Source organism: Bradyrhizobium sp. Rc2d, from assembly GCF_900099855.1.
GTDB lineage: Bacteria > Pseudomonadota > Alphaproteobacteria > Rhizobiales > Xanthobacteraceae > Bradyrhizobium.
In genome coordinates, this window is record NZ_FNCU01000002.1 from 3816 (window position 1) to 118890 (window position 115075).

Annotated in this window: 102 protein-coding genes and 8 pseudogenes (1 of these 110 running past the window's edge); 35 read left to right on the top strand and 75 right to left on the bottom strand. The window is 62.7% G+C overall.

The window, feature by feature from the left end; all coding sequences use genetic code 11:
• Window positions 1-265 precede the first annotated feature (265 nt).
• Window positions 266-1183 (bottom strand): NADP-dependent oxidoreductase, encoded by a 918-nt coding sequence (locus BLV07_RS04460; protein WP_091881160.1) that lies wholly within the window; start codon window positions 1181-1183, stop codon window positions 266-268.
• Window positions 1184-1713: 530 nt separating this feature from the next.
• Between BLV07_RS04460 and BLV07_RS04465 the strand changes: the two genes are divergently transcribed.
• Complete coding sequence (locus tag BLV07_RS04465; RefSeq protein WP_091880419.1) at window positions 1714-2580, top strand: alpha/beta fold hydrolase; 867 nt, start codon at window positions 1714-1716, stop codon at window positions 2578-2580.
• A 354-nt stretch (window positions 2581-2934) separates the two neighbouring features.
• On the opposite strand, the gene ftsH is transcribed toward BLV07_RS04465, so the two are convergent.
• From ftsH to tolQ, 10 genes are all read right to left on the bottom strand, one after another.
• On the bottom strand, window positions 2935-4857 hold the full coding sequence (gene ftsH / locus BLV07_RS04470; RefSeq protein WP_091880422.1) for an ATP-dependent zinc metalloprotease FtsH: 1923 nt from the start codon (window positions 4855-4857) through the stop codon (window positions 2935-2937).
• A gap of 300 nt (window positions 4858-5157) precedes the next feature.
• Window positions 5158-6216 (bottom strand): tRNA lysidine(34) synthetase TilS, encoded by a 1059-nt coding sequence (gene tilS, locus BLV07_RS04475; protein WP_091880425.1) that lies wholly within the window; start codon window positions 6214-6216, stop codon window positions 5158-5160.
• Between the two features lie 81 nt (window positions 6217-6297).
• Window positions 6298-7377, bottom strand: a complete 1080-nt coding sequence (gene ybgF, locus BLV07_RS04480) for a tol-pal system protein YbgF (RefSeq protein ID WP_176945343.1) — start codon at window positions 7375-7377, stop codon at window positions 6298-6300.
• 187 nt (window positions 7378-7564) lie between these two features.
• Window positions 7565-8053: a peptidoglycan-associated lipoprotein Pal gene (pal, locus tag BLV07_RS04485; protein WP_035704649.1), complete on the bottom strand. Its 489-nt coding sequence runs from the start codon at window positions 8051-8053 to the stop codon at window positions 7565-7567.
• Between the two features lie 258 nt (window positions 8054-8311).
• A complete protein-coding gene (locus BLV07_RS04490) occupies window positions 8312-9052 on the bottom strand; it encodes an N-acyl amino acid synthase FeeM domain-containing protein (protein WP_091880428.1) in 741 nt (246 codons plus the stop codon).
• A 199-nt stretch (window positions 9053-9251) separates the two neighbouring features.
• Entirely contained in the window at window positions 9252-11582 is a 2331-nt protein-coding gene (locus BLV07_RS04495; RefSeq protein ID WP_091880431.1) for a putative bifunctional diguanylate cyclase/phosphodiesterase, read from the bottom strand.
• 236 nt (window positions 11583-11818) lie between these two features.
• Complete coding sequence (gene tolB / locus BLV07_RS04500) at window positions 11819-13165, bottom strand: Tol-Pal system beta propeller repeat protein TolB (protein WP_176945360.1); 1347 nt, start codon at window positions 13163-13165, stop codon at window positions 11819-11821.
• A 41-nt stretch (window positions 13166-13206) separates the two neighbouring features.
• Window positions 13207-14169 carry a cell envelope integrity protein TolA gene (tolA, locus tag BLV07_RS04505; RefSeq protein WP_091880437.1) on the bottom strand — a complete coding sequence of 321 codons (963 nt, stop codon included), beginning with the start codon at window positions 14167-14169 and terminating at the stop codon, window positions 13207-13209.
• 3 nt (window positions 14170-14172) lie between these two features.
• On the bottom strand, window positions 14173-14622 hold the full coding sequence (gene tolR, locus BLV07_RS04510; protein WP_091880440.1) for a protein TolR: 450 nt from the start codon (window positions 14620-14622) through the stop codon (window positions 14173-14175).
• Window positions 14623-14677: 55 nt separating this feature from the next.
• Window positions 14678-15394 (bottom strand): protein TolQ, encoded by a 717-nt coding sequence (gene tolQ / locus BLV07_RS04515; protein ID WP_028180156.1) that lies wholly within the window; start codon window positions 15392-15394, stop codon window positions 14678-14680.
• 454 nt (window positions 15395-15848) lie between these two features.
• Here tolQ and BLV07_RS04520 point away from each other — a divergent pair, with 454 nt between their 5' ends.
• Window positions 15849-16367, top strand: coding sequence for a DUF2231 domain-containing protein (locus BLV07_RS04520; RefSeq protein WP_091880443.1), 519 nt, complete (start codon window positions 15849-15851; stop codon window positions 16365-16367).
• 252 nt (window positions 16368-16619) lie between these two features.
• Complete coding sequence (locus BLV07_RS04525) at window positions 16620-17783, top strand: acyl-CoA desaturase (RefSeq protein ID WP_091880446.1); 1164 nt, start codon at window positions 16620-16622, stop codon at window positions 17781-17783.
• Window positions 17784-18102: 319 nt separating this feature from the next.
• On the opposite strand, the gene BLV07_RS47335 is transcribed toward BLV07_RS04525, so the two are convergent.
• From BLV07_RS47335 to BLV07_RS04550, 5 genes are all read right to left on the bottom strand, one after another.
• Window positions 18103-18279: a hypothetical protein gene (locus tag BLV07_RS47335; protein WP_164934733.1), complete on the bottom strand. Its 177-nt coding sequence runs from the start codon at window positions 18277-18279 to the stop codon at window positions 18103-18105.
• Window positions 18280-18668: 389 nt separating this feature from the next.
• A complete protein-coding gene (locus BLV07_RS04535; RefSeq protein WP_091880452.1) occupies window positions 18669-19160 on the bottom strand; it encodes a DUF2852 domain-containing protein in 492 nt (163 codons plus the stop codon).
• Between the two features lie 121 nt (window positions 19161-19281).
• Window positions 19282-20022 carry a TetR/AcrR family transcriptional regulator gene (locus BLV07_RS04540; protein ID WP_091880455.1) on the bottom strand — a complete coding sequence of 247 codons (741 nt, stop codon included), beginning with the start codon at window positions 20020-20022 and terminating at the stop codon, window positions 19282-19284.
• A 127-nt stretch (window positions 20023-20149) separates the two neighbouring features.
• Complete coding sequence (locus BLV07_RS04545) at window positions 20150-20515, bottom strand: YciI family protein (protein WP_091880458.1); 366 nt, start codon at window positions 20513-20515, stop codon at window positions 20150-20152.
• Between the two features lie 60 nt (window positions 20516-20575).
• Window positions 20576-20980, bottom strand: coding sequence for a YciI family protein (locus BLV07_RS04550; protein ID WP_091880461.1), 405 nt, complete (start codon window positions 20978-20980; stop codon window positions 20576-20578).
• A 263-nt stretch (window positions 20981-21243) separates the two neighbouring features.
• On the opposite strand from BLV07_RS04550, the gene BLV07_RS04555 reads away from it, so the two are divergent.
• The 3 genes from BLV07_RS04555 to BLV07_RS04565 all read left to right on the top strand — a co-directional run bounded on the left by BLV07_RS04555 (window position 21244) and on the right by BLV07_RS04565 (window position 23458).
• Window positions 21244-22032, top strand: coding sequence for an SDR family NAD(P)-dependent oxidoreductase (locus BLV07_RS04555; protein ID WP_091880464.1), 789 nt, complete (start codon window positions 21244-21246; stop codon window positions 22030-22032).
• Window positions 22033-22157: 125 nt separating this feature from the next.
• Window positions 22158-22592, top strand: a complete 435-nt coding sequence (locus BLV07_RS04560) for a hypothetical protein (RefSeq protein WP_091880467.1) — start codon at window positions 22158-22160, stop codon at window positions 22590-22592.
• Window positions 22593-23095: 503 nt separating this feature from the next.
• On the top strand, window positions 23096-23458 hold the full coding sequence (locus tag BLV07_RS04565; RefSeq protein WP_091880470.1) for a hypothetical protein: 363 nt from the start codon (window positions 23096-23098) through the stop codon (window positions 23456-23458).
• 129 nt (window positions 23459-23587) lie between these two features.
• Here the strand turns inward: BLV07_RS04565 and BLV07_RS04570 are convergent, their stop codons facing one another.
• From BLV07_RS04570 to BLV07_RS04585, 4 genes are all read right to left on the bottom strand, one after another.
• The gene (locus BLV07_RS04570; RefSeq protein ID WP_091880473.1) at window positions 23588-24001 is read right to left on the bottom strand and encodes a VOC family protein; all 414 of its coding nucleotides are present in this window, start codon (window positions 23999-24001) and stop codon (window positions 23588-23590) included.
• Between the two features lie 30 nt (window positions 24002-24031).
• Complete coding sequence (locus tag BLV07_RS04575; RefSeq protein WP_091880476.1) at window positions 24032-24571, bottom strand: SRPBCC family protein; 540 nt, start codon at window positions 24569-24571, stop codon at window positions 24032-24034.
• Between the two features lie 112 nt (window positions 24572-24683).
• Window positions 24684-25982, bottom strand: coding sequence for an RNA polymerase sigma factor (locus BLV07_RS04580; protein WP_091880479.1), 1299 nt, complete (start codon window positions 25980-25982; stop codon window positions 24684-24686).
• A complete protein-coding gene (locus BLV07_RS04585; protein WP_024337611.1) occupies window positions 25979-26347 on the bottom strand; it encodes a YciI family protein in 369 nt (122 codons plus the stop codon). The genes BLV07_RS04580 and BLV07_RS04585 overlap by 4 nt, the downstream gene beginning before the upstream one ends.
• 140 nt (window positions 26348-26487) lie before the next feature.
• On the opposite strand from BLV07_RS04585, the gene BLV07_RS04590 reads away from it, so the two are divergent.
• Entirely contained in the window at window positions 26488-27453 is a 966-nt protein-coding gene (locus tag BLV07_RS04590; RefSeq protein WP_091880482.1) for a 2-hydroxyacid dehydrogenase, read from the top strand.
• Window positions 27454-27773: 320 nt separating this feature from the next.
• Window positions 27774-29741 (top strand): methyl-accepting chemotaxis protein, encoded by a 1968-nt coding sequence (locus BLV07_RS04595; RefSeq protein ID WP_176945344.1) that lies wholly within the window; start codon window positions 27774-27776, stop codon window positions 29739-29741.
• A 305-nt stretch (window positions 29742-30046) separates the two neighbouring features.
• On the opposite strand, the gene BLV07_RS04600 is transcribed toward BLV07_RS04595, so the two are convergent.
• A complete protein-coding gene (locus BLV07_RS04600; protein ID WP_091880485.1) occupies window positions 30047-30691 on the bottom strand; it encodes a TetR/AcrR family transcriptional regulator in 645 nt (214 codons plus the stop codon).
• 105 nt (window positions 30692-30796) lie between these two features.
• Here BLV07_RS04600 and BLV07_RS04605 point away from each other — a divergent pair, with 105 nt between their 5' ends.
• Entirely contained in the window at window positions 30797-31441 is a 645-nt protein-coding gene (locus tag BLV07_RS04605; RefSeq protein WP_091880488.1) for a glutathione binding-like protein, read from the top strand.
• Between the two features lie 51 nt (window positions 31442-31492).
• Here the strand turns inward: BLV07_RS04605 and BLV07_RS04610 are convergent, their stop codons facing one another.
• The 9 genes from BLV07_RS04610 to BLV07_RS04650 form a co-directional block, all read right to left on the bottom strand.
• Window positions 31493-32797, bottom strand: coding sequence for a TRAP transporter large permease (locus tag BLV07_RS04610; protein ID WP_091880491.1), 1305 nt, complete (start codon window positions 32795-32797; stop codon window positions 31493-31495).
• A 34-nt stretch (window positions 32798-32831) separates the two neighbouring features.
• Window positions 32832-33425, bottom strand: coding sequence for a TRAP transporter small permease subunit (locus tag BLV07_RS04615; RefSeq protein ID WP_091881164.1), 594 nt, complete (start codon window positions 33423-33425; stop codon window positions 32832-32834).
• A 10-nt stretch (window positions 33426-33435) separates the two neighbouring features.
• On the bottom strand, window positions 33436-34437 hold the full coding sequence (locus BLV07_RS04620) for a TRAP transporter substrate-binding protein (RefSeq protein ID WP_091880494.1): 1002 nt from the start codon (window positions 34435-34437) through the stop codon (window positions 33436-33438).
• Between the two features lie 39 nt (window positions 34438-34476).
• On the bottom strand, window positions 34477-36135 hold the full coding sequence (locus BLV07_RS04625; protein ID WP_091880497.1) for a hydantoinase B/oxoprolinase family protein: 1659 nt from the start codon (window positions 36133-36135) through the stop codon (window positions 34477-34479).
• 2 nt (window positions 36136-36137) lie between these two features.
• Window positions 36138-38222 (bottom strand): hydantoinase/oxoprolinase family protein, encoded by a 2085-nt coding sequence (locus BLV07_RS04630; RefSeq protein ID WP_091880500.1) that lies wholly within the window; start codon window positions 38220-38222, stop codon window positions 36138-36140.
• 141 nt (window positions 38223-38363) lie between these two features.
• Window positions 38364-39185, bottom strand: coding sequence for an NAD-dependent protein deacetylase (locus BLV07_RS04635; protein WP_091880503.1), 822 nt, complete (start codon window positions 39183-39185; stop codon window positions 38364-38366).
• 76 nt (window positions 39186-39261) lie between these two features.
• Window positions 39262-41061 (bottom strand): cation:proton antiporter domain-containing protein, encoded by a 1800-nt coding sequence (locus BLV07_RS04640; RefSeq protein ID WP_091880506.1) that lies wholly within the window; start codon window positions 41059-41061, stop codon window positions 39262-39264.
• A gap of 212 nt (window positions 41062-41273) precedes the next feature.
• Entirely contained in the window at window positions 41274-42110 is an 837-nt protein-coding gene (locus BLV07_RS04645) for an SDR family oxidoreductase (RefSeq protein WP_091880509.1), read from the bottom strand.
• 72 nt (window positions 42111-42182) lie between these two features.
• Complete coding sequence (locus tag BLV07_RS04650) at window positions 42183-43502, bottom strand: solute carrier family 23 protein (RefSeq protein ID WP_091880513.1); 1320 nt, start codon at window positions 43500-43502, stop codon at window positions 42183-42185.
• Window positions 43503-43629: 127 nt separating this feature from the next.
• Here BLV07_RS04650 and BLV07_RS04655 point away from each other — a divergent pair, with 127 nt between their 5' ends.
• Window positions 43630-44958: a dicarboxylate/amino acid:cation symporter gene (locus BLV07_RS04655; protein ID WP_091881166.1), complete on the top strand. Its 1329-nt coding sequence runs from the start codon at window positions 43630-43632 to the stop codon at window positions 44956-44958.
• A 180-nt stretch (window positions 44959-45138) separates the two neighbouring features.
• Here the strand turns inward: BLV07_RS04655 and BLV07_RS04660 are convergent, their stop codons facing one another.
• The 10 genes from BLV07_RS04660 to BLV07_RS04710 all read right to left on the bottom strand — a co-directional run bounded on the left by BLV07_RS04660 (window position 45139) and on the right by BLV07_RS04710 (window position 55397).
• A complete protein-coding gene (locus tag BLV07_RS04660; protein ID WP_091880516.1) occupies window positions 45139-46752 on the bottom strand; it encodes an ABC-F family ATP-binding cassette domain-containing protein in 1614 nt (537 codons plus the stop codon).
• A gap of 173 nt (window positions 46753-46925) precedes the next feature.
• A complete protein-coding gene (locus BLV07_RS04665) occupies window positions 46926-47273 on the bottom strand; it encodes a RidA family protein (protein ID WP_091880519.1) in 348 nt (115 codons plus the stop codon).
• 228 nt (window positions 47274-47501) lie between these two features.
• Window positions 47502-48623, bottom strand: coding sequence for an NAD(P)/FAD-dependent oxidoreductase (locus BLV07_RS04675; protein WP_091880525.1), 1122 nt, complete (start codon window positions 48621-48623; stop codon window positions 47502-47504).
• On the bottom strand, window positions 48620-50038 hold the full coding sequence (locus tag BLV07_RS04680) for a (2Fe-2S)-binding protein (RefSeq protein WP_091880528.1): 1419 nt from the start codon (window positions 50036-50038) through the stop codon (window positions 48620-48622). The genes BLV07_RS04675 and BLV07_RS04680 overlap by 4 nt, the downstream gene beginning before the upstream one ends.
• Window positions 50035-50331: a (2Fe-2S)-binding protein gene (locus BLV07_RS04685; RefSeq protein ID WP_091880532.1), complete on the bottom strand. Its 297-nt coding sequence runs from the start codon at window positions 50329-50331 to the stop codon at window positions 50035-50037. Before BLV07_RS04685 ends, BLV07_RS04680 begins: the two co-directional genes overlap by 4 nt.
• A gap of 140 nt (window positions 50332-50471) precedes the next feature.
• Complete coding sequence (locus tag BLV07_RS04690) at window positions 50472-51608, bottom strand: NAD(P)/FAD-dependent oxidoreductase (protein WP_091880535.1); 1137 nt, start codon at window positions 51606-51608, stop codon at window positions 50472-50474.
• Window positions 51609-51620: 12 nt separating this feature from the next.
• The gene (locus tag BLV07_RS04695) at window positions 51621-52427 is read right to left on the bottom strand and encodes an ABC transporter permease (RefSeq protein WP_091880538.1); all 807 of its coding nucleotides are present in this window, start codon (window positions 52425-52427) and stop codon (window positions 51621-51623) included.
• Window positions 52424-53299, bottom strand: a complete 876-nt coding sequence (locus BLV07_RS04700) for an ABC transporter permease (protein ID WP_091880540.1) — start codon at window positions 53297-53299, stop codon at window positions 52424-52426. The genes BLV07_RS04695 and BLV07_RS04700 overlap by 4 nt, the downstream gene beginning before the upstream one ends.
• Window positions 53296-54336, bottom strand: coding sequence for an ABC transporter ATP-binding protein (locus BLV07_RS04705; protein ID WP_091880543.1), 1041 nt, complete (start codon window positions 54334-54336; stop codon window positions 53296-53298). The genes BLV07_RS04700 and BLV07_RS04705 overlap by 4 nt, the downstream gene beginning before the upstream one ends.
• A 26-nt stretch (window positions 54337-54362) precedes the next feature.
• The gene (locus BLV07_RS04710) at window positions 54363-55397 is read right to left on the bottom strand and encodes an ABC transporter substrate-binding protein (RefSeq protein WP_091880546.1); all 1035 of its coding nucleotides are present in this window, start codon (window positions 55395-55397) and stop codon (window positions 54363-54365) included.
• A gap of 271 nt (window positions 55398-55668) precedes the next feature.
• Here BLV07_RS04710 and BLV07_RS04715 point away from each other — a divergent pair, with 271 nt between their 5' ends.
• The gene (locus BLV07_RS04715) at window positions 55669-56595 is read left to right on the top strand and encodes a LysR substrate-binding domain-containing protein (protein WP_091881168.1); all 927 of its coding nucleotides are present in this window, start codon (window positions 55669-55671) and stop codon (window positions 56593-56595) included.
• Window positions 56596-56648: 53 nt separating this feature from the next.
• A complete protein-coding gene (locus tag BLV07_RS04720) occupies window positions 56649-57362 on the top strand; it encodes a type 1 glutamine amidotransferase (protein WP_091880550.1) in 714 nt (237 codons plus the stop codon).
• Window positions 57363-57656: 294 nt separating this feature from the next.
• Here BLV07_RS04720 and BLV07_RS04730 read toward each other — a convergent pair whose 3' ends face one another.
• The 4 genes from BLV07_RS04730 to BLV07_RS04745 form a co-directional block, all read right to left on the bottom strand.
• Window positions 57657-58124, bottom strand: a complete 468-nt coding sequence (locus BLV07_RS04730; protein ID WP_091880555.1) for a nuclear transport factor 2 family protein — start codon at window positions 58122-58124, stop codon at window positions 57657-57659.
• A 78-nt stretch (window positions 58125-58202) separates the two neighbouring features.
• Complete coding sequence (locus tag BLV07_RS04735) at window positions 58203-58577, bottom strand: YbgC/FadM family acyl-CoA thioesterase (protein WP_091880558.1); 375 nt, start codon at window positions 58575-58577, stop codon at window positions 58203-58205.
• 90 nt (window positions 58578-58667) lie between these two features.
• Entirely contained in the window at window positions 58668-59108 is a 441-nt protein-coding gene (gene ybgC / locus BLV07_RS04740; RefSeq protein WP_091880561.1) for a tol-pal system-associated acyl-CoA thioesterase, read from the bottom strand.
• Between the two features lie 405 nt (window positions 59109-59513).
• On the bottom strand, window positions 59514-59705 hold the full coding sequence (locus tag BLV07_RS04745; protein WP_091880564.1) for a hypothetical protein: 192 nt from the start codon (window positions 59703-59705) through the stop codon (window positions 59514-59516).
• Between the two features lie 2031 nt (window positions 59706-61736).
• Between BLV07_RS04745 and BLV07_RS04760 the strand changes: the two genes are divergently transcribed.
• From BLV07_RS04760 to BLV07_RS04780, 4 genes are all read left to right on the top strand, one after another.
• A complete protein-coding gene (locus BLV07_RS04760; RefSeq protein ID WP_143035347.1) occupies window positions 61737-62015 on the top strand; it encodes a GDP-mannose 4,6-dehydratase in 279 nt (92 codons plus the stop codon).
• Between the two features lie 3 nt (window positions 62016-62018).
• Window positions 62019-62300: a hypothetical protein gene (locus BLV07_RS04765; protein ID WP_091880574.1), complete on the top strand. Its 282-nt coding sequence runs from the start codon at window positions 62019-62021 to the stop codon at window positions 62298-62300.
• 2056 nt (window positions 62301-64356) lie between these two features.
• Window positions 64357-66321 carry a phospholipase D-like domain-containing protein gene (locus tag BLV07_RS04775; protein WP_176945345.1) on the top strand — a complete coding sequence of 655 codons (1965 nt, stop codon included), beginning with the start codon at window positions 64357-64359 and terminating at the stop codon, window positions 66319-66321.
• A gap of 17 nt (window positions 66322-66338) precedes the next feature.
• Window positions 66339-67148 (top strand): S1/P1 nuclease, encoded by an 810-nt coding sequence (locus tag BLV07_RS04780; protein ID WP_143035348.1) that lies wholly within the window; start codon window positions 66339-66341, stop codon window positions 67146-67148.
• A 205-nt stretch (window positions 67149-67353) separates the two neighbouring features.
• Here BLV07_RS04780 and BLV07_RS04790 read toward each other — a convergent pair whose 3' ends face one another.
• The 9 genes from BLV07_RS04790 to BLV07_RS04830 form a co-directional block, all read right to left on the bottom strand.
• Window positions 67354-67683: a hypothetical protein gene (locus tag BLV07_RS04790; protein WP_143035349.1), complete on the bottom strand. Its 330-nt coding sequence runs from the start codon at window positions 67681-67683 to the stop codon at window positions 67354-67356.
• Window positions 67684-67702: 19 nt separating this feature from the next.
• Window positions 67703-68146, bottom strand: a complete 444-nt coding sequence (locus tag BLV07_RS04795; RefSeq protein ID WP_091881170.1) for a YbgC/FadM family acyl-CoA thioesterase — start codon at window positions 68144-68146, stop codon at window positions 67703-67705.
• Between the two features lie 661 nt (window positions 68147-68807).
• On the bottom strand, window positions 68808-69695 hold the full coding sequence (locus BLV07_RS04800; protein ID WP_091880589.1) for a terpene synthase family protein: 888 nt from the start codon (window positions 69693-69695) through the stop codon (window positions 68808-68810).
• Window positions 69692-71242: a hypothetical protein gene (locus BLV07_RS04805; protein ID WP_091880593.1), complete on the bottom strand. Its 1551-nt coding sequence runs from the start codon at window positions 71240-71242 to the stop codon at window positions 69692-69694. The genes BLV07_RS04800 and BLV07_RS04805 overlap by 4 nt, the downstream gene beginning before the upstream one ends.
• A gap of 293 nt (window positions 71243-71535) precedes the next feature.
• Window positions 71536-72534: a polyprenyl synthetase family protein gene (locus BLV07_RS04810; protein ID WP_091881172.1), complete on the bottom strand. Its 999-nt coding sequence runs from the start codon at window positions 72532-72534 to the stop codon at window positions 71536-71538.
• Between the two features lie 130 nt (window positions 72535-72664).
• Window positions 72665-74008: a cytochrome P450 gene (locus tag BLV07_RS04815; RefSeq protein WP_091880596.1), complete on the bottom strand. Its 1344-nt coding sequence runs from the start codon at window positions 74006-74008 to the stop codon at window positions 72665-72667.
• Window positions 74008-74853, bottom strand: coding sequence for an SDR family oxidoreductase (locus BLV07_RS04820; RefSeq protein WP_091880599.1), 846 nt, complete (start codon window positions 74851-74853; stop codon window positions 74008-74010). Before BLV07_RS04820 ends, BLV07_RS04815 begins: the two co-directional genes overlap by 1 nt.
• Window positions 74840-76438 (bottom strand): cytochrome P450, encoded by a 1599-nt coding sequence (locus tag BLV07_RS50050; protein WP_091880602.1) that lies wholly within the window; start codon window positions 76436-76438, stop codon window positions 74840-74842. Before BLV07_RS50050 ends, BLV07_RS04820 begins: the two co-directional genes overlap by 14 nt.
• Window positions 76439-76532: 94 nt before the next feature.
• Window positions 76533-77735, bottom strand: a complete 1203-nt coding sequence (locus tag BLV07_RS04830; RefSeq protein WP_091880605.1) for a cytochrome P450 — start codon at window positions 77733-77735, stop codon at window positions 76533-76535.
• Between the two features lie 272 nt (window positions 77736-78007).
• Between BLV07_RS04830 and BLV07_RS50255 the strand changes: the two genes are divergently transcribed.
• From BLV07_RS50255 to BLV07_RS04850, 4 genes and pseudogenes are all read left to right on the top strand, one after another.
• On the top strand, window positions 78008-78319 hold the full coding sequence (locus BLV07_RS50255; protein WP_502689887.1) for a recombinase family protein: 312 nt from the start codon (window positions 78008-78010) through the stop codon (window positions 78317-78319).
• A gap of 295 nt (window positions 78320-78614) precedes the next feature.
• Window positions 78615-79229 (top strand): annotated as a pseudogene (locus tag BLV07_RS04840) (FMN-binding negative transcriptional regulator); the annotation flags it as partial.
• Between the two features lie 494 nt (window positions 79230-79723).
• Window positions 79724-79945, top strand: coding sequence for an HAD family hydrolase (locus BLV07_RS04845; protein ID WP_244550964.1), 222 nt, complete (start codon window positions 79724-79726; stop codon window positions 79943-79945).
• A 300-nt stretch (window positions 79946-80245) separates the two neighbouring features.
• The gene (locus tag BLV07_RS04850; protein WP_091881174.1) at window positions 80246-81154 is read left to right on the top strand and encodes a TauD/TfdA dioxygenase family protein; all 909 of its coding nucleotides are present in this window, start codon (window positions 80246-80248) and stop codon (window positions 81152-81154) included.
• Window positions 81155-81342: 188 nt separating this feature from the next.
• On the opposite strand, the gene BLV07_RS04855 is transcribed toward BLV07_RS04850, so the two are convergent.
• The 8 genes and pseudogenes from BLV07_RS04855 to BLV07_RS04900 all read right to left on the bottom strand — a co-directional run bounded on the left by BLV07_RS04855 (window position 81343) and on the right by BLV07_RS04900 (window position 90267).
• Window positions 81343-81585, bottom strand: a complete 243-nt coding sequence (locus BLV07_RS04855; RefSeq protein WP_018317702.1) for a DUF2274 domain-containing protein — start codon at window positions 81583-81585, stop codon at window positions 81343-81345.
• A gap of 4 nt (window positions 81586-81589) precedes the next feature.
• A complete protein-coding gene (locus tag BLV07_RS04860; protein WP_091880611.1) occupies window positions 81590-82801 on the bottom strand; it encodes a TraB/TrbI/VirB10 family type IV secretion system protein in 1212 nt (403 codons plus the stop codon).
• Window positions 82798-83832, bottom strand: a complete 1035-nt coding sequence (gene trbG, locus BLV07_RS04865; protein ID WP_176945346.1) for a P-type conjugative transfer protein TrbG — start codon at window positions 83830-83832, stop codon at window positions 82798-82800. The genes BLV07_RS04860 and trbG overlap by 4 nt, the downstream gene beginning before the upstream one ends.
• Window positions 83829-84512 carry a conjugal transfer protein TrbF gene (gene trbF, locus BLV07_RS04870; RefSeq protein WP_091880614.1) on the bottom strand — a complete coding sequence of 228 codons (684 nt, stop codon included), beginning with the start codon at window positions 84510-84512 and terminating at the stop codon, window positions 83829-83831. The genes trbG and trbF overlap by 4 nt, the downstream gene beginning before the upstream one ends.
• 95 nt (window positions 84513-84607) lie before the next feature.
• Window positions 84608-85666 (bottom strand): P-type conjugative transfer protein TrbL, encoded by a 1059-nt coding sequence (gene trbL / locus BLV07_RS04875; RefSeq protein ID WP_244550965.1) that lies wholly within the window; start codon window positions 85664-85666, stop codon window positions 84608-84610.
• A pseudogene (locus BLV07_RS04880) lies at window positions 85621-86901 on the bottom strand (methylase); the annotation flags it as partial. The gene trbL and the pseudogene BLV07_RS04880, both read right to left, overlap by 46 nt.
• 183 nt (window positions 86902-87084) lie before the next feature.
• Window positions 87085-89201 (bottom strand): annotated as a pseudogene (locus BLV07_RS47340) (ParB/RepB/Spo0J family partition protein).
• A 103-nt stretch (window positions 89202-89304) separates the two neighbouring features.
• On the bottom strand, window positions 89305-90267 hold the full coding sequence (locus BLV07_RS04900; protein ID WP_091880623.1) for an ArdC family protein: 963 nt from the start codon (window positions 90265-90267) through the stop codon (window positions 89305-89307).
• Between the two features lie 1397 nt (window positions 90268-91664).
• On the opposite strand from BLV07_RS04900, the gene BLV07_RS04905 reads away from it, so the two are divergent.
• The gene (locus BLV07_RS04905; protein ID WP_091880626.1) at window positions 91665-91943 is read left to right on the top strand and encodes a hypothetical protein; all 279 of its coding nucleotides are present in this window, start codon (window positions 91665-91667) and stop codon (window positions 91941-91943) included.
• 25 nt (window positions 91944-91968) lie between these two features.
• On the opposite strand, the gene BLV07_RS04910 is transcribed toward BLV07_RS04905, so the two are convergent.
• Entirely contained in the window at window positions 91969-92157 is a 189-nt protein-coding gene (locus BLV07_RS04910) for a DUF3606 domain-containing protein (protein ID WP_091881179.1), read from the bottom strand.
• Between the two features lie 243 nt (window positions 92158-92400).
• On the opposite strand from BLV07_RS04910, the gene ligD reads away from it, so the two are divergent.
• Entirely contained in the window at window positions 92401-93348 is a 948-nt protein-coding gene (gene ligD, locus BLV07_RS04915; protein ID WP_091880629.1) for a non-homologous end-joining DNA ligase, read from the top strand.
• Between the two features lie 81 nt (window positions 93349-93429).
• Here ligD and BLV07_RS04920 read toward each other — a convergent pair whose 3' ends face one another.
• The 3 genes and pseudogenes from BLV07_RS04920 to ku form a co-directional block, all read right to left on the bottom strand.
• Window positions 93430-93894, bottom strand: a complete 465-nt coding sequence (locus BLV07_RS04920; protein WP_091880633.1) for a metallophosphoesterase family protein — start codon at window positions 93892-93894, stop codon at window positions 93430-93432.
• A pseudogene (locus BLV07_RS04925) lies at window positions 93891-94392 on the bottom strand (NUDIX hydrolase). Before BLV07_RS04925 ends, BLV07_RS04920 begins: the two are co-directional and overlap by 4 nt.
• Before the next feature lie 286 nt (window positions 94393-94678).
• Window positions 94679-95632, bottom strand: a complete 954-nt coding sequence (gene ku, locus BLV07_RS04935) for a non-homologous end joining protein Ku (protein WP_091880637.1) — start codon at window positions 95630-95632, stop codon at window positions 94679-94681.
• Window positions 95633-95745: 113 nt separating this feature from the next.
• On the opposite strand from ku, the gene BLV07_RS04940 reads away from it, so the two are divergent.
• From BLV07_RS04940 to BLV07_RS48610, 4 genes and pseudogenes are all read left to right on the top strand, one after another.
• Complete coding sequence (locus BLV07_RS04940) at window positions 95746-96141, top strand: hypothetical protein (RefSeq protein ID WP_176945347.1); 396 nt, start codon at window positions 95746-95748, stop codon at window positions 96139-96141.
• 45 nt (window positions 96142-96186) lie between these two features.
• Complete coding sequence (locus tag BLV07_RS04945) at window positions 96187-96636, top strand: hypothetical protein (RefSeq protein WP_091880640.1); 450 nt, start codon at window positions 96187-96189, stop codon at window positions 96634-96636.
• Window positions 96637-96639: 3 nt separating this feature from the next.
• Window positions 96640-97365: an SOS response-associated peptidase gene (locus BLV07_RS04950; protein WP_091880643.1), complete on the top strand. Its 726-nt coding sequence runs from the start codon at window positions 96640-96642 to the stop codon at window positions 97363-97365.
• Window positions 97362-97487: pseudogene (locus BLV07_RS48610) on the top strand (Y-family DNA polymerase); the annotation flags it as partial. The gene BLV07_RS04950 and the pseudogene BLV07_RS48610, both read left to right, overlap by 4 nt.
• Before the next feature lie 1077 nt (window positions 97488-98564).
• On the opposite strand, the gene BLV07_RS04965 reads toward BLV07_RS48610, so the two are convergent.
• Window positions 98565-99452, bottom strand: a complete 888-nt coding sequence (locus tag BLV07_RS04965) for an ImmA/IrrE family metallo-endopeptidase (protein ID WP_091880649.1) — start codon at window positions 99450-99452, stop codon at window positions 98565-98567.
• A gap of 2 nt (window positions 99453-99454) precedes the next feature.
• Complete coding sequence (locus tag BLV07_RS04970; RefSeq protein ID WP_244550966.1) at window positions 99455-99904, bottom strand: helix-turn-helix domain-containing protein; 450 nt, start codon at window positions 99902-99904, stop codon at window positions 99455-99457.
• A 26-nt stretch (window positions 99905-99930) separates the two neighbouring features.
• Between BLV07_RS04970 and BLV07_RS04975 the strand changes: the two genes are divergently transcribed.
• The 5 genes from BLV07_RS04975 (at window position 99931) to BLV07_RS04990 (ending at window position 101955) form a co-directional block, all read left to right on the top strand.
• A complete protein-coding gene (locus BLV07_RS04975; protein ID WP_091880652.1) occupies window positions 99931-100149 on the top strand; it encodes a hypothetical protein in 219 nt (72 codons plus the stop codon).
• Between the two features lie 2 nt (window positions 100150-100151).
• Entirely contained in the window at window positions 100152-100415 is a 264-nt protein-coding gene (locus BLV07_RS04980; RefSeq protein ID WP_091880655.1) for a DUF1883 domain-containing protein, read from the top strand.
• Between the two features lie 12 nt (window positions 100416-100427).
• Entirely contained in the window at window positions 100428-100745 is a 318-nt protein-coding gene (locus tag BLV07_RS48300) for a nucleotidyltransferase domain-containing protein (RefSeq protein ID WP_210187785.1), read from the top strand.
• A 65-nt stretch (window positions 100746-100810) separates the two neighbouring features.
• Entirely contained in the window at window positions 100811-101239 is a 429-nt protein-coding gene (locus tag BLV07_RS48305; protein ID WP_210187786.1) for a hypothetical protein, read from the top strand.
• Window positions 101236-101955: a DUF6602 domain-containing protein gene (locus BLV07_RS04990; protein ID WP_091880658.1), complete on the top strand. Its 720-nt coding sequence runs from the start codon at window positions 101236-101238 to the stop codon at window positions 101953-101955. The genes BLV07_RS48305 and BLV07_RS04990 overlap by 4 nt, the downstream gene beginning before the upstream one ends.
• Before the next feature lie 129 nt (window positions 101956-102084).
• Here the strand turns inward: BLV07_RS04990 and BLV07_RS49695 are convergent.
• Window positions 102085-102626, bottom strand: a pseudogene (locus BLV07_RS49695) (DUF2130 domain-containing protein); the annotation flags it as partial.
• Between the two features lie 52 nt (window positions 102627-102678).
• Here BLV07_RS49695 and BLV07_RS05000 point away from each other — a divergent pair.
• Window positions 102679-103103 (top strand): annotated as a pseudogene (locus tag BLV07_RS05000) (DUF2130 domain-containing protein).
• Window positions 103104-103177: 74 nt separating this feature from the next.
• Here the strand turns inward: BLV07_RS05000 and BLV07_RS05005 are convergent.
• The 5 genes from BLV07_RS05005 to BLV07_RS05025 all read right to left on the bottom strand — a co-directional run bounded on the left by BLV07_RS05005 (window position 103178) and on the right by BLV07_RS05025 (window position 108455).
• Window positions 103178-103627: a hypothetical protein gene (locus tag BLV07_RS05005; protein WP_091880661.1), complete on the bottom strand. Its 450-nt coding sequence runs from the start codon at window positions 103625-103627 to the stop codon at window positions 103178-103180.
• Between the two features lie 841 nt (window positions 103628-104468).
• Window positions 104469-106133: an IS66 family transposase gene (tnpC, locus tag BLV07_RS05010; RefSeq protein WP_091880664.1), complete on the bottom strand. Its 1665-nt coding sequence runs from the start codon at window positions 106131-106133 to the stop codon at window positions 104469-104471.
• Between the two features lie 45 nt (window positions 106134-106178).
• The gene (tnpB, locus tag BLV07_RS05015) at window positions 106179-106526 is read right to left on the bottom strand and encodes an IS66 family insertion sequence element accessory protein TnpB (RefSeq protein ID WP_091880667.1); all 348 of its coding nucleotides are present in this window, start codon (window positions 106524-106526) and stop codon (window positions 106179-106181) included.
• A complete protein-coding gene (gene tnpA, locus BLV07_RS05020) occupies window positions 106523-106924 on the bottom strand; it encodes an IS66-like element accessory protein TnpA (RefSeq protein WP_091880670.1) in 402 nt (133 codons plus the stop codon). Before tnpA ends, tnpB begins: the two co-directional genes overlap by 4 nt.
• A 73-nt stretch (window positions 106925-106997) precedes the next feature.
• A complete protein-coding gene (locus BLV07_RS05025; RefSeq protein WP_091880673.1) occupies window positions 106998-108455 on the bottom strand; it encodes an IS4 family transposase in 1458 nt (485 codons plus the stop codon).
• Window positions 108456-108991: 536 nt separating this feature from the next.
• Here BLV07_RS05025 and BLV07_RS05030 point away from each other — a divergent pair.
• A complete protein-coding gene (locus BLV07_RS05030) occupies window positions 108992-110023 on the top strand; it encodes an agmatine deiminase family protein (RefSeq protein WP_091880677.1) in 1032 nt (343 codons plus the stop codon).
• Between the two features lie 7 nt (window positions 110024-110030).
• Here the strand turns inward: BLV07_RS05030 and BLV07_RS48615 are convergent, their stop codons facing one another.
• Window positions 110031-110276, bottom strand: a complete 246-nt coding sequence (locus BLV07_RS48615) for a hypothetical protein (protein WP_244550967.1) — start codon at window positions 110274-110276, stop codon at window positions 110031-110033.
• On the opposite strand from BLV07_RS48615, the gene BLV07_RS50260 reads away from it, so the two are divergent.
• Together BLV07_RS50260 and BLV07_RS05040 are read left to right on the top strand one after the other, a co-directional pair.
• Window positions 110196-110810 carry a DNA-3-methyladenine glycosylase gene (locus BLV07_RS50260; RefSeq protein WP_502689888.1) on the top strand — a complete coding sequence of 205 codons (615 nt, stop codon included), beginning with the start codon at window positions 110196-110198 and terminating at the stop codon, window positions 110808-110810. The two genes, BLV07_RS48615 and BLV07_RS50260, sit on opposite strands and share 81 nt — an antisense overlap.
• A gap of 417 nt (window positions 110811-111227) precedes the next feature.
• Window positions 111228-113321: an AAA family ATPase gene (locus tag BLV07_RS05040; protein WP_244550968.1), complete on the top strand. Its 2094-nt coding sequence runs from the start codon at window positions 111228-111230 to the stop codon at window positions 113319-113321.
• A 321-nt stretch (window positions 113322-113642) separates the two neighbouring features.
• Here the strand turns inward: BLV07_RS05040 and tnpC (BLV07_RS05045) are convergent.
• Window positions 113643-115075: pseudogene (gene tnpC, locus BLV07_RS05045) on the bottom strand (IS66 family transposase); it runs 158 nt beyond the window's last position.

The following is a 115075-nucleotide window of genomic DNA, read 5'->3' on the forward strand; positions in this document are numbered from 1 at the left end:
GAGATGACAGGAGGTCGATTCCACCGAATTAGAAGCTCGGCGGCCGCAATGCGCCGGAGCTCCCCAAGTTGCCGGATTTTCACACGGCCTGGGCCCTTAGCCAAACAACGATGGGGCCTATTGTGATGTCGGCTATCGGCGGTAAACCGGGCGCAGGGCTCGTTCGCTTCGACTGCCGCTTGTGACCTGCTTCGGACATTTTCTTAACGTCCGGCCGACCCGGACAGCGCCGGGCCGGCTGCATGCATCAATGGGCATGCATCGCTCAGGGACGAACGCGGATGATCGTATTGCCCTTGCGTCGCTCGGTCGGATTTAAGGCGGCGACGGCATCATCGAGCGTCGAGATGTTGCCGATGTTCGTCCGCAATCGTCCATCCCGTACCCGCTGGACGATCTCACTCAGTTGCGCACGATCGGGCTCGACGACGAAGTCAACCGCCACGCCGTCGGAGGGCCGCGCCTCGGCTGGCCCGACGACAGTCACCAGTATTCCTCCAGCTCGAATCAGTCCTGCAGACCGCTTCTGGATATCACCGCCGATAACATCAAATACCAGATCGACTTCGCCGACCTCTTCCAGGGCGTCGTTGTCGAGATCGACGAACTCCTTCGCGCCGAAGTCGAGCACCGTCTGACGGTCAGCGGCACGTCCGGTGCCGATGACGTAGGCGCCGGCCTCTCGTGCGAGTTGCGTCACCATCGACCCGACTGCGCCGGCCGCGCCGTGTGCGAGAACGCTCTGCCCCGCGTGAAGGCGGCCGTGCTGGAACAGCCCTTGCCATGCGGTCAGGCCCGAGATCGGCAGGCTCGCGCCCACCGTGAAGTCGACGTCGCCCGGCAGCGGCGCGAGGTTGCGAGCCTCGATCGCCACATACTCGGCCAGCGTGCCGTCGCGATACCAATCCGCGAGGCCGAACACCCGCTGTCCCACCGACAGCCCCGTCGTGCCATATCCGAGAGCGGCGACCACTCCGGCCAGCTCGTGCCCAGGGATCGACGGTGTTCGGTCATGATCGAGGCGATCGGTCCAGGTCGAGGGCCACGCCAGCTCAGTCGGGACAAATCCCGACGCATGAACCTGAACGACGACATCGTTTATCGCTGCCCGCGGCCCGGGCCGCTCCACCAGCTTCATCGCGGCCGTTCCCGCGGTTCGGTCCGTTACAACGATAGCCTTCATGGGAATTATCTCCTCGGTCATTTGTCTCTTTTAGTGTGTTGCACGGGGCGTGGATGTGCCGGCCATCGACAAAACGCCAGGCAGTGCGGAACTCCTGTCTCCGTGTCTGCGATCTGAACTGTCTGCATTGACTGGGGCTCCCACTCAGCCTGATGGATCTGGATCGCTCCAGTCGCCGGTGCCAGCGAATAGATGCGTTGCGCATGGTCATAAAACAGTACCAAGATTGCGGATTCTGGCTGTACCAAGCGCAATGGACCTTTCGGCCTGCTGCTTCCGGTGTTTGCCTTGATGTCGAGCGTGTTGTTGCTTGGCGAGCGCATGACGCCAAAGTTAATCGTCAGTGGGCTGCTCGCGATGTCAGACGTGGCGATGACACAGGCCAGGCCGAGCGCGCGCCCCGTTTGAACACGGACGTCGCGTCATGGCATCGACATCATCTGTCCGGCCAATGGAGATCACGATGTTGCGACCCCACGCGCCCGCCTGATCATGCGGTAATATCCATTGGTCGAACAGGAAGACGCATCATGAAGTTTCGCCATCTCGTCACCGCGCTTCTCGTCATGGTCTCGATCGGCGCAGCGCATGCGGCGCCGCAATGGCTGAGCCTGCCGCCGACGCCGACACTGCCCAAAGCGGCCCACAGCGGTCTCGCGCCCATCAACGGGGTCAAGATCTGGTACGCGGTGTTCGGCCGCGGTCAGCCCGTCGTGTTGCTGCATGGCGGTCTTGCCAATGCGAACTACTGGGGCCACCAGGTCCGCGCGCTGCAGCGGCACTATCAGGTCATCGTCATGGAGAGCCGCGGCCATGGGCGCAGCAGCCGCAATCAGGAGCCCTATGGATATGATGTAATGGCCTCGGACGTGGTCGGGCTGCTTGACCATCTCAAGATCAGGAAGGCGGCGATCGTCGGCTGGAGCGACGGCGCGATCATCGGCCTCGATATCGCCATGAAGCATACGGAGCGGGTGAGCAAGCTGTTCGCGTTCGCGGCGAACTCGGATCCGTCAGGCGTTGCGGATATCGCTTCGAGCGACGTGTTCAACGCCTACATCGCCAGGGCCGGCGAAGAATACAAGCGCCTCTCGCCGACACCGACGGAGTACAAGAGCTTCGTCGCCGACATCACCAAAATGTGGGAGAGCCAGCCGAAATGGACGGCTTCGGATCTCGCTTCGATCAAGGCCCCGACCTGGATCGTGGACGGCGATCATGACGAGGCGATCAAGCGCGAGAATACCGAGTTCATGGCGGCGAACATTCCCGGCGCCGGCCTGCTAATCCAGCCGGAGGTCAGTCACTTCTCGTTCTTGCAGGATCCCGAGCAGTTCAACGATGATGTGCTGCATTTCCTGGAACGTGGCGGAGGCCCGCGCGCATCGCCGAAATGAAGAGCCGTAGGGTGGGCAAAGCGTAGCGTGCCCATCATGTCGACCGTGCGTTCCGAGAGATGGTCGGCACGGCGCGAGCGCGCCTTTGCCCACCCTACCGAAGCTGGTGCCACGTCATTGCGAGCGCGGCTCTCTCAACACTGTCATTGCGAGGAGCCCTTGCGACGAAGCAATCCAGAATCCCTCGGCTGTGACAGTCTGGATTGCTTCGCGGAGCCTGTCATCGGGCCGCGCTTCGCGCGGACCCGTTGGCTCGCAATGACGGGTCACCACATTGCCCGCGTCGCAAATCACCGCGCACAAAAAAACGCGGCGTTGCCGCCGCGTTTTTCGATTCGATCTGCAGCTCGGAGCTCACGCCTGCGGCTGCGGCTCCAGGCCGGGATCCGGATCGGGCCGCGGGCGCGACTTGCCGGCCGGGGGCACGGCGGAGGCGCGCGGCGTGGCCGGCTCCAGCACGGACTCGCGGTTCGGCTTCTTGCCCTTGAGCAGGTCGACGATCTCCTCGCCGGTCAGCGTCTCGAACTCGAGCAGGCCCTTGGCGAGCGTCTCGAGGTCGGCATGCTTCTCGGTGAGGATGCGGGTTGCTTCCTTGTAGCCTTCCTCGACCAGGCGCTTGATCTCGGAATCGATCTTCTGGACCGTCGCCTCGGAGGCGTTCTGTGTCCGCGACACCGACATGCCGAGGAAGACCTCGTCCTGGTTCTCGCCGTACGAGACGGTGCCGAGCTCTTCCGACAGGCCCCAGCGCGTCACCATCATGCGGGCAAGGCGCGTGGCCTGCTCGATGTCGGAGGCGGCACCCGAGGTCACCTTCTCGCGGCCGAAGATCAGCTCTTCGGCGACGCGGCCACCCATCATGATGGCGAGGCGCGAGGTCATCTGCTCCAGCGACATCGACAGCTTGTCGCGCTCCGGCAGCTGCATGACCATGCCGAGCGCACGGCCGCGCGGGATGATGGTCGCCTTGTGGATCGGATCGGTCGCGGGCACGTTGAGGCCGACGATGGCGTGGCCGCCCTCGTGATAGGCCGTCAGCAGCTTCTCTTCCTCGGTCATGACGAGCGACTTGCGCTCGGCGCCCATCATCACCTTGTCCTTGGCCTCCTCGAACTCGGCCTGCGTCACCATCCGCTTGTTGCGGCGGGCGGCGGTCAAAGCGGCTTCGTTGACGAGGTTCATCAGGTCGGCGCCGGAGAAGCCCGGGGTGCCGCGCGCGATGGTCTTGAGGTTGATATCCGGCGCCAGCGGAACTTTACGAACATGCACCTTGAGGATCTGCTCGCGGCCGACGACGTCAGGATTCGGCACCACGACCTGGCGGTCGAAGCGGCCCGGACGCAGCAGCGCGGGATCGAGCACGTCGGGACGGTTGGTCGCCGCAATGAGGATCACGCCCTCGTTGGCCTCGAAGCCGTCCATCTCGACCAGCAACTGGTTCAGCGTCTGCTCGCGCTCGTCATTGCCGCCGCCGAGACCGGCGCCGCGGTGGCGACCGACGGCGTCAATTTCGTCGATGAAGATGATGCAGGGCGCGTTCTTCTTGGCCTGCTCAAACATGTCGCGGACACGGCTCGCGCCGACGCCGACGAACATCTCGACGAAGTCGGAACCGGAAATGGTGAAGAACGGCACGTTGGCCTCGCCCGCGACCGCACGCGCGATTAGGGTCTTGCCGGTGCCGGGAGGACCGACCAGCAGCACGCCGCGCGGAATGCGGCCGCCCAGGCGCTGGAATTTGCCGGGGTCGCGCAGGAATTCGACGATCTCCTGGAGATCCTGCTTGGCCTCGTCGACGCCGGCGACGTCCTCGAAGGTGACGCGACCATGCGCTTCGGTCAGCATCTTCGCGCGCGACTTGCCAAAGCCCATCGCCTTGCCGGCGCCGCCCTGCATCTGTCGCGACAGGAAGATCCACACGCCGATCAGCGCGATGAAGGGCAGCCAGGAGACCAGCAGCGAGACGAACCACGGCACGTTGTCGCCGGGCGGCTTCGCGGTGATCTGCACCTTGCTGTCATAGAGCCGCTTCACCAGCGTCGGGTCGTTCGGCGCATAGGTCTGGAAGCTCGAGCCGTTGGTGAAGGTGCCGTGGATGTCGGGACCCTGGATCACGACGTCGCGGACATTGCCGCGGTCAACCTCGCTCAGCAGCTGGGAGAAGGCGATGTCCTGCGAGGACGCGCGCTGACCTGGATTCTGGAAGAGCGTGAACAATGCCAATAGCAGCAAGACAATGATGACCCAGAGGGCGAAATTGCGCAGATTGGCGTTCATCGATCTTCCTTCGTGGTCGCGCGGATCGCGGCCCTGATCCTTGGGGAGTTACTTTGGTCAATGCGAGGAAATCCCAAGGAATCCTCTCGGTTAGACGCATACAATTTAGGTGCCGCCCCGGTCGCTGCCAAGGGAACGAGATGGGACTATTTATCCCATCTTAGCGCGATTCCCGCTGAAATAATGGCGTCCTAGCCCGGGTTTTTCCCGCCTGGTTAAGGTCGCCTGACGGCGCCGAGCCGAAGCGGCCGGTGTCATGATCCGACCTCATGCAGCCCTCATGCGCGCTTCATGCACCCTTCACGGACCCTTGCGCCGCCGCGCCGGCGCCGGCGCGATGTGGATACGCCCGCCGACGAGGCTGATCAAGGCTCCCGCAAGGGTCTGCTTCAGGACCGGCCGGCCATTTGCGGCTGCACGGGGACCTGCGGCGATGGCCCGATCAAGCGCGGACATCAGGGTTTCGACCTTGCCGAGTTCCGCCGGCCCCTCGTGCCCGAGCGCGGCGATGGCCCGCAGCAGCAGCCGCAGCCGGACCTCCTCGGGCAGGATGGCAAACGCCGATGCCTCGAAGCTTCGAATGCCCGCCTGCGGCGCAAAGTCGCGATCCCGCAAGCGGAGGAAGCGCTCGGCGCCGTCGGCGAGCACTTCGACGGCCGCATTGGCGCGCGCCAGCCTTGCCGCGAGCCGCACGAGCGTGCGGGCATCGCCGCCTTCGGCCGCGAGCTGTGGCAGCAGCGCGCGCAGCCGCGGCCGGGTGAAGGCGGTGTCGCGGTTGGTGGGGTCGTCGGCAAAGCCGACCTTCGCCCGCTTCAAGGTCGCGATCAGCTGCGCCTTCGGAACGTCGAGCAGCGGACGCGCCAGCACGATGCCATCGCGCTCGCTGACACTGGCCATCGCCGACAGCCCGGCAAGTCCGCTGCCACGGAGCATCCGCATCAGCAGGGTCTCGGCCTGGTCGTCGCGGGTGTGGGCCGTCAGCACATGGCTGGCGCCCACGGCCCGCGCGGCCTGTGCCAGCAGCAGGTAACGGGCCTCGCGCGCCGCCGCAGGCAGTCCCGTCTTCGGCTTTGCGCCACGCCAGCGCAGGGTCCTGTGCGGCAGTCCGAGTTCGGTTGCCAGACGCTTGACCTCGCGCGCCTCGCGGGCCGCTTCCGGACGCAGGCCGTGATCGACGGTGACGACGGTGAGTTGCGGGCCGCGCACAAGACTGCGCCGCCAGCGGGCCACGAGCCACATCAGCGCGACTGAGTCCGGCCCGCCGGAGACCGCGAGCACCAGCGCCGGCGCAGCTTTCAGGCCCGCGAACAGCCGCCTCGCCTCGCGCGCCGAGATCGGAGAATTGTCGTCGTCTGACATGACGGCCCAGCAATCGTCAGCGGATGATTGCGATGTTTAGCGCAGCACCATCCGCATTGTCAGGGCCTTAGACGCCGCGCGTCAGCACTTCACCCGCTTCTGCTCGCGATCGACCGCGGCTTTGACGCCGGCGGAGGCGCGCGGATATTTGCGGCCGACCTCGCCGAAGGCGGCGCAGGCGGCCTCCTTCTCCTTCAGCGCGGCGAGCGACTGGCCGAGCCGCAGCAGCGCATCCGGCGCCTTGGCCGATTTCTCGTATTTGGTGGTGACGGCGAGGAACGCTTCCGCGGAATCGCGATATTGCTGGCGCTGGAAGTAGCTCTCGCCGAGCCAGTATTGCGCGTCGCCGAGCAGAGGATCGCTCGGGTATTTCTGCGCAAAATTCTTCATGGTCTGCTCGGCGAGCGCATAGTCCTTGCGCTGCATGTAGCCGATGCCGAGGTCGAACTCGTCGCGCGGCGTTGCCGATGGCGGCAGCGTCGTCAGGCCAGCGCCGCCTGATGGCGCGGGACGGCCGGATTGGGCCGGCGGATAGCCGGGCTGCGCCGCCGGGGGAGCGGCCTGTTGCTGATAGCGGGGGCTGGTGTTGGCGAGATCGAGCGGTTCGCCGGCACCGCGGCCGCCAGGGGCACCACTGGGAGCTCCTGCCGGCATCGGCTGCTGACCGCCGCCGAGCGCGCGCGGCGCACCGGGCGCGTTCGGGTTCTGGTTCGGATCGAAGGCATCGCCGCGGCGGCGCGTGCCGGGTGCGCCGGGCGCCGGTTGCTCCTGAACGATCGGCGCGGGAGCGGCGATCTGCGGCTGCTCGTAATTCGGCTGCACGGCCTGCTGCTGCGGCTGCTGCTGGCGATAGCCCGGCGCGACCTGGCTTGGTGCGATCTGGGCGGGCGGCATCGCCGCGACGTTGGGCGCCTGTCCGGGCGCGGCCTGCGCGCCGCCTTCGAGCGCCCGCAGCCGCTCCTCGAGCTGGCGGTTGCGATATTGCAGCTCTTCGTTCTGGCCGGTGAGCTGGCGCAGCTGGTTCTCCAGCCGCTCGATCCGCATCTCGGGATCGGCATCATCCGACTGCGCCAAGATCGACTGCGCAAGTGCGGGCGAGCACAAAGAGAGCAGCGCGGCGATCGCCGCGGTGCCGGTAAAGACCTTAAATCTGGATGACATCTTGCCCTGACGACAAAAGCGAAATGGCCTGCGACGGAACATTCGACGCGCCACACATTGAAGTGGAGTACGCCAAAAATGTGACTGGTACCAAGGGGTTTCTGTCACAGAATGCTGAAACGAAACCGGCGCCCGAGAGGGCGCCGGCATCATCCAGTTCTGAAGCTGAACGGCGCCTGACTGAACGTCAGGAGCTCGCGTTCAGGACGGTGACGGCGCGCCGGTTCTGCGACCAGCAGGAGATATCGTTACAGACCGCGACCGGCCGCTCCTTGCCGTAGGAGATCGTGCGCATGCGGTTCGGATCGATGCCGCGCGAGGCGAGGAACGAACGCACCGACTGGGCGCGGCGGGCGCCGAGCGCGATGTTGTATTCGCGGGTGCCACGCTCGTCGGCATGACCTTCGATGGTGAAGCTGTAGCGCGGATAGGTCTGGAGCCATTGCGCCTGCTTCTCCAGGGTCACGATCGCCTGAGGGGTCAGATCGGTCTGGTCGCTTTCGAAGAACACGCGGTCACCCACGTTGACGACGAAGTCCTGCTGGCTGCCCGGCGTCGCCGCGTTGGCCATCGCATCCGTCGCAGCATTCTTGTTGGCGCAGGCGCCCATCGACAGCGCGACGGCAAGCACCGCGACCAGCTTCAATCCCTGGAGGATACGCATAGGATGTTTCATTCCGGAGCCTCCACGCTCGCGTTAGTCCACTGCTGTCCGGTCTACAGGGGGTTGGTTAAGCGAACGTTCCGTCAACCTTGACGGAACCTTGCCTCAGCCGATCAAATGCCCCCAACCAGCGAAAAGCACCCATGATGGTTAATGGGTTGTAAATGTGGCGCGAGGGTGAAGGCAAGCCGCGCCAGCTAGCAGAAGCACTGTTTTTTGCCGGGATTCTAGGCCGAAAGGCGTATGGCGGCCCGAGACGCCGCTTCGGAATCAGGCGTGAACGGCGTCCGCCACGAACACCGGCCGCTGCGGAACGGACCGTTGCGGCGCCTGGCGCTGACCACCGCGCCCGAACAGCATCCGCCGCTCGAAGGCGGTCGACCGCATGATCGGATAGCGCTCGAACACCTTCTTGCGGAAGGTCGGGAAGTCCGCCGCCATCAGCCCGAACGGCTTGGTGAGACCAGGAACCAGCCGGGGCTCGGCGATGGTCTGGTGCAGGAACACCCGGCGGTAGAAGGCCTGATGCTCGGGGCGCACGATCGCAAGGCCTAGATCGGCATTAAAATGCTCGCAGGCCATGTAGGCGAGCCGCGTCGTCAGATAGGGCAATTCCGGGACACGTTTGACCTGGTCGGGATCGGCGACGAAGCGGGTCGGGTCGATCATGACCTCGCCGCGGTCGAGCCGCGGCAGCAGGATCTCGGGGAAGACATCGGCCGAGGTGGACTCGCGCCATTCCGAGTTCAGCACGCTGATGCGCACGGAGCTGCAGAGCTCGCCGTTGAGATAGACGCCGAAGGTCCACGCGTTCGGCAGCTCGTCGTAGCGGTCGGTGACCCGCGCGTCCGCCGATTCCTTGACGGCGCCTTCGCGCCGATAGGCGCGGTAGCGGAGATTGTAGATCTCCTCCTTCTCGTCTGCCGTCTCTGCGAGATGATAGTCGAGGTCGGTGAGGAGTTCTGCCCCTCGCCCAACAGCCGAAATGACCGCTTTGGCCGAGGACTGCATCCCAACTCCTTACCCACACCGCTCACTGCAAACGCGCGCAAGCCTGGAGGATTTCTCCAGAACAACTTCCACGCGCGTGATGAATTATTAACAGCTTCTTAACATCTATGCAAAGCAATCGAACGGTTAGGGTTAACCGCCGTAGCACTACGGTGGCGGCAACAGACTGAAACGACAGGAAGTTTTTTGAGAGGCGGTCTTAAGCGAAAGAGCGCGAGAAGGCGACCTGGAGCGCGCTGTCACCCCGGCGTCCATGCGAGGCGTTGAGGAGCTGGCGCATCCGCACTGCGGGCACCGGACGGCTGAACAGATAGCCCTGCCCCTCGGAGACGGTGCCGTCGGCGCTGATCAGCTCGAGCTGCTCGTTGGTCTCGATGCCCTCGACCACGACGGCCATGCCGAGGTCGGCGGACAGCCGCGCGACGCCGCGCAGCAGCGTCAGCGGCCGGTCGGTATCGATGCCTTCGAGGAAGGAGCGGTCGATCTTCACCTTCTGCATCGGGAAATTGTGCAGATAGCTGAGGCTGGAATAGCCGGTGCCAAAATCGTCGAGCGAGATGCGCACGCCGAGCGCATGCAGTTGCGACAGGATGTCGTGCGTGAGCTGGGTGTTGCGCAGCAGCGAGGATTCCGTGATCTCGATCTCCAGGCGATGGGCCGGAAGCCCCGAGACTTCGAGCGCGTAGCGGATTTCGCTCAGCACGTCGCGCTGGTGGAATTGCTGCGGCGAGAAGTTGACGGCGACGCTGACGCCCTCCGGCCACTTCATGCATTCCATACAGGCGCGGCGCAGGATCCAGCGGCCGAGATCGACGATCAGGCCCATGTCCTCGGCGACCGGGATGATGTCGACCGGCGAGACGGTGCCGCGCACCGGATGATTCCAACGCAGCAGCGCTTCGCAGGTGGTGATCTTGCCGGACTTCAGATTGACCAGCGGCTGATAGAACAGCTCGAACTCCTCGTTGGCGAGCGCTTTGCGCAGGTCGAGCTCGAGGATACGGCGGGCCTCGACAGTCGCCGCCATCTCGTCGCGGAAGAAGCAGAAGGTGCCGCGGCCGTCGGCTTTGGCGCGGTACAGCGCCATGTCGGCGTTCTTGAGCAGCGTATCGGCGCTGGTGCCATCGGGCGAGGTCAGCGCGATGCCGACGCTGGCGCCGATCTCGACCAGATGATTGTCGATGCGATAGCGCTCGCTCAGCCGCTCGACGATGCGGCGGGCGAGACCAGCTGCGTCTTCGGGCGAGGAGATGTTCTGCTGGAACACGACGAATTCGTCGCCGCCGAAGCGGGCGACGAAATCCTCCGGCCGCAACATCTCGCGCAGGCGGTTGGCGACCGCACACAGCAGCTGGTCGCCGCAGGGATGGCCGAGCGTGTCGTTAACCTGCTTGAATTGATCGAGGTCGACGAACAGCAGCGCCGAGAGCCGTTCGGAATGACGCGAATGCGCCAGCAGTCGCTCGATCTCGTCGCGGAAGCTGACGCGGTTGGGCAGCGCCGTAAGTTCGTCGTAGCGGGCGAGATGGCTGATGCGGGCTTCGGCGCTGGTGCGTTCGGTGATGTCTTCCAGCAGCAATACCGTGCCGCCACCGGTCATCGGCTGGAACGTCCAGGCCAGCGTGCGGCCGCGCGCCTGATCCGGATCGGCGGTGACGATCTCGCAGATTCGCGCCTTCTCGATCTCGGACAGGATCTGATTGCCGCTCTCCGGCGAGATCGACCCGGCAGCGACGCAGGCCGAGGCGATGTCGGCGGCCGTGGCGCCGCGCTTGACGAGGTCCTCGGGCAGCGCCATGAGCTCGCTGAAGCGGTGGTTCATCACGGCGAGGCGCCGATCGGCGCGAAACATGCACAAGCCGTGCGGCATGTTGTTGAGCGCGGTGTCGAACTGGCTGGCCAACGCGGATTCGCGGAAGCTCGAGGTCAGCGCCTTAACGAAGATCGCGTGCAGGCTGAGGTTGATGTTCTTCAGCGCGATGAAGAACAGCACGAGCAGGATCGCGAGCCCGATATAGTAGAATCCGCCGTGCAGCAGCAAGGCGAGCGACATCGGACCGCAGGCGAGCGCGACGTGCCACTGCACGACCCTGGGCTGGCCGTAATTGCGGGCGGCGCCGCCGGCGGTGTAGCCGACCGTGACGGCGACGCAGAGCATGTTCGCGACCGCGTCGTCGTTGTTGAAGATCACGACGAAGCACCACACGCCGATGACCGCGGCGTAGACGAGCGCGCCGAACCAATAGCGCGGCTCCAGATGCTTGGCCTGCTGGAACGTCAGGCCCGGCACGCGGTTTTCGTAGGGCCGCATCTGAAACGCGCGCCCGGTGCCGATGGCAATGATCAGAAACGCGATCGGCCACAGCAACACGTCGCCGGTCTTCAGCGCAGTCATGACCGCGGCCACGGCCGCGGAGGCCGAGCCGAGGAAGATAGCCCAGAAATTCTGCACCATAGAGTTGATGAGAGCGGCGTAGAGTATCGGCTCCAGCTCGTCTCGATCGCTCTGCTTCTGGTCGGCCAGCTGCATTGAGTTGCTACGCGTCCTGTTTGGCGCGTAGTCTTACCCAGCCCAGATGAAGCCTTTCTGAGGGAACATCGTTAAAGTCGAGTTGTTTTTCGGCAATAGCGAACTAGTTTCCGCTGATATTTCAAGCACCTAGGCAAGTCTTGCCGAGCGCAAGGTGAAGGAAAACTTGCTTTCCTCACCGAACCCGAAAAAAACTGCACGCTTTTTCGATAACATCGCGCGTCCGGAGGCGCGATCTATTGACCTGCCGTCGAGGACAGTAGCGGCGACCATGCCGGATCGGAGGCGAAGCCGGGCGTCGGCACCTTCAGCTCGTTGCGACCGGAGATGTCGACGGTGTACAGCGACGGTCCGGCATTGCCGCCGGGATCGCGGAAGAACATCAGCACGCGGCCGTTCGGCGAGAAGGTCGGACCCTCGTTGTGGAAGCCGGAGGTGAGCAGCCGCTCGCCGCTGCCATCCGGCTTCATGACGCCGATCGAGAACTGCCCGCCGCCCTGCCTGGTGAAGGCGATGTAGTCGCCGCGCGGCGACCAGACCGGGGTCGAATAGGTGGCGTTGGTGTCGTCCTTGGAGAACGAGATGCGCTGCGCCTGCCCACCGCCTGCGGCCATCACGTAAATCTGCGACCTGCCGCCGCGATCGGATTCGAAGCAGATGCGGGCGCCATCTGGAGAATAAGAAGGAGAAGTGTCGATCGCCGGCGTGTCGGTGAGGCGCGTGGTCGAGCGCGAGCGCAGATCCATCACGAACAGGTTGGAATTGCCGCCCTGCTGCAAGCTCATGATGACGCGCTGGCCGTCCGGCGAGAACCGCGGCGCAAAGGTCATGCCCGGGAAGTTGCCGACGATCTCGCGCTGGCCGGTCTCGATGTTGAACAGATAGACCTTCGGATCGCCCTGGCCGAACTCCATATAGGTGATCTCTTGCGAGTTCGGCGAGAAGCGCGGCGTCAGCACGAGGTCGGAGCCGCGGGTCAGATAGCGCACATTGGCGCCGTCCTGGTCCATCATCGCGAGCCGCTTGACGCGGCGCTCCTTCGGCCCGCTCTCGTCCACGAACACCACGCGGCTGTCGAAATAGCCCTTCTCGCCGGTCATCCGCTCGTAGATCTGGTCGGAGATGATATGGGCGATGCGCCGCCAATATTCCGGCGAGGTGAAATATTGCTGGCCGGCGAGCTGCTGGCCGGAGACCACGTCCCAGAGGCGGAATTCGGCCTTGAGCCTGCCGTCCGGCTGCCGCGTCATGCGACCGGTGACGAGGGCCTGCGCGTTGATGGTCTTCCAGTTCTGGAATTGCGGCGCGACGTCGATGTTGCTGATGCGCTCGATGAAGGCGGCCTGGTCGATCGGCGCGAACAGGCCCGAGCGCTTCAGATTGTTGGTGATGACCTGCGTGACGCCGTTGCCGACGTCGCCATCGGACGGCGAGCCCGGCAGGAAATTGGTGATCGCGATCGGGACCGGCTGGAATTCAGTAGGATCGATGCGAAGCCGCGGCTGCCCCTGGGCGAAAGCGTGTCCACCCCCGAGCATCGCGAGTGCCGATCCGGTGGCGGTCATGAAACGGCGGCGGTTCATCGAACGAGCATCATTCATCGCAAAATTCTTTTGTTCGGATGTCACAACATATCTTTCAGACCGAAAGTCATCGGAATGAGCTTCCAGCTCTCGTACTGCTGCTTCGGCATGAACGAATAGACCTGGCACTGCACGATGGCGCGCTTGGCGCTCTCCGCCACCGCCTGGGCGATCGACCGCGACGGTCCTCGCACCGCGACGACGATCGGCTCGGCCGCCAGCGATCCGTCGATCTTCATGGGAATGTCGATGTCGGCTTCATACTGGTCGGCGTCTTGCCCGTTATAGGTCGGAGTGAAGCAGCGCTTGACCGCGCCCTGGAATGCACCGCGCCAGGTCGCGACGTTGTTGGCGGCAGTCCCGGTCGCCGATCCCAGCGACGCCGACGCATTCAGCGCCGAGCCGGCGAGCTCGTGCCGGGTGGCGGCGCGCTTGTCGAGATCACGCTGGATCTGCGCCGGGTCGAAGGTGCGCTCCTTCGGCTTCGGCTGCTGCTGAGGCTGCACCGCCGCGACCTTCTGCTCGACGGGCTTCGGCGGCGGCTTCTTCGTCTCCAGCTTCTTCTGGAGCTCGGCGATCGGATCTTCTTTGGCCGGATCAGGCTTCTTTTCCTGCGGCTTCGGCTCTTCCTTCGGCTTTGCTTCGGCGACAGGCTTGGGCGGCGGCTCGGGCTTCTTCTCGACCGGCTTCTCGACGGGTTTTGGCGGCGGCTCGGGCGTCGAGTTGGTCTTGATCAGCTCTTTCTTCTCGGTGACCTTACCGACGGCGTCTTCCTCGGGCTTCGGCTCCGCGATCTTCTCGACCTTCGGCTTCGGCTTGTCCTTCTCGCCGGTCTTCTGCCCCGCCATCATCTTCGCGAGTTGATCGGTGGAGATGATGTCGATCGGAAGCGACTCTTCCGGCGCGATGTAAGCCTTGCTGCTAAAGGTGACGAGCCCCCATCCCAGCACGAGGACGTGGAGAGCAATCGACGCAACGAGTGTCTTGTCGACCTTCACCTTCACGGCTTACCCCTGCTCCGCTTCCGTGACGAGGGCCAGCTTCTTGAAGCCCGCACCGGACAACAGGCCCATCACCCTGGCGACCGTTCCGTAATCGGCCTTCTTGTCGGCGCGGAGATAAATGCGTTCCTCGAGCCCGCCGCGGGCGTCCGTGATCGCCTTGAGCTTCGGCACCATCTCGTTGATCGCGATCTCGGCGTCGTTGATGAACACCTTGCCCTTGATATCGACCGACATCTGGATCGGTTTCTGGTCGTTCTGCTCGAGGCTCTTGGCCTGGGTCTGCGGCAGATCGAGCGGCACGCCGACGGTGAGCAGCGGCGCCGACACCATGAAGATGATGAGCAGCACCAGCATCACGTCGACCATGGGGGTGACGTTGATCTCGGCCATGACCGGCTTGCGCCGGCTGCGGCGCCCGCCGCCTCCGGACGAACTCGCGACGTTCATGCCCATAGTCTGATGCCCAAATTGCCCTTCACACTATACATGCCGTCATACATGCCCTCCGTCAGCCCCGCTCGTCGATCTGACGTGACAGGATGGCGGAAAATTCATCGGCGAAGCCTTCGAGCCGCTGGGCCTGCCGATTCACCTCGGAGGTGAACTTATTGTAGAAAATAGTGGCAGGAATGGCGGCGATGAGACCGACGGCGGTCGCAAACAGCGCCTCCGCGATACCGGGGGCCACCACCGCCAGAGAGGTGTTTTTCGACGCCGCGATCGACTGGAAGCTCGACATGATGCCCCAGACCGTGCCGAACAGGCCGACGAAGGGGCCGGCGGAGCCGACGGTCGCGAGCACCAGGAGCCGGCGTTCCAGCCGCTCGACCTCGCGCGCGATCGAGACGTTCATCACCTTGTCGATGCGCATCTGCAAGCCCGCGACCGAGCGGGCATGGCTCTCGAAGGAACGCTTCCATTCGCGCATCGCCGCCACGAAGCAGGCCGCCATCGAATGGGTCGGCTTGGCCGAAAGCGTGCGATAGAGCTCCTCGATCGACTCGCCGGACCAGAACGCCTGCTCGAAACGATCCATCGAGCGCCGTGTGCGCGCGTAAAGAAAGATCTTGTCGATGGCGATCGCCCAGACCCAGACCGAGCAGGACAGAAGTCCCAGCATCACCGCCTTCACGATCCAGTGAGCCTGCCAGAACAGCGCAATCAGCGACACGTCGGCGGAGGCAGCAACCGGAAGGGCTGACTGAGCCACGTCGGCCGGATTCATAAGCAGTATCCTCTCAAGGCGATCGTTACCTAATGTCCTTCGGCCAGCAAATGGCGGCCGGTGTCCTCTAACAGCCGCGCTAGAACCGGCGCGGCCGGCAAGCCCGCTCAAAGCCTTGGTTTTTTGGGGTGCAGGGCTCGTCCAAAGGCTCTCCAAAGCCGGCCGCCTGCATTCCCCGCCAAGATGTCAAAACTATGGGCCTCGACACGGCTTCGGGCGCGACTGTCCGCAATTACCAGAGCCCGGCGTTGGTTAATGCGGGGTTACCGGGAACGAATTTGGCTGCGGGAAAGGCAGGCAGCGCAGGGGGATGGGCGGACAGGGTCCGCTGCGTCCGGGACACCAGAGTTCCCCTCCTCCCTGCAGACAGCATGAGGAGCGCCCTCGCGCCTGCAGGAACCAGCCCTCGCCCGGAAAAGTTGTCCCGGAAATTCATCTTTGGCGAGGTTTTGCCATGAGCATCAACCCCAAAACGACTGCCGCGATCGGCGATCACCCCCTGCACCCCATGCTGATTCCGTTCCCCGTCGCCTTCCTGGTCGGCGCGCCGATCGCCGACTTGGCCTTCATCGGAACCGGCGATGCCTTCTGGGCCCGCGCCGCGATCTGGCTGATCGGCGCCGGCATCGTCATGGCGCTCGTTGCCGCCGTAGCCGGCTTTACCGACTTCTTGAGCGAGCCCCGAATCCGCAGCCTCGAGGATGCCTGGTATCACATGGTCGGCAATCTCGCGGCGGTCGTGCTGGCGCTGGTCAACTTCTATCTCCGCTACGCGCAAGGCACTGAAGCTGCGGTCAAGCCGTGGGGCGTGGTGCTGTCGCTCATCGTCGTCGGCATCCTCCTGTTCACGGGATGGAAGGGCTGGGAGATGGTGCACCGGCATCACGTCGCGGTGCTGGACGCGCCAGGCCAGACCAGCTCGGAGCCGGTCATGCCGCCTCATGGCGGCGAGAGCGACCGGCGGGCCGCCTGAGCGAGGCGCGCATCAAGCGGTCAGCGCCGCAGCGCCGCTTTCCGTGGGACTACGTGCTTGCATAGCAGGCATTCAGGACCATATGCTCAGTTATCGAGCTTCGGCCGACTGCTTTGGCCGGAATCTCCTGGCAAAGCATCTCGTTCACGACCCCGCGGTGGCACGCCATCAGCGGGGTTTTTCGCAGGCGGCCGACTTCAGCTCCGCCGGAGCGAATCCCGCATCCTCTTGGTTCAAGGTCCTTCCGAAAACATGTCGCCCAATACCGCCGCCGACGACCAGCACGACGACATCATGTATCCCTCCGCCCTGCCGTTTCTCCTGGTCCACCTCGGCTGCATTGCGGCGATCTGGTCAGGCATCGATTGGCAGGCCGTCGCGATCTGCGTCTCACTCTATTGCGTACGGATGTTTGCGATCGGAGCCGGCTACCACCGCTACTTCTCACATCGGGCGTTTGCAACCAGCCGGGTGTTTCAGTTCATCCTGGCCTGCCTCGCGCAGAGCAGCGCGCAGAAGAGCGTTTTGTGGTGGGCGGCCAAGCATCGGCACCATCACCTGCATTCCGATACCGAGACCGACGTGCATTCGCCGCGTCACCGCGGCTTCCTCTACAGCCATCTCGGCTGGATTTTTTCGCGGCAACACGACACGACCGATCTCGTGAAGGTCGGCGATCTCGCCGCCTATCCGGAGCTGATGTGGCTGCATCGGCTGGAGCTGCTGCCGGCTTTCGCGCTTGCAACGCTCTGCTTCCTGGCGGCGGGCTGGTCGGGCCTGGTGGTTGGCTTCCTCTGGAGCACGGTGCTGCTCTATCACGCGACCTTCTGCATCAATTCCCTCGCCCATGTGCATGGACGCAAGCGATACGTGACCGGCGATGATTCCCGCAACAACTGGCTGCTGGCGCTGTTCACGCTGGGTGAGGGCTGGCACAACAATCACCACGCCTACCAGAGCAGCGTGCGACAAGGCTTCCGCTGGTGGGAGATCGATGTGACCTATTACGTCCTGAAGGTCTTGTCGTGGATCGGCGTCGTCTGGAACATCAAGGCGCCGCCCGAACAGGTGCTGCGCAACGAACAGCCGCTCGGCGCACGGGTCATCAATCGGGCGGCCCGCGAGCTTGCCGGACGGTTCGATGCGCAGACGCTCGCGCACGCGATCTCCTCGGCGCGGCGCCGGGCCGACCTCGCCCAGCTGCAACTGCCGACGCTGCACGACATCCTCAATCGCGCGCATGAAGGCGTCGATGCGCTGACGCATCTGCATCTGCCGAAGATACCGACCCGGGACGAGTTTCTCGCCGAGGCCAAGGCGATGTTCGCGCGAACACGATCGCTCAACGAGATCGTGGACCACGCCTACGAACACTTCCTGGCGTCGGTGCGCGCACAGCTCGCGGCCACGACCTGAACGTCGCGGCTGACCGCCGCGCGCGTTGCATCCGCGCAGCGGAGATGTCTTGACGCTCTCAGTTGAACCTGTAAGCGATGCCGAACGTCGCCATGTGGCTCTGCAACCGTACGGAGTTTGTGGTGCTCTGGGTTCCTAAGCAATTGATGGTCACCACACCGAAAGCGGGGTCGTTGATCGTGGCGCTTCCGGCGCAATCGCGGGTCTGCGAAAAACGAGCGGTTCCAAAGTCGGCATAGCGATACTCGCCGCGCTACCTGCCCATGCGGAAAACGCGTTGTCAGGACCAGGACTTGTCGCGCCTCCCACGGCCCGGGTTCTACGGCACCTTCTGGTCCTGCACATGCCCGTAGACCACACCGCAGAACGAGCGCTGGCCCGGACACCGGCCAAAATGGCAATCCGGATCAAGCGCGCAGCCGCCGTAGACGAGGCCGATATAGCCCAACACCGCGAACGCGGTGATGCCGAGCAGCAATCGGGTGTGGCGGTCCATGAACTTCGTCCTGGAATAACCTGCGCCCATCGGCGAAGCGGCACGCACACATCCTAGTGTCGATAGACGCACCGTTCGAGGACCGGCGCTGACATTTTCGCAACATCATGACCGGGCTTGGCGCCTTCGCTGAAGTTTCGGCGGCCGACCACATTTGTGGGCCCGGCGCAGCCTTGGCGGAGCCGAGTCCCGGCCGTTCACGCCTTGCCCCGCGGTGCAAGAACGTGGATGCCACGGACAAGCCCGGGCATGACAATCCCTCGCAGGTCCGGCGGACGAGGAAGGTACCAAAAACCAAACCGCCCGCCTGCGGGTTGCGCAGGCGGGCGGCTCGGGCCATCAGGACTTTGGGGGCATGCGCCTGAAGGCTTTGAGAGGTGTCATCAGGATCAGCCCTGCTGCTGGTCGTTGGGCGGCGGGGTCGGACGCGTCTTGTGCTGCGCCATGAACTGGTCGAACTCTTCCTTGTCCTTGGCGTGACGCAGCCGGCTCAGGAAATCCTTGAACTCGCGCTGCTCTTCCTCGAGCCGCTGCAGCGTCTCGGCGCGATATTCGTCGAAGGCGCGGTTGCCGGATGACGGCGGGCCGAAGCCAAAGCCGAAGCCACGGCGCTCCATGCGATCGCGCATGCGGTCCATCTTGTACTGCATCCTCTCCATCTTGTTCTGCCAGCGATCCTGGTGGCTCCAGCACGACATTCTTCTGCTCCCGAGTGTGAAAAAGAGAAGGGCAAGTCCGATCGGCCACCAGATGATGAAGCCGAGAATGGTCACGGCGATCCAGCCGGGATGCCAAGGCGTCTCGAGCATGTGAGGACGTTGGTACTGTTGGTATTGGTCCGAGGGGCCGCGCCATCGATTGACATCAGCGGTGTAGGCCATTTCCCATCTCCATCACGGCATCAGCGCCGTTGTGAATGTAAATAACATTTACATAGCTAGACCATCCCGCGATTTTGTCAAGCCGACCACAAGACAGGCCCGCGGAATTATTTGCGCAACTTTATTTCGGCTTGCCCCATGGGCCGCCGGGCGGCACCCCAGAACCGGAGGACGCCTCCGGTGGCACCGGCGGCGGCTCGGCGCTCTTCGCTGGCGGACGGCGGTCGGTCGGGAAGCCGAGGCCACGCAGATAAATCAGCACCTCGGCTTCGAGCAGTTCGTCCGGCGACATCGGCAGTTTTCGCCGTGCGGCATCGCCGCGGGAAAACAAGGAAGCCACGCCATGCGCCATCGACCAGATGTGCAGCGCCATCATCATCGCCGGCGGCCGCGGCGTGCCAGGCGGCGTTAGCGCCGCAAGCCGTTCGGCCGCGGCGCGAATGATGTTGAAGGCACGTTCGCTCGCGGCCTGAAGCGCCGGATTGGCATCGACCGGCACGCCCGATTCGAACATTGCATTATAGAAAGCGGGCTCCTCGCGGGCGAAGGCGAGATAGGTCTTGCCGACGCGCTCGAACGCGGTGACCGTATCAGGACGCCCGTCGTCCCAGGCCGCGGCCAGGCGTGCCTCGAACTGCTCGAAGCCGCGCTGGGCGATCGAGGACAACAGCTCGTCGCGGTCGCGGAAATGCCGGTAGGGCGCCGCCGCGCTGACCCCGGCCATGCGCGCGGCATCGGCAAAGGTGAAGCCGGCCGCGCCCTTCTCGGCGATCAGGCCTAGAGCGGCCTGCAACAGGGCTTCTTTCAGATTGCCGTGGTGATAGCCGCGCTCGGCGCGGCGTTGCTCCTTGCGCCAGCTCATGTGAACGACTTTTACATGAGCCGGGCGTGAAGGTCACTAGCGGCGATGCGGCGTGATTAACCCCGTGCTTTCACGGTCCTGCCGGCCCGATGCGTCGACATCGAGCCGGAAACGAGTTCGCCCGAAGCTACATCTGCGGAATCGGCAGCACGGGCATGACTTCGATCGCCTCGCCCGGGAAGATCGCAAAATGCGGATGGTTCTCGAACAGCTTGGCAGCTTCCTCTTGCGAGGCGGCCCGCACCACCGTGAAGCCGGTCAGCGCATTGCTGATCTCTGTAACGCCGCTTCCGTCGATCCTGCGGGTCTTGCCGAGCGGGCCGCCGATCTCGACGATGACGGCCTTGTGCTTCTCGACCCAGCCGTGCCAGGCGGCCATGCCCTGCTGTTCCTTTGCTTTCCGTTCGGCCTCGGGCAGCGCGCGCCAGGCCGCCATTTTCGAGCCGTTCATGCTGCCGAGATAGACGGCGAGGAATTTGTGTTCGGTGCTCATCGGTTTTCTCCTTGTTGATCGATTGAACGTCAGTCGCAATTTCGTCGCGACCCGCCGTGGCTACTTCTTCAGGTCATCGAATCCGGCGGCCGCTGCCTGCACCTCCGGCGGAAAGTCGCCCATCTCCTGCACCTGCCGGATCTCGATGATTTCGTTGGGCGAAGCCGGGCACTTCTTCGCCCAGGCGATCGCCTCGGCGCGCGAGGCGACCTCGATCATCCAGTAACCACCGAGGACCTGCTTGGCCTGAGCAAAGGGCCCGTCGGTCACGACAGGCACGCCGGTCGCAAACGAGACACGCGTGCCCATCGAGGGCGGATGCAGGCCGTCGAGCGTGATCAGCACACCGGCATCCTTCAGCGCCTCGTTGTAGCGCATCATCGCGGCAACGCGTTCTGGATCGAGCTGCACATCCGGCGGCGCGCTCTCGTAACCGAGCGGGATCATGAGCATCATGAATCGCATGGTGGTTCCTTGTTGCTCCTGGTCATTCCGGGGCGCGACGAAGTCCAGCCGGCCCCATTCTCCTGTAAGACGAACGACCCCTCGCCGCCCCGACAGCGGCGCAGAAAATATTTGGAGGCCGCGCCAGTGCGGCTGCGGCAGGCGCATTCGGGCCGGATCGGGATCGATCGGTTCGGCCTGAGGCCTTTCTTGCCGGAACGAAAGCGAAGTAAAAGGAGCCCGCGCTCACGCGCCCCTCTCCCGGACACAGGACAGATCAGCCAATGCCGCAAGCCCCGCAAAAAGTCGCCCTCGTCACCGGAGCCGCGCGCGGCATCGGGCTTGCGACCGCGAAGAAGTTCCTCGCCGAGGGTTGGCGCGTGGCGCTGCTCGACATCGAGGGCGAGTTGCTCGGCCGCGCGGTCGCCGAGATCGGCCAAAGCGAGGCGACGCTGGCGCTGACCTGCGACGTCTCGGACAAGGCGGCGGTCGGCGCGGCGATGACCGCGGTCGAACGGCGGTTCGGCCGGCTGGATGCGCTGGTCAACAATGCCGGCATTGCCGTGTTCGCGCCGCTGATGGAGACGTCGGAGGCTGACTGGCGCCGCGTGCTCGAGGTCAACCTCACTGGCCCGTTCCTCTGCACCAAGGCTGCGGTGCCCTTGATGCGCGACGGCAATGGCGGCGCCATCGTCAACATCACCTCGATCTCGGCGGTGCGCGCCTCAACGCTGCGCTCGGCCTACGGCACCAGCAAGGCGGGGCTGGCGCACCTCACCAAGCAGCTCGCGGTCGAGCTCGCCTCGCTCAATATCCGCGTCAACGCGGTCGCGCCGGGGCCTGTCGACACTGCGATGGCGAAGCAGGTTCACAGCAAGGAGATCCGCGCCGACTATCACGACGCCATTCCGCTCAACCGTTACGGCCTGGAAGAGGAACTCGCGGAAGCGATCTACTTCCTGTGCTCGGCAAATGCGAGCTACATCACCGGCCAAATTTTGGCCGTTGATGGCGGCTTCGATGCGGCGGGTATCGGCCTGCCGACGCTGCGCGGCCAGCGGCGCAACGGGTAGGCGCGGAATTTGTAGGGTGGCAAAGGCGCGAAAGCGCCGTGCCCACTCACCTCCCCCGATTTGCGCCATAGGTGGGCACGCTTTCGCTTTGCCCACATTACGATGTCGAGAGTTCGGAGAGTGCCATGCGACGCGTCACCTTCAAAACCTTGATGCTCGCGACAGCGCTGCTCGCCTCTGCGCCCGCGGCCGCCGAAATCCGCATCATCCAGTCGCCGGGCGGAGCGGTCGGGCCGTTTCTCGACCTGTTCGAGAAGGTGCGCGAGAGCGGCGAGCACGTGGTGATCGACGGTCCTTGTCTGTCAGCCTGCACGCTGGTCTTGAGCATCGTGCCAGGCGAGCGCATCTGTGTCACCAAACGTGCGGTGCTCGGCTTCCATGCCGCGCGCTCGGTCGACGGGCGCGGGCGCTTCTATGCCGAGCCGGAAGCATCGGTCGCGGTGCTTGCCGCCTATCCTGGCCCGGTGCGCGACTGGATCAGCCGCCGTGGCGGCCTCACCTCGCGGTTGCTCTTGCTGAAGGGGCGAGATCTCGCCGCGATCTATCCGCGCTGCCGCTGACGAACTTGGCAGCCGCCGCTCTAATGGCCTTTGGCTTGGCTGGTTCGAGGCCATACGGCGGGTTCCCTGTGCTCGCACGCTATGTGCGCACGGGGGTTATTCGCCATCACGCGCTGGCTGGCTTCAAAAGAGAGTCTGGATCACCGGCACCAGCTTCATGCTGGCGCAAATGAGCATCCCCCAAAGAGCAAAATTGATCTGTAGCGCCGTCGCCATCGGTCGCTCCCCTTCCAAGTGACGTCCACCCCAGTTTGTAGATTTTATGAATTACAAATACCGATTCTGACGTTCAGATTACAGCCCAATATTGCGTCAATTGTTGTGCGATGCAGTCTGCATCGTTTCACGAAGCGGCCGCACTGCTTGCGCAGAGTGATGCGAATCGTGAGTTCATTGCTCGGCCATGCCGGCCAACTGGTTTGCCTTAAGTTCCATTTGACCGACGCGATGCAAGTTTCCCCACGCGGATCTTGCCCATCGCGCGCCGAACTTTGGGTCCCGGCATGATGCGACTTGGCTTGATCTTGCTCACTTTCTGCACAACGCTGCTTGGATGTGCAGTCGCACCGGCGCAGGAGCGTCGTCCGATCGCATGGGATGGCCTCGGCCAAGACCCCAACAAAGGCCCGAACCGCCCTCATGTCACGAAGCGGCGCGCAACGACCCCCGCGCCCGCGGCAAGTGATCCCAATCAGGAGCGGGAACGAGTGCTCGGCACCCTGCGGCCGTACTCCGACGCGTGGTGGGCGATCCATGACGAGATCGAAGCGGAAAACGACAAGCAGCTCGGCACCAAGCTCGTGATCTGCCCTCGTTGCGTGCAACCGGCGCCGCCGGACGGGGACGTGACCGGATCAACCCGGTGAGAGGCAAGCGGCCGATCGGCGCGTGACGGAACGACTCTACGCTCCGTACGAGTCATTATGTGTCCCCTCTCCCGCGGGTTTGGAGAGAGGGGATCACATTTCAATCGATCATGTGGGCGGTCGCGCCCGTCACATTCCTTCCGCCGGGCAGTTCACCATCCAGGGAATGCCGAACTTGTCGACGCACATGCCAAAGCCCTTGGCCCAGAACGTCTTGCTGAAGGGCATGGTGACGCTGCCGCCGTCGGCGAGCGCGTTGAACTTGCGCTCGCCATCCGCGGGATCCTTGACCGTGATCGAGATCGAGAAGCCCTGCGGCTTGTGAAAATGCTCGGGCGGCGCATCGGAGCCCATCAATACGCTGCCGTCGGGCAGCGACATCCGCGCATGCATGATCATCTTCTCGCGACCGGGTGCGGCGGGCACCTCCGGCGGCGCATCCGATGCACGCATCATTGCATCAATCTTGCCGCCGAGAACCTTGGCGTAATGGTTGAATGCCGCTTCGCAGGTGTCCTGATAGAACAGATAGGGATTGAGCATCGCTTCTCTCCTTTTCGTTGGTAGTAAGGCCTATTGCTTCTCGGTGAGCTTCTTCAGGCTGGCGAGTCCGGCCTCGAAATCCTTGCCGATCATGTTGTCCATGTTGATGAACACCTGCATCACCTTGGACAGGAACGGGGCCGGACCGGACATCGCCCATGTGACCAGTGTGGCATCGCCTTGCGGCACAAAGGTGAACTCGGCGCTGTTATGGCCTTCGAACGGGCGCTCGAAATCGAGATTGATGCAGAGCCTCGAGGGCGCGTTGGCCTCGAGGATCTCCATGTGGCCGGCGCCGACATTGTTGTTCCCGTCCCAGGCATAGGTCGCGCCCTTGCCTTCCGCGGTTCCTCCGAAGGTCCGCTGCATGGCGGGATCGCGGCCCTCATAGGGTGACCAGGCGGTCCAGCGGCGGAAATCGGCCACCACCGGATAGATCGCATCGGCCGGCGCTTTCACGGCGAGACTGCGCTCGACGCGGAATGTGTCGGGTTTCGTCAGGGCAAAGACGAGCACGGCCGCAATTCCGGCCACGAGAACGATGGCGATGACGGCAATGGCTTTCAGCATGGATGGCTCCCGGGATACGTGCGTAGGACGAACGAGGGAGACCCCGGCCGACAAGACCGAAACGAAATTTTTCGTGAGTTCTCTCACCTGTCATTCCGGGGCCCGGAGCGCGTCACTTCGCCTTAGCGCTTTCCTTAGCGCTTTCCTTCGGCTTCGGCTGGCTGTCCCGGATCAGGCGATCGAGATGCATGCGGATGTGGGCGGCTTCCGCGGAGGTGTTGGCGAGCGCGATGGCGCGGTCGAAGGCGATGCGGGCCTCGTCGTTGCGGCCGAGCTGCATCAGGAAGGCGCCGCGCACGCCGTAGAAATGGAAGTAGTTGGCAAGCTTCGGCGCCAGCGGCTCGATCAGCTCGAGTGCGGCCTGCGGTCCGCGCACCTTGGAGACCGCGACCGCGCGGTTGAGCGTCACCACCGGCGAGGGCTGCACCAGTTCGAGCGCGCCGTAGAGCAAGTCGATCTGCGTCCAGTCGGTCTCCTCCGGCGTCGATGCGCGCGCATGGAGCGCGGCGATCGCGGCCTGGATCTGATAGGGCCCGCTGCGGCGATGGCGCATCGCCTTGTCGATCAGGGCGAGGCCCTCCGCGATCATGGTGCCGTTCCACAGCGAACGGTCCTGGTCCTCCAGCAGGATCAGCGACCCGTCCGCGGCAAAGCGCGCGGCGCTGCGCGCATGTTGCAACAGGATCAGCGCCGTCAGGCCCATGATCTCCGGCTCGCTCTGGAACAGCCGCAGCAGCAGCCGCGCCAGCCGGATCGCCTCCTCGCACAGCGGCTTGCGAAGCTCCGCGGTATCGCCACTCGCCGAATAGCCTTCGTTGAAGATCAGGTAGATCATCGCCGCGACGCCGGCGAGCCGCTCGGAACGCTCGACAGCGCCGGGCGCTTCGAAGGGTACTCCGGCCTCAGCGACCTTCGCCTTGGCGCGGGTGATGCGCTGCTCCATCGCGGCTTCCGAGACCAGAAAGGCGCGCGCGATCTGCTTCACCGTGAGGCCGGAGACGATGCGCAGCGCCAGCGCGATCTGCTGCGTCGCCGGCAGTTGCGGATGGCAGCAGATGAACATCAGCCGCAAAATGTCGTCGCGGTAATGCGAGCCGTCGAGCCGCTCGGCAAGCGCGCCTTCGGCATCGTCGAGATCGGAGATCGCCTGGTCGTCCTCGGGCAGCGGCTGCTGCTTGCGGGCGCGGCGGACCTCGTCGATCGCGACGTTGCGGCCGACCATGATCAGCCAGGCCGCGGGATCGCGCGGCGGCCCGTTCTGCGGCCAGGTTTTCAGTGCGCGCAGGCAGGCGTTCTGAAAAGCCTCTTCGGCGGTATCGAGATCGCGGAAATAGCGCAGCAGCGCGCCGACCGCCTGGGGGCGCGCCGAGGTCAGCGCAGTCTCGATCCAGGCGGTATCGGCCTCGCTCACGTCAGATTCCCTCCGGGCCTGAACACGCCGACGGGACGCACCTCATAGGCGCCGCCGGGATTAGCGGCTCCTAGTTCGCGCGCGACGTCGAGCGCGTCGTCGAGGTTCTTGCAGTCGACGATATAGAAGCCGAGCAGCTGCTCCTTGGTCTCCGCATAGGGGCCGTCGAGCACCAGCGGCGGGTCTTCCTTGCGCAGCGTCGCCGCCGCGGTGGTCGGCAACAGCCGCGCCACCGGCCCGAGCCGGCCCTGTTTGGTGAGCTTCTCCTGCACCACGGCGAGCTTCTTCATCACGGCCTCGTCCTGGTCCTTGCTCCAGGAGCCGACGAAGTCCTCATCGTGATAGCAAAGAATGGCATAAAGCATGGGCGACACTTTCCTCGTCTGTTCTAAAGACGCGCCAATATGCCCCGCCCCGACAGGGCTGCGGAAAAAATTTGCAAGAAAAATCCGGCAGATCGTGCCAAGGAGGGCCTTCTCAAGCGGAACTCGACGAGGCACTTCGAATGACCAAAGGCACACTGGCCGTCCTGATCAACAGCACGCAGCAGAACTGGCTGCCGGAGCGCTGGAAGGCCCGGTTCGACGCGGTCTGCGGCGGCCGGCGCGTGGTGCTGCTGCCCGATTCCGCCCTTGATCCGGCCGAGGTGCACTATGCCGCCGTGTGGAAACCGGTGCCGGGCGATCTCGGTGCGTTCCCCAATCTGCGTGCGATCTTCAATCTCGGCGCCGGCGTCGACGCGTTGATGGCAGACAAGAGCCTGCCCGATGTGCCGCTGGTGCGTGTCGCCGTGCCCGACCTGACCAACCGCATGACCGAATATGTCGTGCTGCATGTGCTGATGCACCATCGCCAGGAGCTCTATTTGCGCCAGTGCCAGCGCGAGAAGCGTTGGGAGCCGACATATCAATGGCCGGCAAGCGCTGTCACGGTAGGCATCATGGGATTGGGCACGTTAGGCACCGACGCGGCAGATGTGCTGCGCAGGCTCGGCTTCCGCGTCACCGGCTGGAGCCGCAGCCCGCGCACGATCGAGGGCGTCGAATGCTTCCATGGCGCAGCTCAGACCGACGCGTTCCTGCGCGCGACTGACATCCTGGTCTGCCTGCTGCCGCTGACGCCGGACACGCATGGCATTCTCAACCGCGACGTTTTCACAAAGCTCAACCGCAACAGCCCGCTCGGCGCGCCGGTGCTGATCAATGCCGGCCGCGGCGGCTTGCAGAACGAAGCCGACATCCTGGCCTGCCTCGACGACGGCACGCTCGGCGCCGTCTCGCTCGACGTCTTCGTGCAGGAGCCGCAGCCGGCGGACAGCCGGTTCTGGACCCATCCCAAGGTGCTGCTGACCCCGCACAACGCAGCCGACACCGACGCTGACGCGATTTCGGCCTACGTCGCCGAGCAGATCGCGCGGCTCGAAGCGGGCGGCGTGCTGGAGAACGTGGTGGATCGGGCCAGGGGGTATTAGGGCCTCGCCTGGTTGGAAGAGGCACGACCGCGCCTCACTTTCGATGTCGTCCTGGCGAAAGCCAGGACCCATTACCACAGGGAGAAGTTGCGGCGCGAAGTCGTAATCGGAGTCTTCGCCAAACCACTTCCTGGGGTAATGGGTCCTGGATCTGCGCTCCGCCCTGGACAACGCTACGCGTTGCCAAGAGCTGCGCTTGTCCAGGACGACAGCTTTGTTGGGCTCGTCGCCCCGCCCCTCCCCACCAGCATCCCCGTTCACCCTCTCTTAGCGAGAAGTTGATAGACGTTGTTAATCAACGCTCAACGAATGGGTCGAACATGCGAGCGAACCTCGGCCTCAGGATGCGGATCACGGTTGCGCTGGCGACGACGGCGGCGGCGACTGCCCTGTTTGCCGTGCTCGGGGCGATGTGGATCATCGCCGGGATCATCGATCGCGCCGACCAGCGCGAGCTGCACAGTCATTACGATGCGCTGCAATCGCGCATTGCCGAGGAATCGCATCGCGCCGCCGCGATGAGCGCCGTGGTCGCGGCGATGCCGGCGACGCAAGAGGCCATGGCGAAGCAGGATCGCGAGGCGCTGGTGCGCCTGTTCGGACCGGTCTTTGCCGCGACCAAGTCGGACTACGGCGTCGATCAGTTCCAGTTCCATGTGGCGCCGGCGACCTCGTTCCTGCGCGTGCACCAGCCGGCGAAATTCGGCGACGACCTCTCCGGCTTTCGCAAGACGGTCCTCGTCGCCAACCAGGACCGCAAGGTCGTGGTCGGTCTCGAGGGCGGTGTGGCCGGACTCGGCATCCGCGGCGTGGTGCCGATCGCGCAAGCCGGCAGGCATCTCGGCACGGTCGAATTCGGCCTGACCTTCGGCCAACCTTTCTTCGATGACTTCAAGACCAATCGCCATGTCGACGTCGCCTTCCATCTCGCCGACGGTTCAAGCTTCAAGCTGTTCGGTGGCACGCTGAAGGGCAAGAGCTTCTTCGATGCGGCCGATTACGGCCGCGCCACCAGCGGCGACTTCACGGTGCGGCAAGCCAAGCTCGACACGACGCCGGTCGCGGCGCTGCTCGGACCGATCAAGGATTTTTCCGGTAAGCCGCTCGGCGCGGTCGAGCTGGTGATGGACAATGCCGACTACGAGGCCTCGGCCGACCGCGCCTGGATGCTCGCGATCGGGATCGCCGCGCTCGGGCTCGTGCTGGCCGCGATCGTCGGCTATCTCATTGCTCGCAGCATTTCGCGCCCGATCATCTCGATCACGAGCGTGATGCGCGAGCTCGCGGATGGGCGCCTCGACGTTACCATTCCCGCCAGCAAGGCGAATGACGAGGTCGGCGCAATGGTGAAGGCCGTCGCGGTGTTCCGCGACAATGCGGTGAGCTTTAGCAAGCTCCAGGCCGAGCAGCTCGAGGCCAAGGCACAGTCCGAAGCGGAGAAGCGGCGCGCTTTCGGCGCGCTCGCCGACAATTTCGAAGCCAGCATCCGCGACGTCGTCACCACGGTGTCCTCGGCCGCGGTCGAGATGGAGCACACCGCCCGCTCGATGTCCGAGATCGTCGAGCAGTCGCAACAACAGACCCGCACGGTGTCTTCGGCCTCGGCGCTGGCCTCGGAGAACGTCCAGACGGTGGCGGCCGCCGCGGAAGAACTGTCCTCGTCCATGACCGAGATCAGCCGCCGCCTCGCCCATGCGACCGAGGTCGTCGGCAGGGCTGCGAGCGACGGGCAGCGGTCGAATGCGCGCGTGCAGAGCCTTGCCGACGCCGCGCAAAAGATCGGCGACGTCGTCTCCTTCATCAACGGCATTGCGGGACAGACCAATCTGCTCGCGCTGAACGCGACGATCGAGGCGGCGCGCGCGGGCGAAGCCGGCCGCGGCTTTGCCGTGGTCGCCTCCGAGGTGAAAACGCTGGCGACCCAGACCGCGAAGGCGACGGAGGAGATCGGCGCGCAGGTGACGGCGGTACAGGGAGAGACCACCGGTGCTGTCGACGGCATCCAGTCGATCTGTGCGACGATCCGAGAGGTCGACGAAATCTCGGCCGCGATTGCGGCAGCCGTCGGTCAGCAAGGCGCGGCGACACAGGAGATCGCGCAGAACGTCCAACAGGCCGCGGCTCGCACCGGCGAGGTCTCGCAAAACATCTCCGGCGTCACCGCCGGCATCGCGGCGACCGGCACTGCTGCCGAGGAAGTGCTGGGATCGGCGATCGAGCTGTCAAAACAGTCGCAGCGGCTGCGGGACGAAGTGGACCGCTTCCTCGCGCATATCCGCGCGGCGTAGCTGCGGCTGCAAATTGGATGTCGTCCTGGCGAAAGCCAGGACCCATTACCCCAGGGAGAAGTTGCGGCACGACGTTCTAACCTCGAGCTTTCGCCAAATTGCATTCGGTGGCTATGGATCCTGGCTTTCGCCAGGGCGACGTCGGGGAAATAGCTCGCGCTACAAATTCGGTGTCGGCCCGGCGGAGGCCGGGACCCATACCGCGTGATTCATTGATTGTGCGCGGTAAGAGTAGACTCGTCATCAAAAGTCTTCGCCTAACCACTCTCTGTGGTTATGGGCCCCGGCCTGCGCCGGGACGACAGCTAGGGTTTAGCCCCCACCATCACGTCGATCGCGCCGCTGACGATGGCCTCGAGCTCCTTGCGCGGGACCCGGGCGCGGGAACGGATGGCGATCGTGTGCACGGTGGCGGATGCGACCTGCGCCAGCACCGACGGGTCGGCGCTATCAGGCAGTTCGCCCTTCTCCTTGGCGCGGCGGAAGCAATTGGCAAAGGCCTTGTCGAGTTCGGTAAGACCTTCGAGCACCATGGCGCGGATCTCAGGATCACTCACCGCCTCGGAGGCCGCAGTCACCACCGTGAAGCAGCCCCGCGGACCAGTGTCACCCGAGAGATAGATGTTCAGCGCGGAGGCAAAGATGCGCTCCAGCCGCTGGCGCACCGGCATCTCCTGGCGAAAGATCTCCACCATCGATGCGCGCGCTTCCTCCCGGTAGCGCTGGTAGCTCTTGATGTAGAGCTCGCGCTTGTCGCCGAAGGCGCCATAGAGGCTCGGGCGGTTCATGCCGGTGGCTTCGCTGAGATCGTCGAGCGAGGTCGCGGCAAAGCCCTGCTTGCGGAACAGGTCGAGCGCTCTGCCGAGCGCGACATCGGGCTCATAGGCACGCGGCCGGCCCCGGCGCTTGGGTCCGTTGGCAGCAGCTGGCGGTTTCGATTTTTGTACCATTCCGCAAAATAATCCTTGACCGACCCTATATTATGCAAGACAGTACAAAAATCAATCTGGCCAGGTTGAGCGACACCCAGAAGGAATTGCCCAAGGAGGCTACAGATGGATCTCTATTTCTCGCCGCTCGCCTGCTCGATGGCGACCCGCGTCGCGCTGTATGAAGCTGGCGCCGAAGCGAACTATCTCGAAGTCGATCCGCCGACCAAGACAGTGCTGAGTGACGGCTCCGACTTCCGCAGCGTAAACCCGATTGGCCTCGTGCCGACGCTGCGCACCGACGAGGGCGTGGTGCTGACCGAGAACGCCGCGATCCTGCAATATGTCGCCGACCGTTTCCCGCAATCCGGCCTCGGCGCCGCTGCGGGCATCGAGCGCACGCGACTACATCAATGGCTCTGCTTCATCGGCACCGAGCTGCACAAGGCCCTGTTCGTGCCCGTGCTCGACCGCAAAGCGCCGCAGGAAGCCAAGGCCTATGCGCTAGAGAAGAACCTGTCGCGACTCGACTACCTCGACAATCATCTCAAGGGACGTGAATTCCTGCTCGACCATTTCAGCATCGCCGACGCCTATCTCGTCACGGTCATCAACTGGACCATGGCGACGCCGCCGATCGAGCTCGCGAAATGGCCGAACCTGAAGGCGTATTACGAGCGCCTGCGTCAGCGGCCCTCAATTGCACGCGCGATTGCGGAGGAGTTCGAGCTGTACAAGGCCGAGCAGGCGCGGAAGAAGGCGGCGGCGTAAGCCTGAAGCATCGAAATGCCGTCCCGGCCGCCCGGCCGGGGCGGCGCGAATTTATCCGTACAGCACCCGTGGCAGGATCGTGACGATGCCGGGCCACAATGTGAGCAGCAGCACGAAGCCGATCATGATCATGAGATACGGCATCGTCACGCGCGCGATGTAGCCGAGGCCGTCCTCGGTCAGGCCCTGGATCACGAACAAGTTGAAGCCGACCGGCGGCGTGATCTGCGCCATCTCGACGGCGAGAACCAGGAAGACGCCGAACCAGACCTCGTCGAAGCCCGCCGCCTTCACGATCGGCAGCACGATCGGCAGCGTCATCACGATCATCGAAAAGCCGTCGAGGAAGCAGCCGAGGACGAGATAGAAGACGACCAGCGCCACGATCAGCATGAAAGGCGACAGGCCAAGCCCCTTGACGAAGGCGGCCACCGCCTGCGGGATGCCGAGGAAGGCCGCCGCGTTGCCGAGGATCGAGGCGCCGAGCACGATCAGTGCGATCATCGAGCAGGTCACGACCGAGCCGATCAGCACGTCCCGCATCACCTGCTGTGACATCGCTCCTTGCGCCCAGGCGACCAGCGCCGCGCCGAGCACGCCGACAGCCGCAGCTTCGGACGGCGTCGCAAGCCCGCCATACATCGAACCGAGCACGCAGGCGATCAGGAACAGCGCCGGCGCGAGGTCCTTCAGCGCCGCGAAGCGCTCGCCCCACGGCACTTGCGAGAGCTTTGCTTCCGTCTCCGGCACCATGGTGCCGTTGAGGCTGGTGTGCAGCATCACCCAGGCCATGAAGGTGGCGGCTAACAGCAGGCCGGGCAACACGCCCGCCGTGAACAGCTTCAGGATCGAGACGTCGCCGAGCACGCCATAGATGATCATGATGTTGGACGGCGGGATCAGGAAGCCGAGCGTGCCTGCGCCGGCGAGCGAGCCGATCGCGATGTCGCGGGAATAGCCGCGGCGCAGCAGCTCGTTCAGCGACATGCGACCGATCACCTGCGTGGTCGCGGCCGATGAGCCCGAGATCGCCGCAAAAATGGTGCAGCCGATCACGTTCACATGCAGCAGGCGGCCCGGCAGAAGCCCGGCCCAGGGCGCGAGCCCCTGAAACAGCGAGCGCGACAGGCGGGTGCGAAACAGCAGTTCGCCCATCAGGATGAACAGCGGCAGCGCCAGCAGCTCCTGCGTGGTCAGGATGTTCCAGGCATATTGCGGCAACAGCTTGTCGAGCGGGATCGAGCGGAAAATCGCGAGCAGCAGCGTCGCGGTGAGCGCCAGCGTCAGGCCGATCCAGACGCCGCAAGCCAGCAGCGCGAACAGGATCGCAAACAGGGCGACGACTTCGATGGTCATGGGATCCGCTGTCCGGGGATTGGCGCGTGGGCGATCATTCGACGGGCGAGGCCTTCATGCGGTGATCCTCCAGCGGCAGGCCGAGCAGGGCCTGGATCGCACGCGCCAGGAACTGAAGCGTCAGCAGCAGCATGCCGAAGGTGACGACGGCTTGCGGAAACCACAGCGGCGTATCGCTCGAGGTCGAGACCTGGCCGCGCACATAGGCGCCGAAGGCGAACTTCGCCATCGCCGAGGTCAGGAACGCCATGAAGGCGAAGCCGGCCGCCGCCGATAGGATCTCGAGCGCACGCTGCACCAAGGCCGGCGCGTTCTTGAGCAGCAGCACGACACGGATGTGACCGCCGACACGCAACGTCATGGCGGCGCCGAAGGTGAACGACGCCGCCATCAGATAGGACGAATACTCCCAGGCGATCGAGATCGACGGCGGGAAGAATGAAAAGAAGTTCGAGAGGAAGCGCGTTGCGACCTCGCATAGCATCAGCAGTGTCAGCATCAACAAGCAGCCGCCGCCGATCCAGCCGTCGAGCCGGCCGAGGCGGTCGATGCAGTCGAGCAGGATGCGCAGCGGCGCCGGCGCCGCTGCATTGAGACTCTGCGGAGCTTCGGGCGAGACGCTCACCACGACGTCACCCTCAGCCACGCTTCATTTCGGCGAGATAGGCCCGCACCGGCTTGTCGGCCGCCGGCACACGCTTGAGGAACGCATCGAGCTGCGGGGCGGTCTTGCTGCGGATGGCCGTCATCATCGCGTCCGAGACCGGCACCACCTCCATGCCGCCCTCCTTGAGACGGTTGAGGCTGTCGACGTCGGCCTTGAGAGAATTGGCCCAGAATGCCGGCTCCATCTTCGTGGCGATATCCGTAACGAGCTTCTGTTGATCGCTGGAGAGCGCCTTCCAGGAATCGAGATTGACGGTGAGCATCTGCGACGACCAGACGTGGTTGGTCGGGTAGATGTATTTCAGGAATTCCCAGAATTTTCCGTCGACCCCCGAGACCGCCGAGGTGGAAACGCCCGAGACCGCACCCGATGCCAGCGCCGGAATCGTCTCGCCCCAGGGGATCATCACCGGCGCCATGCCGACCACGGCCAGCATGTCGACGGCGTTCTTGTCGGGCACGCGGATCTTGATGTTCTTCAGGCCCTCGACGTCGGCGACCTTGACCTTGAGGTGCAGATATTGCGTCGGCCACGGCACGATGTAGAGGATCTTCTGGTTGTTGCGGGCGGCGACCTTCTCGTATTCGGGCCGCACATATTTGTGCAGCACCTTCAGTTCGTCCATCGAGCCGCACAGGAAGGGGATGCTCTCGACGCCCATGAAGGGTTCGTCGCCGACCTGCTGGATGTTGAGGACGTCAGCGAGCGGCACCAGGCCGTCGCGCACGGCGCGCAGATGCTCGGGGCCCTTGAAGCCGAGCTGGCCCCCGGCCTTCACGGTGATCGCTACCGAGCCGCTACTCTGCTTCTTCACCTCTTCCGCGAAGGCAAAAGCGTTCTGAGTGTGGAAATTGCCGTCGGGCCAGACCGTCGACATGTCCCAGCTGACCGTCGCCGCCCGCGCGCGGGTGGAGATGTGACCAGCGGCCAGCAGCGTCGCTGCACCCGCGGTGAAATTCCTTCGCGTGATCATTGCACCCCTCCGTTCGCTATCGCACAAGACTTCAGCGCGTCACCGCGCGTACCCATAAACTGCAACTGCATTGTCTGAAGACACGAAACCACTCTCGACGTCGTCCTTGACCGCCGCGCGCTCGCGCTTGCCGGGATCGCCAATGCCGGCGCCGCCCGGTGTCAGCACCACCAGCCGGTCGTCCGGCGGCACCTGCTGAAAGCCTTTTCCACGCAGCTTCTTGCCGGATTTGAGGCCGACATAGCCGGCCTCGCCGTCCCGGCCGCCATCGCGCCCGCGCGGCGGATGATCGATGCGATCGAACGCCGCCAGGATGTCGAACGGCGCATCGACGCCGCTGCCGACCTCGATGATCTGACCGAGCCCGCCGCGGGTGCGCCCTGCCCCGCCGGAATCCGGACGCAGCTCCTTGCGCCAGAAGATCAAAGGCGTCTGCGTCTCTGCGATCTCGACCGGCGTGCCGCGCACGCCGCTGGGATAGGCGGTGGCCGACAGACCGTCCTTGCCGAAGCGCGCACCCGTGCCGCCATTGGAGGTCACCGCCATCGAGAACCCGTAATTGCCGCCGGCGCCGCTTCGCGTCTGTCCGCGGACGTTCAGATTCCACAAACACGAGGTGCCCTCGGCCGGCACGCGCTCGGGAATGATCTGGCGCAAACAGCCGAACACGACGTCGGGCAGCATCTGGCCGATGACGTGACGCGAGGCAACCGGCGCAGGCTTCGGCGCATTGAGGATCGCACCCGCCGGCGCCGACACCGTCAGCGGCGAGAGCGAGCCGGCGTTGTTCGGGATGTGCGAGGCGACGACGCAGCCGAGGCCGAACACGGTATAGGCCGTGGTGTAGGACAGGGGCACGTTGATGCCGAAATTGGAGGCGGCCGAGGTGCCGTCGAAATCGACGTGGATGCCTTCGTCCGAGATCGTCAGCGTCGCTGCGAGCGTCACCGGCGCATCATAGCCGTCGACGACCATGGTGTTGCGCCAGCTGCCCTTTGGCAGTTTTGCGACCTCGGCAAGCACGGCCTCGCGCGAGCGGTCGCAGATGTGGTCGCCGAGCTCGTCGAGCGTGTCGATGCCGAACTCGTTCATCATCTCGACCAGGCGCTCGCAGCCGACGTCGTTGCAGCCGGCCAGCGAATAGGTGTCGCCTTCGGTGTCGATCGGCAGCCGCGTGTTGGTGCGGATCATCGCCATCAGCGTCTCGTTGACGACGCCCTGGTCGATCAGCTTCAGCATGGGGATGTAGAGCCCCTCCATGAACACGTCGGTGGCATCGGGTCCAAAACCGATGCCGCCGATGTCCATGAGATGGCTGGTGCAGGAGAACAGCGCGACAGGCTTGCCGTCCTTGAAGCAGGGCGTGGTGACGACGAAATCATTGAGATGGCCGGTGCCCATCCAGGGATCGTTGGTGATGTAGGCATCGCCCTCCTTCATCGTCTCGATCGGAAAATGGGCAATGAAATGCTTGACCGATTCCGCCATCGAGTTGACGTGGCCGGGCGTGCCGGTCACCGCCTGCGCCAGCATGCGGCCCTTGAGGTCGAACACGCCGGCGGAGAGGTCGCCGCATTCGCGCACGATCGGGCTGAACGCGGTGCGGAGCAGCACCTGCGCCTGCTCCTCGACCACGGCGATCAGCCGGTGCCACATGATCTGGAGATCGATCAGGCTCGCGCCGTTTGCCTTGCTCATGATCAGGCCGCCTTTCGTTCCATGACGATGCTGCCGGCACCGTCGATATGAGCATCAAAACTGGTCGAGACGAAGGTGGAGGTCTCGTCCTCGGCGATTACGGCCGGGCCCGCAATGGTCGCGCCCGGCGTCATGTCTTCGCGGCGATAGAGCGGGATCTCGATCACCTCGCCGGCGCGTCCGTCGAAGAACTTGCGGCTGCCGACTGCCTTTCCGGCGGACTTGCGCGCGACCGCCGCGACCGCGGGTGGATTGCGCGCCTCGGTGGTCGCGAGCACCGACCAGCTCAACACCTCGATCGCGGCACCCGGGATCGGCCGCTCGAACATCGCGGCATAATCCGCCTCGAACTTCTGGCGCAGACCGGCGAGATCGGCGGTCGCCAGCCGCCGGTTCGGCAGCTCGACCGAGATCTCATGGCCCTGGCCGACATAGCGCATGAAGGCGGCGCGCCGCTCCCGCACCGGCGCACCGGCGGCGCCGGGCTCGACCAGCGCGCGCGCTTCGGTCGCCATCTCCTGCAAGAGATCGGAGACCGCCTCGGTGTCGAAATCATCGAGCCGGACGTGACGGCTGCGCACCAGCTCGTAAGCGATGGGCGCCGCCAGGAATCCGACGGCCGATCCGACACCGGCATTCGAGGGCACGATCACGCGGGAGACGCCGATCTTCTCGGCAACGCGCGCCGCATGCAACGGCGCAGCGCCACCGAAGGCGATCAGCGTGTGCTGGCCGACCACGGCACCGCGCTCGACCGCATGCACGCGCGCCGCGCTCGCCATGTTCTCACAGACGACCTCGTGCACGGCGTAGGCCGCGGTTTCCGCCGACAGGCCGAGCGGCTCGCCGACGTCGCGCAGCAGCGCCTGTTTCGAAAGCTCCGGATCGAGCTTGATCGTGCCCGCCGCAAACGCGTCGGGATCGATCATGCCGAGCGCAACGTCCGCATCCGTCACGGCCGGACGCTGGCCGCCGCGGCCGTAGCAGGCCGGTCCCGGCTCGGACGAGGCGCTCTCGGGACCGACGGTGACACGCTTCATCGCGTCCACATGGGCAATCGAGCCGCCGCCGGCGCCGATCTCGACCATCTCGATCACGGGGATGCGCACCGGCAGGCCGGAGCCTTTGAGGAAGCGCGCGGCACGGTCGACCTCGAACACGCGCGAGGTCTCGGGCTGGTACTTCTCGATGAGACAGATCTTTGCAGTGGTGCCGCCCATGTCGAAGGACAGCACTTTGGTTTCGCCAAGACGCGCCGCAATCTGCGCCGCGAAGATCGCGCCGCCGGCCGGACCGGATTCGACGAGCCGCACCGGAAAACGCCGCGCCGTCTCGATCGAGGTGACACCGCCGCCGGAAGTGACGAGATAAATGGCGCCGCGGAACTGCTCGACCTGCAAGGCGTCCGCCATGCGGGCGAGATAGCCGTCGATCAGCGGTTGCACATAGGCGTTCGCCACCGCGGTGGAGGTGCGCTCATATTCGCGAATTTCCGGACACACTGCCGACGACACCGTCACGGAGATGCCGGGCATCTCCTCGCCCAGGATCGCTGCGGCGCGGCGCTCGTGTTCGGGATTGGCGTAGGAGTGCAGGAAGGCGATCGCGACGCTCTCGACGCCTCGCTCGCGCAATTTTGGCGCGAGCGCGCGCACAGCAGTCTCGTCCAGCGGGAGCCGAACAGCGCCGTGCGCGTCGATGCGCTCGGGCACGGTGAAGCGCAGGCTGCGCGGCGCCAGCGGCTTCGGCTTGTCGATGCTGAGGTCATATTGGTCGTAACGGCTCTCGGTGCCGATATCGAGCACGTCGCGAAAGCCGTCCGTTGCGATCAGTGCGGTTTTCGCGCCGCGGCGCTCGATGATGGCATTGGTGGCGAGCGTGGTGCCGTGAATGAAGACGTCGATGTCGCTGATATGGGCGCGCGCGTCGGCGAGAATGAGGCGCATCCCGTCCAGCACCGCCTGCTCCGGCCGCTGCGGCGTCGTCAGCACCTTGCGCGTCTTGCGCGCCTCGCCCACGTCCAGCACGATGTCGGTGAATGTGCCCCCGATATCGACGGCAAGCCGCACCTCGGCTCCCTCAAGCATTCCAAATTCTCCGCGCTGATCGTCAAGACTGAGGTCGAAAGCGCAGCAATTTCCATGCCATGGACGACGAGGACAACGCCGCGCCCGGCTATTCTGCTTGGCACCTATGCAATAGGCAAGACGTGTTCGCGGCCGGCGCGATCAGAGCAGGAATGCGAGCGCCGACTCGCAGCGCTCCTCGACCTTCAGCGTCAGGAGATCGTCGGCGCGGGTGCGGCCGAGATTGACCGCCGCAATCGGAATATTGCGCTGCGCAGCAGCCTGGACGAAGCGGAATCCGGAATAGACCATCAGCGAGGAGCCGACGATCAGCATCGCATCGGCCTGCGCCAGATGATCCTGCGCGGTGGCGACGATGTCGCGGGGGACGTTCTCGCCGAAGAACACGACGTCGGGCTTGAGGATGCCGCCGCAGGCTTCGCAGGCCGGCACTTCGAAGGACGAAAAATCCTCGTGCTCCAGATCAGCGTCGCCATCAGGTGCATCGGCGGCATCGAGCGTCAGCCAGGCTGCATTGGCGCGACCAAGTGCGCGCTGAAACTCATCGCGCGGCGTCTTGCCGCCGCAGCCCATGCAGCGGACCAGATCGAGCCGGCCATGCAGGTCGATCACGTGGCGGTGGCCGGCGGACTGATGCAGCCGATCGACGTTCTGGGTCAGCAGCATCCCGCACCGGCCGTTCGCCTCGAGCCGGGCCAGCGCATGATGCGCATCATTCGGCTTCGCCTGGCCGAACCGCCGCCATCCGATCAGGCTGCGCGCCCAATAGCGCCGGCGCGTATGCTCGTCCGACATGAAGGCCTGGAAGTTGACCGGCTGGGTGCGCTTCCAATTGCCGTGGCTGTCGCGATAGTCGGGAATGCCCGAATTGGTGCTACAGCCGGCGCCGGTCAGCACGAACAGCCGTTCGTGCCGGCCGATGAAATCCTGGAGCGGAGGGTTTGCCAGCGGAGCATTTGTCATGGCGCAGATGTAGTCCGCGCGGGCGGGTTTTGCCAGATCACGATAGTCCGCAGCGCACGGCCGCCCGGATAGGCGGCTATCTCGGGGACCGGCGCCCCGTGCTATCGAGGAGACGAGTTTTCTCTTCTGCTGCAATACGGGCGGCTTGCTGCAATGTCAGCCGAAATTCGTCCCGCTTCTCGTGCACCGAGGCGATCGCATGCCCGACCGCGACTCCGAGGCCGATCAGTGCGGCTTCGGAAAGTTGCAGGCTTGCCTCGATGGTTTCCGGCACCGCATCGGTTGCGCCGATCGCATAGAGGTGGCGGGCATGATCGGCGTCCCGCGCACGTGAGACGATCAGCACGTCCGGCCGCACTGCGCGAATCCGCTCGACGACGGCATCGATCGCTGCTCGCGACTGAATGGTAATGATCACACCGGTCGTCTGCATCAGGCCGCAGGCTTCGAGAAAGCCCGGTTCTGTCGCATCACCAAAATAGACCTTATGACCATCGCGGCGGTCGCGCGCCACGGCGACTGCTTCGTTATCGATCGCGATGTAGTTCAGGCCGTGGCTGGTCAGCAGCGAACAGACGACTTTTCCAACGCGGCCGTAGCCGACCACGATGGCCTGCGCCCGGTCGCCGGGCGGCCGAACCGTCAGTTCGGGATCGAGGGTGCGCTCGCTCCCCAGTTTCGCGGCCAATCGTCGTCCGAGCACGCCCAAGAGCGGCGTCAATGCCATCGTCACGGCGGTGATGGCGACGGCAAAGCTCGACACGCGAGGTTCGATCAGGCCGAGCGCCGCTGCCATCCCGATGCTTACGAAGGCGAATTCGCCGACTGGACCCAGCAGGAAGCCAATCTCGATCGCCGACGGCCACGAGAGCCTGAAGAGGCGGCCCAGGATGATGAGCACGATCGCCTTACCGGCCAATACGCCGATAACGGCGGCCAGCAGCCAACCGGGCTCGCGCATGAACACGCGGAAGTCGATGGCCATACCGACGGTGAAGAAAAAGATGCCGAGCAGCAGGCCCTTGAATGGATCGACGGTGGCCTCAATGGCCTTGCCGTACTCCGTTTCCGCCAGCATCAGTCCTGCAACGAATGCTCCGAGCGCCATGGACAGGCCGGCTTGGTGCGCGGCAAGGCCTGCGCCGACGATGACGAACAAGGTCGCCGCGACGAAGAGCTCCGTCGAATGGGTGCCCGCAACCATCTGGAACAGCGGACGCATCAGCAGCCGTCCGATCAGAATGAGAAAAGCGACCGCTACTCCGGCCTTCAAGATCGCACTGGAGATGTGCGCCACGACGGAGCCGCCGCTGCCTGCGCCAAGCACCGAGACGAGCACCAGAATGGGAATCACTGCAAGGTCCTGAGCCAACAACACCGAGAAGCTGGCGCGCCCCGCAGTGGTCGCAAGCCGTCTCTCGGTGGACAGAAGCTCGAGCACGATCGCCGTCGAGGACAGCGCAAGGCTCGCGCCGAGGATCACGGCAGTGTCGGAATTCTGCCCCGCGAGAAGGGTCGCGCCGAAAATGATCGCGGACGTCGCCAGCACCTGCAGGCCGCCAAGCCCGAACACCAGGCGCCGCATCGTCACGAGCCGCCTGAAAGACAGCTCGAGCCCGATCAGGAATAGCAGGAACACGACGCCGAGATTGGCGATACCTTCGACGTTCTGCGCGTCCGCCACGGTGAACCAGTACAGGAACGGAAGTTCTCGAACGAGCGAGCCGAGTCCGAGCGGGCCGAGAATGGCGCCGGCACCGAGATAGCCCAGCACCGGATTGATGCCCCAATGGCGAACAATCGGCACCACCACGCCGGCAGTGCCGAGGACCACCAGCGCGTCACTGTAGGCATTGATGTTTATGGTTGTGGTCACGAGCCCATCATGTGTCGGCGCCTGCCAATAGCGGCAGCGTCGTCCACGGTCGATAGCACACGGCGCCGCAGACCCCTACCCGGCTCCAATCACCAATTCCCGCGGTGCATCGGTGTCCAGGTAGCCGCGGCGAGAAGGCTTGGCTCGCGATAATGATCTGGTCGTGCAACCCGGTCGGGCCGCCGCAGATGCGCACGCTTCCAAGTTGACGTTCAGCTCGCCCAATTCTCCCGGAATTCGGGGAACAGCGTCAGGCCTCCGCAGGCATAGATGGTCTGTCCGGTGATGTAGCTCGCATCATCCGAGGCGAGGAAGGCGAACACGGCGGCGATCTCTTCCGGAGTGCCGACGCGGCCGAGCGGAATGTGGGAGGTGACGACGCCGCGCTTCTCGGGATCGCCGGTCCAGGCCGCGTTGATCGGCGTATCGATCGCGCCGGGACCTACCGCATTGACGCGGATGCCTCGGCCGGCAAATTCGAGCGCCAGCGTTCGCGTCAGGTTGGCCATGCCGCCCTTGCTGATCGAATAAGCGAGATAGCCGGGCTTTGGGATGATCTGGTGGACGCTGGAGCAATTGATGATGCTGCCGCCTCCGCCGCGGGCGACGAAATGCGCGAGCGCCTTCTGGGCGCAAAGCACGGCGCCATTCAGATTGACGTCGATGATGCGGCGATAGGTTTCGACGTCGAGTGCTTCGCTCGGCGATTCCCGCTGGAAGCCGGCATTGTTGACCAGACAGTCGAGGCGCTTCCAGCGCGCCAGGATCGTCTCGAACATCGCGGCGATGTCCTGCTCGTTGCCGATATCGGCCTTGACGATGATGTGATCGAGCCTGCCATGGCCACGATCGCCCGACACCGTCCGTGCCAGCGCGAGCGTCTCCTCGGCGCTTTGGGGATGATCGAAATAATTGATGGCGACGGTCGCGCCTTCCTGGGCGAGCCGGATGGCGACAGCGCGGCCGATGCCTTGTGAAGCGCCGGTCACCAGCGCGTATTGGCCCACGAGACGCGAGGGAAAGGAGGTTGAGCGATTGGTTTGTGGCATGAGTTCTCTCCGGGATGCCTGATCATCGACGGAACCCGCCCTTTGTTCCATCTCTCAACGCATTGCTGTGATTCATTTGGCGTGGCGGGCGACCGTCAAGGTCAGGATCTGGTAGAGGATGATGGCGCCGAAGGTCGCGGTGCCGATTCCGCCGATCGTGAACGCACCGAATTTGAGCGTGAGATCGCCGGCGCCTGCGGTGAGCGCGACCGCGACGGTCATCAGGTTCGCGGGATTTGCGAAGTCGACCTTGTTCTCGACCCAGATCCGTCCCGCCATCGCCGCGATCAACCCGAACAGCACGATCGAGAGGCCGCCGATGACGGGGCCAGGGATCGACAGGATGAGCGCGCCGAATTTCGGCGAGAAGCCGAGCAGGATCGAGACCGTGGCCGCGAACGCGAACAACAAGGTGGAATAGACCTTCGTCGCCGCCATGACGCCGATGTTCTCGGCATAGGTGGTGACGCCGGTGCCGCCGCCGCAGGCCGCCACAATGGTCGCGAGACTGTCGGCAAAGAGGGCGCGACCGAGATAGGCATCGAGGCTCCGGCCCGTCATCGCGCCGACGGCCTTGATGTGACCGAGATTCTCGGCGACGAGGATGATCGCAACCGGCGCGATCAGGAAGATTGCATCGGCATGGAAGCTCGGCGCGGTGAAGTTGGGCACGCCGAACCACGGCGCGGCCGAGAGTTGCGCGAAGTCGATCGGCTTGCCGAAACCGAGTCCGTTCGCGAACAGCAGGTGCAAAAGATATCCGCCGATGGCGCCGACAATGATCGGCAAGCGGCGCCATAAGCCCGGCGCCGCGACGGCGACCACGCCGATGATCAGAACGGTCGCAAGCCCGATCCAGGTGTCGAACGTGCCGGCGCTCACCGCCTTCACAGCCACAGGCGCGAGATTGAGACCGATCGCGGCGACCACGGCGCCGGTGACGGCCGGCGGCAGCAGCTTCTCGATCCAGCCAACGCCCGACCACATCACGATCAGAGCAATCAGGCCGTACAGCACTCCGGCTCCGACGATGCCGCCGAGCGCAACTGACAGGTTCGGGTTTGGCCCCTGCCCCGCATAACCGGTGGCAGCGATGACGACGGCGATGAATGCGAAGCTCGAGCCGAGATAGCTCGGCACGCGCCCTGCGACGATGACGAAGAAGATCAGCGTGCCGATGCCGGAAAACAGGACCGCAACATTGGGATCGAACCCCATCAGCAGCGGCGCGATGATCGTTGATCCCGACATTGCGACGCAATGCTGGAGACTGGAGACAATGGTCTGGCTCCAGGACAGGCGCTCCTCCGGCATGATCACGCCCGAGGTCTTGAGTTTCCAACGCGGGAAATAGCCTTGCGTTTGCTCGTCGGAGTCTGTTGCAGTCGACATGTTTCCCCCGAGTTGCCGTGCAGCGGTCGATCTTCGTGCGATCCGACAAAAATGTGATTGTCGCTTCCGCAGCGGCCATCACATGATGCGAACCAAGCAAGATCAATACGTTCCGGGGCACTACAATATGACACAAGTCGCGATCCAGCCAGCCGTCCTCCGCCGGCACCAGCCCTGGTACAAGATCCTCTACGTCCAGGTGCTGATCGCGATCGCGCTCGGCGTGCTCATTGGCTATTTCTATCCCGATCTCGGCAAGGCCTTAAAGCCGCTCGGCGACGGTTTCATTGCGCTGATCAAGATGATGATCGCACCGGTGATCTTCTGCACCGTGGTGCACGGCATCTCCTCAATGGGCGATCTCAAGCGCGTCGGCCGCGTCGGGCTGAAGTCGCTGATCTATTTCGAGACGGTCTCGACCGTCGCGCTCGCGGTCGGTCTGCTCGTCGGCGAGATTCTCCAGCCCGGGCGCGGCTTCAACATCGATCCCGCCACGATCGATCCGAATTCGGTGGCGACCTACGTCACCAAGGCCAAGGAAGAAGGCATCGTCGCCCATCTAATGGCGATCATCCCCGACAGCTATCTGGGCGCCATCGCGCGGGGCGACCTGCTTCAGGTGCTGTTGATCTCGATCTTGTCGGGCTTCGCCATCGCTTTCCTCGGCAAGGCCGGCGAGCCCATCGCGGACGCGATCGATAAGGCCGCAAAAATGTTCTTCGGCATCATCCGCATCATCGTGCGCGTGGCGCCGATCGGCGCTTTCGGCGCGATGGCCTTCACCGTCGGCGCCTACGGGCTCGGCTCACTGCTCAACCTCGCCGCGCTGATCGGCACATTCTACCTGACCAGCATCCTGTTCGTGCTGATCGTGCTGGGCGCGATCGCACGGCTCGCCGGTTTCTCGATCCTGCGCTTCATCGCCTACATCAAGGACGAGCTGCTGATCGTGCTCGGCACCTCGTCCTCGGAGACGGTGCTGCCGCAGATGATCCAGAAGATGGAGCATCTCGGTGCCTCGCGCTCGGTGGTCGGCCTCGTCATCCCGACCGGTTACAGCTTCAATCTCGACGGCACCAACATCTACATGACGCTGGCGACGCTGTTCCTGGCGCAGGCTACCAACACCCATCTGACCATCTGGCATGAGCTCGGCATTTTGGGCATCGCCATGATCACCTCGAAGGGTGCGTCGGGCGTCACCGGAGCCGGCTTCATCACGCTCGCCGCGACGCTCTCGATCGTGCCTGATATCCCGATCCAGTCGATCGCGATCCTGGTCGGCATCGACAAGTTCATGAGCGAATGCCGTGCGCTGACCAATCTGATCGGCAATGGAGTCGCCTGCGTCGTCATCAGCCTCTCCGAGGGCGAGCTCGACCGCGACGCCCTGCACGAGACCATGGCCCATCCGCTGGAGATCGGCGAGGCGCTGGAACCGGGTGGCAGTGCATAGCACCCCGGTTCCGATGCGGTAGTTTCCCGGAATGGAAAAACGGTGAGAGACGCGTCACAACAATGGCGTTGGGATCACGGATTGATACTCATTTTTTCCACCCGACGCGCTGGGGGCAGGGCGTCGGGTTTTTGAAAATCTCCGCCAGGACTAGCCGCTATATCGTGACGTAAGGCGGGATCAGATGATCCCGCCATTGACGCGAAGCGCCTTGCCGGCAAGTTCGAGCCGGCGCGTGATCCCGATCGCCTGCAAGAATGCCTCGTCGTGACTGACGACGAGCAGCGCGCCGTCATAGGCCCTCAGGCCCGCTTCAACGGCTTCGATCGATTCGATGTCGAGATGATTGGTCGGCTCGTCCAGGATCAGCAGGGACGGCGGCGTCGTCCCGCCCAGCACGCAGGCAAGGCCAGCGCGAAATATTTGTCCGCCGCTCAGGCTTCCCACGATCTGCAAGGCAGCAGCGGCGCGAAACATGAACCGCGCCAGGGCCGCATGGCACTCGTTCGCACCTGCCGTTGGATTGAGACGGCCGAAATTGTCCAGGATGGAGATCGCGGGATCAAGCAGGCTGACCTTCTGGTCGAACAGCGCGAAGTCGGGCCTGACCCGCACCGCACCCGAGACTGGGCGCAACTCGCCGGCAATGAGTTTCAGCAGCGTTGTCTTGCCGGAGCCGTTCGGCCCGACAAGCGCGACGCGCTCCGGCCCGACGATCGCGAGCGAGAGATCGCGCAAGACCGGCTGCTCCGGCTGATAGCCGGCGCTGACGCCGTCGAGCCAAAGCACCTCCCTGCTCGCCGGCAGGCCAGTCGCCGGCAGTTTCACCGACAACGGCTGAAGAACCTCGATGCGGCGACGTGCGGTGTCGACAGCCTCGACCGCTTCCGCGCGCCGCCGCTCGGCGATTTGCGCGGTCTTGCCGCCGCTGTCTTCGCTGCGATCCTTGCGCGCGCCGGCCAGGATGCGCGGCATGTCGCCCTTGGCACGCTTCTTCCTGCCGCCACTGTCCTTGCGCGCCTTCCGTTCCGTAGCCTCCTGTGCCCTGCCATCAATCTCGGACAGGTGCCTCTCAGCATGCGCGAGATCGTGCCTGACCGCTGCGAGCTCGACCGCCTTCTGCGCGCGAAAACTGCTCCAATTGCCGCCGTATCGGGTTGACCCGAGCGACGTCAGTTCGACGATCGCGTCCATCGTTTCGAGTAAGTTCCGGTCATGGCTGACGACGATCGCGCCGCCGCGCCAGGCAACGAGGAGCGCGGTCACCGCCTCGCGTCCGTCGTGGTCGAGATTGTTGGTGGGCTCGTCCAGCAGCAGGAAGTCGGGCTCCGCGAAGGTCAGTGCAGCAAGACGAACCCGCGTGATCTGGCCGCCGGACAATCGGGACAGCTCCGTCTCGGGAGACGGATCGAAGCCGAGGCGCGCGAGGGCGGTCTGAAGCCGCGCTTCGAGCGTCCAGTCGATCGTGGCGATGTCGTCGGCCGAGGCGTCGCCCTGCTCGGCACGGCGCAGCAGCTCCAGCGCCGACCGCACGCCGAACAGATCGGCCACAGTCGCGCCCGCGGAGACCTGGACGTCCTGACGCAGCAAGCCGATGCTGCCGTTGATCAGAACGCGTCCGGACTGGGGAACATGGTCCCCGGAAATCGACGCGAGCAGCGTCGTTTTCCCGACGCCATTGCGGCCGACGAGACCGGTGCGCTCGGCCGCAAATGTCAGATCGATGTTGGAAAGAAGCGAACGGCCGTCAGGCGCGGACAGCGACAGGTTCGACAGGATGATCGAAGCAGGCATGGAATTCCCCGTGAGCAAGGCGAATGGGCTTTGCGGTCGGGGTAAAATCCATGGCTGCGAAGTTCCTGATTGAGAGCTCTCTAACTAGTGCCGCAGAAGCGCAAGATCAAGCCGCAGTTCGAGTGGACGACAGCGCGAGGAAAGCGCGCTGACGTCCCTATCGATCGGCGCGATCAGCCCTTGAGCGCGGTGACCACGACCTCGATCAGCGCGCCGCCGCCGAGGTCGGCGACACCGACGGTGGCACGGGTCGGCAGATTGTCGCCGAAGAACTCGGTCCAGGCCGCGTCCATCTCCTTCTTCTTGGAGAGATCCGTGACGAAGATCGAGGCGCTGACGATGCGGCTCTTGTCGGTTCCCGCTTCCTTCAGATAGCCGGCGATCTTGCCGAGGATGTTGCGGGTCTGCTCGCCCATCGAGACCGATGTGTCGTTAGCGATGGTGCTGCCGAGGAAGACGAAGCCGTTGGCCTCGACGGCGCGGTGCATGATCGGCGTGCGGATGCTGCGGGTGATGCTCATGATGTCCTCTTGTTAGAGCGTGGAAGGAGTTGAGTTCGGCTGAGGGCCACGAAGGAGGTGCGCCCCCTCTCCCGCTTGCGGGCGACGGCCGGGGTGGGGGTGTCTTCGCATTGGGACTTTCCCCGTGTGGAGAGAGCCCTCACCCGGCGCTTCGCGCCGACCTCTCCCGCAAGCGGGAGAGGTTGAGCCAGCTCGGGGCAATCGATCGGATACGACAACTTCTTGTTCCTAGAGCGCGGAAGGATGGAAGCGGTCGATGCCGAGGTCACTGACGCGAGTCTGGGTGCCGCCGTTGACGATCAGCTCCGCCATCACGGCGCCGGCGCCGGGACCAAGCTGGAAGCCGTGCAGCGAGAAGCCGAACTGGTGATAGAGGCCCTGGTGACGCGAGCTCGGCCCGAACACGGGGATATCGTCCTTCATCTTCGCCTCGATGCCGGCCCAGGCCCGCACGATCGTCGCGCTGCGCATCACCGGAAACAGCTCGAACACGGTGCGCGCGCTGACGGCCAGGCTCTTCCAGTCCAGCACCGTCTCGTTGCGGTCCTGATAGGGCGTTGCCAGATGGCCGCCGCCGATCAGCACGGTACCGTTGGAGAATTGCTTGAAGGACAATTTGCGGCCGCGCAGGATCACGACGGGGTCGATGAAGTGCGGCACGCGCGAGGTGATCATCAGCATCGGCGCCACGGTCTCGACCGGCACGGGCTCGCCGAGCGCGGCGGCAATCCTGCCGGCCCAGGCGCCGGCGGCGTTGACGAGCACCGGCGCAGCATAGGTGTCCGAGCCGACGTCGACATGCCAGAGACCGTCATTCCGCCGGATGTTGCCGGCGGCCTCGCCCTCGCGCACGGTCGCGCCAAGCTGCTCGGCCTTGCGGCGGAACGCCGTCGTCGTCTGCGCCGGATTGGCCGCTCCATCGCGACGCGAGACCACGCCACCCGGACAAGTCTCGGCCACCGCGGGCACGAGCCGCCGCAGCTCGGCCGCATCGATCAGCTCTTCATGGGTGAAGCCGAGCGCGTTGAGCTCGGCCACCCGCGCGCGGCAGACCGCGAGCTCCTCCTCGTTCTCCGCAACCAGCACCTGGCCATGGCTCTCAAAGCTGCAATCGTCGTCGACGAGCTCGGTGATCTTCTCCCAAATCCCCATCGAGCGGATCGAGAGCGGGATTTCGGGGATGTGTCGGGCGAGTTGGCGCACGCCGCCGGCGTTGACGCCGGACGCGTGCCGGCCGGCATAGTCCTTCTCGATCAGCACCGGCTTCATGCCGGCAAGGCACAGATGCAGCGCGGTCGAGCATCCGTGGATGCCGCCGCCGACGACGATTGCATCCACGTTTTGGGTCATCCGCGCACCACCGCCTTGACGTCGGCCTCGCTCTTCGGGACGGCGGCGAGCTCGGCGAGCGTGATCGGCTTCACCGGCGCGCGCAGCCGGTAGTAGCCGATCTCCTGCGGCGTCTTCCCGCGCGCCTGCGCCATCAGCTCGGTGACGGTGAGGCCGCAGAGCCGGCCCTGGCATGGCCCCATGCCGGTGCGGCGATAGGCCTTGAGCTGGTTCGGCCCGGTCGCGCCGATCGCGACGGAGTCGAGAACGTCCTTTGCGGTGACCTCCTCGCAGCGGCAGACGATGGTGTCGCCTGCGGGAATGCGGAACTGTTGCGCGGGGCGGAACAGCGTATCGAGGAAGACGCGGCCACGCTCGGCCTTGGCAAGATCGGCACGAAGCGCCGCCATCGATGTGAGCTTCGCGGCAGCCGCTGGCGCCAGCGATTCCACCGCCGCGCGCGCCGCGATGCGACCGCGCACCACGGCGGCATTCGCGCCACCAATGCCGGCGCCATCGCCGGCGATCGCGATGCCGGCGACCGACGAAGCCCCGCTCGCATCGAGCACCGGCGACCAGCACAATTGCAGATCATCCCAGCGATGCTCGACGCCAGCCGACATCGCCAGATTGACGTTGGGCACGACACCCTGATGCAGCAGCAACAGATCCGCAGGAATGGTCTCGCGCTTGCCGCCGGCGACATAGCTCACGCTCGCGAGCTGACCCTCGCCGGACGCAGAGAGCTCCGTCACCCCTGATACGACCTGCACCTTCGCCTTCACCTCGCGCATCATCGACAGGCCCTTGGCGAAATAGGGCGACGTTAGGAAGGCGAAGGCGTGCGGCAGCGCGGCGAAATAATTGCCGCGCTCGGTGGTGTCGAGGATGCGGTCGATGCGGCCGCCGAGACGCAGGATCTGCGCGGCGAGCAGCCAGAGCAGCGGCCCCTGCCCGGCGATCACCGTGCGGCCATCGGGCACCAGCGCCGACGACTTCAACATCGTCTGCGCCGCGCCCGCCGTCATCACGCCCGGCAGCGTCCAGCCGGGAATCGGAAACGGCCGCTCCAGCGCGCCGGTCGCGAGGATCACACGCTGCGCCTTGACGAACGCAGAGGCGCCGCCGATCGAAACCGCGATCTCGAGATTGCGGTCGAGGCTCCAGACCGTCGCGCGATGGATGACCTCGGCGCTGCTGGCGCGCAGCGCCTGCACGAGATCGGCACCGGCCCAATAGTCGGCCCCGAGCTGGTTGCGCTCTGTCACCGGCGTCGAGGCGATGGCGCGGAACACCTGACCGCCCGGACCGATGTTCTCGTCGAGCAGCAGCGTCGACAGGCCGGCTTCAGCAGATGTCGCAGCCGCGGCGAGGCCGGCGGGACCGGCGCCGATCACCACGACGTCGTAAGTTTCGCGCTTGGGAGCCACAGTCATTTTCCGATCTCCCGCTTGCCCTTCTGGATCTCGACCTGCATGCCGTCGGCGACGGGCACGAGACAGCCCTGGCGATTGCCGACACCGTCAATGGTGACGAGGCAATCGAAGCACACCCCCATCATGCAATAGGGCAGACGCGGCGCGCCGCTCACCGCGGTCGAACGGCGCGCGTCAATGGCGGATGCCAGCAGCGCCGCGGAGACGGTGTCGCCCTGACGTGCCGCGACGGCAACGCCGTCGACGAAGATCTGCACCGATGGACGCTTGTCCTGTTCGGATCGTCTAAACATGGGGATGCCTCTTGGCTCCTTAAGAACTTCTAGAGCGTGATGGAATCTGGTTCGGCTGCGCGAGGGTTCACCTCTCCCCAACGGGGAGAGGTGATTTGAGTTCTGGGCCAGCATCGATTCAAATCGAGCCTCCTAATTTTCTAATAGCCGCTGTTGTTCGCAGCGCCGGCGCCGCCAAAACGGCTGGCCGAGAACGCGCCGACCAGCTCGGGCTCCAGCGCGCCTTGCGCCACCATGCGCGCGATCTCGAAGGCGTGGTTGGAGGCGAGCGTCACGCCGGAATGACAGCAGGCGACGAAGGCGCCGGGATGCGTCTCCGACTGGTCGTAGATCGGAAAGCCGTCCTGCGGCATGACGCGGATGCCGGCCCAGCTTCTGACGACATTGAGCCGCGACAGATGCGGGAACATCCGCTGGGCGCGATCGGTCATCACGGCGCTGATGGAATGTTTCAGCGCGCGGTCGTCGAGCTCGTCCTCCTTGCTATCTCCGATCATCACCGTGCCTTCGTCTGTCTGGCGGATCGTGGTCAGCGGATGCGGCAGGAACGGCATCGTGCGCTCGGTCACCACGATCTGGCCGCGGGTCGGGCCCATCGGCGCGTAAAGCCCGACCATCGGCGCCAGCGTTTGGTTGGCATTGCCGGCGGCAAGCACGACCTTGGCTGCGCGCAGCTCGCCCTTCGGCGTGGTCAGGCGGAATTCGCCGCCGCTCTTGCTGATCGCCGAGACCGGCCGCTCCGGAAAATAGTCGATACCGAACGCAATGAAGCCGGTGTGGAAGGCGCGGAACGTGCGCAGCGAATTGACGTGGCCGTCCAGCGGGCAATAGCTGCCGCCTGAGACTTCCGGGCCGATCAGCGGCAGCGACTTCTTCACGTCGGATGCGGAGAGCATCTCCATCTTGTAGTCGGCCGCGCCGACCTGGTTGTGCATGCGCTTGACCAGTTCCGTGCGCTGGCCGAATTCGTCCTCGCCGAGCGTGAGATGGAAGCCGCCATTTTGCTGAAGAGAGACGTCGAGCCCGGTCTGCTGCTTCAGCTCCGACGCCAGCCGGCCCCACGCCTGCGACGCCTGCACGGTCCACACCGTATAGGCGGGCATGCCGAGCCCCTTGCTCTGCACCCAGACCAGCGCAAAATTCGCGCGCGAGGCGCGCTTGGTGATGTCGCCTTCGTCGAGCACGGCCACGCGCTTGCCGAGCCGGCCGAGGCCCCAGGCAATGGCGGAGCCGAGCAAGCCGCCGCCGACGACGGCGACGTCGTAATCTCCTGACATAGGGTTCTTCTCCTATCGTCCCGTATCGCCCTTGCCGGCGAGCACGCGGTCGAGCCCGTAGAAGCGGTCGAGCAGAATGAGGGCGGTCATGGTGATCGCGATCACGCAGGCCGAGACCGACGTCACCAGCGGATCGATGTTGTCCTGGATATAAAGGAACATGCGCACCGGCAACGTCTCGGTGCCGGGTGCTGCGAGAAAGACGGTCATGGTGAGATCGTCGAAGGACTGGATGAAGGCGAGCGCCCAGCCGCTGATGACGCCGGGCAGGATCAGCGGCAAGGTCACACGGCGGAACAGCGTCCAGCCGCCCGCGCCGAGCGAGACCGCCGCCATCTCGACGGAAAGATCCATGCCGGTTGCGGCAGCCAGAGTCAGCCGCAACGCGAACGGAAACACGATGATGACATGCGCGATGATCAACGCCGCGAAACTGCCGCCCAGACCGGCAGAGGTGAAGAAGCGCAGGAAGGCGATGCCGAGCACGACATGCGGAATCATCAGCGGCGACAGGAACAGCGCCGCCAACGCATCGCGGCCACGGAAGCGGTAGCGCGCGATCGCAAGCGCCGCGGGCACCGCGAACAGCAGCGCCACCAAGGACGACAGCGCCCCGAGGCCGAGGCTGACCCAGAAGGCGTGGATGAATTCGGGGTAGTTCGCGATCGTCCTGAACCAGCGCAGCGAAAAACCATTGGTCGGCAACGACAGGAAGCCCTCGGGTGTAAACGCGACGAGGCAGACGACCAGGATCGGCGCCACCATGACGATGACGAAGATCGTGTGGAAGATCAGCGCGAGCGGGCCGTTCCGTCTCATCGGAACACCTCCGCATAGCGGCGCTCGACCAGCCCGTTGCTGCCGACCACGATCAGCACGAGCGCCACGAGAAGGAGCGTCGCGACCGCAGCACCGAGTGGCCAGTTCAGCGTGTTGAGGAACTCGTCATAGGCGAGCGTCGCGGCGACCTTGAGCCGACGGCCGCCGATGATCGCCGGCGTCGCGAAGGCGCTGGCCGAGAGCGAGAACACGATGATCGCGCCCGAGAGCACGCCCGGCATGATCTGGGGCATGATGATGCGGCGGATGATGGTCGCAGGGCTCGCGCCGAGCGACATCGCGGCATTCTCGATCTGCGGATCGAGCCGCTGGAGTGCGGCCCATACCGACAGTACCATGAACGGCATCATGACATGCGCGAGCGCAACCACCATTCCTGTTTCGGTGAACATGAAGGGAATGGGGGAGCGGATCACCCCGAGCGACATCAAGAGCTTGTTGACGAGCCCGTTGTTGCCGCCGAACAGCAGCGCCCAGCCGAGCGTGCGCGCCACCACTGAGATCAGCAGCGGCCCGAGGATGACCAGCAGGAAGAAGCTCTTCCATCGGCCGCTCATGCGGTTGAGGATGTAGGCTTCGGGCGCACCGAGCACGGCAGTGAGGAATGTCGTCAGGATCGCGATGCGAAACGTCCGCCAGAACATTTCTGCGTAATAGGGATCGGTCGCGATCTCGTGCCAGTTCTTGAGGATGAAGACCGGCTCGATGCCCTTGTACTGGCCCCAATCGTGGAACGACAGCATCACGGTCATCGCCAGCGGGATCAGCAGCACGCCGACGAACAGCATCAGCGCAGGCGCCGTCAGCGTCCATGGCGCACGCGCACTGCGTTCCTCGGCAGCCGCGCTCATGCGATGCCCCTCGCGCGCACGCTCATATCCTCCGGCCGCCAGGCGAGATGAACGGCCTCGCCTTCGGTTGGCTGGACCTTGCCATCATTTTGGCGGATCACGATCGCAGGACCGCATTCGCTGTCACACTGGAACAGCCAGTGGTTGCCCTGGAAGATGCGGGTGATGATTTTTGCGCTGAGGCCGGAATCGCCAAAACCGATGCGCTCGGGGCGGATGCTGATGGTCACCGGGCCATTCAGGCCGGCCGGTGCCGGCGCACTCCAGGAGCCCGCTGTCAGCCGCGCCGGCGTAACGGTCCGATCGATCGTCGCCGCAAAGTCGTTGGTCTTGCCGAGGAACTGCGAGACGAAGGCCGAGGCCGGCTTCTCATAGGTCTCCTGCGGCGTGCCGATCTGCTCGATGCGGCCCTGGCTCATCACCACGATGCGATCGGATAGCGACATCGCCTCGTTCTGATCGTGGGTGACCAGGATCGTGGTGGTGCCGATGGTGCGCTGAATCTGGCGCAGCTCGATCTGCATCTCCTCGCGCAGCTTTGCGTCGAGATTAGACAGCGGTTCGTCGAGCAGGAGCACGCTCGGCTTGATCACCAGCGCACGGGCCAGCGCTACGCGCTGCTGCTGGCCGCCGGACATTCGGCGCGGGTGACGGTCCTCGTAACCGGCAAGGCCGACCATCGCGAGCGCGGCACGGACGCGCTCGGCGCGCTCATTGCGCGACACCTTGCGCATCTCGAGACCGAACGCGACGTTCTCCGCCGCCGTCATGTGCGGAAACAGCGCGTAGCTCTGGAACACGATGCCGAGCCCACGCTTGGCCGGATGAATCGCGGTCAGATCCTTGTCCTCCAGGCGGATCGCGCCGCGCGTGGGATCAAGGAAGCCCGCAATCATCTGCAACGTCGTCGTCTTGCCGCAGCCGGACGGGCCGAGGAAGGAGATGAACTCCCCCTTCCCCACCGACAGACTGAAGTCATCGACCACAGTCTGCGCGCCGAACTGTTTTGCGACCCGATCGAGCTCGAGATAGGCCATGCGCGGTCTCCGCTGTGACGATCAGATCAGCGCTCGACCTCGCGGTTCCAGCGCTTGGTCCACTCCTCGCGCTTCTCGTTGATGACAGTCCAGTCCGGATTGTAGAGCTTGGCCGCGCGCTCGCTGATCGGCGCCATCTTGCCGAGCTCGGGCGGGATCACCAGCGATTTCAGCACCGGACCGTAGCCATAGTCCTTCAGCATCACGAGCTGGATCTTGGGATCGAGCAGCATCTTGACGAAGCTCGCAGCCAGCGGCGAAGCGTTGGGCTTGTTGATCGGACAGGCCGTCGTCAGCAGCGTCGCAGCGCCTTCCTTCGGGTAGACGAAGTCGACGGGGAAGCCGGTGTTGGCAAAGCTCTGCACCCGGCCGGTGCCCCACACCGCGATCACGGCCTGGCCGGACTGGAACAGCTCGGTCATCTTGCCGGGCGACGGCTCATAGGCAAGCACGTTCGGATTGATCTGCTCCTTGAATATCTTGAAGCCTGAATCGACGTTGGTCTCACCGCCGCCATTCATCTTCGACAGCATCACCAGCGCTTCGAGGCCGTAGGTGTTGTTGATCGGCGGGATCACGAGTTGTTTTGCGTATTTCGTGTCCTTCAGGTCGTTCCAGGAGGTCGGCGGAGCCCAGCCTTTCTCTTTGAACACCTTGGTGTTGTACATCAGGCCCGTCGCGACGATGCCGATCGCGACCGCACGATCATCCTTGAAACGCGCGGTGTCGTAGAGATCGGCCGGCAGTCCCTCGAGCTTGCCGCAGAAGCCGAGCTGGATCGCCTGGTACATCGGACCGTCGTCGACGATGGCGACATCGATCTGCTGATTGCCCTTCTGCGCCTGGAGTTTTGCCAGCGTGTCGGTGGAATTACCGGCGACGTATTCGACCTTGACGCCGTTTTCCTTCTCGAAGGTCGGGATCACCTCGTCGCGGATCGTCTTCTCGAACGAGCCGCCGTAGCCGGCGACGTAAAGCGTCTTTTGCTGGGCCAAGGCGGCCGACGAGGCGGCCATGAGCGCCACGATGCTGAGCGAAGTCAGAAGGCGAGAAGTCTTCATGTGGACCGATCTCCATACCGGAATGAGGTGACGTGCCGACAAGTCTCCGGCCGAAGCGCCTTCCGCATTTCCTTCCGCGCAATCCTCCCCGATCAGGGCTCCGGCCCCTGCTCGGCGGGTTTTGGCGCGATCTGGAGGGTGGAATCCCTCCAATCTGCCGAAAAAGCGGGCTGGCTCCAGCTCTGATGAAAAAGATCGCAGACGTATACTTCCATCGTCCAATGAATAATGGCACCCTCTGCATGCCGAGATGTTATGAATGGAATTCGGGATGGTGCGGATCAATTCGCGGCAGGTGGAGGCTTTCCGGGCGACGATGCTGACCGGCAGCGTCACCGAGGCAGCGAAGCTGATGGTGGTGACGCAGCCCGCCGTCAGCCGCTTGCTGCGCGACTTCCAGGCGCTGTTGAAGATGGAGCTGTTCGAACGACGGGGCACCGGCCTCGTGCCGACCGCGGCGGCGATGGCGCTCTATACCGAAGTCGAGCGCTCGTTCGTCGGCCTCGAACGCATCACCGCGGCCGCCGAAGAAATCCGCGGTCGCCGCACCGGCTCGCTGCGCATCGCCGCGCTGCCGGCATTGGCAAACGGCTATTTGCCGCGGCTCGCCGGACACTTCTTGAAGGAGCGGCCCAACCTCAACCTCGCCTTCTTCGGCGTGATCTCGCCGATCGTGGTCGACTGGGTGCTGAACAACCAGTGCGACATCGGCTTTGCCGAGGTGCCGATCGCGCATTCCGGCCTGCCAAGCCTGCGACTGCCGGCGCTGGCGCGTGTCGCGGTGCTGCCGACCGGACACCATCTGGCGGAGAAAGAAGTGCTGCAGCCGCGCGATTTCGAGGGCGAGACCTTCATCTCTCTTTCGGCGGGATCGTCGAGCCGGCACCTCGTCGACCAGGCCTTCCACCGCAGCGATGTCCGCCGCGTGCTCAGGGTCGAGACCACGCTGTCGGAGATCATGTGCGGCATGGTGTCATCGGGACTTGGGGTGTCGATCTGCGATCCCTTCACCGCGCAGGAATTTGCCACGCGCGGCGTCGTCGTGCGCCGCTTCCTGCCGCGCATCGATTTCGAATTCTCGGCCGTCTTCCCCGCGCAGCGAAGTCCCTCCCCGGTGGCGCTGGATCTGGTCGAGACCATGCGCAAGGCGCTCACCGAGCTCGAGGACAAGTCCGCACATGGTTTTGCGCCCGGTTGACTTGGACGTCTTATGGCTCCTGCTGTATCCTCCCTATCTCCGCAGGGCAGCACATGGCACGCATCACCATCATCGAGACCGGGCTCGTTCCTCAAAAGCATCGCGAGCGCCACGGCTCGTTTCCGGACATGTTCGAGCGCATGATCCGCGCCGAGGACCCGACGGCTACAGTCGACATCGTCAGCATTCCGAATGGTGATGCGCTGCCCGATCCGCGCGGCGTGGAGGCCGTGCTGATCACCGGCGCGGCGGCCGGCGTCTATGACGGGCTCGACTGGATCGCGCCGCTGGAAGATTTCGTGCGCACGGCTTACGCCAACAAGACACCGATGGTCGGCGTCTGCTTCGGCCATCAGCTGATCGCGCAGGCGCTCGGCGGCACCGTGCGCAAGTCGGAGAAGGGCTGGGGCATCGGCCGTCACGTCTATCAGGTGCTGCCGGAGAACGGCGTGGTCGACGGCGAAGCGGTCGCGATCGCCGCCTCGCACCAGGACCAGGTGATCGAACCGCCGAACGATGCGCTGACGATCCTCTCGTCGGAATTCACCCCGCATGCCGGCCTGCTCTACGCCAACGGCACCACGCTGACCGTGCAGCCGCATCCGGAATTCGACGTCGAATTCGCGCAAGTCTGCTGCGATCTACGCGACGGCAAGGCACCGGATGATGTCGTCGCCACGGCGAGGGAGTCGCTGGCGCAGCCGATGGACAACGCGACGCTCGGCGGCGCGATTACGAGGTTCTTGGCGCGGCGCGCGGCGCCTTAGTCGCGCACTACTTTGCCCTCTCCCCTTGTGAGGGAGAAGGCACAGGGGCATAAATGTCTCTGGACGCTTTAGGCTGGATGGAGAATGAGCCCAATTCGTCGCACGATAAGCCTGATGTTCGCACTCGCCCTAATCGTCGTAGGGCTGGCGGCTCTAATATATCTCCTATTCTTCGCGCTTCGGTGGAAGGGCTGGATGCTAATGGCTGCCGGTTTCGTGACGGCGTTAGGCGGCATGTGGTTTTGGGAGGACTTTCCAAAAGCAAGAGACAAGAGCAATGGGGCGGTTAGATAATCAGAACGGATCGCTTCCAAGCCCCGCCACATCCGCCGGCCGCGGCCCCGGCGCGGGCCAGTGAAACCGGCGGTCCTTCTCGCCGATCGCAATATCGTTGATCGAGGCCTCTCGCCGCTTCATCAGGCCGTGCTCGTCGAACTCCCACTGCTCGTTGCCGTAGGAGCGATACCACTGGCCGCCGGCATCGTGCCATTCGTACTGGAAGCGCACCGCGATGCGGTTGCCGTCGAAGGCCCAGAGGTCTTTGATCAGGCGATAGTCCTGCTCCTTCTCCCATTTGCGGGTGAGGAAGGCGACGATGGCCTCGCGACCCTGAAATACCTCCGAGCGATTGCGCCAGCGGCTGTCCTCGGTATAGGCGAGCGCGACGCGCGCCGGATCGCGCGAATTCCAGGCGTCCTCGGCCATGCGCGCTTTTTGCGCAGCGGTCTCTCGGGTGAAAGGCGGAAGCGGCGGGCGCGACATGATGGCCTCATCGGTTGGTTGGGGCCGCAATCTATCGCTGCAATTGGCGGAGTCGATAGGCCATTACAAATCAGGCGATCACGAAATCAGATCGGCCTTCATCAAGGTCCGGATCGATTTCGGAATCGGCTGCGCGCGGCCGCCGCTGATGAAGGCGACGCGCACCTCCGCTTTCACCAGCACGTCCTCACCACGCCTCACCTCCTGCCCCAGCATGATGGAGGCGCCCTTCACCGCGATCGGCCAGGTCACGACGTCGAGCACGTCGTCCATCCGCGCGGGCTTGAGGAAGTCCAGATGCATCGAGCGCACCACGAAGGCGAAGCCGGCGCCTTCCGTCTCGGGCTGCTCGAACAGCGCCTGCTGCTCGGCGCCCATCAGCCGCAGGTGATTGGTCCGCCCGCGCTCCATGTAGCGCAGATAGTTGGCGTGATAAACGATGCCCGAGAACACTGACTTGTCGATATCGCAACAGAAGCCTAACTATTTGATTTCATTGGGGCGCTGCAAGGCCATAAAGTGAACAAGGGAGGCGAGCTCAATCTATGCCCTTTCCATGGAAAGGCGGAGCGACTTCGGGATTCGCTGAGCCTTTCCGCCGGAGATAAACGCCACGCGGACCCGTGCCGTGACGAGGAGATCGTCCCCTCGCCTGCATTCCTGCAGCAAGACGATCGACGCCCCCCTCACCTCTTGCGGGACCGTGATGATGTCAAGCACGTCATCCAACGACGCCGGTTTTAGGAAATCGATTGTCATCGAACGAACAACGAATGCAAAGCCGGGCGCATCATCGTTTGCTTCTTGGAGCAGCGCTTGCTGATTGGTTCCGAGCAAACGCAAGTAATTCGTTCTGCCACGTTCCATGAAGCGCAGAAAATTCGCGTGATAAACAATCTGACCGGCGTCGGTATCTTCAAAATAGACGCGGACTCGCATGTGGTGGCGTCCGTCGCAAATTTCGCCGTCAAGAGAGGCTGTCACGGTGCGGTTTCCCTTAAAGATTCCGGGAGCCGATTGTTTTGCACACACGTGCTTTTCTGAGCAAGCGCCAAGGATCTTGAGCTTGGCGCCTGCAGCCGGCAGCTCAGCACTACGCCGGCATCAATACGTCGCCGAGTGCGGCTCTCGCGCAGATCTCATCCGAACTCGACGCAAGGAGATTTGACCCGCAAGGACAAGCAAAAGACGTGTAGGGAAAGTTGGTAGCGGGGGTCCGTTTTGATAGCCCCCCGGAAAAGGCGGTACGGTTCGAGATCATCAGGGTAGCCGCCTGAGCCCACGCGAGCGTCGTAGCGCGTCTCTTGAGCGATCCGCCGCCGTGCCGGCGGCGGCTCCGCCGGCCTCCCGCGGCTAGTCCGTTCGGCGTGACGCGACCATCCCCAGCATTTACCCCGTCAAACTACGCGGTCCAAACCGAGTTTGGCGTTTCGCGCATAGGAGAAACAAGGCGATATTCGCCATGAATGCGGCAGAGAAGATACCGGCACCCTGACCGACGTTAGTTCTTGCCGCAATGACCTCCTGTCCCAAGCTGTTGTATTCGGCCAAGAGGACGGTGATCTTGTCTTTTCCCTCCATTGATATCTCCTGCTAATTGCGATGCTTACTGGCAAGCAATCTCGAAAGTTCTAACACCACGCGCCTAGGTCCCCAAAGACAAAAGGCGCACGCTGCACGAGATCTGCGCGGCACGTCGCATTCGATACGATCGGCGCCAGCGAGACCGATACGACGAAGCACAGCAGGAACGACGCCGTCATGGCTACTAGCGCATAGACGAGGGCGAGCAGGCTGAGGGCTGTTAGCTACTGGGAAAGCCATCGCGCCGGTGCTCGAACACCGCGGCTTCGCAAAAATCGACGGCTTGATGGGTGGGCAATATACCCCAGCTGTCGGAGCTTTATTCCCGGGTCCACGGCGAAGAACAGGTTTCCAAGGCGCATTCCCGGCTAAGTAGGGGGCAGCGCATGGAGCGCGAAACGATTATAACCTAGACAGCGCGCGACGTTGAGCGCCGGGATGAGAACCTTGGGCTGCATGCGGGCCGGCCTAGCGCGGTCCGAACTCGATGAGGATCGGCCCTGGATTGCGCCCGCTGCCGGAGATGGTTATTCGCGGATATGGCCTTTCAGGTTCGGTCAAAATGACCACGGCCGTAATCGCAGCTCCGATTAATGTGAATATGCCGCAGGTCGCGCCGAAGGCCATAAAATATCTGATGGCCTGCTCTGTTCTCGCGTCCCAGTCCACTCTCCTAGCAGCCCTCAGCCCGCGCTTGGCCGGTCGCGCCACTACGTCAATGCTGAAGGCAGCAAGGAGCACCGACGCTCGTATCAGCCACCAACTCAAAACGCCAGCGATGGTCAGCGCCTGTACGGCCGCTTGTGCCCCGCGATGAGACCCCACATCATCCCCCAAGTATCGCGGGAGTTCCTCAATCCCCGGCAACTCCTAACATTTCAGCCATGACTGACGGCATCGTCGAGCGGGTATCCTGCGCGGTTTTTCTGCGCGACCGGGCTTGGACGTGGCCATTTGCGGGCTTGTTGAAGCAGCGGCGATGACCGCGCTTCGGCGCCGCTTCAGATCCGGGCAAAGGGCGACTACAACGCAGTTTCTGCATTGTTATATGCGTGCTTCCAGCTTTCGTGTCAGCTTGAATACCTGTGCAACTACCCAGGTTGACGCTGCAAACCTGACCTTCAGAGCACAGCGTAACGTGATGTGCCGAGCGGTGCTCACCCGGCGATCGGACGCGAGCCGAAAATCTCCCCCCTCCGGGGACGATGGTTTTCGGCGACAACGGTCCTCGTCGGGCTTCTCGCCGCCTGCGGGCGCTTCCATCCTCTTGGCAGAGAGGTGGCGATGCTGTTGCGGCAAATAGCGCGAAGTGCGGCTCGATCGGAAAGCGCGCGCGAACGCATAAGGTACGAGGGAAGGACTCCCAGTGGCTCGGTGCTCTGGACCAAGCGCGAAGACGATGTCCGCATGCTTTATCCGGACTACGCCGCGCTAAAGAAGGTCCTTCGACGGCGCACAAAGATGGCTATGTCTGTCGGGCCTCTAAGCTCGGAGTGTCGCAGAAGCGCCTGCAGTGGACCGCTGCCGACGTCAGCCGATTGAGACGAATATACCCTAGCGGCACGGACGCAGATCTCGCTGCTGCCTTTCCGGCATTCACAAAGCGGCAGGTCCAAGCGGTCGCAAACCGTCTGAGGATTTCGAAGAAGAAGCGTTACAAGAGGACCGGCATTGCGATTATCGACGCAATACGGGATCGCGCGCTCGAGCTTAATCTAACGATGATAGATCTCGACGCCTTGGCAAAAAACGGCTGTTACTTCCAGAAGTGCTGTCGCGAGCTGCCGTACGTCAACGGCCCCTATGTGTACCGAGCAATTGTTGCACTTGGTAGCCAGGCACGATGATATGGTACTGACGTTGCCCATTCTTAGAGGGCGCTGGGATCGGCGGCGCCCTTCTCCGCTGGAACGGCGCCGGGGTCAGACACGGAAGCGAATCTCAGATGGCTTGGGGGTGCTGCTCATCATCTCCGGCGGTTTTGGCTAAACTCAGCCGAACATAGCGATTCGCGAAGGGATGCGATTCATGATGGTTCAATCGTTTGGTGCTGGTGATCTAGTTCGATTTCAGGCGTACACGCAGCAAGCCGCGGAGGTCGACCACGTGATAGGCATGGTGGTCGCCACGCACCAGGACATCCCGCTCGTCGGGGAGTGGGTCGACATCGCCTTCGGCGAGGTGATCCGGCGCGGCGTTCCGACGGGTCGTCTCGAGATCGTCCGGCGAGCCTCGAAGGATGCGCACGGTGATCGGTACATCGAGGACCACGAGGCGGCCGATCGGGCACGCAATTGGCCGGCCTAAGAAATGCAACTCGCGCGTCAACCCCGCCTGATGGACTACAGCGGCGCCGATCCGAAGGAGCAGCGCAAGGTTGCTGAGCACAACGCGATGGCGCAACGCGTCGCCGATCACCTCAACACGCTCATAGCGAATGATCCGGCGCCAATGCAGCATTACCTCTGGCACGGGATCGCTCGCGATCTTGGATTGACCACCGATAAGGTCGAGTCTGCGGTGATGTATGGCGGCCACAATGGCATCACCATTGGCGTGACCGACGAAGGGCGCCGAGCGGTGGCCCGCTAGAAAAAGTGACACATTCGCGCGTGTTTCGTCCTTGGTCCGAGCTCACTCTTATTTTCGCTCGATTTCGGCGCACGACTCAACACGCGCGATGATTTTAGGCGTGTGTAATCGGGATTCCGCCGGCGACTCGCGGTGCGCGTGTGGTACGGCGCTCTGACAGTCTTACTTGAAGGAAATCGGCAATGGGCGTCTATTTGGTCACTTGGGATCTAAACAAAACACAAGCCGAACTATGCGCAGGCGCGACAGAACCTGATCGATCACATGTCGCGCTACCCACATATTAAAGCACGAAACTGGTGAATGGTCAGCATCAAGGCTGGTTGTCCCAAAAGGTCTGGGACTGGATCAAGGCCCGCATCTAACTGAAGGGCATACGCTGGTTCCCGTTCATTCTACTTTTGCGATTTGAAGGATTAATATGACCGATTCTGATTTCGACGATGCCCCGCAGTGGTATTGGGCAGCGGACAGCGGGCATGGATTAGACATCGAGGCCTTCGAACGGGCGGATGATCGGTTTGTGATCGCAAGTGGTCAGCGAGAGCTATGGGCGCGCGTTCGTCGTGAGGTCGATCCGGTAGCAACTGCGCCTGGAGTGCTTTCGGGTCTCCTGATGGCAAGGCGACCCTCGCCGACTGCATGAGGGTGTTCCTGCAAGCCCGTGAAGTCTACGGCGTTTCCTTCAACAGACTTGTGCTGGAGTTCGCGCGCGTGCCTGCTTTCGCGAAGTTCATAAAGGACAATCCGTCCGACTTGGGAAACTCAATTTCCAATCCGATAGGTAAGGGCCCGCTCCCACGATCAGCTTACGACAGCAACGTCGAGCGTCAGCTTGGTCAATTATCGCTGACACATTGGACTTGGAAGAGGATTGGTGGGTCTGAAATGGCCCCCACGCCCAGGAGGCGCAAGTACGAAAATGAGTTCATGGGACGGACTTAGCCCCGGCCAATTCCTGGCGCGGGTCGCTTTTTCACTCGCTGCTACGGCCGCAGTCGTCGCCGTGACTTTCTTCGCAATCCGCTACATGGCGGGCTTTCATCGATGATCACAGCAGGCGCGGTGCTCGAGCATCGCTCTGCCGCCGCAAACGGATAATCGTTGCAACAAAAACCGCGAAAGAAGCCGACAAGGCGCCGAATTTCGGCGCCAATCCGAGATTTGTTGCATTAATCGATTTTCATTGAGCGCTACAATTTCAGCGCTGAACGAGGTGCCTCACGAAGGAAATTTCGGCGGTCTGGAAGGCAACGGAATAATTGGCCGCATCTAGTTTGGCTATTGCTGCACAGGAGCAGAACATGGCTAAGCATTTGTACCGTCTCCGTATGGGCTCGTATGTCGGAAACCTATTTCGGCGCAGCAAGCATGATTTACAGCAGATGCTCTGGCTGCAATATAACCTGATGCGGCTCGGGTGCGACCTGGCGCAATCCAGCCCAGCCCCGAGTAAGGGAAATCACTACTGCGATTTAAGCCGCTCACCAAGTCGACTTCAACTAGCAGCCAGCCTGCCTAGAGGCCGCAGCTCTGGCTCTGCGGGTCTTCATTGAAGACGATTTTGAGCGGCGCGACCGTGGCCCACCTTAACCGCTGTCCATGGAGAGTATAGCGATGGCGAATGAACAAGATGTCTGGATTACGTACCTAGGAGGGGAGATGTGGGGAAATTGCGCAAAACTTTGATTGTTTTTGTCGGCGGGTCGGCCTTGGCTTTCTCCCTTGCCCGGATCTTGCGAAATGCTTCAATCACCTGAATGCCACTGGCCCAGTTTCCAGCTCGGGGATCACGCGCGGGCCGCGCTGCCAAACGCGGACCGTCAAAATTTTGTTCGCGCCTTAGTTGACTTCTGGAGCGTGATGTCCTCACACTGGCCCACAACTTAAGGTCATTTTCCGCATTTTATTACCAAGGCAGAGGGCTTGCCTGGACGCTGGTAGATCGCGTCGAACGAACTCACACTGAAAATCAGGGACCGGCGGACAAAAATGTCCGGAGCTGGAGGGTTGAGTTATGCGCATAAGAGCAGCATCGAGGTCGCGAAAGCTTCAGGTGGCGGCGTTCGCCGGGACCCGTGCGATCCTTATTGCTTTGAATATGTCCGACAGCGACCGCAAGGGCCTGCTGGGCTTTGCCTTCAAGCGGTCAGTCGGCAATGCGCCCGGTGAATGGCTGACGGGGATGAAGACCTTCCCGAGCCTGGCTCCAAAGGAGCCGACCGGTCATGCCATGCATTTTTCGACCGATGAGAGCCCTGTGCAGAGCTTCCTCTGGTCGGACTACGAGGCCCAACCGGGAACGAAGTACAATTTCGAAGTTTCGGCGATGTATGGCAAGCCGGGTGCGCTTGAACCCCGCGAGACAGTCACCTTCGAGGTTCAGACCGAGGCTGCCGATGATGGGCAGCATGGGATCTGGTTCAATCGCGGCGCGATCGCCAGCCAGGCGTTTGCCGATCAATTCGGCAACAAGTCCCTCACCGATGACGACTACAACGATCCAGCCAACAAGGAGGTGGCATGGCTGTCGCGCGGTCTTCTCGAGGCTTGTCTTGACTACATCCGGAAAACACCGGCTGGTGACGGTTTGCGGGTCTGCGCCTACGAGTTCACCTACCGGCGCGTCCACGAAGAGTTGATCGAGGCCCTCAAGCGCGGAGTTGATGTCCAGATCATCTATCACGCGACCAGCGCAAACAAAAAAGCGATCAAGACATCGGGGCTTTCGGCGAAGAAAGGCAGCAAGCAGATCCTGTTCGAGCGGACCCGGCCGAAGACGCCGCACAACAAGTTCATCGTGCGGCTGGAGAAGAACAAAACGCCTGTTGCGGTCTGGACGGGCTCGACGAATTTCACGCCGTCCGGGTTTCTCGGCCAGTCCAATGTCGGGCATCTCGTGACCGACAAGACCGTCGCAGCAACGTACCTGAAGCTTTGGACCGAGTTATCGATGAACCCCGAGTCAAAGGAGCAGCATGCGAATTCCTTTGGACTCTCGCCAAACCCGAAGAACGTCATCGACAACGGAACGACGCTCGTTTTTTCGCCGCGTCCCAGCGACCGCATGCTTAACTGGTACGGGGCGCGCGCCGGCGATGCAGTAACTAGCGCTATGTTTACGGGTGCCTTCACGGTCGATCCCAACATTCTGGGGCCGATGGCAAAGCAGGCACCCGCCATGCGATTCATCCTCATGGAGCGCCCTCCGACCCACGAAGTTATCCAGGCGCAGGCCAACAATCCGGCCGATCTAATGTTTTCGTATGGTGCCATTCTCGGCAAGATGCAATTGCAGCAGGCCGACGGCCATGATGAGGACGGGAAGAAGACCAAGAAATGGGTGCCGATCCCCCACTTCAAGATCGAAGAGTGGTTCCTGGGCGAGGAATTGGAGCGCAGGAATGGTCAGGGCTTCGTCTTCTTCATCCACACGAAGTTCTTGCTGGTCGACCCGTTATCGAATGATCCGCTCGTCTTTACCGGCTCGGCAAATTTCTCCGGCGAATCCCTCAAATCCAACGACGAGAACATGCTGCTGATCCGGGGTAATACGCGGGTGGCCGACATTTACCTCACGGAGTTCGACCGGATTTTCCGGCACTTCTACTCGCGCGACGCCGCCAACAATATCGCCAAGCATGGCGGCCAAACGAAGTTTGGCCTGCTCGATGATACCGACGGCTGGACGCACGACTATTTCGACAAGACGAACGCGAAAAACCACCGTCGTGAGATGTTCTTTGCCGATCCCAGCAAGTCCTGGCAGGCGGCTGCCGCCAAGGACGCAGACGTCTTCGTTGGTGAAGGTGTCCGCGGTGGTATGGGCAAAAAGGCCGCAAATGGCGCCGCAGTTCCAGTTGCTCGGGCAGCCGCCAGAAAGAAGACTGCGGTAAAAAAGAAGGGCCTCAAGGCCGGCAAGAAAGCCGCCGCGACGAAAAAGGCAAAGAAGAAAGCCAAGAAGGCCGCCCCGAAGGCCAAGGCGACGAAGACGAAGATGCGAGCGGCCCGCAAGCGTTGACAAGTGAGGACCAAGCCATGCGCGTATTTGCCATTCTGTTCATCGGAATGATCGCGTTAACGGACAGGGCCTTCGCGTGGGGAGACGAAGGACATCAGATCGTTTGCGAGATCGCTTACCGGCTGGCGACGGTTGATACCCGGGCCGCCATTCGCAAGCTGGTGCGTAACGATCAGGAATATGACACATTCAGCGAGGCATGCATTTATCCGGATCATCCGCACAGGCGTGCTCCCGAGCATTTCGTCAACCTACCGCGCACGGCGCATGAGCTGCCGCCCGAAGGCTGCCCGGGAGAGAACCCATGCGTCCTGAGTGCAATCGAGAATGACGCAACGATACTCGGCTCCAAAGGCAAGCCGGCGGACCGGCTGATCGCCCTCAAATTCCTCGGGCACTGGGTTGGCGACATTCATCAGCCGCTCCACGTATCCTTCGCGGACGACAAGGGCGGCAACGGCATTGACGTAAGTGGCCTGTGTTCTGGGGTGCTGCACGCAACCTGGGACACCTGTCTGGTTATGAAGGCCGTCGGCAAGGATGTTGACGCTGCCGCGTCCGATCTTATCGACACGCTCACCCCCGCCATGAAGGGGGAATGGGTCCAATCCGAGCCCCGCGACTGGGCCAATGAATCCTTCGCCATCACCGAAGCCGTCCAGACGCATTACTGCGCCATGCAAGGGGGGGCATGCTCGAAAATCGAGGGCGCGCAGGTTGAGATTGATGAGGCCTATATCGCGGCCAACACACCCATCGTGCGAGAGCGCCTCTTGAAGGCCGGCGTGAGGCTCGCTCATCTTCTTGACAAGCTTTTTGCCGACTAGGCAACGATGGCGCACACTGAAGGGGGATCAGCTTGTTTGCGGCCAGTACGTATGGCGCTAGAGAACGTCGACTTGAAGGCCTTGGGTAGTGGATACTGGTCAGGCTGCGCTCCCGAGTTGAGCTTACGGATGCCAAATGCATCCTCGAACGCTTTGAGCTCGTCGTCGCTGGTGCCGTGCGGGAGCAGCCCGAAATTGGCCGTTATCAAGGATGCCGCGCGTTCCTCCAGCCATGCGAGCAGGCGGCGGATATTCTCGGCATCGGGTCGACCTGGAAGTAGCCGTCCTTATTCACCTCGGACGGCTGGAACGGAATCGTGGTGAGTCCGGCGCCGATCCAGTTGGTTCGGCAGACCGCATAGCCGAAGTCGCCAAGCGGATCGTTGGAATAGTCCGGCGCGACCTCATCGTCGGAAGGACGAGGCGGCGGCGGAGGAGGATCGGGGAGTGGTGGAAAGAACGCGGCGAACACTGGTTTGACGATATCGCAACAGAACGCTAACCCTTTGATTTCATTAGGGCGCTGGAAGGTCATAGCGTGAATAAAGGAGAGCTTACCTATGCCCTTCGACGGCGAGCCGCAGCGACTTGGGGATGCGTCGAGCCTTTCCGCCCGAGATAAACGCCACGCGTGCACGCGCCGTGACTAGGAGATCGTCACCTCGCCTGCATTCCTGCAGCAAAGCAATTGACGCGCCCCTTACCTCTTGCGGGATCGTGATCACGTCAAGCAGGTCGTCCAGGACCGCCGGCTTTAGAAAATCGATTGTCATCGAACGGACAACGAAGGAAAAGCCGGGCGCATCGTTCCCCGTTGCTTCGAGCAGCGCTTGCTGATTGGTTCCGAGCAGGCGCAAGTAATTCGTTCTGCCGCGTTCCATGAAGCGCAAAAAATTCGCGTGATAAACAATCTGGCCAGCGTCAGTATCTTCGAAATATATGCGGACCTGCAAATGATGGTTGCCGTCGCGAATTTCGCCATCAAGAGAGGCTGTCACAGTGGGTTTCCCTTTGGGCTTCTGGGACCAATTGTCTTGCACAGAGGCGCTTTCTTCGGCAAGCGCTAATCGTGAGCTTGGCTCCTGCAGCGCGGCGGGATTCGGACCGGCAGAGGTCATCGAGCCAGGAGCGAGCCACACCTCTGCGGCGGGGCTCTCACCAACTTGGTTCTCCACTGGTTGTACGAGCGCTTCCCGCTCCTGCCAACTATGCTTCCCGAAGCCGCGCAGGCAGTCTTCGATCTGGTCTCCACCAATCGTGGTGACTTGATGGACCTCGCCGCCATCAGGCACGTCAGCAAGTGCGGGTTTCGAGGCTGAAGAGCTGACCGTCAAAAACACGGGCAACTTCGTCATCCTCGATTGGCTTTGACGATCTCAGCGCGCTCGGTCTGATTGGGTGGTCGGCCCCTACGGCATCAGTGTGCCGGAATGAGGTTGTTGCAAATCTCAGACAAAGAAGAAGCCGTCCGTGTGAGATCCACATTGGCATGGGTATGTCGAACACGCTTCAATAGCGGGCGATGGATGTTTCGGCAAACCGTCCGCACTATGGCCATCGTCACTTGTTGGTCCACAGCAGACCATCGCACCATATGTGTTCGACGCGTCCCCACTGGCAGCAGCGCGGCGCACGCCGCCGCCTCCCGGCCGGCGCACGCTAACTTTCCCCCGCAGCGTCGCTGCGGTAGCGGATGGTCGAGGTCTGGTAGTACTGCGCGCGGATGGCCGCCATCGCCTCGATCAACGGTCCCCACGGCGCGGGAAAGCGTTCTTCCGCCATCACCCGGTGCAGCATGCGCGTATGGCCGGCCAGCTCGTCATTGAGGAACTCCACCACAGGCATAGCCGGATAGCGCTGCAGCAGCAGGATCGCCGCGTTGTCGGCCTCGCCGGCCGACCTGTCCTTGTCGCGTCCATGCAGATCGTTCTGCAGGCGCCCTATCGCGGAGATGAGCCGCAGGACCTGGCGAAACGCCGGACGCGCGCGCAAGGTCGCCATGTCCAGCCCCCACAGCAACGACAGGCAACAGAACACGTTCGCGTAGGCGATCGAATTGATGCCGTTGTGCAGGTACTCGGCGTAGGACCAGCGTTCCGCCCCTGCCGCCTGCGCCTGTCGGGCGCGCAGCGCCGCGCAGTAGCACCGGGTATCGTCGAGAAGCTGAGCATAGTCGCGACGATCGTAGGCAAGCGCGGCCAGCGAAGCGCGCAGCACAGCGCAGCCCTCGAATCCGGGGAGCGCGCACGGCTCGCCCTGCCCCAGCGCCTGCTCCACCGCGGCGAGCTGCTCCGGCGCGATCAGGCCAAGGTCGTTGCAATCGTCGAGCCAGAACAGCAGCGCCAGTTCGCGATAGAACGCCACGATCAGCGTTTCGTCCTGCGGATCGCGGCCGGTGCAGGCGCTGGTGTCGCGCAGGCTCGGGTGTATGCGCTGCAGGATGTACTGACCGCCCCTGACCGCTTCCGCGGCATGCTCGTCGGCGAACCCGGTCAGGGAACACCCCCACTCCAGCACCTGCTGCAGCGCGCGTTCGGTCTGGATCATGGCGCCGCTCCTGCTCCCTCGGCCAGGACATGCCGCCCCCAACGAAGCGCCAGCCATAACCCGGCGAGTTCGGCCACGCGCACGACCCGGGTGGGGCAATACAGTTCCTTGCCGATCCACAGCGGCGTCTGCGGCAATGCATGCGCCGCATGGCGGGCGAGCATCCACCCCAGCGCACGCGCGACCGCATGCGCGATGCGCCGGCGCCCTGTCGGTTCTTCGCTCCCGTCCATCACGCGCAACGCGAACAGCGCATAGGCGGTTTCCTCGAATGTGGACGCGCGACCGGCGCCCCAGCCGCCGTCGTCGCGCTGCGCCTGCAGCAGCGCCGCCAGCGCGCGCTCGTCGCGCCACTGGGGCTTGCCTTGCGCCAGCGCAGCGACCGCATGCGCGGTGGGATACAGCCACGAAACGTGCCATTTTTCGTTGTCCCATAGACCGTGCGGGTTGCGATTGGCCTCGACGTACGCGCTGGTGCCCGCGGCGGGCTTTCCCAACAGTCGCAACGCATGCAGGGCATGGATGTTGGTCGACACCGATGCATTGCGCTCGTCGGGAAAGGTGACGAACAGCTCGCCGATTTCGAAATGCCGCAACGCATCGACCGCCGGGTCGCGGCCTGCAAGGTGCAGGACGCACAACGCAACGGCGGTGTCGTCCGCATCAGCCGCGAAGTGCAAGGCCGGGCCCAGACCGCGCACGCCCAGGCGGGCGTCGAGCTGCGCGACGATCACACGGACCGCCTCGGCGAGCGCGGGATGCGCGAACAGCCCGGCCAGATGCAGGGTGTACAGCGACCAGCATGGCTCGAACACATTGATCGGCCAGACGTTGGGAACGACACCTTCGATGCCGCTGCGCGTCGCCCGCGATGCCGCCTGCAGATACGCGTCGGCGCGCCCGACCTGCGGCGTGCTCCCCTGTGTCACGGCGTGAGCACGCCACGCGGCGGTGGCCGCCGGACTGATGCCGATGCTGCCGTCCTCATCCGGGCATGCGGTGCTCGGCAACGTCCCCCAGGCTTCCCAGGAGTGCAGCAACGGATGGCCGCTCGGCAATGTCGCCACCGCCCCCAGCTTGACCAGGCGCGCTTGCCGCAACGGCAACAGCGCCGGGTGGCGCGGAAACGCTACGCCACCCAGCAAGGACGCAGCCTCACCGCAAAACTGCGGCAGGATCAGCTCCGCGCCGATCGGCGCGTCTTCCGGCACCGCATGCGCGTAGGGATCGGGCTGGCGCTGGAGGAACCGCCTTGCAGCCTGGACCGCGTCGGCAGCACCGGGAAGAGGATCGGCACGCTGCAATGCCAGTAACGCCGCCCACGTGGGCGCATGGCGGAACAGCGGGAAGTCCGCGCTTCCCCATCCGCCGTCGGCCTGTTGCTGCGCGATGAGCCAGGCGTATGCGTCCTGCCGACCGGTGACGTTGCCGTGGAAGCGCAGCGCTCGCGCCGTGTCGTAGACGGACGGACCGACGCTGCCGCCATCGCTCATTTCGCTCAGCAGGCGGCGCAATTCGGAAAGGATCTGTTCGGACAGCGCGTTCACGCGGGATGTTCCTTTTGCAGACGGTTGAAGAGAAACCGGGATTGGGCAGACGCCGCGCATGTCGCCGCAGGCCCGTCGCATAGCCAGCGCCGGACGGCCGCCCTGCTCCGGCGCGGCGACGCCCCCCCGATGCTGGCGCCGGTCCGCCGCATAGGCTTGGGCGCAGCGCGCAGCGTGCGCCGCGGCGGGTTACCGCTGCGATCGGCGCCGCGGACTCGGACACAGTGCAGCATGCACCTCTGCCGCCGGCCGATCGCAGCGGCACAGGGGCGACTCCATGCGGACGGGCGCGCTCATGCGCATGGCGCGTGCTTGAACAGATACGCGTTGGCCCGCTGTAGGAGTTGCGCCAACCGTTCCGCACGCGGCCCCAGCGGCGCGATGGCCTCCCCGGCATCGCGCAACAGATCCAGCGCGAACTGGTGTGCTGCCTGCAGTCCCATGATCGACGCGCAGGTCGGCTTCTGTGCCGCAGCGTCCTTGCCGGGGGTCTTGCCCAGCGTCGCGGTATCCGCTGTCACGTCGAGAATGTCGTCGATCACCTGCAACGCCAGGCCGAAACAGGCGCTGTAGTGATCGAGCGCACAGTACAGCGCAGCGTGCGCGACATCCTCCGCGACAGCGCATAGCGCGCCCATGCGAACGGACGCGCGCACTAGCGCTCCGCTCTTCATCCGGTGCATCGCCACGATCCTGTCCAGCTCGACGTGCTTTCCAACCAGCGACAGATCCATGGCCTGCCCGCCTGCGGCCCCCTCGGCGGACACCGCCTGCGCCAGTTCGCGCACGAGCGCGATACGGTTGTCGCCCGGCGCATCCAGGCTCGCCAGGGTCAGGAAGGCGTGCGCCTGCAGCGCATCGCCCACCAGGATCGCAGTAGCTTCGCCGAACTTGACGTGCACGGTCGGAAGGCCGCGGCGAAGCACGTCGTCGTCCATCGCGGGCAGATCGTCGTGGACCAGGGTACAGGCGTGCATCATCTCGATGGCGGCGCCGACGTCGTTGAGCATGTGCGCCGGCGTGTCGGCCAGTGCGCCGGCAGCCAGACAGAGCAAGGCGCGGGTGCGCTTCCCGCCATGCAGGGTGGCGTAGCGCATCGCCGCCATCAGCTCGGTCTCACCGTCACGTTCGGCGCAGAGAAGACGCGCCAGCACCTGTTCGACCCGCTTTGCGCCGTCCTGCATCCAGATCTCGGGCAGCAGCCCGCTGGATGCGTCGCGCGCCTGCGCGCCCAATCCGCCGAGCGCGGAATCACCAGTTCTGTCGTCCTGTAGCGTGGAACCGGTCTGCATGCTGTTCATGTCCTTGTCCCCGACAGGCGAGCCGCCGCGGTGTTGTCGGCGTCGCACCGTGCGCGCCGAGTGCAGCAATGCCGCGCGTCGCCGGCGCCGCTGCCTCGCCACAGGGGCATGCGATGCCAGCTCATGAGAATCCGATGCGGATAGTCATGGACGGATGTGCGGTCGGGTAATAGCGCCGGCCTTTTTCGACGCCGCTCAGCAAGCGCGGCCGCGCCCCGGCCTCGTGCATGGTCAGCGCCAAGGCGATGCAGAACTGCACCAGTTCCAGCCATGCCAGGTGGTAGCCGATGCAGACGTGTGGGCCGGTACCGAACTGCAGCATGTCCACCGGCCGGATCGGCTCGGTGCGTTGCAACCACCGCGCCAAGCGAAACTGATCAGGCGCCTCGTGTAGCAGCGCCGAGGTCGAGAAATGCAGCAGCGGGATGCACAGATCGGTGCCCGCGGGAATGCGCCGTTGGCCGAGTGGCAATTCACGCAGTGCGCGACGCACCAGGAGCGGCGTCGCCGGATGCATGCGCAGCGTCTCGCGGAACAGCGCCTCGGCGACCGGACACTGCGCCAGGTCCGCGTGCTGGGTCGGCACCGCGCCCACGCGTTGCGCCTCCTCGACTAGGGCGTCCCACAGCCCAGGCTGCCGCGCCAGCTCGATCACCATCCAGGCCATCGTCGAGGCGGTGGTGTCGTGACCACCAAGCAGCAGCAAGCGGATATTGGCGACCAGGACCTCGTCGGCGAGCGCATCGTCGCTGCGATCGAAGGCGCTCACCATGTCGTTGATCAACCCGGTGCGCGCGGCATGTTCGCGCGCGTCGCGGACGAACTCGCGCAACCGCGCATCGATCCAGTCGCGGGCGGCGCGGCCGCGCCGCAAGGGCAGTCCGGGCAGGTCGACCGGGGGCGCGACGATCAACTGCAGCAGTTGCCGGTACTTGCGACGCCATTCCGGTAGGTCCTGCGCGGGGATTCCCATGAGGCTGAAGATGAGCTTGAGCATCAGATCGCCGGTTTCGCGCAGGATCGTTACGTCGCCGCGGTCGCGCCACCTCTGCACCCGCGCCCGGATGACGGGCGCGAACAGCTCGCCGATGCCGGCCTGGGTCAGCCCCATGGGCAGAAACGCCGTCTGGATCGCATCGCGCGCCTGACGGTGCGCGCCTCCGTCCTGGGCGACCAACGTTCCGCCAAACAATTCGGGCGCGATCTCTTCTATCAGTGCCGAGGACACGTCCTTGTGCCGGAGCAGTGCGAACGCATCCGGATCCACGCAGGTCATCAGGTGTCCGGCAGGGCCGAAATCCAGCCAGAAGTGGCTGCCCAGCGTCCGTTCCGCGCGCCGCAGCAGGCGCGGCAGGTCGCAGACGATGGCGGGAAGATGCCCGACCAAGGGGAAAGCGCCGGGCACGACCGGGATGTCGTGCCGCAGCCGATGCCGACGGTTCAGCGGGTTGAGCAGCATGTCCATCAGCAGCGCGGCGACGCGGCCGCTTCGGCGGTCTCGCCGGAAGGCCGCGCGGCGCGGCTGTTGCCACCGTCGGCGTACGTCGGCACATGCGCCAGCATGCCGCCGTCGATGCACACGACCTGGCCGGTGATAAACGCAGCATCGTCGGAGAGCAGGAACGCCACCAGCGCGGCCACGTCCTCGGGGCGGCCGACGCGCGGCAGGAGCTGGTGCCGGCGCAGATGCCGTTGCATGCACTCGTCCAGCTTGGCGAGGAGACGCTCGGTCATGATGAGACCCGGCGCAACCGCGTTGCAGCGGATCTGCGCATGACCGTACTGGGTGGCGAGCGAGGCCGATAGCATGTTCATCGCCGCCTTCGACGCGGCGTAGGACGTCTGCGCGGTGTCACCGGTGAGCCCCTGGCACGACGACATGTTGACGATCGCGCCACCGCCGCGGGCTATCATCCGTGAGATGGCCTGCCGGCAGCAGAGCAACGTGCCGCGCAGATTGGTCGCCATGGTCTGATCCCAGACCGCCAGGTCCAGGTCGAGAATCGCGCGGTCGCGCGGAGTCAGATGCATGGCGCTCGCGTTGTTCACCAGCAGGTCGACCCCACCGAAGTGCCGCTCCGCCGTCTCGAACAGCGCTGCCACCGCCTGCGCATCGGCGATGTCGATGGCCAGGGCTAGCGCGTGGCCCGCGTCGGCCGCGATTTGCGCGCTGCAGGCGATGGCCGCCGTGCCATCAATGTCGGCGACCACCACTCTGCCGCCCTCGCGCGCGATGGCGAGGGCGCATGCCTTGCCGATACCGGCGCCGGCGCCGGTCACCACGGCCACCTTGCCTTCAAACCGTCCCATCGTGTCCTCCTGGATTGCGTTGGTCTCTCGCGGCATGCCGCTCGGCCTCCGCCGGAGAAGGCGCACTGTCGGCGCTGGCGCGCTCGTCATCGCCAGCTTCGCTTTCGATGACCCGAATGGCGGCGACCGGGCACTGGCTGGCTGCGAGCCGCACGGCGGCGTGCAGCGCCTGCGGGACTGTCGCCCCGCACACTTCGGCCACGCCGTCCGGTTGGCGCTGGCGAAAGGTGCCCGGTAGCGTCAGCACGCACTGCCCGCTGGTTCCGCACAGATCCTGGTCGACCACGACGCACATCTCAGCCCCCTGCGCACGCAGCCGCACCGGCAGCGCGCGGAACGTCCTAAGGAACGCGGAGGGCTCCCGGGTCGGCTGCTCGGCCAATGCCAGCGTGGGGAAGCGCGCCTGAATCCGCGGCAAGCTCTCGGTCAACTGCACCCGGGCCAGTTGCGCACCGAGGCAGAAGTGGATGCCGTGGCCGAAGCTCAGCATGATCTTCCCGTCGGTCGACATGCCAGGACTGGTGCCGTAGAACCGCGCGGGATCGAAGCGGTCGGGATCGGCGAAGGCGTCCGGGTCGCGATTGCCGGACGCGATCAGCACGCGCACGTCCGCGTTCTTCGGGATCACCACGCCGCCCAGTTCGATGTCGCGCTGGGCGATACGCGGAATGGAGCTGAACATGGCGGGCGCGTCGCAGCGCAGGACTTCTTCGACGAATGCCTTCACCCCCATGGCGTCTCCCTCCAGCCAGTGCCGCTGTTCGGGATACGCCAGCATCGCCAGGACCGCATGGTCGATGGTCGCAGCAGTGGTGGCGAAGCCGCCCAGCAGCATGCCCCACAACATGCTGATCAACTCCGCATCCGACAGCGTGTCGGCATCATCGTCGTGTGCGCCGACCAGCATCGACACGATGTCGTGGCGGGGATCGGTGCGCTTGCGCTGTATGAGACCGCCGAAGTAGGCCTTCACTCTGGCACTGGCCGCGTCCGCCGCGGCGAGCCGGGGATCGCTGGCGTGCGGGCTCAGGCCTTCCAGAATGGCGCCGATGCCGGCGGCGAGCCCGAACATGTCGTCCTGGGGCATGCCAAACAGTTCGGCGAAGACCAGCATGGGCAAGGCCAGCGCGAATTCCCGATGCAGGTCCACGGCCTCCCCGCGCTCCAGCGCGGGCGCCATGCCATCCAGGCGCGCTGCGACGATGCGCGCGATGCTCGGCCGCAGGTTGTCGATCTGGCGCACGGTGAAATCGCGCGAGATCAGCCGGCGCAGACGCGTATGCGTCGGTGGGTCCTTCATCGCTAGCGTGGAGGCCAGCAGATTGAGCGACAAGCTGGTCGCCGCATGCGGAAAATAGCGCGCCAGTTCACCCGGCGCAGGTCCCCGAAACGCATCGCCCGTGGCCTTGAGCGCCCAGTAGATGTCGGCGTGGCGGCTCAACAGAAAGAGGCCCGACGCCGCGCGATGCACCGGATCGTGCTCGCGCAACCACCGCATGAACGGATACGGATCGTGGATCCACGCCGGCGACGCCAGTTCGGCGAAGGCGTCCCGGCATCCTGCCGTGGTTTCTTGCACGTCCATTTGGTTACCTGTTGACTGGCTGATCTGACCGGTGCGCGGCAGACGCGCCGGCAAACCGCGGAGACGATCGCGATCCCCCAGCGGCGTCCGCACATCACCAGAGCACCGGGAACTCCTCGAACCCGCCAGTGATGATCTCCTTGCGCAACTTCAGTTCTTCCGGCGCTACGGCCAGGCGCAGCGCGGGAAAGCGCTGGAAGATCGAACCGAACACCGCCTTGAGTTCCAGTCTGGCCAGCGCCCCGCCGATGCAGGAGTGCGGCCCGTAGGAGAACGCCAGGTGCGGCTTTTCCTGGCGTCCGATGTCGAAGATTTCCGGGTCGTCGAAATGGCGCGGATCGAACGACGTTGCCGGCAGGCCGACCAGCACCTTGCTCTCCGCGGGAATATGCACGCCCGCGATGGTCACGTCGGTCCTCGGATAGCGCATGATGCCGTCCCACCCCGCGCCCGGCGGGTACATGCGCAGGATTTCCTCCACCGCCTTGTCCACCAGGGATGGATCGCCGACCAGGCGTTCGCGCTGTTGCGGATGGCGGAACATCGCCAGCAGGCCGAATTCGATCTGGGCGACGGTGCTCTCGTGCCCCGCCACCAGCATGCCCGCCGCCAGGCCGATTGCTTCTTCCTCGGTCGCCTTGCCCTGGTCGACCGCCGCGAGCAGATCCGTCAGCAGGTTGTCGCCCGGATCCTGGCGCTTGTCCCGCATCTTGCCGCGAATGTAGGCGCGCAGTTCTTCCCAGGCCAAGCGCGACGCGCTGCGCGGGCCGCTTTCCTGCTGGTGCGTCATCACCTCGTCGGACAGCCGCGCGAAAAAGGCGTGATCCTCGTAGAGCACGCCCATCAGCGCGCTGATGACCATGGCCGGAAGCGGAAAGGAGAGGTGGCGCCGCAAGTCGGCGGGCTGGCGCTGGGCCGCCAGGTTCTCGAACAACTGCGCAGCGATCGCCTCGACGTGCGGCGCCAGCAGCTTCACCCTGCGGTTGCTGAAGGCCGGCGCCACGAGCGTGCGTAACCGGACATGTTCGCCCCCCTCGTGCGAGACCAGCCACCCCGGCGAACCGAGAATCACCGAATCCGGGGTGAACGCCGTCGGCGGCATTCCCGCCGGCCGGAACGCCGCGTCGGACAGCGCCGCCTTGGCCTCGTCGTAGCCTGTCACCCACCAGCCTTCGTGCCCGGACGGGAAACGCACGCGGTGGATCGGACCGTTGGCGCGTAGCGCCAACATCTCCGGCGAGGGCTCAATGTGATCGACGCGCCACATCGGCAGCGTCGGCAGGGGTTGTTCGGACACGGTGGCACTTCACTCTCTAAGCGATGGAAGGGCGGAAGGTGCCCGCAGTCGCTGCGGGCAGGGGCTTCACGTGCGCTTGCGTTCACTTCTGTTCGTCGATGATGATCGGCGGGGAAGGCGGCCGAATCCTAGGGCCTCAAGTTGGCTTTAGCCATCTACCGAATCTTGTAGTAGCCCCCTAAGCTAAACGCCTGGTGGCGCGAAAAAATATGCGAAAAACTCTGTCGCCACGCGCTACCATACGGAAACCTATTTCCGATGGGTATCCGCCTATGTTGGTTGGCTACATGCGCGTGTCGCCGGACTCCGACCGACAGAACACGGACTTGCAGCGCGATGCGCTGCTCGCCGCCGGCGTTGATCCGCGTCACCTGTTCGAGGATCACGCCTCGGGCGCGAAGGATGACGGCGCGGGCGCTCAAATTCGTCCGGCCCGGCGACATGCTGGTCGTGTGGAAACTCGACCGTGTTTTAATGATGGGTTCGTTGCGATCACCTCCGACTTGTACCCATCGGCGCAGTTCATCGAGACGATGAAGACGTCTTTTGAGGTCGGCGTCGATCTTGCCGAGATCAAGGACTAGTTCGCCAAACGCGACTCGGTGCGCGTCGAAGGAGAGCTGCCGGATCGCCTCATACAGGCGACGCCGGGGTGAGATCTCTGAAGGCTCAGCCCGCAGGAGAATAGCTACGGAAACACCAACCCAACAGCAGCTCGACGGATTGACGCGGCTGAGTGAAATCGCCCGCGTCCCAGATAAATCCGAAATCGTCACGTCAAAAGAGGAAGCGGAGAACCTCTACGGGAGCGACTGAAACTGGCAGTTTTCTAGCATATTGACTTGGGTTTATCTCGACGACCGCCAACGGAGCGCCTTCATGTACATACCACCCCACTTTCGAGACGACGACCTCGAGAACATTCGAGCGACAATCCGCTGCGCCCGATTGGCCAACCTGATCACAGCGACATCAGATGGGCCACTTGCGACACCTCTTCCGCTCTTCCTCGATGAGAGCGAAGGCGAACACGGCACGCTGTACGGGCACCTGGCGAAGGGCAATCCGCAATGGCGCACGGCCCCGATCGGAGAAGCTCTCGCGATCTTTACTGGCGCGGAGGCTTATGTGACGCCATCCTGGTATCCTAGCAAGCGACAAGCTGAACATGTGGTGCCGACATGGAATTACATCGCGGTCCACGCCCATGGGCCGATTGAGTTCCTCGAGGATCCCAATCGCCTGCTTGAGATCGTGACGCGCCTGACGAATATCCATGAGACGTCACGTGCGACGCCCTGGGCCGTCAGCGATGCTCCCGCGGATTTCATCGCCGCCCAGTTGCGCGAAATCGTCGGCGTGCGCATCCCGATCACCATGGTCGAAGGCAAGCGCAAGATGAGCCAAAACCGCCCCGCGCCTGATCGCATTGGTGTCGCCACCGGCCTAGCGGCGAGCAAACTGGCACGGGACCAGGAAGTTGCAGCTCTTATCATGATTCAGGACCGAGACGATAATGTGCATGACTGCCGCCAACAGCGCCGCTCGACAGAGAGCGATCTTACATCTGCAGCTCTCACAGGCTCCAGCGGCATTAGTAGAGATTAACTCGGGCCATCAATTACCTCGCGAAATCCACTAACGGAACAGTCTGCTCGGGCTTACTACACTGTGTAGACACTTGTCCGTATTCTGACAGAGGCACAAATCTCGTGTCAGGTCCAGTACAGCGCGCATAGTAAGCGGACTTTCGAAAGCCCATTCGGCGTTGTGGCTTGCCCAGCGCCGCCGGCATGGCCATTGTTTAAAACAAATCGATCCAGAAACAGAGCCACAAAAGCAGCAATGCTCACGCTCTCCAAACCCCATCTCACGCTTGAAGAACGGTCAGCCGATTCAGCTCACTTACGCGCGTTGCACCCCTGACAATTCTGTTCGGACATATCCACTATGACCACCCCAAACATCTAGACCAACAATTTAGGAGCATGAGCAAGCAAGAGCGGCTGCGCTTGTATATGCAGGCCAATGATTTATCCCCAGAAAGAACCGTCATCGTGGGCGATATGCCAGTTGAGACGGAAATTGCCCGCAATCTCGGACTTATCAACGTATCAATCGTGGGAGGATTTGTTTCCGAAGCGCGCTTGCGCGCGGCAGGGTCCGACTACATAATTCATGACCATCATGAATTATTACCAATTCTATAGAAGCATTGCTTTTTTTCAACGCAGTTGAGTGATTAGAAAGCAAAACTGAAGATCTGCCGTTGGCGCGCTCCTGCTATCCGCTTCGTCTTCACGATACGACATTCGAAGGGTGAGCTCGGCGATCGAGTTCTTTCGTCACTCGGCCTAACCATCGGCTCAGTTCGATGACACGCGCCAAATAGCACGATTCGTTCAGTGCCCCTTGTCGGGCACATGCTCGTCTTTCGCTTGGCACGATGCTTGCTGAAGATCATTCGCTCCAAGGGGCGAGGAAGAACTGCAAGGGCTTGGAAAAGCAACATGAGCACAATGACTTTGATCGGTGGCGTCATTCCGAGCACCGATGTTGTGAAACGTGCAGCGCGCATCGGTGCCGAAGTCAAAAATATCAGGCTATCAGGCGATCTACCGGATCACGCGATCGCTGCGATCAACAGCTTATTGCTCGAGCACAAGGTGATCTTCTTCCGCAATCAAGGACATCTCAATGACGCCGAGCAGGAGCGCTTTGCCGCTCGTCTCGGAAAGCTAGTGCCCCATCCGATGCTCGGTGCTACCAAGGGGATGGCGTCGCTCCTCGAACTGGACTCCACTCGTGGCGGCGGTCGCGCCGACGTTTGGCATGCGGATGGGACCTTCGCCGACGCCTATCCCAAGATTTTGGTCCTGCGGGCAGTTGTAATGCCAACGTTCGGAGGCGACACCGTGTGGTCGAACACAGCTGCCGCTTTTCTTGGTTTGCCGCCGCCGCTACAACGGCTTGCCGAGGGCCTATGGGCCGTTCACAGCAACGTTTTCGATTACGCCGGGATTGCGCGTGTCCGCGAGGTCGACAAGAAACACTTTGACGAGGTGTTCACCAGAACGGTTTTTGAGACCGAGCATCCCGTCGTACGCGTCCACCCTGAAACAGGCGAGCGGACGCTAGTGCTCGGCGCCTTGGTGAAGCACTTTGTTGGGGTCCCCAAATACGACGGACAAAAGCTGTTCGATCTGTTCCAGTCTCACATCACCGCGCCCGAAAACACTGTGCGCTGGAACTGGTTAGAGGGCGATATTGCGATATGGGATAACCGCGCAACGCAGCATTACGCGGTCAACGATTACGGGGACCAGCATCGCGTCGTACGTCGGGCCACGATCGAGGGTGACGTGCCTGTCAGCGTCGATGGCCGGAGCAGTGTAACGCGCCTGAAGGTGACCGAATAACTGCACGTCGACGCCCAGCGCTCTCGCGTCTGAAAACGAGAAAACCTGGTAATCGGAGTTGTTTCGGGCAGACGCGGGAACACACTTTCCGACACGATATCTCAGCGCTTAGCGCCAACTCGGCAGCGCCTAGGTTGATGCACGCAACTATTTAGCGTCGGCCAACAGCTTCGAGGAAACCTTGACCATCACTGTCCTTCGCCAGCGGCCGGTACGTGGCCTTCACGTTTCAGTTTAGAAAATCCTCGATCCGTGGCCATAAAGCGCGCCAACATGAGGGCGATGAGTTTAGTCGGATCGACCACTTGACCACCCTGACGCGTAAGCGCTTCTGCATATGCAATGAGATCACGATGCACGGCCGCAGGCAGCTCCGTACTCACTTTGACGGGCTTGTCGTCTGGAAGCTCTCCTATTTTGAGTTTTGGCATGTTGTCACCCTCTATACGGCGTAAGTATGAGGTCATGATTGACAAGAACACTTACCGGGAAGCCAGGTCGCACGGTCAGAGTAGGCTGGATGCTGAGACTGCGGCGAACGACCTGCTGCCCGGTCTGGTTTAGTGAGTCCGAGGCGCCGTGTCGCAATGCCTGGATGATTGCGCTGTCGTTGCTGTTGGTGTCCGAGCCGGCACCCAGTTCGGTCCCGATCGCCAGAAAGGTCGATAGTGCCGCAGCCTTGAACAACTCGCCCCAGTGATTGTCGACCTGATCTTCGAGACCTGCATACCCGGCAGTGTCAGCGCCAGGCTGCCGCTCGAGAACGATAGAACGTCCATTCGGCATAATCAGCCGTGTCCAGACGAGCAGGACGCGAGACTGGCCGAAAGTGACCTGGCTATCGTAGATGCCGATCAGACGCGCCCCCTGAGGGACAAGCAGAAAGCGGCCGGTCGGGGTGTCATATACGCTCTCGGTCACTTGGGCCGTAATTTGGCCTGGCAGGTCTGACTTGATGCCCGTGATCAAGGCTCCCGGAATGACCGTCCCAGCCTGCACGATATATGGTGAAGCCGGCCTGGTGACACGGTCAGGGCTGACTGTGCGACGGTCTACCGAGGCGCTCACGAAGGCAAGCTTGCGTTCCTGACCATTCTGCCCAGATCCGTCGTCGCCAGCGCTCGTTGCGCTCGCCGGCAAGACACGCTCGCTTCCAACAGCCGTACCGGTGGGCGGACGCATTTCTCGTCCACTGGTCGAAGCGAAGAGATGGCTGATACGGGCTGCCTCCGTCTCTTGATCCCGGCGCTGCTGGTCCGGATCAGTGCCGATCGCCGGGGACTGGCCCTGAGCGGCAAGTATCGGTCGACCGAGGTCCCCGGGGAGCGGCGGACCAAGCTGCGGGATTGGCTGGCGCGGAACGCCAGCATAGTCCTTCGGCAGCGTGGTAATGCCGTCGGCAACATTGTGGTGGTCGGTACTGTAAAGCTCATCGGCCGCTTGACTACGGGAGCGATTGCTCTGTAGCGACCACAACACCGCTCCGCCGATGACAAGCAGGGCAACCGCGCCGCCGCCGGCCAAGACCTTCCGCGACAACCGCGTCACGCGCGGATGCTCTGCTCTCAAGCGGAAGCTTTCGGACTGCTCCCCTTGTGTCTCCGGCGGAACTGCTTGCTCGTGATCGTTTACATTCCGAGTGTTCATGACGACGGCCTCCCGTCGGTCCTGACAATACGGACCTTCTGTTGGTGCTCGCCGCCAAGCCGCAGTTCGGCGGCAGCAAAAAGCCGATCGACGATCAATACGTTACCGTAAGCGCGATAGTTGACGAGTTCGGTCTTGCCGTCTGCACCAATGACGAATAGCGGAGGCATCTCGCCCTGCACAATGCCTTGCGGGAATTCGACATAGACCTTGCGGCCATCGTCATATGCGGCGAGTGGCCGCCAGGGAGGACTGTCCCCTTCGATAGCATAGCGGGAGATGCGCTGCGCCGGCTCCGGAAGAACGGGCTTCAGAGCGACCGAACGCGACCGTTCCCGTGCAGTTTCTGGATAGTACCAGGCAACAGACGGCATGTATGGCCGTTCGCGGGAGCGGAGCTCGATCAGGTAGGTGCGCCGATCGGTATTGACGACGAGATTGGTCTCGATCGATGCGCGCGTCGGCTTGACCAGGATATGGACGCGGCGCATGTCGCCATTCCCACTTTCGGTATCGCCCACGACCCATCGTACGGTATCTCCGGCCGCGATCGGCCCCGATCCCGTCAACTGCTCTCCTTCCTCGAGTGCGATATCCGTGATCTGCCCGGGTGCGGCATAAACCTGATAGAGCGCACCGGGGCTGTAAGCGTAGATCTGCGCCGCATTGAAATACCCGCGTTTGCGCGGCTCGACCCGCGCTGCGCTGTTTGCCATCTCAACCCGGCTCACGGGTTCGGGCTCTTCCTTTCCGGCCGACTTGCCGCCGAGAGTTGGCTTCCAGAGCGGTGGAACGTGAAGCGGCCGCGACCTGTCGTCCAGGGCCGCTGGCGCCGCCGGCAGCGCCGGGACCTCCGCGTCATAGCTGATCTCCGGCGGTATATAAGTCGCGCACCCGCCGAGCGCCGATGAACAAAGCAAGAGCACGGACAGGAGCGCTCGCTTTGAGCCCACGAACTCGGACCGAGGCGAATTGAGCTTACTGCCCGGGAGGGAACGCTTCGAATGAACGTCAGACGGCGCCTCGGTCACTGACTTAACTCCTTTGACCAGTTGATGGCGCGGACATAGACGCCAAGGGGATTCTTGCGCAGGCGTTCGGCATCGCGGGGTGTCTCGATCACGATCGAGAGAATCGCAGTCCAGCGCTCAGACGAGCTCAGCGAGCCGTTGTCGTAGACGCGCTGGGTCCACGCGACGCGAAAGCTCTCCGACGACGCGCGAATGACGCTCGAGACGTCCACTGAGATTTGGGCCTTGCCCAGCTTGGCAAAGGGGTCATTGTTGCGCGCATAGTCGTTGAGCGCAGCGGCGCCGCGATCGGTCGTAAAATCATAGGCCCGGAGCCAATTCTGGCGCAGAACGATGCCGTCGGCCGGCAGACCTCTGACATCCTCGATAAAGCGCGCCAAATGGTAGGCGATCTGCGCATCAGTGGGCTGATAGTCGATGTTGGCCGGCGCAACCCTTTGAGCCTGGCCGAGATGGTCGACTTCGACCACCCAGGGCGTGATCGATCCTTGATTTGACTGCCAGACAAGCCCAACAGCGAGACCGGCTGAAAGCATCAAGCAGCCGAACGACATCAGGCGCCAGTTCTTGGCTTGCAGGCGCGCTGATCCAATGCGTTCGTCCCAGACTTGCGCTGCTTTCTGATACGGTGTGACCGGTTCGGGCATGCGCCCATAGTGAACTGATGGTCGTTTGAACATCGATGATTGCCCCTAAGATCAAGTGATCGGTTTCTAGTCATGCGGTATCTGCGTTTGAGACCCCCGCCGCGGTGGCGAAGGCGCAGTGTTTCGTGTCAGCGCTCTCCTTCAGACAAATCGACGGAAGAGCCGCTGCCACCGTGATCGCTTGAGCGGACCGCCTGGCCGGCTGCCGATGCACCGTGCCGAATGGTCTCGGCACGCTTCATTCGCCGCGCCCAGTTGGGCTGCCCTTCGGCAGAAGTGCTTGCGGCCTGCGCGCCGGCTTGCCCACCTCCGCCGAGCGCAGCCGCTGCACGACGCAACGGGCTCATAGCAGCGGAAGCGCCGGCGTCCGCGACGCCGGCAAGGCCGCCGCTTCGGTAGGCGGCTGATGCTCCGCTCATGACAGCGCCGCCACCGCGCGAGGCGCCTGCCATCGCGCCGCCAGCGAGACCAGTACCACCGGCGGCAAGACCCGCCCCCGCCGCAACAATGCCGCCGGCAGCAAGGCCTGTTCCAATTGCGGCGCCGGCGCCGAGTTGGGGTCCACCGGACACCAGGCCGTTTGCGATACCCGGACCGAAGATACCGAGACCCAGCAAGGAGAGCGCCGCGAGCACCAGCGTCATCGCGTCTTCGATGGTCGGCTGAGCGCGGCCGAAGCCTGCGGTGAACTGCGAAAACAGGGTCGAGCCGATCCCAACGATGACGGCCAGGACCAGGACCTTGATCCCTGAAGAGATGACGTTACCCAAGACCCGCTCCGCCGCGAAGGCGGTCTTGCCGAACAGTCCGAAGGGAATGAGCACGAAGCCGGCGAGCGTCGTGAGCTTGAACTCGATCAGGGTGACGAAGAGTTGGATCGCCAGAATGAAGAAGGCAAGCAACACCACGACCCAGGCGAACAGGAGAACGACGATCTGGACGAAATTCTCGAAGAAGCTGATGTAGCCCATCAGGTCGGAGATCGAATCGAGCAACGGTCGGCCGGCGTCGAGTCCGACTTGAGCGATCTTTCCGGGTCTCAGAAAATCTGCAGCGGACAGGCTTGCACCCGATGCTTTCAGCCCAAGACCGGCGAAGCTCTCGAAGACGATGCGCGCCAGGCTGTTCCAGTTGCCGATCAGGTGGCCATCGCCGCCGACTGCACGAGTTTGGTCGGGTGTGCGCACGATCCGGGAATACGGATCGATTGCAGTCCGTATTCCTCATAAAGCGCGTCGGTAAGCCGAGCACCTTCCGGCGGCGACCATTCGACCGCCTCGTACGCAAGTTCGACGCCTTCTGGTGCAGCGGCTATTGAAGAAGACGATGAGCGCGGTGCGACGGCGCTGGTCGGTCGCGACATCGCTGGCCGTTCGATAGCAGCGACCTCCGATGGCGTGGCGACGGGCAACCTCGGAGGCACATGCTTGGTCACCCAACCAAGCAAGGTAGCGACATCGGCCGCCATTCCTGGCGAGGCAAGAAAAGCCGTCGGATCGGCAGCAGGCAGCTTGTCGATCACAAGCAGCCTTGTGTCCGTCTGAGTCCCGTGCTTGGCGTAAACGGCGCCGTCGATCGCCGCAGAAAACACCACCCGCCCGCGTTCCTGCAGCCGCACAAAGGCGTCTCGCCATGCTGGGTTATCCGGCGCGAAGCTGGCGCCAGTGATGGCGACGAGGCGTCCACCGTCGCAAAGACGCGCGAGCGCTGAAGTGATGTGACGGAGAGCCGCATCCGCCATCCGTCGATCGACATTCGCCACCGCGGAGAACGGCGGGTTCATCAGAACGACGCTCGGCGCGACACTCACGTCGAGGTGGTCATCGATCTGAGCAGCATCGAACCGCGTGACGTTAACGCCCGCGAATAGATGCTCGAGCAACCCCACCCGGGTCTCGGCCAACTCGTTCAAGATCAAGGCGCCCCCGGCGAGCTCTGCAAAGAAGGCGAGCAAGCCGGTCCCCGCGGAAGGCTCCAGAACGCGATCGACCGATGTAATGCCGGCTGCAGAGCATGCGACCAGTCCCAGCGGAATGGGCGTCGAGAATTGCTGACGCGCCTGGCTGTCCTCGGAACGCCGCGTGTGGGTCGGCAGGCAGTTCGCGACTTTCGCTAGCATCGGCAGCATGGCAGCCGTCGAGCCAGCCCTGGCCCGTATGGCCGGTCCGAACTTGCGAAGAAACAGAACGGTTGCCGCCTCGCAGACGTCATAGGCGGTCTTCCAGTTCCAGGCGCCGGCCGCGTCGGAGGCGCCGAAGGCAGCCTCCATGGCGCTACGCAGAACAGCGGCATCGATGCGCCGGCCGAGTTCGAGCTCGGTCAGGAGCTGTCGCGCGGCCCTGACAGCGGCGGAGGTGAAAGTTACAGCGGCGCGCAACGAAAGCGGCGCGGCGGCAGCGCCGCCGGCGAGAGATTCGGTCATGGCAGGGTTCTTTCGGAGAGCAGGAAGGGGTCGAACCGCCAGGCGCTCTCCTTTGACCCCGACGGCTCAAACCCGTCCCGGCCCGGCTCTCCCTCTCAAGCCTCGCTCAGAAGAATGGGGACCGGCGCTGTGCACCGGTCCCCGCGCTACCGCGGGACGGCTGTGCCATCCCGCTCCATGATGTCACTCAGCCGCGTCGAGCTGTTGCGGATCTTCGTCGCTGCCGTTTGCGGGATCCTCCTCATGGGCGAGGAATTCTGGCAGCGCACCCGCTTCGCCCTCCTGATCCACTGGCGCCGCATCGGGATCGACGAGACGCAGCGGCTTCGGCAACCAGCCCGAGCCATCCAGAAGGCGCTCAGCCTCCTCGGCCATGTCAGCCTTCTTCAGATGGTCGATCAGTTGGGCCGAGGACTCGCCTTTGGCCTCCCGCACGGCCTCCAGAATTCGCGGTTTGGTGACCCGGCCGAGATAGTTGTCGCGGAGGGCTTCCACCCTGCCTGAACCATGTCGAGCCCGACCGCCCGCGCCAGCACATCAGCTTGGTCGAGACGCGTGCGGACGCCGTGGGCTGAGACCCGGCCCTGATTGTAGCGATTGGCCGGCTCACAGACGGCATTGACCGCAAATGACGCACAGTGGGCGAACAGCCGTGCCTGTGCACCACCATCGAGAGCCGTCAGCGTATCCCAGAGATCGTTCTCGCTCTTCGGCAACCGCGCCTTCCAGGCCTCGTGCCGCGCCTCGACAGCTTTGGCAGAGACGCTTTCCCTCAGCCCCGGAGCTTGGGCGGAAAAGTTCGGCGTGCGAAGACCGATCTCAAGACAGCTCCCGGACGACGCGAACCGGTAAAAGGCCGTCAGCACGAAGTCATGCAGCACCGCCTGAAACGCGACCGCAGGATTTTCTGCCAGCGCATCGCGCAATGCCAGCGTCCGATGCGCCGTCAGCTCGGTGATCAGCCGATCCGGCAGAGGCTTGGCCGCGTCTTCATCATCATCCTCGGCATCAGCGGCGCTACCTGCGACTGCGATGATCGTACGTTAGACTGAAGTGCTAGGCTCCTGCCCTTCGTTCGACGACGGGGCGGCGGGCTGCGCGATATCAGGATCGATTGCCGGCACCTCGTCCTCTGGCCGGACATAACCCCGGTCCACGGAAAGGCGCCCCTCGGAATCGATACTGATGAAGACACCAGCTCGGGCGATCTCCGTCGGTTCGTAAAGCATCGGCCGGTTTTCGAATGCCGCCAGTGCCGACTCGATTTCGCCGAGACGCTGATCGACCTCGTCGGGCAATTCATGGCAATCCTGGCAATCGGACTCAAGTTTAGCCTGCTCGGCGGTGAGAGCATCGATGGTGGCCTGCTCCTCAGGCGAGAGATCGACAGGTTTGCCTTCGATTTCTCTTAGGCACTGAGTGTGACCGTAGGAGAATTCTACGGCGACGGAGATCCACTTCCAGCCTTCGGCCGCAATCGCCTCAGCTTCGGCTTTGAGCTTTTCGGTTACGAGGCGGTCGAGCAACGCGACGTCCTGAAGCCAGCCGCCGTCGTCGTGCTCGAACAGATCCCACAGAACCCCGCCACCCGCGCGCTGATAGGCATCGAGGCCCACAAATTGGGCCCGGCGATCGGACCCGCGCACGGTGTTCTCGGTGAGCATGCGGCGGATCTGGTAAGGCTCGTCATAACCGGAACGGCTGACGTTCTCCCAGACTTGATCTTGGCGGGCGTGATCCGCAGTGACTGAGAACGCCATGAGCTGCTCGAGCGTCATGCTGTCTTCGGCGTAGACGTCATGCAACTTCGGCGAGACCGACGCCAGGCGCAGGCGCTGCTTGACGATCGCAGGGTTTACGAAATGGCGCGCGGCAATGTCTTCCTCGCTCATGCCGAGATCGCGGAGCGTCTGGAATGCCCGAAACTGATCAAGCGGATGCAGGCCGACCCGCTCATCGTTCTCCGCTACCGAATCGTCCTCAGCGATGCCCCCTTCACGAACGACGCACGGCACCGCCTGCGTCTTCGACATCCGCTTCTGTTTCACCAGAAGCTCGAGAGCGCGATAGCGCCTGCCGCCCGCTGGCACCTCGAACATGCCGGTCTCGTTGCCATCTGCATCGACGACGGCCCGGACACTCAGACTTTGCAGAAGCGTACGCTGCGCGATGCTCTCGGCTAGCTGCTCGATCGAGACACCGGCCTTGACGCGGCGAACATTCGACTGGCTGAGCACGAGCTTGTTGAACGGAATGTCCCGGGAAGGCGACAGCGTGATCTTTTGTACGGCTTTCGTCATTTTGGCTCTCCACGACGGGCGGCTGTGAGACTCTCTCTTGGCTTCCAACCCGTCGCAAACAGCCTCCCCTCCTCTCACTCTCGCGCGGCCACGAGGCCAAGCATCACGCCGCCTCGTGATCGGCGCCAACCGAATCTACCGACGCGGGCTCAATGGGCTCGGGAACGAAGTCGAGCAAATAGTCCGCGGCCTTGCTCGCCTGCGAGGCGGCCCGCACGATGGCGCGATTGTCTTCGCGCAGGACTTCAAGCCAGGAGCCGATATAGTCGGCATGGCGCACGGTCGGGACGATCCCGAGCGACGCGCAGCTGAATGCGGAACTCAACTCGGCAACCAGTTCTTCGAAGGCATATTTCTTCGTACCGTAGGATCCGCTCTGATCGCGATTGAGACGCGAGGGATGCCCGGTCGCATGACCGAGTTCATGCAAGGCCGTACGGTGCCAGTTGATGGGTTCGAAATAGGCCTGCGGCGGCGGGACCTGCACGAAGTCTTGGGCCGGTGCGTAGAATGCGCGATCGCCACCAATCCGAAAGGTGACCCCGGTGGCCTTGATCAAAGCCTCCACCGTCGGCTCGATCAGCCCTGGCGGCGGTGGCGGAGCCGCGGTAGCGATCTCATTGGGGAGTCCGGCGCATTGGTCCGTGTTGAAGACGGTAAATCGCTTGAGAAATGGAATGGCCTGCGCTTCGTCGCCAGTCTCGGCGGCACGCCGCTTCTCATCACGCGGGACGAAACGGTCGGCGTAGACCACCGTGGTACCACGCTCCCCCTTACGCACATGCCCTCCAAGCGACAGCGCTTGCCGGAACGTGAGCCAGCTTTGACCGCTGTAACCATGCTCGATCGTGCTTCCCCAGAGCAGAAGGATGTTGATCCCGCTGTACGAGCGATCGGTCGAAGCGTTTTTCGGCATGGCCAGCGGCGCTTTCGCCGCGGCCGTACCCCAGGGCTGAACCCAGGGGACGCGTCCGGCTTCAAGCTCAGCAATGATCTTGTCGGTGATTTCGGTATAGAGGTTCGCCCGGTCCAGGCCGGCGCGCGCGCAAGCAGTAGGATTTGACATCGCGGGTCTCCGCGACGGGCGTCGCGAGCCTCTCTCGCAGCTTGTAACCCGTCACGGAAAAACCCAGCCTGCACTCTTACTCTCAGCCTCTAGCGCCATCTACCTGGCGCCCAGGCCCGATCAGGCGTGCGCCTAAGGGCGCATCGCCTCAACAGAAAATGGCACCCGGAGAGCGTGAGCATAGCGACCCGAAGGGGCACGCGGGTCCGAGTGCAGCGACGAGACCGGTTCAATAGCGGCACCCGGGAACGGGGCAGTGATAGCGATCGCCGCAGGCGAGCCCCTTTCCCGAGTGCCCCCGGCGAGGAGCACCAAAGCTCTGGCGCGAGGGATCGAAGCCGCAAGGCCGAGACGCTGCGCGGCTCGGTTCACGAGAGCCCGGTGCGGCCAAGGCCGCATGCGCCAAAACCTGAGCGAACGTGATGCAAGCAATGATACGAGAACCGCCCGGCATTTTCACAGGAGTCTCACAACTATGGAAGAGAGGCCTGTGGGCGGAGCGAAAGCGAAGACCACCCGCGGACGCGGCGAAAGAGGCACCCGCAAGAGGGTCAGCATAGCGCCGACGCGTAGCGGCGGGACCCGGGACCGAGTGCAGTCGTGAGACCGGTTAAAAAGGCACCCGAGCTCGGGGCAGTGATAGCGACGCCGGAATGCAATGACGGCGGGACCTGAGAGCGAGTGCCTCCGGCGAACGACTCAATGCGGATTTATGTCTCCTTGGTATCAATTTTGCTTTTGTGATATCGTCTCACTCGTGCGCATGTCTATGCACGGCGTGGGCATGTTCACTGAGAGCCAATTCTTACAGAGGACGACATGGCCAAGAAAGCGAAGAAGGCAAAGAAGACCGCGAAGGCAGCTACCAAGAAGGTGGCAAAGAAGACTTCAAAGAAAAAGAAGTAGTCGTATCGGCTACTGATCTATTGCCGCCTCCGGGTCGCAACCCGGATGAATAGCGAGACCTTCCCAAAGGGTATGATTCCTTTGCAGCCGTTCGGTATCGCGGCACGCTAAGATAAGGCCGGACCTTCGTGCAGGTGGCTGCTGCATAAAGGTCCGGGTTTTCATTTCTGCCCCGCGAGGGGCATTGTCTTCTCGTGCGCGAAGGATCGAAGCTGCAAGGCCGAGCCGCCGCGCGGCTCGGTTCACGAGAGCCCGGTACCGCGACAGCAGCACGCGCAAAACGGACAAGGAGCAACCACCTGAGCTCGGACGTCTGAAGTATCGGAAATCGGTTTCTTCAGTTCATTCTTGCGCACCCAAGCACTTGGCCGGGCGGAAAATTCGGCCTCGAAAAACCACGAGATCCCACGATCCGGAATCCCAGTCCTGTGTTAGCGATGGGGAACGTCTGCGGGACTAACCGATTCGTCTCAGCGTGGGAGAACCTTTCAATGCTGATGACCAAGCAGAGACGGCCGGCGATCCGCACCCTGCGCGGTTGGGCGATCAACGTGCTGAACGAAGCCGGCGCCATCCGCGAGTGCGAGGAGCACGGCTGGATGCAGGACCGCGCCGATCCGCATGCCCGAGAGCGGGCCTTCGATATCGCTCGTCGAGACCTGCCGGAAGGCGTATCCCGTGAAGCAGCGGAGGCCGCGGTTCGCGACGTGCTGGACTCGATCGGTGATACCTGCCCAGAATGTCCTCCTGACGAGGAGGACGGGCGCTAAGCCCGACGCCAACCGTGTCCCCGACTCAGCGGCCCAGCCGTTTCTCCACACGCTTGCGCGCGTTACCGACCTTTTTGACGGCCTTTTTCACCGCCGGTGCCGACTTTCCTGTCTTCTTCGCCTCGTACTGCACTTCGTAGTCCTGCCCGCCAGCCACCCGCGCCCGGTCCTGTTTTCGGCCGCGCGCCGTCTTGCTCTTCTTCGCTACCGCCATCGGTGCCTCCTGTTGTGACATCGAAGCAATGCGACAGGGATTCGCAGGTTCCGGAACGATTCGAACTGTGCCAATTTGAATCGGCTGTAGCGTGGAGTTCTTCAGTGGCGTTTCAGCGTAAGAGGTGGGCGGCTATCGGCGTCAAGGCGCTTCTCCCCGGCTTCATCGAACCGGCCCTGGCCACATCGAGCAATAAGGTGCCGTCCCTGCATTACGCAAGACCATCTGAAGGATTGTCCTTGAATGAGCCGGACGTCGACCCTGCCCAAGCACTTACAGCCAATGCTCGCTACGCTCACCGACGCGCCATTCGACGACGCCGACTGGGTTTTCGAGGATAAGTACGATGGCTTCCGGATGATCGCGGAAATCCGCCGGGGCAAGGTTTCGCTCTATAGCCGAAACGGCAAGATCATCAGCCGCAGCTATATCGAGGTCGCCAAAGCGCTGGAGGCCGTAAAGGGCGACGCCGTGATCGACGGCGAGCTCGTCGCGATCGGAAAGGACGGTGTCTCCCATTTCCAGCTGCTTCAGAACGCGCTGCGCCATGAAGCGAAGCTCCTGTATTGCGCCTTCGATCTCATGTTTCAGAACAGAGTCGACTTGCGCAAACAGCCTCTTCTCGAGCGCAAGGAGCGGCTGAAAGCGATCCTGCCGCGTCACCGGCTGATCGCCTTCAGCCGTCACCGCAAAGCGAACGGCACGAAATTCTTCATCGAGGCCGAGCGAAAGGGTCTGGAAGGCGTCATGGCGAAGCGCGCCGACAGCGCGTATGCGTCCGGAAGCCGGACGGCAGATTGGCTGAAGATCAAGACAGCAAAGCGGCAGGAAGTGGTGATCGCTGGCTTCACGGCGCCGAGGCGCACAAGGCCGTTCTTCGGCGCCCTGGTCCTCGCCGTGCGGGAAGGCGACGCATGGCGCTATATCGGGCATGTCGGCACTGGCTTCAGCCACAAGGTCCTGGAAGACCTCCACGCCAAGCTCGTGAAGCTGACGACCCCTAAATCACCCTTCCCTGCCAAAGTGAAGGACGAGGCCGCCACGACCTGGGTCAGGCCCTCGTTGGTTGCCGAGGTCAAATTTGCGGAGTGGACGAGTAAGGGCGAACTGCGCCAGCCCGTCTACCTTGGGCTCAGGTCCGACAAGCAGGCGAAGGAGGTCGTGCGCGAGCGAGAACGTCCGCGCAAATAGCGCTTCCCTTCGGCGAAACCCGGCAAACGGAACAATTAACGCATTCGCCTCCTCCGGTGTGAATTTCCTCCGCGGTGGCGCTCAGTCGCGTTCGAGGTCGTGGATCTCCGGTCGCAAGCCCGCACGCGTGAGTTCGAGCGTCGCAAGCGTGATCGGCAGCTTGAAACGCCGGGGTCCCGCGCTGCCGGGATTCAGATAGAGAACGCCACCGACCCTGTCGATCTTCGGCACGTGGGAATGCCCGGAGATGATGACATCGATGCCGCCGCCGGGGTCGGCCTTCAGCGTGTTCAAGTCATGCAGAACGTAGATCGACTTTCCCGCCAGACGTACGAGTTTCGTGTCGGGGTAGTCGCGAGCCCACTCGCCACTGTCCACATTTCCACGAATGGCCGTGACGGGCGCGATCCGGCGAAGCGCGTCGACGATCTCGGGGCGGCCGATGTCGCCGGCATGGATGATATGATCGACGCCCGTCAGGCCTCGTTCCGCCTCGGGCCTCAACAGACCGTGCGTGTCCGAAATGATTCCAATCCGGAAGCTCATTTCCCGGCGCTCTCAACTGCGATTGCCAAAAGACGATCGAGGAACTCTACCTGAGCGGACAGCATCTTGGTCCGCGCGAGCTCGATATCAAACCATTCCGCGCGGTCGACTTCAGGAAAGCTCTGCCGTCGACCGCTTCGAGGCGGCCATTCGATATCGAAGGTATTGCTGGTCAGCGCCACCGGGTCAAAGTGGCCCTCGCTGGCGAATGCGATGACGCGCTTCCCTCCTCGCTGTCGGACTTCCCAGCGCCTGGAGTGGACCAATCGAAGCGCTTGGGCCGAGTTCTTCGGCAAATTCGCGTCGAGCGACGTTCTCCGGAGCATCATTGGCATCGATTTCGCCCTTTGGAATGGACCAGGCGCCATCATCCTTCTTACGCCAGAACGGACCGCCGGGATGAACGAGCAGGACCTCGAGCCCACGAGCGCCCTTGCCGTATGCGAGAATGCCCGCGCTCAAGGTCGATCTCCTGGAAGTCTTTTTCACCGCAGCCATATCGCTCCTACTTTGCAGAGCAATCGAGAGCCGGCGAGCCGTCGTCCCGCCATACCGGACCGCGCTCGCCGAGCGCCTGCTTAGCCTCGTCCACGGTCCTATGCACCGTTACTTCGGCCTCGCGGTCGGCCGCCTTCCTAGCGCGCGCACCGACCCGCCGGGCCGCCATTAGACGGCCGACGAGATGATCTCGCGTGACCTCGTCGCGATGGGATTTGCCATTTGCCAGAGCCTGCCGCGGACGACGAAGTAGTGGCCGTCCGGCGTCACCGATGCTTCACGACACCTAAGCCGACTTCCGCTGCGGCTTGGCCGCCGGCTTCTTCGACGCGGCCTCTTTCGCCGGCTTCTTGCCTGCGATCGGCATCAACATTTCCTTCTGCCCGGCCGCCGCCTTGCGCGGCTTTTTTCCTGATTTCTTGGGTGCCTCTGTCGCCGCGGCCCCCTCTCTTCCGATGCTCTTGCGCAGCGCGTCCATCAGGTCCACCACGTTCTCACCTTGAGGACGCGCTTTCGCGGTGATTGGTTTGCCGGCGCGCTTCTGGTTGATCAGATCAATGAGCGCAGTCTCGTACTGGTCTTCGAACTTGTCCGGCTCGAAATGGCCCGCTTTCTGATTGACGATGTGCTTGGCGAGATCAAGCATGTCCTTGGTGACTTTTACATCCTGGATATCGTCGAAATATTCATCCGCGGGACGGACTTCGTAAGGGTAGCGCAGCAGCGTTCCCATCAGCCCCTTGTCCAGCGGCTCGAGCGCGATGATGTGCTCGCGATTGGTCAGCACCACACGGCCGATTGCGACCTTGTTCATCTCGCGGATGGTTTCCCGAATGACGGCGAAGGCATCGTGCCCGACTTTGCCGTCCGGACGCAGGTAGTAGGGGCGGATGAGATATCGCGGATCGATCTCGCTGCGGTCGACGAACTCGTCGATCTCGATGGTTCGCGTCGATTCCAGCGCGACGTTCTCGAGTTCCTCCTTGGTCACCTCGATGAACGTATCGGTTTCAACCTTGTAGCCCTTGACGATGTCCTCGTTGTCGACCTCCTCGCCGGTGTCGGCGTCGACCTTGGCGTACTTGATCCGATGGCCGGTCTTTCGGTTCAGCTGGTTGAACGAGACTTTTTCGGATTCCGACGTGGCCGGATAGAGCGCGACCGGACAGGTGACGAGGGAAAGACGCAGGAAGCGCGGGGGGCCATGCCGATGGAACTCCGATACTGATACCGGATTCAAGACGAACGACCCGGCTTGGTTCCGACATCGCGCCCCCGTCCCGCAGGAGGATTTTTCTCAGCGGCCGTCTGGGTGGGACTCGACATTTGTTCCTGTTATGTTCTAATTTGGGCATGACCGACCGACCCGCGAGCTGGCGCATGCCGACCCCGAAACAGATGGAAAAATTGGCAGCTGAAGCTGATCGTAGACGAGCGCCGTCCGCTGCGGGTCCGGATGACCCCCTCCCGGCCGAATATTGGGAATCGGTCCTCAAAGACCCTCGCGCCGGCACGACCGTGGCCCAGGCCCGACAGCGACGCCTTTCGGAAATCAAGGGCCACGTGCTGCGCGTCTCCTGCCGCCGCTGCGAGCGGACCCTGGAAATCCAGACCGCCGATGCTGTCCGTTTGTATGGCGGCAACGCCGTCTGGAAGGACGTGGCGCAGCGGTTGCTCGACAACACCTGCCAGCAGCGCACCGGCAGGCATGAAGAAGACGGGTGCTGGCCAGCGTTCGAGACGCCGTAACCGCTCCGGATTGCCGATCCGATCTCTTAGCGCCTGGATGCCCGGATGGCCCCGAAGTATCACCCCACGCCCCTGTCGGGCGGCGATCGCAAGGCTCTCGCAAAGGAGCTCGGCAAGGCACGCGCGATGGCCAACATGCTGGCGACCCAATCGGCGGAGATGCGGGCCAAGGGCGAGGCGATGATCCAGCAAGCCGACAGGCTGCTTTGCGAAAGCTGGAACGAGCGGATGTGGAGCGACGGCGAACCGATCGATCCGTCGCCGACCATCGATCAGGCCGTGAACGGAGGCTTTCCCTGGCTAGAGATCAGGCGCGCGCGCTGCAAGACGCCAAGCGACGTGGACCTCGCGGCGATGAAGCACCCGCCGACTACTTTCGTGCACGATCTCGCCAGCCGCCTGCGCTGCCGCAAATGCGCCAAGGCGGGCCGGCGTCCATCCGCGACTCTGCTACAGTTGACGTGGCAGCCGCACCACCCTCGAACCGAATCCTAACCGATGTGCAATCTTTATTCGATCACGACCAACCAAGCCGCGATCAGCGCGCTGTTCCGCGTCGTGAACCGATACGTCGGCAATCTGGCGCCGATGCTGGGGGTTTTTCCCGACTACCAGGCACCGATCGTGCGCAATGGAGCCGAGGGCCGCGAGCTCGCCACGGCGCGCTGGGGCATGCCATCGTCATCGAAAGCGCTGATGGACGCCACGAAGAAACGAGCGGAAAAGCTGCAGGTCAAGGGCAAGGCAGTGGATTTCAAGGAATTGCTGCGGATGGAGCCGGACGGCGGCACGACCAACATCCGCAATGTGAAGAGCAAGCACTGGACCCGATGGCTGGGGATCGAAAATCGCTGCGTGGTGCCGTTCAACTCTTTCAGCGAGTTCAACAAGGCCGAGGGCGGTGATATCTGGTTCGCGCTCGATGAGACCCGTCCCCTCGCCTGCTTCGCCGGCATCTGGACTAACTGGACGTCTGTCCGAAAGGTCAAGGAAGGTGAGACGACCAACGACCTCTACGCGTTCCTCACGACGGAGCCGAACGCCGAGGTCGGCGCCATCCATCCCAAGGCGATGCCCGTGATCTTGACGACGCCAAAAGAAGTCGAGACCTGGATGACGGCCCCTCTGGACGAGGCCCTGAAGCTACAGCGGCCGCTCGCCGACGGAACGCTTCGGATCGTCGCCCACGGCGTTAAGGAAGACACGGCCGGGCTCGCAACGTGACCATCGAAAACGACGAGGCGGCTTCCCCGAACCGCCAACGCAAGATCATCCATATCGACATGGACGCCTTCTACGCATCCGTCGAGCGGCGGGACAATCCGGATCTTCGCGGTAAGCCATTGAGAATGACTCTGGGTTGGTCGTCTCGTCTTGGCCACTGCAACGATCTGTACCCCCAGCGATCCTGTGGCAGCATACCGTGCGCGCAGCAGCGCGCCGCACGTTGAAGGGCCTCGCCTTTGATGAGCGAATGCCAGCCGATGCGCAAAGCTGGACCGAAGTACCGTTCGGTCAGGACAAGCCCGATTCGCTCGAATGGCCTTGGGACGCAACGGTCACCATTTCAATACCAGAGGCCGGGCTCGTTTACGGCGGACGCATGGACAGGATCGACGTCGGAGCGGCGGGGATCGCGCGCGCATCAGCGCATCAAGCTGCAGGCTGATCGGACGGGAAGTCGCGCCCTGCTCGACCAGGCAGAGGCCCTCCGGGCGGAAGCAGTCACGGACGGCGTCCATTTTCCGATCGCGCCGGATCTGTTTGGCGGCGTTTACATGGACCTGAAGGTAGTGGACACCGTGGGGATCGGTGCGGGCGACGCCAGTTTCGTCAATAAGCAGGTGCTCGATGCCGCGCATTCCGAGACCTACGGCATTGCACCGGTGCTGAACACGCAGAACACCTACGAAATGGTCTACAGCTTCCGGATTGATCAGGGCGCGGGCTTGTTCGGCACGGCAGTCGAGGACCCCTTCAAGTGCTACGATTCAGCGCTTCTGAAGCCCGGCGTGACGGCGATCATGCTGGCGTACGATGCGGCGCCCGAGACGCTGCAGTACACCCGTATCCTCGTCAATGGACAGCGTCCGCTGACTGCCTGGCTTCTCGACAATGCCGAACAGACGTGGGTGAACTTCCGGGCCAAGCACGAAGAGGATGAAGCCGAGCGCCTGATCCCCGTTCAGATGAATTATTCTTTCACCGTCCAGGTGTCAGGCGGGGTGGACGTCCGTTACACGCTCACATCGCCGATCTGGAGCCCCGCGCAGATCGGTGGCGGCGCCGGTGCGGTCCAGAGCAGCCAGATGTCCATCTACTTGAACGGCGAAGATGCCAATCTGGCTGGCAACCAGGGCCGACCAGTAATGTCTTGCCCCGGACGCTCGGCCGCCCGTTCGACCGACCTTGGACGCAAGACTCTAACGCCAGCGCGCCTGTTGATCTCTGAAGCGCTGCGCCGAGGTCCGGTTGTCGTCCGCCTCTTCCGCCTCCTCGATCTCCAGCCAAAGCATCAGCAGCGCAAACCCATCTTGTTGAGGATAGACCTGCTCAAACAGCTCTGCCCGCTGCCCCTGCTTCAGGTCCACCCAGTGCTCCGGAATGATGGATGACAACTCGCTGGCGACCCGCTGCCGCAGATCTTTCGCATGAAAGCTGGAAGCCCGCGGGACAGGCTTGCCATAGTGCACGCAAATCCACGGGAACGTCGGCCCCTTGTGGATGCGCCGGACGACGCCGTCCTTGATGACGACGATGGCCAGTTGCTCTGGATGATAACGGGCGTAGGCGCGGGCGGCCGCTTCCTTGCTGACCTCAAAGTGCTTCGCGACCAGCGGGACGTGCGCGAGTGTCGGATCGCCCTTGGGGATGAACTTTTTCAAGGCTGGTGGCGGGATCAGAATGAGGCCGGAGAATTCGTTCGCTTCGGCTTCCATGCGCGCGTAGCGGTCGCCCTGCTCCGTTGACCATTTGGCCATATCGGCCCGCGAGCAAAGAAATTTACCAGCCTCGACTGGCCGATGAGACACGATCAGGAAGTGTCCCAACTCATGCCCGATGGTGAACCTGCGGCGGCCGGAAGGCGCCGCGCGGTTGATGAGAATGAAGCCGGTCGAGCGAGCATCATCAGTGACGAGGCCTCCTTCGAAGCCTTCGGTCTCAAGCGGCGCGATCCGCTCGATGTCCAGTTGGAGGGCCAACTCTTCGATCGGCACCGGTATTGGCAGGTCCTTTTCGACGGACAGAATCTTGGTGACGAGGCCCATCGGCGAGCCCGTGTCGGCCAAGTCGATCCGCGAGATCTTCATGGCTACCCCTTGGGCTTCCTGTTCTTTAGGTGATCCATCATGGCCTGAATGGCTTGGCGGTCGGCAGAACTCAATTCGTTCAATTCCCGATACATGGCCACGACCTGCGGGTCGGCATCCTCGCCCGCCGGATTCTCGCCGATCAGTTCGGCGACGCTGACGCCGAAGCACTTTGCCAGCTTGGTCAGAAGCTCGATTGACGGATTGCTGCTCTTGCCGGTCTCCAAGTCCCATATGTGCGCCTTGGATGCCCCCACCTCATCCGCAACGTCCTGAAGCGACTTCTTTTTTTTCAGCCGCAGTTCTTTGATTTTTGAAGCCAGCGCCATCGAAACCTCTCGTGAATCGTAACGGCGCGGCTTGGGGGCCGCGCCGCTCATCTGACGATTTTGTACCACAGCCATTGACGAGCCGCAAACCGTATAGATATACTTGTACAGAATCGTCGACATGAGTCGCGATTGGAAAGGAGCGACTGATGTCGAAATCAACTAAAGGCGGCGGTCCCTACCGCAGTGCAACCACCGGCCAGTACGTGACGCCGAAGTATGGACGCAGCCACCCGAGCACCACGGTTCACGAGGCACCGGGCAGGCACGGGTCGAGGGGGCCGCACTATCGCAGCGCCATCTCGGGCCGGTACGTCACGACCAAGCACGGCCAGTCCCATCCGAACACGACGGTGAAAGACAAGTAGCCATGAACTTCATTCACAACGACCTGGGCTACTTGAACGGCGGAGAAGTGGTCGAGGTCAGCCTCGACCATGCCGCCAACGTGCGGCTGATGGATGCCGGCAATTTCCAGAGTTACCGGCAAGGCCGGCAGCATCGCTACTATGGCGGCCAGGCGCGGCAGACACCGGTAAGGCTGCAGGTGCCGCAGTCGGGTCACTGGCATGTGGCGATCGACCTGGGTGGCGGGGCCGGCTCGATCCGGTCCTCTGTCAGGGTGCTCTCGTAGGAAGGACCATCGATGAATGCACTCGAATTGCGGGGTCTCGTCAATTCTCGGGGATGGCGGATGATGTCCGAGCAGGATTATCTGAACGCCATTCTGATGCGCGAACAGGTCGGCACGGGCCTGGCATCGCCCGCCCTGTTCGTGCCTGGCGTGATCAGGCCGGTCATCGAACAATGGGCCGGCCGATACCTTTTGGACGTCACGCCGAGCGGCTCCTACGCAAAGGGCACGGCCAACAAGAGCGGCACCGACCTCGATCTGTTCATCTCACTGTCGCCGGACACGGCAGAGACACTCTCGGAGGTCCACAAGACCTGGCCGCGACCCTGAAGGCCGCAGGTTATCAGCCGCGCCCGCAGAACGTCTCGATCGGCATCAAGGTCAACGGCGACGCGGTGGACCTGGTCCCGGGTAAGCGGCAGAACTGGCTGTTCAATGACCACAGCCTGTACAAAAGGCGCGGTGATACCTGGACCAAGACCGACACCTCGCAGCACATCGCGAAGGTGAGCGGCTCGGGACGCCAGGCCGAGATCCGGCTTATCAAGCCCTGGCGAACCCAGAAGAGTCTGGAGTTTCCGTCATTCTATCTCGAACTGGCAGTCATCAAGGCGCTTGAAACCGCCTGGTTGTCACCGCTGGCCGACAACATGCGCACGGTCTTCACCTATCTTCGCGGTAACATCATGACCGCGCGCTTCGTCGACCCGTCGAACATCAACAACATCATCTCCGACGATCTCACGGTGGCCGAAAAGCAGGCCATTAAGGCGGCCGCGGCGGCTGCTCTCATTGCGCCCTATTGGAGAGACATCGTCCTATGAGCGGGTGGTCGCTCGAGAAGCTCCTCGCCGGCCTGCATGGGGAGATTTCACTTCGGCTCGAGCGAAGCCGCGCCGCCATCGGCCATCCGGTCGCCAAGGGCGACGCGACGGAGGGCATCTGGATCGAACTGCTCAAGAACTACTTGCCGGAGCGATATCGCGTTGATCGGGCCTTCGTGATCGACAGCACGGATACCACTAGCCAGCAGATCGACATCGTCATTTATGACCGCCAGTACACTCCGCTCATTTTCAAGCAAGACGGCACCCTGGTGATCCCCGCCGAAAGCGTCTACGCTGTCTTTGAAGCCAAGCAGTCAATCGATGCGGATCAGGTCGAATACGCCGCGCGCAAAATCGCGAGCGTGCGGGCTCTTCATCGAACCAGCCTGCCAATTCCCTCCGCCGGTGGTATGCAGCCAGCCAAGCCGCCTGGACACATCATCGGCGGTTTGCTCACGTTTGAGAGCGAGTGGAAGCCGGCACTGGGCGAACCGCCGCTGAAGGCGCTGACGGCGGCTGACGGGATGGCACCGCTGGACCTGGGATGCGTGGCCGCACACGGGATCTTTATGAAGCAGGAGAAAGGCCACACGATCGAAGCCGATAAGCGCGCCGCAACGGCATTCCTGTTGGAGCTGATCGCGAGACTGCAGACGATCGCGACGGTGCCCATGATCGATGTTCGAGCCTATGCAAAGTTCCTAAAGGACTGAGAGAACCTGCACCTCAAGCCGGCTCTCGCTTGCGTAGGACCGCTACCAGGCGCCGTGCGGTTTTGACCAACCTAGGCAAGTTCTCCATGAAATGTCCGGCGCTCTCTCTTTAACCTAGCTAGGCAGAGATCACTCCGCGGCTTCAGCGGGCGGGCTCTTCAGCTCAGCAAATTTCGCCGCCATCGTTGGATTGCCCCTAGTCAGCTTCTTGATCGTGACGTCCTGCGCCTTGTCGTTCGCAAGGCGGAGGTTCCGGTCGGCTCCGATCAACGCATCCTTGGTCTTCTGCAGATGGTCGATAGACTTGTCGATCTCTGCGATCGCGGTCTGGAAGTGCCGGGAGGCAAGATCGTAATTCTTCGAGAATGAGGTCTTGAACGTCTCAAGCTGGCTTTCAAACTGGGTGATGTCGATATTCTGCGCCTTCACAAGCGCGAGCTCGGTCTTGCACTTGAGCGAGTTGATGGCCGCATTCCGCAGAAGCGTAATCATCGGGAGAAAGAACTGCGGCCGGATGACCTACATTTTCGGGTAGCGGTGGAAGACGTCAACGATGCCGGTATTGTAAGTTCGTTATCCGGTTCGAGCAATGAGACCAGGATAGCGTACTCGCACCCCTTCTCAGTGCGATCGCGGTCGAGCTCCTTGAGGAACTCTTCGTTCTTGCTTTGGTAGCCAGGTATCGGCCGCGACAACAAGCGTTCAGCCAAGGCCGACATCGCCTTGATCATTTCCACTGCCCTACCCAAAGGTGTGGAGACCTTCGACCTGATCGATGGCGTCTACGTCGCACACCCGCGCTGCGCGATTCCGGTTGCCCTAACTCTTCGTCAAGGTCTTTTGGAGGTCGCCAGCTCACGCACGACGGACAGCAGTCAAAGGCTGAACAGGTCTATCATTATCTTACCGGATCAAGGTTCAAACAGCGGATTGAAGCCATTGTTGAGCGCTTCAAAGACATGCGAGACGACATCGATAAAGAGCGCAAGTTCATGCTGAAAGCCTGGGCCAAACGCGAAGCTCAAGTCAGTGCGATGGTTGAATCTACCGTTGGCATGGTAGGCGACCTGCACGGCATTATGGGGCAAGCAATGCCCGAGATTTCGGCGATAGAGGAGCCGCCGCTGCTCGAAGGCAAAGCCGCTTAGGTCGATGCCGCAGCCGGGTCTCAAGCTCCATGCCGCGCTACATTTGGATTGTGCGGCCCGCGAAACGAACTTGCTTACTTGAGCGCGGCCGTCAGCAATTCAATAGAGCGCCGGTATTTGTCGTCACCGGCTCGTTTCTCAGGCGGCAGCTTCGCCAGCCGGGCAGGATCGAGATTGTCTTGGTTGTCGGCCCTCTTCACCGCCATTGCCATGCGGTCACCTGACCTTACAATCTCTTTGATGCAATCAAGGTACGGAATGCCTTTAGGTTTTGAGAGGCGCTGCACCGAATCCACAACCCTGTGAGGATAACCCAAGCGAAGCAGATCCTCCGCGGTGTATCTGGTGTCCTCGATCACGTCATGAAGCAACGCCACGAGCTTGCATTCGATAGAGGCATCTGGCCCTAGTCGATTCATCACGGATACGGGATGCTTCCAGTATTCAACACCTCCCTTGTCCACCTGACCGGCATGGGCCGATTTGATGAAAGCAATGGTTTGCTCAATTGAGGGAGTTGTCATGATAACGATTGTACGCGGCCAGCTTCTTCTGACAAGCGGGCACTTCGTTCAATATCTCAAGGCTACTCGCTTGGACGCCAATGCCTTTAGGCCAGCGATCTTCATTCGTTGCAACGGTGGCGAGTTATGTCGCCAACTTTTATATTCGCAGTGAACCATAGTCGAGGCTCTACCGGCACAACCCGAGGGTTGGGCACCTAGGATCCAAAGCAGATTTTTATTAGCGTTATTTGACAACAATTGCGAACGCTTCATTGTGGTCGCGACCGTTCGCTGCCCTACCACGAGATTTTCCGTGACTGTTATTACACGTCGCAAGCTAATTGCGGGAGCCGGTTCGTGTTCGCTCTCCTCCTTCGTTCCTTGCAGACGCCGGGTCGACCCGGACGGCAACGAGAGAGCTTTTGTCATCGCTAATGATGACGAGCTGCGACATGGCTGCATATTTGCAAGGATGGGAAGCAATCTCCTCCAGACGATGCGCTTAGCGCGTCCGCCATCGATTTTTGGACGTTTAGAGTAAGCGAGATTGAGACCAACACGCTTGCAGCATCCGTAGGACGCGTCATCGTCTGGGATGACCTTTTCTCATCTAGAACCCTCGCTAAAAGCGTGAAATCCATTCTAGAGGCTTTTCCGGAATGGTATGGCTTTGATCCTCTCGTCGGCAGGTGCTCATTCCACCTCGACGATTTCAGCGAAATTGGCCCTGCAGTCCGATCTGTGCTTCCAACAACAACAGGGTCCAGCCGTTCTCATCGAGTGTACGCATACGACGAAGACCGCCTGATTGACGCATGCGCGCGGGCACGGGCAGCTCTATGATGGCGCTGCGTGAAGGTCAGGCGGCCTGCTGATCGGCGGGCTTGTCGGCTTGGCGCAGAAGCTTCCATTCCCAGGGCAGCAGTTCGTGCAGACGCGAAGCTGGAAGATCGGCGATACGGGCGAGGACGTCGGCGAGCCAGGCTTTGGGATCGACGTCGTTGAGGCGGCAGGTCGTGATCATCGTCAGCATGATGGCGGCGCGGTCGGCGCCGCGCAGGCTGCCGGCGAAGGTCCAATTGCGCCTTCCCAAGGCGATGCCGCGCAACGCTCTTTCGGCGGCGTTGTTGCTGAGGCAGATCCTGCCATCGTCGAGGAAGCGGGCAAAGTCGGCCCAGCGCCTGAGCATGTAATTCATGGGCTTCAGGACCTCGGAGGAGCGCGAGAGGGTTTCTCGCTCGCGCAGCAGCCAGGCGTGCATGTCCTCGAGCAGCGGCTTGCTTCTCTCCTGGCGCACGGCTCGCCGCTCGTCGGCGCCGCGGCCGTTGATGGCGCGCTCGATCTCGAACAACGCATCGAGGCGTCTGACCGCCTCCAGCGCGATCGGGGAGACCGGTTTGCCCTTGCTGCCTTCCCTGGCGTTCTTCTCGATATCGGCCAGCTCGAAGAAGCCCCGCCGCGCATGGGCGAAGCAGAACGCCGGCGTGATCGGCATCGCTTTCTTTTGCGGGTCGAACAACGGCTCGAAGCCGCCATAGCAATCGGCTTGCAGGATGCCGGCGAAGGCGGCCAGATGCTTCTGAGGATGTTCGCCCCGTCGGTCACTTGAGGCGTAATAGACCGCCGCCGCCGGCGCAGGCCCACCGTAGGGCCGGTCATCCCGCACATAGGTCCAGATCCGGCCGGTCGTGCACTTGCCCTTCGCCAGGATGCGGATGGTGGTGTCGTCGCCATGAAGGCGCTCGGCCGCGAGCACATGACGCTCGATCAGCTGGAACAGCGGCATGACGGCGAAGGTCCCGTGGCCGACCTGGTCGGCCAGCGTCGACAACGGCAGGTCGATCCCCTCGCACTTGAAGCGCGCACTCTGGCGGTTGAGCGGGATATGCATGCCGAACTTGTCGAACAGGATCGTCGCCAGCAATTGCGGGCCGATGAAGCCGCGCGGCGTGGCATGGAACGGCGCCGGTGGCTGGCTGATCTTCTCGCAATCGCGGCAAGTGAACTTCTCGCGCACTGTCTCGATCAGTTTGAACCGGCGCGGGATCTCCTCCAACGTCTCGGTCACATCGTCGCCCAGCTTCGCCAGGCGCGTCCCACCGCAGCAGGCGCAGGTCGTTGGCGCCTCAATGACGACGCGCTCGCGTTCGATGTCGTCCGGCCAGGGCTTGCGTAATGGTCGCTTGCGCGTGAAGGCGCGCACGCTCTGGGTTTTCGCCGCGGCAGCCCGCGCGGCAAGCTCGTCCTCGCTCGCCGTGGTGACGAGTTCTTCGAGTTCCAATTCCAATTGCTCGATCAGCCGCGCCGTGCGCTCGGAGCGCTGCCCGTACAGTTCGCGCTTGAGCTTCTCGATCCGCAGCTCAAGGTGCGCGATCAGCGCCTCGTTGGCCGACAGCTCCGCCCGCGCACTGGCAGCGTCCGCGACGGCCACATCGCATTTTGCCTGCAAAGCCTCGCGCTCGGCCAGCAGCGCCATGTAGGCACTCGCGAGGTCCGAAGGAAGAGCGCCCGGCTTCGATGTCATGAAGCCATTGAATCAGATCAAGCAGCAAATTCAAACCCAAAACGGTTATCCGACCCGCGTCGGACGCTGGGTTTCTTGCGGGTTGCGCCAATCGATTCCGGACAACAGGTAGCTCATCTGCGCCGGCGAGATCGTCACTGCTTCGCCCGCAACCGATGGCCAGATGAACCTTCCTCTCTCGAGTCTTTTGGTGAACAGGCATGCTCCCTGGCCATCGTGCCAGATCACCTTCACAAGATCGCTTCGGCGACCGCGGAAGACGAACAGATGACCGCTGAGCGGGTCCTTGCGCAGCACCTCCTGCACTTGGAGTGCCAACGATGGAAAGCCTCGGCGCATGTCCGTGTAGCCTGTCGCGAGCCACACTCGCGCGCCCGTCGGAACCGAGATCATCGGCGCACCAGAGCATCAAGAACTCGACGCAGGGCGTCTCCATCAACGTCACCATCGACCCGGATGCGGTGCCCGCTACCAAGGTCGATCTCGATGATGCCATGGCTCTTCCGCCGACGCGCCGGCACCGTCGTCAATGGCGCTTCGGCCACCTCCCGCGGCGGCACAGACGGCCCAATCTCGACCGGCACGAACGGCGCTATACTCGCCTCACCGTGCTTGCAAAGCTCTTTGCGCCACCTGAACAGCTGGCTCACATGAAGGCCGGCCATGCGAGCCACCTCGGAAACACTGGCTCCGGGCTCGAGCGATGCTGCAACAAGCCGTTCCTTCTCATCCTGCGACCACCGGCGCCGCCGCTCGACCGATGTGATCACCTCCGCCCTCGAAATCGTCATAGCGCTTCTCCTAGGATTACCCCTAGGACCTGCAGCCCTCGCGTCCCTCAAACAAGACGGCCTTTGCCGGCTTTCAATTACCCACAAATTCTCCGCCGACCATGGCGCCCAGCGCGATGTCGGTGAGGCGTGACAGCCCGCGCCACATAACGGTATTGCCGGGCGGCGGATCGCTGGCGCGGGCGAGATAACCGCCGAGCCGGGCGATCTTGATCAGATAGTGCGAGAGCGTTTTCTGTTTTGCTTTTGGTTTGTCGTTGACGAGGCGATCGAGCACGCCGATTTCAATCGCGGTCAACGCGAGGGCTGGCGGCGCGTCTGGGGCGGAACGGTTGAGCATCGTCATCCAGAAGACCCGCCAACTCAGGATGCAAAAGAGCGAGATCAGGTTGGTCAGACGCTGGGCGGTCCTGAGCTTCGACTCCTCAGCTTTGCAGCCCGATTTGAGGATCTTGTGGAACACCTCGATCTTCCATCTCAAACTATACCATTCCAGTTTCTCAATGGCGTCGGTGCGGGAACTAGCAGGCAGGTCGGTGATCAGCTTCCAATCGATCTTCTTTCTGTTTTTCGGCGTCCCGCGCTCTTCGGCATGGATCACCGTCAGGGTCAGCGCGGGATAGCGCTTCTGCTTTCCGATCGGCGGCAGGACGCGAATCTTGCGATATCTGATCTCGAGGACGGCCTCATCAGGATCGCCGTTGCTGTCTCTGACCTCGATGCGATGGAGCCCTTTGACGGCGACCTCGTCCATTTCGTCGGCGATCGTGTGGTCCCCGTCTCCAGCCAAGCGGTCGACGCAGGTCCTGATTAGGAAATGAGTTCCGATCTCCTGTGCTGCGCAGAAAAGCTCGTAGATGTCACTCTCGCGATCACCGATATGGATGCATCGTCCCGGATGATCCAACAGTTGCGTGGACTGCTTGAGATTTTCCAACCACCGGACGCTTTCCTTTTTCTCGATGGGAATTCGGGTCGGATTGATCTTCTTTTTAAGCGCTGCCGTCCCCTTGAATTTCTTCCGAGTCCAGAACTTAACGGCCGCCAACCCCAGCGGCACCCCCTCGATTGTAACCGCAAGGCTCGAATGCATCAGGATGCCGCAAACCGTGTGCGATCTGAGGCGACCCGCCTTATCCCGTCCACTGTTTATGCTCTTGGTGATGCCGATCGCTTCTGACTTTTCGCGTTGATAACTGAACTCGGTCGTGTCGTGCAGCACAAGAACGAGACCTTCAGTGGCGGCGGCACGATCACGTGTCGATTGGAAATGGCCGGCCAGAATGTCCGCTTCGCTGACCCGGTCATTAGAGAAGAAGCGGTAGGCTGCCTTGGTATTCGCCCAATCCTGGCAGACGAGCGGAATGCTTTGTCCCATGGCGCTTCCAATCTGCGTGAGCAGTTTGCGGAATCTGTCGCCGAGCCGCGCGTCCCTAAACTCGCATCCACTACTCTCTCGATCAATCCAACATTCACCTTCCAAGGACGGCAAACAGCCTTTGGCCGATCGATCCCTTAATGTCAGCCCCATAGAGCACCCCCTCGCGAATCAGGTGCTCAGCAAGGAATCACAAGTGATTCTTTCGATTCAAGATTTCGCCGATCAGCGGATCAGCCCGAGTGGTCAAAATTATGGGTAATTGAAAGCTTTGCCGGAGGGATACCATCGAGTGGCGTTAATCGACGTTGAATCGTGTGGGCTCAGTCGAGTCGACTGGCCCGACGTTCTGCCACATCTCCATAATTCCTACGATGCTATCCTCGGATTTGCGCATTTCGCGGGGCGCGGCCCCAGCCACCCGCACGAGCTGTGCGATCTCGAATTCGATAATTCGAGGATCGCGAACACCTTGGCCTGCTGCGATCTTGCGTTCTGGACCAGTGACTCTCTGCTTGGATTTGACGATGTGCCAGATTACGAGGCCAGAACTCCTGTTCTGACTGCCTTAGTCCATGACTTCCTTCATGCCCTCTCAGCAAATAGCCCTGTTCGGAACTTAGCCGGGATATCCGAAGCGAGGCTGCGACCGGAACGTCCGCATAGAAAGTTCTCTGCGAGCCTAGAATATGATGAGGAAGGCGTTCTGCTTATCGACCGACGAATTGTGCTGTGACCGGTCAGATCGCTCAAAAAAGACCCGCGAAATGATTCCAGAGATCAAGATCCCCGCCGAATGGGAGCCGCACGCCTTCTGCTATATGGCTTGGGCTGTGCATCGAGAGTGGGGAGCTGACGTAGACAACGTGAAGCGAGAGCTTCGCGAAGTCATCAGCACGGTCGCCGAATATGAGCCGGTTCGGCTTTTAGTGCCGCCAGACCTTATCAACGAAGCCCAATGTCTGAACTTTGGTCAGAATGTCGAAATCCTCCCGGCTCCCGTTGACGATATTTGGATGCGAGACATTTTGCCAACGTTTGCGCTGCGAGACGGCGCACCCATTGCAATCGACTGGAACTTCAACGGTTGGGGCTCCACCTCTCTGCGTCCGCCTCGTTCCGGAGACCGTCTTGCCGGAGCCATCGCATCTATCACCGGATTGCCAACAGTTTGCGTGCCATTCGTCGCGGAGGGTGGCGCGTTTGTCACGGATGGATACGGTACGATTGTCACGACGAAGAGCTGCTTGCTCAATCCAAATCGAAATTCTGCGATTGCCGGTGAGACAGACGCATGTATGGCGCGAATTGAACATGGGCTCTGGTCAGTAGGAGGTCGCAACGTCGTATGGCTTGAGGGCGACAGGAACGAACCAATCCCAAGTGGGCACGCAGACGGTTATGTGCTTTTTGCCCCATCTCGCACCGTTCTGGTCGAGGGAATTGACACTGGCCTTCGATCTAACAACCGCCGGGCCGCCGATATCCATATCCTAACAACAATGACAGACACGAGAATGTCCCTGTTCAGAGTTGCTGAGGTTTTGCCGCCTCGCCAAAGGTTCTGGCGATTTTCGGGCTCACTGTTCGCGCCATGTTACCTAAATGCGCACGTTGCCAATGGCGCAGTGATCACCGCGATTTTTGGAGACCCAGAGCGGGATGAAGCGGCGAGGAACGCTTTGCAGTCCGCTTTCCCCGAAGAGAGATTCGTATGCTAAGGATTGATCACATTGCAAATGGCGGCGGCGGCGTGCGCTGCCTAACGCAGCCAATGCCGGAATCAAGGGAAAACGAAATATGATCGGGTTTGATTGCACCTCGTTCGAGTCCCTCCGACCACTTCCACAGGAGTTCTTCAAATCCGATGTTGAAACTGTCGCAAGAGCGCTGATAGGCGCTTTCCTCTTTAACGTCGATGAGCAGGGCACTGCGGTTGGAGGCCGGATCGTTGAAACAGAGGCATATTGCCAAGCCGACCCTGCTGCGCACTGTTTCGACGACAAACGTCCTCTCGGGAAACGACTTCCGCGCAGATTCTTCGATTCGATGTACCTGCCCGGAGGGCACGTATACGTTTACAAGGACGGTCCAAAGTATTGCTATTTGAATCTTACGTGCGGAGCACTGGACTACGGAAGTGCCGTTCTGATCCGAGCAGTTGAACCATGCAACGATAGCGTTGATGCGATGAAGGATCGGCGGCTAAAGTTCGTCAAGAGCCTTTCCGATGCGGAGCTAGAGCAAAAACTTTGCTCTGGTCCGATTAGGCTTTCTCAAGCGCTCGGTATCGAGCCTGGCATGGATGGAGCCCCCATTTCAAGAACCTCGCTCCGGCTATTTAGTAGCACCGAGCCCCCGGGAATTGTTTGCGGCCCCAGAGTGAACGTTACGCGGGGAGCGAATATAATTCGACGATACGCGATCCGCGGTTCAGCGTTTGTCAGCGAACGTGGAAACGAGCGATATCCTCTTTCCAACGGGCAATATGAAGGTTCAGCGGGATAAAGGCTCTGCAGCGGTGAGCCGGTATCGCGAGCGCCCGCTTGTACCAGCCCGGATCACTGCGTATGACGGACGGCAAGGGAGCCGACAGTTGAGAGCGCCTGCGCAGTTGGTAGATGTGAGGTGTCGAGGATTCGAGCCGGGGGAGCGCCATTTACGTTGCCCCTGACGGCTTTCCCCTGAATTCATTGGCTCCGTGGCTTAACACTGCGCGGGGACCCTCCTCCCCTTGCGGGCGAATGCGGCTCTACAATCAATTGATCATGCAGGCGAAACCGGGGCGGGCTGCCGCCGCGATTTTCCGCCCACTGACGCCCGTCCGGTTTTCCGATGTGCCCCATCGAGTTGTGGACTCTTGAGGCTAAACGCATTGCGTTTGTCTGTCTGCCAGGACAATCTCGTAGCGAGGGCCGGGAGATTATGATGCGGTTGATCAGATTTAAGGTGACGAATTTTCGATCCGTCGTTGACAGCGGCTGGATCGACGCCGAGCGAGTTACAGCGCTGATTGGTGTCAATGAGTCCGGCAAGACTAATCTGTTGCTCCCGCTCTGGAAGCTGAACCCGGCACGCGAAGGCGACATTAAGCCCACGTCAGATTATCCAAAGGGTAATTACGCAGCAGTGCGTGCGGCTCCAGGCTCATTTCCGTTCATACATGCGGAGTTTGTGCCGACTGATGCAATCAAGACGAAGCTCACTGAGCTTACCGGATTGGATAAGAATTCGGTTGCACTTGTTTGTGTCCACCGCTTCTTCGATGGGAGACACACAGTCACATTTCCGAACTTCAAGAAGACGGATACGCTAAGCAGCGCGGAATTAGTCGCAATCCTTACGGCCGCTGAGACCGACATCAGCGCGATGAATCAGTTAAGCAAGGAAGGGAGTTTGAAGGCCGACATACAAGCCGCTTTAGCATCTGCAAAACAGAGCGACGGGCCAGTCTCGGCTTATGACGCTGAAGCGCTAGATGCTGTGGTTGCGCCCTTCTCAGCGCTCCTTCCTGAAACGCCAGCTCCAACAAGCTCGATTGTGCCGCGTTTGAATCTGCTGATCCAAGACTTACAGGTCGCTAGGCTAAAACTGTTGGCTCCTGCGCCAAATGAAATCGATGCGGTGAAACAACTCGTAATCGAGAGCCTGCCGAGATTCGTATACTATTCAAATTACGGCAACCTCGACTCCGAAATCTACTTGCCGCATGTCGTTCAAAATTTAGCGCGCGAAGACCTTGGCGCGAAGGAGGCCGCAAAAGCTAGGACACTTCGGGTCCTGTTCAATTTTGTGCAACTACAACCACAGCAAATTCTAGAACTCGGACGCGATTTCCGGGATCCTAGCCGCCAACCAAACGAACAAGAGATTGCGGAGATCGCGACTAAAAAGCGCGAACGCACGATCTTGTTGAACTCGGCCGGAACTGATCTGACAAAAAAGTTCCGCGACTGGTGGAAGCAAGGTGACTATACATTCGAATTTCAAGCTGACGGCGACCACTTTCGGATTTGGGTCAGCGATTCGAAGCGGCCGGAAAAGATCGAACTGGAAGATCGTAGCAGCGGGTTACAATGGTTTCTGAGTTTCTACCTTATTTTCCTGGTGGAAAGCAGCGGCGTCCATGCCGATGCGATTTTACTCTTGGACGAACCGGGGCTCTCTCTACATCCACTGGCACAACGCGACTTGTCGGCATTCTTCGAAAACCTCGCGTCGACTAATCAAATTATTTACACGACGCATTCGCCCTTTCTAGTCGATGCTGACATGCTCGACCGCGTGCGGAAAGTCTTTGTTTCGGAGGACGGCTCAACTAAATCGTCGTCAGACCTGCGACAGGGCAGCGATAATCCTCGGCGAGCCGGAGCTACATACGCGATTTACTCCGCGCTCAACATGAGCCTCGCTGAAAGCATCCTGTATGGCTGCCATCCTGTGATCGTGGAGGGACCGTCGGACCAACATTACCTAGCTCTCATCAAAACGGTACTGATCGCCAACAAGAAGATAACCCCAAAGCGAGAGCTGGTGTTCCCGCCCTCTCATGGTGCGAACAACGCCAAGGTTATTGCTAGTATCCTCGGCGGAAAAGATGAGGTTCTGCCAAACGTGCTCCTTGACGGAGATGACGCTGGCAGGAAGATGGCGCGCGACCTGCAAAATGGTTTGTACCAAAGCGCCAAGGGCAAGGTAAAAACTACGGACAAGTATGTCGGCTTCACTAATTCCGAGATCGAGGACCTTTTCCCCCAAGACTTCCTTGTCGCAGCCGTGGACCGCTGGGGACGCAAAGCAGATGTACCATTTGTTGACGTTGTGAAGTCCGGAGTGCCTATCGTTCCGCAAATCGAGGCGTGGGCGAAATCACAAGGCGTTCCACTGGATGATGGATGGAAGGTGGACGTGGCGCGCGAAGCTAAGAGACGAGCATTAGAATCAACAAAACCTCTTTTCGATAACGCGACCTTGGACAATTGGGCAAAGCTTTTTGAGGATCTGTTGAGCGAGAGCTAAAGTCAGCATTCATGCGGAGCTCTCGACCATACAACAGCATGGTAAGTTGTGCGGTTAGGGGCAACTCGGTGCGAGGCTTTTTGCACGGCGCAGTTGGGTTTGGCGCATCGAGAAAGGTTCGAGGCTATTGTCTGGCCTGCAGCCAAGATCGCTGTTTGATTTTCGCCTCTGGTCCGCGCCTTCTGCTAACGAGGCAGCAACACAGGCAAGGCACAGCCGCTGAAACATTGAACCCGGATTTGCAGCCACTGCACACGTTGGCAACTGCCTGCTTTTGTGTGGCGGCACACATGTTTCAACAGTAAGCGCTTAGCCGGGACCCTATTGAGGCTGGCTTGACGTTTTGCGGAATCTCCACGGCATGAGGTCTTCGATCCTGCTATGGGGATGGCCGTCGATGATCGCCTCGAGTGTTTCAGCGATGTAGGCAGCCGGGTTGACGTCGTTGAGCTTGCAGGTGGCGACGAGCGACGCGAGCAAGGCCCAGTTTTCTGCCCCGATTTCATGACCGGCGAAGAGCGCATTTTTCCTGGTCAGGCAAACTGGCCGGATGGCGTTCTCGACCGGGTTGGTGTCGAGCTCGAGGCGCCCGTCTTCGAGGAAGCGGGTCAGCCCCTGCCAGTGATTCAGCGCATAGCGGATGTCTTCGGCAAGTGTCGAGCCGCTGGAGATCATCGACAGCTGCTTATCGAACCACGTTTTCAAAGTGGCGACGAGAGCCAACGAATGCTCCTTTCGCGCGGCGAGCCGGATGTCCGGCGATGAGCCGCGCACCATGGCCTCGATGGCGTAAAGCTGTGCGATGTGCCGAACGGCGGCCTCGGCGATCGGCGATTTGCTGTTGCGGACCAATTTGACGAAGCGCCGGCGCAAATGGCTCCAGCAATGAACGAGCGTCCACGGCCCTTGCGGTCGAGCGACTTCGGTCAGCCGGTCATAACCGTCATAGGCATCGCATTGCAGGGAAGCGTCCGCCAAAGCCATCCAGGAACTGCTCCGCAAAGGCACCGCTGCGACCGGGGGCATATCGGAACAGCACGATCGGCGGACTTGGGCCGCTGTGGCCGCGGTCGTCGGAGGCGATCGCCCAGAAGTAGCCTTTCTTCGTTTGGCCGCGCCCGGGATCGAGTACCGGCGCCGTGGTTTCGTCCATGAACAGACGATCCGCCATGGCCAGGTGGCGGCGCATGTGGTCCGCGATGGGTTGAAGATGGAAGCAGGCGCGACCGGACCAGTTGCCCAGCGTTGCCCGATCAAGCCGGATGCCCTGGCGCGCATAGATCTCAGACTGGCGGTAAAACGGCGTATGGTCACCAAACTTGGAGACGATCACGTGCGCAATGGCTGCTTCGGTCGGCAGCCCGCTGGGTACGACGTGCTCCGGCGCGTGCGCCTGCACGACAGGGCCCGCGCAGCGGCGGCAGATGTATTTCGGGCGGCGTGTGACCAACACCCGCCATTGTGCCGGGATCACGTCGAGGCGTTTGCTGACGTCCTCGCCGATCTTCGTCATCGCGCCGCAACCGCACGGACAGAGCGTGCTCGCAGGCTCGATGATCCGTTCCACCTGCGGCAAATGGGCAGGCAAGCAGCCGCGATTGCGATGATGACCTTGATCCGGCACGTTCCGCGATCGGCCATTGATCACAGCCTCGGCTCTCTCCTGCGCCGCGTCCAGGATGCCTTGCGCGATCTCCACGTCTTCCAGGGGTAAGTGATACTGATCTGGCCCCAGCTTCTCGGACTTCGCGCCG

Excerpts from the sequence above, each read along its gene's own strand:
- tolQ (WP_028180156.1), bottom strand. The coding sequence starts at position 15,394 with ATGAATCCGGCCGACGTGGCTCAGTCAGCCCTTCCGGTTGCTGCCTCC.
- pal (WP_035704649.1), bottom strand. The coding sequence starts at position 8,053 with ATGAAACATCCTATGCGTATCCTCCAGGGATTGAAGCTGGTCGCGGTG.
- BLV07_RS04545 (WP_091880458.1), bottom strand. The coding sequence starts at position 20,515 with ATGAGCACCGAACACAAATTCCTCGCCGTCTATCTCGGCAGCATGAAC.
- BLV07_RS04695 (WP_091880538.1), bottom strand. The coding sequence starts at position 52,427 with ATGAGACGGAACGGCCCGCTCGCGCTGATCTTCCACACGATCTTCGTC.
- ybgF (WP_176945343.1), bottom strand. The coding sequence starts at position 7,377 with ATGTCATCCAGATTTAAGGTCTTTACCGGCACCGCGGCGATCGCCGCG.
- BLV07_RS04860 (WP_091880611.1), bottom strand. The coding sequence starts at position 82,801 with ATGAACACTCGGAATGTAAACGATCACGAGCAAGCAGTTCCGCCGGAG.
- BLV07_RS04800 (WP_091880589.1), bottom strand. The coding sequence starts at position 69,695 with ATGATCCAGACCGAACGCGCGCTGCAGCAGGTGCTGGAGTGGGGGTGT.
- BLV07_RS04625 (WP_091880497.1), bottom strand. The coding sequence starts at position 36,135 with ATGAGCAAGGCAAACGGCGCGAGCCTGATCGATCTCCAGATCATGTGG.
- ligD (WP_091880629.1), top strand. The coding sequence starts at position 92,401 with ATGAGCCGGACGTCGACCCTGCCCAAGCACTTACAGCCAATGCTCGCT.
- BLV07_RS04525 (WP_091880446.1), top strand. The coding sequence starts at position 16,620 with ATGTCGCCCAATACCGCCGCCGACGACCAGCACGACGACATCATGTAT.
- BLV07_RS04540 (WP_091880455.1), bottom strand. The coding sequence starts at position 20,022 with ATGAGCTGGCGCAAGGAGCAACGCCGCGCCGAGCGCGGCTATCACCAC.
- BLV07_RS04660 (WP_091880516.1), bottom strand. The coding sequence starts at position 46,752 with ATGCCTGCTTCGATCATCCTGTCGAACCTGTCGCTGTCCGCGCCTGAC.
- BLV07_RS04975 (WP_091880652.1), top strand. The coding sequence starts at position 99,931 with ATGTCGAAATCAACTAAAGGCGGCGGTCCCTACCGCAGTGCAACCACC.
- BLV07_RS04965 (WP_091880649.1), bottom strand. The coding sequence starts at position 99,452 with ATGAAGATCTCGCGGATCGACTTGGCCGACACGGGCTCGCCGATGGGC.
- BLV07_RS48300 (WP_210187785.1), top strand. The coding sequence starts at position 100,428 with ATGAATGCACTCGAATTGCGGGGTCTCGTCAATTCTCGGGGATGGCGG.
- BLV07_RS04765 (WP_091880574.1), top strand. The coding sequence starts at position 62,019 with ATGCAACTCGCGCGTCAACCCCGCCTGATGGACTACAGCGGCGCCGAT.
- BLV07_RS04970 (WP_244550966.1), bottom strand. The coding sequence starts at position 99,904 with ATGTCGACGATTCTGTACAAGTATATCTATACGGTTTGCGGCTCGTCA.
- BLV07_RS04465 (WP_091880419.1), top strand. The coding sequence starts at position 1,714 with ATGAAGTTTCGCCATCTCGTCACCGCGCTTCTCGTCATGGTCTCGATC.
- BLV07_RS04655 (WP_091881166.1), top strand. The coding sequence starts at position 43,630 with ATGACACAAGTCGCGATCCAGCCAGCCGTCCTCCGCCGGCACCAGCCC.
- BLV07_RS05040 (WP_244550968.1), top strand. The coding sequence starts at position 111,228 with ATGATGCGGTTGATCAGATTTAAGGTGACGAATTTTCGATCCGTCGTT.
- BLV07_RS04900 (WP_091880623.1), bottom strand. The coding sequence starts at position 90,267 with ATGTCAAATCCTACTGCTTGCGCGCGCGCCGGCCTGGACCGGGCGAAC.
- tnpA (WP_091880670.1), bottom strand. The coding sequence starts at position 106,924 with ATGACGATTTCGAGGGCGGAGGTGATCACATCGGTCGAGCGGCGGCGC.
- BLV07_RS04810 (WP_091881172.1), bottom strand. The coding sequence starts at position 72,534 with ATGCAGACCGGTTCCACGCTACAGGACGACAGAACTGGTGATTCCGCG.
- BLV07_RS04820 (WP_091880599.1), bottom strand. The coding sequence starts at position 74,853 with ATGGGACGGTTTGAAGGCAAGGTGGCCGTGGTGACCGGCGCCGGCGCC.
- BLV07_RS04940 (WP_176945347.1), top strand. The coding sequence starts at position 95,746 with ATGACCGACCGACCCGCGAGCTGGCGCATGCCGACCCCGAAACAGATG.
- BLV07_RS50255 (WP_502689887.1), top strand. The coding sequence starts at position 78,008 with ATGTTGGTTGGCTACATGCGCGTGTCGCCGGACTCCGACCGACAGAAC.
- BLV07_RS05005 (WP_091880661.1), bottom strand. The coding sequence starts at position 103,627 with ATGACAACTCCCTCAATTGAGCAAACCATTGCTTTCATCAAATCGGCC.
- BLV07_RS04675 (WP_091880525.1), bottom strand. The coding sequence starts at position 48,623 with ATGACCCAAAACGTGGATGCAATCGTCGTCGGCGGCGGCATCCACGGA.
- BLV07_RS04490 (WP_091880428.1), bottom strand. The coding sequence starts at position 9,052 with ATGCAGTCCTCGGCCAAAGCGGTCATTTCGGCTGTTGGGCGAGGGGCA.
- BLV07_RS04905 (WP_091880626.1), top strand. The coding sequence starts at position 91,665 with ATGCTGATGACCAAGCAGAGACGGCCGGCGATCCGCACCCTGCGCGGT.
- BLV07_RS04565 (WP_091880470.1), top strand. The coding sequence starts at position 23,096 with ATGATGCGACTTGGCTTGATCTTGCTCACTTTCTGCACAACGCTGCTT.
- BLV07_RS50050 (WP_091880602.1), bottom strand. The coding sequence starts at position 76,438 with ATGGACGTGCAAGAAACCACGGCAGGATGCCGGGACGCCTTCGCCGAA.
- BLV07_RS04620 (WP_091880494.1), bottom strand. The coding sequence starts at position 34,437 with ATGATCACGCGAAGGAATTTCACCGCGGGTGCAGCGACGCTGCTGGCC.
- BLV07_RS04980 (WP_091880655.1), top strand. The coding sequence starts at position 100,152 with ATGAACTTCATTCACAACGACCTGGGCTACTTGAACGGCGGAGAAGTG.
- BLV07_RS04780 (WP_143035348.1), top strand. The coding sequence starts at position 66,339 with ATGCGCGTATTTGCCATTCTGTTCATCGGAATGATCGCGTTAACGGAC.
- BLV07_RS04610 (WP_091880491.1), bottom strand. The coding sequence starts at position 32,797 with ATGACCATCGAAGTCGTCGCCCTGTTTGCGATCCTGTTCGCGCTGCTG.
- BLV07_RS04555 (WP_091880464.1), top strand. The coding sequence starts at position 21,244 with ATGCCGCAAGCCCCGCAAAAAGTCGCCCTCGTCACCGGAGCCGCGCGC.
- BLV07_RS04520 (WP_091880443.1), top strand. The coding sequence starts at position 15,849 with ATGAGCATCAACCCCAAAACGACTGCCGCGATCGGCGATCACCCCCTG.
- ftsH (WP_091880422.1), bottom strand. The coding sequence starts at position 4,857 with ATGAACGCCAATCTGCGCAATTTCGCCCTCTGGGTCATCATTGTCTTG.
- BLV07_RS04850 (WP_091881174.1), top strand. The coding sequence starts at position 80,246 with ATGAGCACAATGACTTTGATCGGTGGCGTCATTCCGAGCACCGATGTT.
- BLV07_RS04665 (WP_091880519.1), bottom strand. The coding sequence starts at position 47,273 with ATGAGCATCACCCGCAGCATCCGCACGCCGATCATGCACCGCGCCGTC.
- BLV07_RS04585 (WP_024337611.1), bottom strand. The coding sequence starts at position 26,347 with ATGCTTTATGCCATTCTTTGCTATCACGATGAGGACTTCGTCGGCTCC.
- BLV07_RS04845 (WP_244550964.1), top strand. The coding sequence starts at position 79,724 with ATGAGCAAGCAAGAGCGGCTGCGCTTGTATATGCAGGCCAATGATTTA.
- BLV07_RS04710 (WP_091880546.1), bottom strand. The coding sequence starts at position 55,397 with ATGAAGACTTCTCGCCTTCTGACTTCGCTCAGCATCGTGGCGCTCATG.
- BLV07_RS04600 (WP_091880485.1), bottom strand. The coding sequence starts at position 30,691 with ATGGTACAAAAATCGAAACCGCCAGCTGCTGCCAACGGACCCAAGCGC.
- BLV07_RS04560 (WP_091880467.1), top strand. The coding sequence starts at position 22,158 with ATGCGACGCGTCACCTTCAAAACCTTGATGCTCGCGACAGCGCTGCTC.
- BLV07_RS04920 (WP_091880633.1), bottom strand. The coding sequence starts at position 93,894 with ATGAGCTTCCGGATTGGAATCATTTCGGACACGCACGGTCTGTTGAGG.
- BLV07_RS04700 (WP_091880540.1), bottom strand. The coding sequence starts at position 53,299 with ATGAGCGCGGCTGCCGAGGAACGCAGTGCGCGTGCGCCATGGACGCTG.
- tolB (WP_176945360.1), bottom strand. The coding sequence starts at position 13,165 with ATGAACCGCCGCCGTTTCATGACCGCCACCGGATCGGCACTCGCGATG.
- BLV07_RS04715 (WP_091881168.1), top strand. The coding sequence starts at position 55,669 with ATGGTGCGGATCAATTCGCGGCAGGTGGAGGCTTTCCGGGCGACGATG.
- BLV07_RS04650 (WP_091880513.1), bottom strand. The coding sequence starts at position 43,502 with ATGTCGACTGCAACAGACTCCGACGAGCAAACGCAAGGCTATTTCCCG.
- BLV07_RS04790 (WP_143035349.1), bottom strand. The coding sequence starts at position 67,683 with ATGACCTTCCAGCGCCCTAATGAAATCAAAGGGTTAGCGTTCTGTTGC.
- tnpB (WP_091880667.1), bottom strand. The coding sequence starts at position 106,526 with ATGATCTCGGTTCCGACGGGCGCGCGAGTGTGGCTCGCGACAGGCTAC.
- BLV07_RS04945 (WP_091880640.1), top strand. The coding sequence starts at position 96,187 with ATGGCCCCGAAGTATCACCCCACGCCCCTGTCGGGCGGCGATCGCAAG.
- BLV07_RS04495 (WP_091880431.1), bottom strand. The coding sequence starts at position 11,582 with ATGCAGCTGGCCGACCAGAAGCAGAGCGATCGAGACGAGCTGGAGCCG.
- BLV07_RS04705 (WP_091880543.1), bottom strand. The coding sequence starts at position 54,336 with ATGGCCTATCTCGAGCTCGATCGGGTCGCAAAACAGTTCGGCGCGCAG.
- tilS (WP_091880425.1), bottom strand. The coding sequence starts at position 6,216 with ATGTCAGACGACGACAATTCTCCGATCTCGGCGCGCGAGGCGAGGCGG.
- BLV07_RS47335 (WP_164934733.1), bottom strand. The coding sequence starts at position 18,279 with ATGGACCGCCACACCCGATTGCTGCTCGGCATCACCGCGTTCGCGGTG.
- BLV07_RS05030 (WP_091880677.1), top strand. The coding sequence starts at position 108,992 with ATGATGAGGAAGGCGTTCTGCTTATCGACCGACGAATTGTGCTGTGAC.
- BLV07_RS04760 (WP_143035347.1), top strand. The coding sequence starts at position 61,737 with ATGATGGTTCAATCGTTTGGTGCTGGTGATCTAGTTCGATTTCAGGCG.
- BLV07_RS04550 (WP_091880461.1), bottom strand. The coding sequence starts at position 20,980 with ATGCGATTCATGATGCTCATGATCCCGCTCGGTTACGAGAGCGCGCCG.
- BLV07_RS04630 (WP_091880500.1), bottom strand. The coding sequence starts at position 38,222 with ATGCTTGAGGGAGCCGAGGTGCGGCTTGCCGTCGATATCGGGGGCACA.
- BLV07_RS04605 (WP_091880488.1), top strand. The coding sequence starts at position 30,797 with ATGGATCTCTATTTCTCGCCGCTCGCCTGCTCGATGGCGACCCGCGTC.
- BLV07_RS04855 (WP_018317702.1), bottom strand. The coding sequence starts at position 81,585 with ATGCCAAAACTCAAAATAGGAGAGCTTCCAGACGACAAGCCCGTCAAA.
- BLV07_RS04815 (WP_091880596.1), bottom strand. The coding sequence starts at position 74,008 with ATGGACATGCTGCTCAACCCGCTGAACCGTCGGCATCGGCTGCGGCAC.
- BLV07_RS04575 (WP_091880476.1), bottom strand. The coding sequence starts at position 24,571 with ATGCTGAAAGCCATTGCCGTCATCGCCATCGTTCTCGTGGCCGGAATT.
- BLV07_RS04685 (WP_091880532.1), bottom strand. The coding sequence starts at position 50,331 with ATGTTTAGACGATCCGAACAGGACAAGCGTCCATCGGTGCAGATCTTC.
- BLV07_RS04535 (WP_091880452.1), bottom strand. The coding sequence starts at position 19,160 with ATGGCCTACACCGCTGATGTCAATCGATGGCGCGGCCCCTCGGACCAA.
- BLV07_RS04595 (WP_176945344.1), top strand. The coding sequence starts at position 27,774 with ATGCGAGCGAACCTCGGCCTCAGGATGCGGATCACGGTTGCGCTGGCG.
- BLV07_RS04730 (WP_091880555.1), bottom strand. The coding sequence starts at position 58,124 with ATGTCGCGCCCGCCGCTTCCGCCTTTCACCCGAGAGACCGCTGCGCAA.
- trbF (WP_091880614.1), bottom strand. The coding sequence starts at position 84,512 with ATGTTCAAACGACCATCAGTTCACTATGGGCGCATGCCCGAACCGGTC.
- BLV07_RS04460 (WP_091881160.1), bottom strand. The coding sequence starts at position 1,183 with ATGAAGGCTATCGTTGTAACGGACCGAACCGCGGGAACGGCCGCGATG.
- BLV07_RS05025 (WP_091880673.1), bottom strand. The coding sequence starts at position 108,455 with ATGGGGCTGACATTAAGGGATCGATCGGCCAAAGGCTGTTTGCCGTCC.
- BLV07_RS04680 (WP_091880528.1), bottom strand. The coding sequence starts at position 50,038 with ATGACTGTGGCTCCCAAGCGCGAAACTTACGACGTCGTGGTGATCGGC.
- tnpC (WP_091880664.1), bottom strand. The coding sequence starts at position 106,133 with ATGACATCGAAGCCGGGCGCTCTTCCTTCGGACCTCGCGAGTGCCTAC.
- BLV07_RS04745 (WP_091880564.1), bottom strand. The coding sequence starts at position 59,705 with ATGGAGGGAAAAGACAAGATCACCGTCCTCTTGGCCGAATACAACAGC.
- BLV07_RS04570 (WP_091880473.1), bottom strand. The coding sequence starts at position 24,001 with ATGCTCAATCCCTATCTGTTCTATCAGGACACCTGCGAAGCGGCATTC.
- tolR (WP_091880440.1), bottom strand. The coding sequence starts at position 14,622 with ATGGGCATGAACGTCGCGAGTTCGTCCGGAGGCGGCGGGCGCCGCAGC.
- BLV07_RS04590 (WP_091880482.1), top strand. The coding sequence starts at position 26,488 with ATGACCAAAGGCACACTGGCCGTCCTGATCAACAGCACGCAGCAGAAC.
- BLV07_RS04690 (WP_091880535.1), bottom strand. The coding sequence starts at position 51,608 with ATGTCAGGAGATTACGACGTCGCCGTCGTCGGCGGCGGCTTGCTCGGC.
- BLV07_RS04635 (WP_091880503.1), bottom strand. The coding sequence starts at position 39,185 with ATGACAAATGCTCCGCTGGCAAACCCTCCGCTCCAGGATTTCATCGGC.
- BLV07_RS04910 (WP_091881179.1), bottom strand. The coding sequence starts at position 92,157 with ATGGCGGTAGCGAAGAAGAGCAAGACGGCGCGCGGCCGAAAACAGGAC.
- BLV07_RS04950 (WP_091880643.1), top strand. The coding sequence starts at position 96,640 with ATGTGCAATCTTTATTCGATCACGACCAACCAAGCCGCGATCAGCGCG.
- BLV07_RS04720 (WP_091880550.1), top strand. The coding sequence starts at position 56,649 with ATGGCACGCATCACCATCATCGAGACCGGGCTCGTTCCTCAAAAGCAT.
- BLV07_RS04645 (WP_091880509.1), bottom strand. The coding sequence starts at position 42,110 with ATGCCACAAACCAATCGCTCAACCTCCTTTCCCTCGCGTCTCGTGGGC.
- BLV07_RS04990 (WP_091880658.1), top strand. The coding sequence starts at position 101,236 with ATGAGCGGGTGGTCGCTCGAGAAGCTCCTCGCCGGCCTGCATGGGGAG.